116 protein-coding genes, 2 tRNA genes, 1 other RNA gene and 3 pseudogenes (2 of these 122 only partly in view) are annotated in these 115,080 nt (G+C 49.7%); 35 read left to right on the top strand and 87 right to left on the bottom strand.

From position 1 onward, the window contains the following. From ptsG to yceD, 14 genes are all read right to left on the bottom strand, one after another. Positions 1-308, bottom strand: the 5' end (the start) of a protein-coding gene (gene ptsG / locus AC0TNG_RS23655; RefSeq protein ID WP_023311158.1) for a PTS glucose transporter subunit IIBC. The gene continues 1,126 nt to the left of window position 1, outside the view; 308 of the gene's 1,434 nt are visible here — the first part of the coding sequence; it begins with the start codon at positions 306-308; its stop codon lies off the left edge, out of view. A 297-nt stretch (positions 309-605) separates the two neighbouring features. Then, a complete protein-coding gene (locus tag AC0TNG_RS23650; RefSeq protein WP_024909033.1) occupies positions 606-1,400 on the bottom strand; it encodes a metal-dependent hydrolase in 795 nt (264 codons plus the stop codon). Between the two features lie 10 nt (positions 1,401-1,410). Further along, positions 1,411-2,415 carry a DNA polymerase III subunit delta' gene (holB, locus tag AC0TNG_RS23645; protein WP_024909032.1) on the bottom strand — a complete coding sequence of 335 codons (1,005 nt, stop codon included), beginning with the start codon at positions 2,413-2,415 and terminating at the stop codon, positions 1,411-1,413. Further along, positions 2,412-3,053, bottom strand: coding sequence for a dTMP kinase (gene tmk / locus AC0TNG_RS23640; protein WP_063144628.1), 642 nt, complete (start codon positions 3,051-3,053; stop codon positions 2,412-2,414). The genes holB and tmk overlap by 4 nt, the downstream gene beginning before the upstream one ends. Continuing rightward, on the bottom strand, positions 3,043-4,065 hold the full coding sequence (gene yceG / locus AC0TNG_RS23635) for a cell division protein YceG (RefSeq protein ID WP_032650855.1): 1,023 nt from the start codon (positions 4,063-4,065) through the stop codon (positions 3,043-3,045). The genes tmk and yceG overlap by 11 nt, the downstream gene beginning before the upstream one ends. Before the next feature lie 2 nt (positions 4,066-4,067). Further along, the gene (pabC, locus tag AC0TNG_RS23630) at positions 4,068-4,877 is read right to left on the bottom strand and encodes an aminodeoxychorismate lyase (protein ID WP_267216708.1); all 810 of its coding nucleotides are present in this window, start codon (positions 4,875-4,877) and stop codon (positions 4,068-4,070) included. 120 nt (positions 4,878-4,997) lie between these two features. Continuing rightward, entirely contained in the window at positions 4,998-6,239 is a 1,242-nt protein-coding gene (gene fabF, locus AC0TNG_RS23625; protein WP_024909028.1) for a beta-ketoacyl-ACP synthase II, read from the bottom strand. A 91-nt stretch (positions 6,240-6,330) separates the two neighbouring features. After that, positions 6,331-6,567: an acyl carrier protein gene (acpP, locus tag AC0TNG_RS23620; protein ID WP_003857954.1), complete on the bottom strand. Its 237-nt coding sequence runs from the start codon at positions 6,565-6,567 to the stop codon at positions 6,331-6,333. Between the two features lie 154 nt (positions 6,568-6,721). Next, a complete protein-coding gene (gene fabG / locus AC0TNG_RS23615; protein ID WP_008500795.1) occupies positions 6,722-7,456 on the bottom strand; it encodes a 3-oxoacyl-ACP reductase FabG in 735 nt (244 codons plus the stop codon). 12 nt (positions 7,457-7,468) lie between these two features. Next, positions 7,469-8,398: an ACP S-malonyltransferase gene (gene fabD / locus AC0TNG_RS23610; RefSeq protein WP_024909026.1), complete on the bottom strand. Its 930-nt coding sequence runs from the start codon at positions 8,396-8,398 to the stop codon at positions 7,469-7,471. Positions 8,399-8,413: 15 nt separating this feature from the next. Further along, positions 8,414-9,367, bottom strand: a complete 954-nt coding sequence (locus tag AC0TNG_RS23605; RefSeq protein WP_008500797.1) for a beta-ketoacyl-ACP synthase III — start codon at positions 9,365-9,367, stop codon at positions 8,414-8,416. A gap of 6 nt (positions 9,368-9,373) precedes the next feature. Continuing rightward, entirely contained in the window at positions 9,374-10,408 is a 1,035-nt protein-coding gene (gene plsX, locus AC0TNG_RS23600) for a phosphate acyltransferase PlsX (RefSeq protein ID WP_024909025.1), read from the bottom strand. Between the two features lie 80 nt (positions 10,409-10,488). Continuing rightward, positions 10,489-10,662, bottom strand: coding sequence for a 50S ribosomal protein L32 (gene rpmF / locus AC0TNG_RS23595; protein WP_003857964.1), 174 nt, complete (start codon positions 10,660-10,662; stop codon positions 10,489-10,491). A 16-nt stretch (positions 10,663-10,678) separates the two neighbouring features. Continuing rightward, on the bottom strand, positions 10,679-11,200 hold the full coding sequence (yceD, locus tag AC0TNG_RS23590) for a 23S rRNA accumulation protein YceD (protein WP_014883375.1): 522 nt from the start codon (positions 11,198-11,200) through the stop codon (positions 10,679-10,681). Between the two features lie 140 nt (positions 11,201-11,340). Between yceD and AC0TNG_RS23585 the strand changes: the two genes are divergently transcribed. Continuing rightward, positions 11,341-11,925: a Maf family protein gene (locus AC0TNG_RS23585; protein ID WP_048990193.1), complete on the top strand. Its 585-nt coding sequence runs from the start codon at positions 11,341-11,343 to the stop codon at positions 11,923-11,925. A 130-nt stretch (positions 11,926-12,055) separates the two neighbouring features. Here AC0TNG_RS23585 and rluC read toward each other — a convergent pair whose 3' ends face one another. Continuing rightward, positions 12,056-13,003, bottom strand: a complete 948-nt coding sequence (gene rluC, locus AC0TNG_RS23580) for a 23S rRNA pseudouridine(955/2504/2580) synthase RluC (protein WP_024909023.1) — start codon at positions 13,001-13,003, stop codon at positions 12,056-12,058. Between the two features lie 572 nt (positions 13,004-13,575). Here rluC and rne point away from each other — a divergent pair. Next, positions 13,576-16,695: a ribonuclease E gene (gene rne, locus AC0TNG_RS23575; protein WP_473713177.1), complete on the top strand. Its 3,120-nt coding sequence runs from the start codon at positions 13,576-13,578 to the stop codon at positions 16,693-16,695. A gap of 41 nt (positions 16,696-16,736) precedes the next feature. Here the strand turns inward: rne and AC0TNG_RS23570 are convergent, their stop codons facing one another. Beyond that, on the bottom strand, positions 16,737-17,639 hold the full coding sequence (locus tag AC0TNG_RS23570) for a LysR family transcriptional regulator (RefSeq protein WP_473713176.1): 903 nt from the start codon (positions 17,637-17,639) through the stop codon (positions 16,737-16,739). A 145-nt stretch (positions 17,640-17,784) separates the two neighbouring features. Here AC0TNG_RS23570 and AC0TNG_RS23565 point away from each other — a divergent pair, with 145 nt between their 5' ends. Beyond that, entirely contained in the window at positions 17,785-18,999 is a 1,215-nt protein-coding gene (locus tag AC0TNG_RS23565; protein WP_473713175.1) for an MFS transporter, read from the top strand. A 75-nt stretch (positions 19,000-19,074) separates the two neighbouring features. Here AC0TNG_RS23565 and flgL read toward each other — a convergent pair whose 3' ends face one another. From flgL to flgB, 11 genes are all read right to left on the bottom strand, one after another. Then, positions 19,075-20,028, bottom strand: a complete 954-nt coding sequence (flgL, locus tag AC0TNG_RS23560) for a flagellar hook-associated protein FlgL (RefSeq protein WP_024909019.1) — start codon at positions 20,026-20,028, stop codon at positions 19,075-19,077. Positions 20,029-20,042: 14 nt separating this feature from the next. Next, complete coding sequence (gene flgK / locus AC0TNG_RS23555; RefSeq protein WP_024909018.1) at positions 20,043-21,683, bottom strand: flagellar hook-associated protein FlgK; 1,641 nt, start codon at positions 21,681-21,683, stop codon at positions 20,043-20,045. 75 nt (positions 21,684-21,758) lie between these two features. Next, complete coding sequence (gene flgJ / locus AC0TNG_RS23550) at positions 21,759-22,712, bottom strand: flagellar assembly peptidoglycan hydrolase FlgJ (RefSeq protein WP_024909017.1); 954 nt, start codon at positions 22,710-22,712, stop codon at positions 21,759-21,761. Further along, on the bottom strand, positions 22,712-23,809 hold the full coding sequence (locus tag AC0TNG_RS23545) for a flagellar basal body P-ring protein FlgI (RefSeq protein ID WP_029740346.1): 1,098 nt from the start codon (positions 23,807-23,809) through the stop codon (positions 22,712-22,714). Before AC0TNG_RS23545 ends, flgJ begins: the two co-directional genes overlap by 1 nt. A gap of 12 nt (positions 23,810-23,821) precedes the next feature. After that, positions 23,822-24,520: a flagellar basal body L-ring protein FlgH gene (gene flgH / locus AC0TNG_RS23540; protein ID WP_024909015.1), complete on the bottom strand. Its 699-nt coding sequence runs from the start codon at positions 24,518-24,520 to the stop codon at positions 23,822-23,824. 57 nt (positions 24,521-24,577) lie between these two features. Further along, positions 24,578-25,360 (bottom strand): flagellar basal-body rod protein FlgG, encoded by a 783-nt coding sequence (gene flgG / locus AC0TNG_RS23535; protein WP_008500810.1) that lies wholly within the window; start codon positions 25,358-25,360, stop codon positions 24,578-24,580. Between the two features lie 11 nt (positions 25,361-25,371). Continuing rightward, positions 25,372-26,127 (bottom strand): flagellar basal body rod protein FlgF, encoded by a 756-nt coding sequence (locus AC0TNG_RS23530; protein WP_008500811.1) that lies wholly within the window; start codon positions 26,125-26,127, stop codon positions 25,372-25,374. Between the two features lie 20 nt (positions 26,128-26,147). Beyond that, entirely contained in the window at positions 26,148-27,398 is a 1,251-nt protein-coding gene (gene flgE / locus AC0TNG_RS23525; RefSeq protein ID WP_473713174.1) for a flagellar hook protein FlgE, read from the bottom strand. Positions 27,399-27,424: 26 nt separating this feature from the next. After that, positions 27,425-28,135 (bottom strand): flagellar hook assembly protein FlgD, encoded by a 711-nt coding sequence (flgD, locus tag AC0TNG_RS23520; protein WP_473713173.1) that lies wholly within the window; start codon positions 28,133-28,135, stop codon positions 27,425-27,427. A gap of 11 nt (positions 28,136-28,146) precedes the next feature. After that, positions 28,147-28,551: a flagellar basal body rod protein FlgC gene (gene flgC, locus AC0TNG_RS23515; protein WP_008500814.1), complete on the bottom strand. Its 405-nt coding sequence runs from the start codon at positions 28,549-28,551 to the stop codon at positions 28,147-28,149. Between the two features lie 3 nt (positions 28,552-28,554). Next, positions 28,555-28,971 (bottom strand): flagellar basal body rod protein FlgB, encoded by a 417-nt coding sequence (gene flgB / locus AC0TNG_RS23510; RefSeq protein ID WP_023311135.1) that lies wholly within the window; start codon positions 28,969-28,971, stop codon positions 28,555-28,557. Positions 28,972-29,128: 157 nt separating this feature from the next. On the opposite strand from flgB, the gene flgA reads away from it, so the two are divergent. The 3 genes from flgA (at position 29,129) to flgN (ending at position 30,605) form a co-directional block, all read left to right on the top strand. Next, complete coding sequence (gene flgA, locus AC0TNG_RS23505; protein WP_024909011.1) at positions 29,129-29,788, top strand: flagellar basal body P-ring formation chaperone FlgA; 660 nt, start codon at positions 29,129-29,131, stop codon at positions 29,786-29,788. Between the two features lie 93 nt (positions 29,789-29,881). After that, positions 29,882-30,175: a flagellar biosynthesis anti-sigma factor FlgM gene (gene flgM, locus AC0TNG_RS23500; RefSeq protein ID WP_032639635.1), complete on the top strand. Its 294-nt coding sequence runs from the start codon at positions 29,882-29,884 to the stop codon at positions 30,173-30,175. A 4-nt stretch (positions 30,176-30,179) separates the two neighbouring features. Beyond that, positions 30,180-30,605, top strand: coding sequence for a flagella biosynthesis chaperone FlgN (gene flgN / locus AC0TNG_RS23495; protein ID WP_008500818.1), 426 nt, complete (start codon positions 30,180-30,182; stop codon positions 30,603-30,605). 59 nt (positions 30,606-30,664) lie between these two features. On the opposite strand, the gene murJ is transcribed toward flgN, so the two are convergent. From murJ to rimJ, 4 genes are all read right to left on the bottom strand, one after another. After that, a complete protein-coding gene (gene murJ / locus AC0TNG_RS23490; RefSeq protein WP_024909009.1) occupies positions 30,665-32,200 on the bottom strand; it encodes a murein biosynthesis integral membrane protein MurJ in 1,536 nt (511 codons plus the stop codon). A gap of 129 nt (positions 32,201-32,329) precedes the next feature. Continuing rightward, positions 32,330-33,253: a Gfo/Idh/MocA family protein gene (locus AC0TNG_RS23485; RefSeq protein WP_248163977.1), complete on the bottom strand. Its 924-nt coding sequence runs from the start codon at positions 33,251-33,253 to the stop codon at positions 32,330-32,332. Positions 33,254-33,255: 2 nt separating this feature from the next. Beyond that, on the bottom strand, positions 33,256-33,906 hold the full coding sequence (locus AC0TNG_RS23480) for a YceH family protein (RefSeq protein WP_061715550.1): 651 nt from the start codon (positions 33,904-33,906) through the stop codon (positions 33,256-33,258). Between the two features lie 9 nt (positions 33,907-33,915). Then, positions 33,916-34,500, bottom strand: coding sequence for a ribosomal protein S5-alanine N-acetyltransferase (gene rimJ, locus AC0TNG_RS23475; protein ID WP_348560899.1), 585 nt, complete (start codon positions 34,498-34,500; stop codon positions 33,916-33,918). Positions 34,501-34,736: 236 nt separating this feature from the next. On the opposite strand from rimJ, the gene mdtH reads away from it, so the two are divergent. The 9 genes from mdtH to AC0TNG_RS23430 all read left to right on the top strand — a co-directional run bounded on the left by mdtH (position 34,737) and on the right by AC0TNG_RS23430 (position 41,413). Next, a complete protein-coding gene (mdtH, locus tag AC0TNG_RS23470) occupies positions 34,737-35,945 on the top strand; it encodes a multidrug efflux MFS transporter MdtH (protein WP_024909006.1) in 1,209 nt (402 codons plus the stop codon). A 123-nt stretch (positions 35,946-36,068) separates the two neighbouring features. After that, positions 36,069-36,629, top strand: coding sequence for a lipoprotein (locus AC0TNG_RS23465; protein WP_023311126.1), 561 nt, complete (start codon positions 36,069-36,071; stop codon positions 36,627-36,629). Between the two features lie 126 nt (positions 36,630-36,755). Next, positions 36,756-37,802, top strand: a complete 1,047-nt coding sequence (gene pyrC, locus AC0TNG_RS23460) for a dihydroorotase (RefSeq protein ID WP_032650832.1) — start codon at positions 36,756-36,758, stop codon at positions 37,800-37,802. Positions 37,803-37,876: 74 nt separating this feature from the next. Further along, a complete protein-coding gene (gene dinI / locus AC0TNG_RS23455; RefSeq protein ID WP_008500826.1) occupies positions 37,877-38,122 on the top strand; it encodes a DNA damage-inducible protein I in 246 nt (81 codons plus the stop codon). Positions 38,123-38,396: 274 nt separating this feature from the next. Next, positions 38,397-38,651: a biofilm formation regulator BssS gene (gene bssS, locus AC0TNG_RS23450; RefSeq protein WP_008500827.1), complete on the top strand. Its 255-nt coding sequence runs from the start codon at positions 38,397-38,399 to the stop codon at positions 38,649-38,651. A gap of 116 nt (positions 38,652-38,767) precedes the next feature. After that, positions 38,768-39,886 carry an N-methyl-L-tryptophan oxidase gene (gene solA, locus AC0TNG_RS23445; RefSeq protein WP_473702362.1) on the top strand — a complete coding sequence of 373 codons (1,119 nt, stop codon included), beginning with the start codon at positions 38,768-38,770 and terminating at the stop codon, positions 39,884-39,886. Between the two features lie 59 nt (positions 39,887-39,945). Then, entirely contained in the window at positions 39,946-40,059 is a 114-nt protein-coding gene (locus tag AC0TNG_RS23440; RefSeq protein WP_032645429.1) for a DUF2770 family protein, read from the top strand. Positions 40,060-40,266: 207 nt separating this feature from the next. Further along, positions 40,267-40,833 carry a cytochrome b gene (locus tag AC0TNG_RS23435; RefSeq protein ID WP_208763753.1) on the top strand — a complete coding sequence of 189 codons (567 nt, stop codon included), beginning with the start codon at positions 40,267-40,269 and terminating at the stop codon, positions 40,831-40,833. 1 nt (position 40,834) lies between these two features. Then, positions 40,835-41,413, top strand: a complete 579-nt coding sequence (locus AC0TNG_RS23430) for a YceI family protein (protein ID WP_048990275.1) — start codon at positions 40,835-40,837, stop codon at positions 41,411-41,413. A gap of 41 nt (positions 41,414-41,454) precedes the next feature. Here the strand turns inward: AC0TNG_RS23430 and trhO are convergent, their stop codons facing one another. Then, positions 41,455-42,504, bottom strand: coding sequence for an oxygen-dependent tRNA uridine(34) hydroxylase TrhO (gene trhO, locus AC0TNG_RS23425; RefSeq protein ID WP_024909001.1), 1,050 nt, complete (start codon positions 42,502-42,504; stop codon positions 41,455-41,457). Between the two features lie 220 nt (positions 42,505-42,724). Here trhO and AC0TNG_RS23420 point away from each other — a divergent pair, with 220 nt between their 5' ends. The 3 genes and pseudogenes from AC0TNG_RS23420 (at position 42,725) to AC0TNG_RS23410 (ending at position 45,894) form a co-directional block, all read left to right on the top strand. Next, entirely contained in the window at positions 42,725-43,651 is a 927-nt protein-coding gene (locus AC0TNG_RS23420) for a Kdo(2)-lipid IV(A) acyltransferase (RefSeq protein WP_157188922.1), read from the top strand. A 140-nt stretch (positions 43,652-43,791) separates the two neighbouring features. Continuing rightward, positions 43,792-45,009, top strand: coding sequence for a multidrug efflux MFS transporter MdtG (mdtG, locus tag AC0TNG_RS23415; RefSeq protein WP_267216714.1), 1,218 nt, complete (start codon positions 43,792-43,794; stop codon positions 45,007-45,009). 181 nt (positions 45,010-45,190) lie between these two features. Then, positions 45,191-45,894: pseudogene (locus tag AC0TNG_RS23410) on the top strand (integrase core domain-containing protein). A 448-nt stretch (positions 45,895-46,342) separates the two neighbouring features. Here AC0TNG_RS23410 and AC0TNG_RS23405 read toward each other — a convergent pair. Beyond that, positions 46,343-46,855, bottom strand: coding sequence for a DUF2778 domain-containing protein (locus AC0TNG_RS23405; RefSeq protein ID WP_343582610.1), 513 nt, complete (start codon positions 46,853-46,855; stop codon positions 46,343-46,345). Positions 46,856-48,552: 1,697 nt separating this feature from the next. On the opposite strand from AC0TNG_RS23405, the gene AC0TNG_RS23400 reads away from it, so the two are divergent. Beyond that, positions 48,553-48,927, top strand: coding sequence for a MysB family protein (locus AC0TNG_RS23400; protein WP_023311118.1), 375 nt, complete (start codon positions 48,553-48,555; stop codon positions 48,925-48,927). A gap of 6 nt (positions 48,928-48,933) precedes the next feature. On the opposite strand, the gene AC0TNG_RS23395 is transcribed toward AC0TNG_RS23400, so the two are convergent. From AC0TNG_RS23395 to mdoG, 3 genes are all read right to left on the bottom strand, one after another. Continuing rightward, positions 48,934-49,161, bottom strand: coding sequence for a YceK/YidQ family lipoprotein (locus AC0TNG_RS23395; RefSeq protein ID WP_032650824.1), 228 nt, complete (start codon positions 49,159-49,161; stop codon positions 48,934-48,936). Between the two features lie 84 nt (positions 49,162-49,245). After that, on the bottom strand, positions 49,246-51,774 hold the full coding sequence (gene mdoH / locus AC0TNG_RS23390; protein WP_473713172.1) for a glucans biosynthesis glucosyltransferase MdoH: 2,529 nt from the start codon (positions 51,772-51,774) through the stop codon (positions 49,246-49,248). Beyond that, positions 51,767-53,320: a glucans biosynthesis protein MdoG gene (gene mdoG, locus AC0TNG_RS23385; RefSeq protein WP_021240787.1), complete on the bottom strand. Its 1,554-nt coding sequence runs from the start codon at positions 53,318-53,320 to the stop codon at positions 51,767-51,769. Before mdoG ends, mdoH begins: the two co-directional genes overlap by 8 nt. Positions 53,321-53,574: 254 nt before the next feature. Here mdoG and mdoC point away from each other — a divergent pair, with 254 nt between their 5' ends. After that, positions 53,575-54,714, top strand: coding sequence for a glucans biosynthesis protein MdoC (mdoC, locus tag AC0TNG_RS23380; protein ID WP_048991548.1), 1,140 nt, complete (start codon positions 53,575-53,577; stop codon positions 54,712-54,714). Positions 54,715-54,747: 33 nt separating this feature from the next. On the opposite strand, the gene ymdB is transcribed toward mdoC, so the two are convergent. The 5 genes from ymdB to csgB all read right to left on the bottom strand — a co-directional run bounded on the left by ymdB (position 54,748) and on the right by csgB (position 57,225). Continuing rightward, positions 54,748-55,290 carry an O-acetyl-ADP-ribose deacetylase gene (ymdB, locus tag AC0TNG_RS23375; protein ID WP_248272254.1) on the bottom strand — a complete coding sequence of 181 codons (543 nt, stop codon included), beginning with the start codon at positions 55,288-55,290 and terminating at the stop codon, positions 54,748-54,750. Between the two features lie 106 nt (positions 55,291-55,396). Continuing rightward, the gene (locus AC0TNG_RS23370) at positions 55,397-55,717 is read right to left on the bottom strand and encodes a type 1 fimbrial protein (RefSeq protein ID WP_157188917.1); all 321 of its coding nucleotides are present in this window, start codon (positions 55,715-55,717) and stop codon (positions 55,397-55,399) included. Positions 55,718-55,881: 164 nt separating this feature from the next. Further along, positions 55,882-56,214 (bottom strand): curli assembly chaperone CsgC, encoded by a 333-nt coding sequence (gene csgC / locus AC0TNG_RS23365; RefSeq protein ID WP_032650821.1) that lies wholly within the window; start codon positions 56,212-56,214, stop codon positions 55,882-55,884. Positions 56,215-56,275: 61 nt separating this feature from the next. Next, entirely contained in the window at positions 56,276-56,728 is a 453-nt protein-coding gene (gene csgA / locus AC0TNG_RS23360) for a curli major subunit CsgA (RefSeq protein WP_024908989.1), read from the bottom strand. Positions 56,729-56,769: 41 nt separating this feature from the next. Then, the gene (gene csgB, locus AC0TNG_RS23355) at positions 56,770-57,225 is read right to left on the bottom strand and encodes a curli minor subunit CsgB (RefSeq protein ID WP_024908988.1); all 456 of its coding nucleotides are present in this window, start codon (positions 57,223-57,225) and stop codon (positions 56,770-56,772) included. A gap of 742 nt (positions 57,226-57,967) precedes the next feature. Between csgB and csgD the strand changes: the two genes are divergently transcribed. From csgD to csgG, 4 genes are read left to right on the top strand one after another with little or no spacing between them, the layout of a single operon-like run. Beyond that, positions 57,968-58,618 (top strand): biofilm master transcriptional regulator CsgD, encoded by a 651-nt coding sequence (gene csgD / locus AC0TNG_RS23350; protein ID WP_024908987.1) that lies wholly within the window; start codon positions 57,968-57,970, stop codon positions 58,616-58,618. 4 nt (positions 58,619-58,622) lie between these two features. Continuing rightward, complete coding sequence (gene csgE / locus AC0TNG_RS23345) at positions 58,623-59,012, top strand: curli production assembly/transport protein CsgE (protein WP_024908986.1); 390 nt, start codon at positions 58,623-58,625, stop codon at positions 59,010-59,012. Positions 59,013-59,035: 23 nt separating this feature from the next. Continuing rightward, positions 59,036-59,449, top strand: coding sequence for a curli production assembly/transport protein CsgF (gene csgF, locus AC0TNG_RS23340; protein ID WP_032648919.1), 414 nt, complete (start codon positions 59,036-59,038; stop codon positions 59,447-59,449). A 26-nt stretch (positions 59,450-59,475) separates the two neighbouring features. Continuing rightward, the gene (csgG, locus tag AC0TNG_RS23335) at positions 59,476-60,309 is read left to right on the top strand and encodes a curli production assembly/transport protein CsgG (RefSeq protein ID WP_032648920.1); all 834 of its coding nucleotides are present in this window, start codon (positions 59,476-59,478) and stop codon (positions 60,307-60,309) included. Between the two features lie 43 nt (positions 60,310-60,352). Here csgG and AC0TNG_RS23330 read toward each other — a convergent pair whose 3' ends face one another. From AC0TNG_RS23330 to AC0TNG_RS23290, 9 genes and pseudogenes are all read right to left on the bottom strand, one after another. Further along, complete coding sequence (locus AC0TNG_RS23330; RefSeq protein WP_473713171.1) at positions 60,353-60,835, bottom strand: DUF1097 domain-containing protein; 483 nt, start codon at positions 60,833-60,835, stop codon at positions 60,353-60,355. 96 nt (positions 60,836-60,931) lie between these two features. Next, positions 60,932-61,486, bottom strand: coding sequence for a TorD/DmsD family molecular chaperone (locus AC0TNG_RS23325; RefSeq protein ID WP_029740002.1), 555 nt, complete (start codon positions 61,484-61,486; stop codon positions 60,932-60,934). A 21-nt stretch (positions 61,487-61,507) separates the two neighbouring features. After that, positions 61,508-61,855: pseudogene (locus tag AC0TNG_RS23320) on the bottom strand (phosphatase); the annotation flags it as partial. Between the two features lie 47 nt (positions 61,856-61,902). After that, complete coding sequence (locus AC0TNG_RS23315; RefSeq protein WP_473713170.1) at positions 61,903-62,631, bottom strand: class I SAM-dependent methyltransferase; 729 nt, start codon at positions 62,629-62,631, stop codon at positions 61,903-61,905. A gap of 52 nt (positions 62,632-62,683) precedes the next feature. Further along, a complete protein-coding gene (locus AC0TNG_RS23310) occupies positions 62,684-63,469 on the bottom strand; it encodes a hypothetical protein (RefSeq protein ID WP_473713169.1) in 786 nt (261 codons plus the stop codon). Positions 63,470-63,581: 112 nt separating this feature from the next. After that, positions 63,582-63,875 carry a 3TM-type holin gene (locus AC0TNG_RS23305; protein ID WP_047400628.1) on the bottom strand — a complete coding sequence of 98 codons (294 nt, stop codon included), beginning with the start codon at positions 63,873-63,875 and terminating at the stop codon, positions 63,582-63,584. Beyond that, positions 63,875-64,198: a hypothetical protein gene (locus AC0TNG_RS23300; protein WP_473713168.1), complete on the bottom strand. Its 324-nt coding sequence runs from the start codon at positions 64,196-64,198 to the stop codon at positions 63,875-63,877. The genes AC0TNG_RS23305 and AC0TNG_RS23300 overlap by 1 nt, the downstream gene beginning before the upstream one ends. Next, entirely contained in the window at positions 64,198-64,797 is a 600-nt protein-coding gene (locus AC0TNG_RS23295; protein WP_473713167.1) for a hypothetical protein, read from the bottom strand. The genes AC0TNG_RS23300 and AC0TNG_RS23295 overlap by 1 nt, the downstream gene beginning before the upstream one ends. Then, positions 64,797-65,225: a GIY-YIG nuclease family protein gene (locus tag AC0TNG_RS23290; protein ID WP_473713166.1), complete on the bottom strand. Its 429-nt coding sequence runs from the start codon at positions 65,223-65,225 to the stop codon at positions 64,797-64,799. The genes AC0TNG_RS23295 and AC0TNG_RS23290 overlap by 1 nt, the downstream gene beginning before the upstream one ends. A gap of 41 nt (positions 65,226-65,266) precedes the next feature. Here AC0TNG_RS23290 and AC0TNG_RS23285 point away from each other — a divergent pair, with 41 nt between their 5' ends. After that, positions 65,267-65,719 (top strand): glycoside hydrolase family protein, encoded by a 453-nt coding sequence (locus AC0TNG_RS23285; RefSeq protein ID WP_473713165.1) that lies wholly within the window; start codon positions 65,267-65,269, stop codon positions 65,717-65,719. 9 nt (positions 65,720-65,728) lie between these two features. On the opposite strand, the gene AC0TNG_RS23280 is transcribed toward AC0TNG_RS23285, so the two are convergent. The 20 genes from AC0TNG_RS23280 to AC0TNG_RS23185 form a co-directional block, all read right to left on the bottom strand. Further along, on the bottom strand, positions 65,729-66,010 hold the full coding sequence (locus tag AC0TNG_RS23280; RefSeq protein ID WP_422712827.1) for a hypothetical protein: 282 nt from the start codon (positions 66,008-66,010) through the stop codon (positions 65,729-65,731). Between the two features lie 77 nt (positions 66,011-66,087). Beyond that, on the bottom strand, positions 66,088-69,615 hold the full coding sequence (locus AC0TNG_RS23275) for a phage tail tip fiber protein (RefSeq protein ID WP_473713164.1): 3,528 nt from the start codon (positions 69,613-69,615) through the stop codon (positions 66,088-66,090). Between the two features lie 3 nt (positions 69,616-69,618). After that, complete coding sequence (locus tag AC0TNG_RS23270; RefSeq protein ID WP_473713163.1) at positions 69,619-70,014, bottom strand: DUF6950 family protein; 396 nt, start codon at positions 70,012-70,014, stop codon at positions 69,619-69,621. 1 nt (position 70,015) lies between these two features. Beyond that, positions 70,016-70,660, bottom strand: a complete 645-nt coding sequence (locus AC0TNG_RS23265; RefSeq protein WP_473713162.1) for a DUF2163 domain-containing protein — start codon at positions 70,658-70,660, stop codon at positions 70,016-70,018. A 2-nt stretch (positions 70,661-70,662) separates the two neighbouring features. After that, positions 70,663-71,217 (bottom strand): hypothetical protein, encoded by a 555-nt coding sequence (locus AC0TNG_RS23260; protein WP_473713161.1) that lies wholly within the window; start codon positions 71,215-71,217, stop codon positions 70,663-70,665. 50 nt (positions 71,218-71,267) lie between these two features. Next, a complete protein-coding gene (locus AC0TNG_RS23255) occupies positions 71,268-73,727 on the bottom strand; it encodes a hypothetical protein (RefSeq protein ID WP_473713160.1) in 2,460 nt (819 codons plus the stop codon). Beyond that, entirely contained in the window at positions 73,717-74,046 is a 330-nt protein-coding gene (locus AC0TNG_RS23250; protein ID WP_050861048.1) for a hypothetical protein, read from the bottom strand. Before AC0TNG_RS23250 ends, AC0TNG_RS23255 begins: the two co-directional genes overlap by 11 nt. 56 nt (positions 74,047-74,102) lie before the next feature. Next, positions 74,103-74,393 carry a hypothetical protein gene (locus AC0TNG_RS23245; protein ID WP_117092933.1) on the bottom strand — a complete coding sequence of 97 codons (291 nt, stop codon included), beginning with the start codon at positions 74,391-74,393 and terminating at the stop codon, positions 74,103-74,105. Positions 74,394-74,429: 36 nt separating this feature from the next. Next, positions 74,430-74,900, bottom strand: coding sequence for a phage tail protein (locus AC0TNG_RS23240; RefSeq protein ID WP_117092934.1), 471 nt, complete (start codon positions 74,898-74,900; stop codon positions 74,430-74,432). Positions 74,901-74,953: 53 nt separating this feature from the next. Beyond that, a complete protein-coding gene (locus AC0TNG_RS23235) occupies positions 74,954-77,740 on the bottom strand; it encodes a hypothetical protein (RefSeq protein WP_473713159.1) in 2,787 nt (928 codons plus the stop codon). 35 nt (positions 77,741-77,775) lie between these two features. Beyond that, positions 77,776-79,458: a hypothetical protein gene (locus AC0TNG_RS23230; RefSeq protein WP_473713158.1), complete on the bottom strand. Its 1,683-nt coding sequence runs from the start codon at positions 79,456-79,458 to the stop codon at positions 77,776-77,778. 2 nt (positions 79,459-79,460) lie between these two features. Continuing rightward, on the bottom strand, positions 79,461-79,898 hold the full coding sequence (locus AC0TNG_RS23225) for a hypothetical protein (RefSeq protein ID WP_248236685.1): 438 nt from the start codon (positions 79,896-79,898) through the stop codon (positions 79,461-79,463). Position 79,899: 1 nt separating this feature from the next. Then, positions 79,900-80,193: a hypothetical protein gene (locus AC0TNG_RS23220; protein WP_473713157.1), complete on the bottom strand. Its 294-nt coding sequence runs from the start codon at positions 80,191-80,193 to the stop codon at positions 79,900-79,902. Between the two features lie 3 nt (positions 80,194-80,196). Further along, on the bottom strand, positions 80,197-82,122 hold the full coding sequence (locus AC0TNG_RS23215; RefSeq protein ID WP_473713156.1) for a phage major capsid family protein: 1,926 nt from the start codon (positions 82,120-82,122) through the stop codon (positions 80,197-80,199). Further along, the gene (locus AC0TNG_RS23210; RefSeq protein WP_473713155.1) at positions 82,064-83,587 is read right to left on the bottom strand and encodes a phage portal protein; all 1,524 of its coding nucleotides are present in this window, start codon (positions 83,585-83,587) and stop codon (positions 82,064-82,066) included. The genes AC0TNG_RS23215 and AC0TNG_RS23210 overlap by 59 nt, the downstream gene beginning before the upstream one ends. Continuing rightward, a complete protein-coding gene (locus AC0TNG_RS23205) occupies positions 83,587-84,129 on the bottom strand; it encodes a hypothetical protein (protein ID WP_473713154.1) in 543 nt (180 codons plus the stop codon). Before AC0TNG_RS23205 ends, AC0TNG_RS23210 begins: the two co-directional genes overlap by 1 nt. Positions 84,130-84,139: 10 nt before the next feature. After that, entirely contained in the window at positions 84,140-85,945 is a 1,806-nt protein-coding gene (locus tag AC0TNG_RS23200) for a terminase gpA endonuclease subunit (RefSeq protein ID WP_473713153.1), read from the bottom strand. Between the two features lie 22 nt (positions 85,946-85,967). Next, a complete protein-coding gene (locus AC0TNG_RS23195) occupies positions 85,968-86,528 on the bottom strand; it encodes a hypothetical protein (protein ID WP_473713152.1) in 561 nt (186 codons plus the stop codon). A gap of 145 nt (positions 86,529-86,673) precedes the next feature. After that, positions 86,674-86,994, bottom strand: a complete 321-nt coding sequence (locus AC0TNG_RS23190) for a hypothetical protein (protein WP_279801057.1) — start codon at positions 86,992-86,994, stop codon at positions 86,674-86,676. A 108-nt stretch (positions 86,995-87,102) separates the two neighbouring features. Next, positions 87,103-87,744: an EAL domain-containing protein gene (locus AC0TNG_RS23185; RefSeq protein ID WP_473713151.1), complete on the bottom strand. Its 642-nt coding sequence runs from the start codon at positions 87,742-87,744 to the stop codon at positions 87,103-87,105. 261 nt (positions 87,745-88,005) lie between these two features. Here AC0TNG_RS23185 and AC0TNG_RS23180 point away from each other — a divergent pair, with 261 nt between their 5' ends. The 3 genes from AC0TNG_RS23180 to AC0TNG_RS23170 all read left to right on the top strand — a co-directional run bounded on the left by AC0TNG_RS23180 (position 88,006) and on the right by AC0TNG_RS23170 (position 90,052). Further along, positions 88,006-88,698, top strand: coding sequence for a hypothetical protein (locus AC0TNG_RS23180; RefSeq protein WP_473713150.1), 693 nt, complete (start codon positions 88,006-88,008; stop codon positions 88,696-88,698). Positions 88,699-88,984: 286 nt separating this feature from the next. After that, positions 88,985-89,299 carry a hypothetical protein gene (locus tag AC0TNG_RS23175; RefSeq protein ID WP_473713149.1) on the top strand — a complete coding sequence of 105 codons (315 nt, stop codon included), beginning with the start codon at positions 88,985-88,987 and terminating at the stop codon, positions 89,297-89,299. Positions 89,300-89,422: 123 nt separating this feature from the next. Next, positions 89,423-90,052 (top strand): hypothetical protein, encoded by a 630-nt coding sequence (locus AC0TNG_RS23170; RefSeq protein ID WP_473713148.1) that lies wholly within the window; start codon positions 89,423-89,425, stop codon positions 90,050-90,052. Positions 90,053-90,084: 32 nt separating this feature from the next. On the opposite strand, the gene AC0TNG_RS23165 is transcribed toward AC0TNG_RS23170, so the two are convergent. The 10 genes and pseudogenes from AC0TNG_RS23165 to ghrA all read right to left on the bottom strand — a co-directional run bounded on the left by AC0TNG_RS23165 (position 90,085) and on the right by ghrA (position 98,985). After that, positions 90,085-90,762, bottom strand: a complete 678-nt coding sequence (locus AC0TNG_RS23165; protein ID WP_473713147.1) for a hypothetical protein — start codon at positions 90,760-90,762, stop codon at positions 90,085-90,087. A 419-nt stretch (positions 90,763-91,181) separates the two neighbouring features. After that, positions 91,182-91,553, bottom strand: a complete 372-nt coding sequence (locus tag AC0TNG_RS23160; protein WP_473713146.1) for a hypothetical protein — start codon at positions 91,551-91,553, stop codon at positions 91,182-91,184. Beyond that, complete coding sequence (locus AC0TNG_RS23155) at positions 91,550-91,825, bottom strand: hypothetical protein (protein ID WP_473713145.1); 276 nt, start codon at positions 91,823-91,825, stop codon at positions 91,550-91,552. Before AC0TNG_RS23155 ends, AC0TNG_RS23160 begins: the two co-directional genes overlap by 4 nt. Next, the gene (locus AC0TNG_RS23150) at positions 91,815-92,123 is read right to left on the bottom strand and encodes a hypothetical protein (RefSeq protein ID WP_473713144.1); all 309 of its coding nucleotides are present in this window, start codon (positions 92,121-92,123) and stop codon (positions 91,815-91,817) included. Before AC0TNG_RS23150 ends, AC0TNG_RS23155 begins: the two co-directional genes overlap by 11 nt. A gap of 721 nt (positions 92,124-92,844) precedes the next feature. Then, positions 92,845-93,369 (bottom strand): hypothetical protein, encoded by a 525-nt coding sequence (locus tag AC0TNG_RS23145; RefSeq protein ID WP_473713143.1) that lies wholly within the window; start codon positions 93,367-93,369, stop codon positions 92,845-92,847. 71 nt (positions 93,370-93,440) lie between these two features. Beyond that, positions 93,441-93,932: a hypothetical protein gene (locus AC0TNG_RS23140; RefSeq protein ID WP_473713142.1), complete on the bottom strand. Its 492-nt coding sequence runs from the start codon at positions 93,930-93,932 to the stop codon at positions 93,441-93,443. A 908-nt stretch (positions 93,933-94,840) separates the two neighbouring features. Further along, positions 94,841-95,155, bottom strand: a complete 315-nt coding sequence (locus AC0TNG_RS23135) for a hypothetical protein (RefSeq protein WP_367908804.1) — start codon at positions 95,153-95,155, stop codon at positions 94,841-94,843. A gap of 554 nt (positions 95,156-95,709) precedes the next feature. Further along, a complete protein-coding gene (locus AC0TNG_RS23130) occupies positions 95,710-97,503 on the bottom strand; it encodes a recombinase family protein (protein WP_473713141.1) in 1,794 nt (597 codons plus the stop codon). Between the two features lie 51 nt (positions 97,504-97,554). Next, a pseudogene (locus tag AC0TNG_RS23125) lies at positions 97,555-97,962 on the bottom strand (PHP domain-containing protein); the annotation flags it as partial. 84 nt (positions 97,963-98,046) lie between these two features. Continuing rightward, positions 98,047-98,985, bottom strand: coding sequence for a glyoxylate/hydroxypyruvate reductase GhrA (gene ghrA, locus AC0TNG_RS23120; RefSeq protein WP_473713140.1), 939 nt, complete (start codon positions 98,983-98,985; stop codon positions 98,047-98,049). A gap of 232 nt (positions 98,986-99,217) precedes the next feature. On the opposite strand from ghrA, the gene AC0TNG_RS23115 reads away from it, so the two are divergent. Both AC0TNG_RS23115 and AC0TNG_RS23110 read left to right on the top strand, forming a co-directional pair. Next, positions 99,218-99,305 (top strand) — tRNA-Ser (locus AC0TNG_RS23115). Positions 99,306-99,351: 46 nt separating this feature from the next. Then, positions 99,352-99,488: non-coding RNA, RtT sRNA (locus AC0TNG_RS23110), on the top strand. Positions 99,489-99,620: 132 nt separating this feature from the next. On the opposite strand, the gene AC0TNG_RS23105 is transcribed toward AC0TNG_RS23110, so the two are convergent. After that, a complete protein-coding gene (locus tag AC0TNG_RS23105) occupies positions 99,621-100,526 on the bottom strand; it encodes a LysR family transcriptional regulator (RefSeq protein ID WP_024908979.1) in 906 nt (301 codons plus the stop codon). Positions 100,527-100,635: 109 nt separating this feature from the next. On the opposite strand from AC0TNG_RS23105, the gene AC0TNG_RS23100 reads away from it, so the two are divergent. The 3 genes from AC0TNG_RS23100 to AC0TNG_RS23090 all read left to right on the top strand — a co-directional run bounded on the left by AC0TNG_RS23100 (position 100,636) and on the right by AC0TNG_RS23090 (position 102,419). Then, positions 100,636-101,496 carry a pirin family protein gene (locus AC0TNG_RS23100; RefSeq protein WP_473713139.1) on the top strand — a complete coding sequence of 287 codons (861 nt, stop codon included), beginning with the start codon at positions 100,636-100,638 and terminating at the stop codon, positions 101,494-101,496. Between the two features lie 20 nt (positions 101,497-101,516). After that, positions 101,517-102,194 (top strand): isochorismatase family protein, encoded by a 678-nt coding sequence (locus AC0TNG_RS23095; RefSeq protein WP_473713138.1) that lies wholly within the window; start codon positions 101,517-101,519, stop codon positions 102,192-102,194. Between the two features lie 137 nt (positions 102,195-102,331). Beyond that, positions 102,332-102,419, top strand: a tRNA-Ser gene (locus AC0TNG_RS23090). Between the two features lie 217 nt (positions 102,420-102,636). Here the strand turns inward: AC0TNG_RS23090 and phoH are convergent. From phoH to efeU, 4 genes are all read right to left on the bottom strand, one after another. Continuing rightward, entirely contained in the window at positions 102,637-103,425 is a 789-nt protein-coding gene (gene phoH / locus AC0TNG_RS23085; protein WP_024908976.1) for a phosphate starvation-inducible protein PhoH, read from the bottom strand. A 499-nt stretch (positions 103,426-103,924) separates the two neighbouring features. Continuing rightward, a complete protein-coding gene (gene efeB / locus AC0TNG_RS23080; RefSeq protein WP_090417395.1) occupies positions 103,925-105,208 on the bottom strand; it encodes an iron uptake transporter deferrochelatase/peroxidase subunit in 1,284 nt (427 codons plus the stop codon). 5 nt (positions 105,209-105,213) lie between these two features. Beyond that, positions 105,214-106,341: an iron uptake system protein EfeO gene (gene efeO, locus AC0TNG_RS23075; protein ID WP_024908974.1), complete on the bottom strand. Its 1,128-nt coding sequence runs from the start codon at positions 106,339-106,341 to the stop codon at positions 105,214-105,216. A 40-nt stretch (positions 106,342-106,381) separates the two neighbouring features. Next, a complete protein-coding gene (efeU, locus tag AC0TNG_RS23070; protein ID WP_023311093.1) occupies positions 106,382-107,215 on the bottom strand; it encodes an iron uptake transporter permease EfeU in 834 nt (277 codons plus the stop codon). Between the two features lie 251 nt (positions 107,216-107,466). On the opposite strand from efeU, the gene AC0TNG_RS23065 reads away from it, so the two are divergent. Continuing rightward, positions 107,467-108,651 (top strand): NupC/NupG family nucleoside CNT transporter, encoded by a 1,185-nt coding sequence (locus AC0TNG_RS23065; RefSeq protein WP_024908972.1) that lies wholly within the window; start codon positions 107,467-107,469, stop codon positions 108,649-108,651. 71 nt (positions 108,652-108,722) lie between these two features. Here AC0TNG_RS23065 and AC0TNG_RS23060 read toward each other — a convergent pair whose 3' ends face one another. Further along, positions 108,723-109,142 (bottom strand): DUF3574 domain-containing protein, encoded by a 420-nt coding sequence (locus tag AC0TNG_RS23060; protein WP_032648964.1) that lies wholly within the window; start codon positions 109,140-109,142, stop codon positions 108,723-108,725. 115 nt (positions 109,143-109,257) lie between these two features. Beyond that, positions 109,258-110,766 (bottom strand): sodium/proline symporter PutP, encoded by a 1,509-nt coding sequence (gene putP, locus AC0TNG_RS23055; RefSeq protein ID WP_024909642.1) that lies wholly within the window; start codon positions 110,764-110,766, stop codon positions 109,258-109,260. 423 nt (positions 110,767-111,189) lie between these two features. On the opposite strand from putP, the gene putA reads away from it, so the two are divergent. Further along, positions 111,190-115,080: the 5' portion of a trifunctional transcriptional regulator/proline dehydrogenase/L-glutamate gamma-semialdehyde dehydrogenase gene (putA, locus tag AC0TNG_RS23050; RefSeq protein ID WP_473713137.1), read on the top strand. The gene runs 72 nt beyond the window's last position; 3,891 of the gene's 3,963 nt are visible here — the first part of the coding sequence; it begins with the start codon at positions 111,190-111,192; its stop codon lies beyond the right edge, outside the window.

The raw sequence follows: 115,080 nt of genomic DNA, 5'->3' as shown, positions 1-115,080 counted from the left end.
AAATGCAGAACCAGCGGCGCAACCACAGCCATGGTTTTCACCATGATGCCGTAGGCAACCACTGCAGCCAGCGCAGAAACGCCGTCGTTATTGGTGAAGCCCAGAGCCACACCGATCGCGAAGATCAGCGGCATGTTAGCAAAGACAGAACCGCCTGCTTCGGCCATCACGTGGGACACTACGGCTGGCAGCCAGCTGAAGTTAGCAGAACCGACACCCAGCAGGATACCTGCAATAGGCAGTACGGATACTGGCAGCATCAGCGATTTACCGACCTTTTGCAGGTTAGCAAATGCATTCTTAAACATAATTGAGAGTGCTCCTGAGTATTTGTGCTTTTTTTACGCTTTCACGCATTGGCCCGGGGGGAGTACCGTGCCGTGGACAGGACATCTAAGCGCCCTTTATTTATTACACAGAGTAAAATAATTCCCTCTGAGTTTGTTTGACGGCTATCACGTTTCAGCTTAAGGCGGTCGAAAAACTTTCAGTTATTTACAAAAAGCATGTCCGGATGTGTCTAAAAACACCCTCACCGCCCCAAATGAGGCGGTGAACTTTACTCGCTTTACTTATTAATTACGAGCCTAAAAAAAACAGGTGTATCAGACAGATTGCAGGCGGGCGGGGTCGATATGGAACAACGTGGAGAAGTTTTCCGTCGTCACGCGGGCCAGCTCATCAATGCTGACGCCCTTCAGTACGGCCATGTACTCAGCCACATCTCTCGTCATAGCGGGCTGGTTCTCTTTACCGCGATGCGGTACCGGTGCGAGATACGGAGAATCGGTCTCCACCAGAATACGATCGAGCGGAACATAACGTGCAGCATCACGCAGCTGCTCAGCGTTACGGAACGTCACGATCCCCGAAAACGAGATATAAAACCCCAAATCAAGCAGCTTACCCGCCGTTTCTCTGTCTTCTGTGAAACAGTGTAGTACGCCACCGCAATCCGTCACGTTTTCTTCCCGGAGGATCGCCAGGGTATCCGCACGCGCGTCGCGGGTGTGGACGATAACCGGCTTGTTCAGCTCCCGGCCAATGCGAATATGGTTGCGGAAGGACTCCTGCTGACGCGGTTTGGTTTCCGGCGTGTAAAAATAGTCCAGCCCGGTTTCCCCCATCGCCACCACGCCCTCTTCTGCTGCCAGTTGGCGCAGATCCTCAACGTCGTACGCCTCGTCCTGATTCAGCGGATGCACGCCGCAGGAGAACATCACGTTATCGCGAACGCCCACCAGCTCACGCATGGAGCGGTAGCCCGGCAGCGTGGTTGCCACCGCAAGACAGAATTTCACATCGCGGGCAGCGGCTTTTGCCAGCACGTCATCCACGTTTTTATGCAGGGATTGATAATCCAGGCCATCAAGATGGCAGTGTGAGTCGACTAAAAACATAATGTCTCTCTCAGAGATGGGAAACAGGCGGTGTGACGCCGGGTTGCAGGTAATGTTCGATACGCAGTAACTGGTCGGTCAGTAAAAGCTCGCGATTAAGACCCGTCACGGTTAAAAGCAGTTCTCGGCTCTGGCAAATTTCATGAAGCATCGCATGAAGAATCGTCCCTGAGAGGCGGTTCGCCAGCGTATTCACCAGTGGCCACGCGTCCGGGTTGGTCAGCAGCGTTGCCCCTTGCTGAATTTTGAGTGCATCCAGCAGCAACGAGGCCAGCCAGTGCAGACGCTCAACGACCCGATCGCTGTTAAGCGCAGGCAATACGCTTAGCCAGTCGTGATTATTCAGTGCTGTTTCAACAGCCCGGCAGAGCGTTTCTCGCTCTGACCAGACGTCAGGCTGCAGTAATGCCAGCGCCGCCGCGGGCGCGCCGCTGCTCAGGCGCAAGGCGGTCAGCGCGCTCTCAGGTGACGTTGTCACCTCTCGTTCAAGCCAGCTCAGCGCCCACGATTCCTGGGGCACCGCAAGGTGATAAAGACGACAGCGGCTGCGCAGCGTCGCCAGTAATCGTCCCGGGTCACGACACGAGAGGAAAAACCACGTTTTAACCGGCGGCTCTTCCAGGGTTTTCAGCAGGGCGTTAGCCGCCGCCTCGGTAAGCTGTGTGGCGTCTTTGAGCCAGACCACTTTAGCGCCGCCCAGTCGCGCGTGCTCGTACAATTTTTCGCTGACTTCCCGCACGGCATCAATACCGAGCGCGCTTTTGCCCTTCTCAGGCTCGAGGGTGTAGTAGTCAGGATGCGTGCCCGCCTGCATCAGCTGACAGCCACGGCATTTACCACAGCTCTTGTGCCCTTCCGGCTGCTGACACATCAGAAAACGGGTGATGGCATAAATCAACGCATCATCACCCATCCCTGGCAATGCCTGAATCAGTAACGCATGATGCCCCCGACCCGCCTGATAGCTGCCGATCAGCTGTTCAAAGTGTGGGCGCAACCATGGATACCATTTCATGCCTGCTGCTCCTGCACCCACTGCGTAATGGTATGCTGAATGTCACGCGTGACGTCGTCCAGGGACTGCGTCGCATCGATGGTACAAATTGAGCTGTCCTGTGCGGCAAGTTCAAGATAGCGCGCACGGGTGCGGTTAAAGAAATCAAACGACTCTTGTTCAATGCGGTCCAGCTCGCCGCGAGCGCGGGCACGCTTGAGGCCCACTTCCGGGGTCACATCCAGATAGAGCGTCAGGTCGGGGCGAAAATCCCCCAGTACGGCATTACGCAGCGTGGCCAGCATGGTCTGGTCGATACCACGTCCTCCGCCCTGATACGCCTGAGTCGACAGATCGTGACGGTCACCGATCACCCACTTGCCGTCGGCCAGGGCAGGTTTGATAACCGTCTCAACCAGCTGAACGCGCGCCGCGTAGAACATCAGCACTTCGGCTTTGTCAGTGATAACTTCGTCACCGACGGATTTAATATCCAGCACCAGGCTGCGCAGCTTTTCAGCCAGCTGCGTGCCGCCCGGCTCGCGGGTAAATACCATGTCCGCCACGCCCAGCGCTTTTAGCGTATCCACCACCACGTTGCGGGCGGTAGTTTTACCCGCCCCTTCGAGTCCTTCAATGACAATGTATTTACTGCGCATTTTTTTCCTTAAGTGCCTTCAGATAGTCCTGAACAGAGCGATTGTGGCTGGCAAGGTTGGTGTTAAAGGTGTGTCCCCCTTTTCCATCAGCCACAAAATAGAGATACGGTGTTTTTGCCGGATGCGCGGCGGCTTTAAGCGACGCTTCGCTCGGCGTGGCAATCGGACCTGGCGGTAATCCGCTAATCACGTAGGTATTATACGCCGTTGGCGTCTCCAGATCTTTTCTTGAGATCTTGCCGGCATAGCTCTCGCCCATGCCGTAGATAACGGTAGGGTCGGTTTGCAGACGCATGCCGATGCGCAGACGGTTGATAAATACTGACGCCACTCGATCGCGCTCGGCGGCAACGGCGGTCTCTTTCTCGATAATTGAGGCCATGGTGACAAACTGGTTTTGATCTTTATACGGCAGCCCGTCCATTCGCCCTTCCCAGGCGGCATCCACGGCGGCGACCATTTTTTTGTGCGCCCGCTTAAGAATCGCCACATCAGTCGTGCCTGCGGTATACATCCAGGTGTCCGGCCAGAACCAGCCTTCCACCCACTCAGGATGCTCAAACTTGAGCACGTCGGCCACCGTCTGATAGCTGTCATCCTTCAGGGTATGCTTAATATACGGCGCATCGCGCAGCTGTTTGAGGTAATCGCTCAGGCGCATCCCTTCCACAAATCGCAGGGGGAACTGGGCTTCCTTGCCGCTTTCTAGCAGCTGCAGCATCTCTCTGACGGTCATTCCCGGCGTAAAGCGATAGGTACCGGCTTTGAAATGTGACAGCTCAGGCTCCACGCGCAATAACCACTGGAATACCCGTGGACGATTGATAATCTTGTCGCCATAGAGCTGTTCCCCAAGCGCCTGACGGCCGGTTCCCGCTTTCAGGGTAAAGATCGTTTCGTCTTTAACCAGGATCTTGCTGTCAGCCAGCTGGCGAACTTTCCATACGCCAGCTCCGCCAGCGACGCCCAGCGCAACGATGAGGATAAGGACAAAGCGCAACATTTTTTTCATGACTATCTGGTTTGCTCACATATCGGGGCTAAAAACTGAAACAGCTCGCGCGAAGACCAGCGTTGTTGGCCATACGCACGGACGGGTACAACAGGCATCAGCGCATTGCAGATGATGACTTCATCGGCAGTCTGTAGCGCGGCTTCTCCTGCGCTAACTTCGACAACGCGATAGCCAGAGCGTGCCAGCTGTTGCAGACAAAACTGACGCATTAACCCGTTTACGCCAGCGTGTTCCAGCGACGGAGTGAACACCTCTCCCCCCTGCCGCCAGAGTAAATTAGCCGCACAGCATTCCGTAATGAACCCTTCGCTGTCAAGAACCAGCGCCTCATCGGCGTTCGTCTGTTCAAGATGAGTACGAATGAGCACCTGCTCGAGGCGATTGAGATGCTTAAGCCCGGCCAGCATCGGGTTCCGTCCCAGTCGAACCGGGCTCAGCGTCAGCGTGACGCCGTCCTCTCGCCAGCGAGAATAATGCGCAGGATAAGCAGAAACGGAGAGAATACGCGTTGGGTTGATACACGATGCGGCGCTGTAACCCCGGCCACCACTGCCGCGGCTGATGATGACTTTGAGTACGCCGGTGTCCTTCCCGGTTGCCAGCAGGCACATTTCCTGGCGCAGTGTGTCCCAGTGCGTAAAGGGGATCATTAACTTTTCACAGCCATGCTGCAGACGTCGAATGTGCGCCTCCAGCAGGCAGACATCGCCATCCAGAATACGCGCCGTCGTAAAGCAACCATCACCGAACTGTATCGCCCTGTCGCTGGCAGGCAGCGTGTCCTGCTCAAGGCCATTGATTAAAAACATGGTGGCTCCTTATGCGTGGGCATTTAGTCTGGCAGGATGTCATGCAGCCGACAAGAAGATTAGGCTTAATAAAAAAGGCCCGGCAAGCGGACCTTTTTAAAAGCTATCGGGACGTCAGGATCAGATCTTTTTGAAGATCAGAGAACCGTTGGTACCGCCGAAGCCGAAGGAGTTACACAGGGTGTACTCCATACCGCTAACCTGACGCGCTTCGTGAGGAACGAAGTCCAGATCGCAACCTTCATCCGGGTTATCCAGGTTGATGGTTGGTGGAACAGCCTGATCGCGCAGCGCAAGGATGGAGTAGATTGACTCTACTGCACCCGCCGCACCCAACAGGTGACCGGTCATGGATTTCGTGGAGCTCACCATTACGCGGCTGGCAGATTCGCCGAAGATAGACTTAACCGCCTGAGCTTCCGCTTTATCGCCTGCTGGCGTAGAGGTGCCGTGCGCGTTCACGTAGCCAATTTGTGCTGGGGTAATACCCGCATCACGGATCGCGTTTTCCATCGCCAGCGCAGCACCCGCGCCGTTCTCAGGAGGAGACGTCATGTGATAAGCATCGCTGCTCATGCCGAAACCAACGATTTCAGCATAAATTTTCGCACCGCGTTTTTTCGCGTGTTCGTACTCTTCCAGTACGATCATGCCCGCCCCGTCGCCCAGCACGAAGCCGTCACGGTCTTTATCCCACGGACGGCTCGCCGCCTGCGGGTTATCATTACGGGTAGACAGCGCACGCGCCGCACCGAAACCGCCAACACCCAGCGGGGTACTGGCTTTTTCAGCACCGCCCGCAACCATAGCATCTGCATCGCCGTACGCAATAATGCGCGCGGCCTGGCCGATGTTATGTACGCCAGACGTACAGGCGGTGGCGATAGAAATGCTTGGCCCACGCAGGCCAAACATGATGGTCAGGTGACCTGCCACCATGTTAACAATCGTGGACGGAACGAAGAACGGGCTGATCTTACGCGGGCCGCCATTCATCAGAGATGTATGGTTTTCCTCGATCAGGCCAAGACCGCCAATCCCGGAGCCGATAGCGGCGCCGATACGGGTTGCGTTCTCTTCCGTAATCACAAGGCCAGAATCCTGCATGGCCTGAACGCCAGCGACAATTCCATATTGAATGAAGGCATCCATCTTGCGCTGTTCTTTACGCGAGATGATCTCTTCACAGTTAAAATCCTTTACTAAGCCAGCAAATTTCGTTGCATAGGCGCTAGTATCGAAATGGTCGATTAGGCTGATGCCGCTCTGACCGGCAAGGAGAGCTTTCCAGGTGGACTCTACGGTATTGCCGACAGGAGACAACATGCCAAGTCCGGTCACAACTACACGACGCTTAGACACGTTTGTCCTCCAGGGAGGGATAAAAAAAGAGATTCGTGGGACTAAAAAAGATAAAACTCAGGCGGTCGAATGACCGCCTGGAGATGTTCACTTACGCCTGGTGACCGTTGATGTAATCAATGGCAGCCTGAACGGTGGTGATCTTCTCAGCTTCTTCGTCCGGAATCTCAGTATCAAACTCTTCTTCCAGAGCCATTACCAGCTCAACGGTGTCAAGAGAATCTGCGCCCAGGTCTTCAACGAAGGAAGCGGAGTTCACAACTTCTTCCTGCTTAACGCCCAGCTGTTCGCCGATAATTTTCTTAACGCGTTCTTCGATAGTGCTCATACTCTTAAATTTCCTATCAAAACTCGCTTTCGCGATGGTTTTCGTAGTGTATAAAATGTTGAAAAATTTGCAACTAAATCCCGGCAGTTCGTACCACGATTTTACGTTATTTTGAGGCCATTCGCCCTAATAACGCAAATATTTTTCATCGTGGTTAAACCATATACATCCCGCCGTTGACGTGGAGGGTCTCACCAGTGATGTAACCCGCTTCGTCAGAGGCTAAAAATGCAACCGCACTGGCGATTTCTTTAGGGTCGCCAAGACGACCCGCCGGAACTGCCGCCAGCGTACCCGCACGCTGCTCATCAGTCAGCGCACGCGTCATGTCCGTTTCAATAAAGCCCGGAGCAACAACGTTTACCGTAATACCGCGGGACGCAACTTCACGCGCCAGCGACTTACTGAAACCAATCAGACCGGCTTTCGCCGCAGCGTAGTTAGCCTGACCAGCATTTCCCATGGTACCAACCACAGAACCGACAGTGATAATACGACCATGACGCTTTTTCATCATAGCGCGCATTACCGCTTTTGACAGACGGAATACAGATGACAGGTTGGTTTCGATGATATCGTTCCACTCGTCGTCTTTCATTCGCATTAACAGGTTATCGCGAGTGATCCCGGCATTGTTTACCAGAATATCCACTTCGCCAAACTCTGCGCGAATATTTTCCAGAACAGATTCGATAGATGCAGGTTCAGTCACATTCAGTACCAGACCTTTACCGTTTGCACCCAGATACTCGCTGATGGCCTGAGCGCCATTCTCGCTGGTTGCTGTACCAATCACCTTCGCGCCGCGCGCAACCAGTGTTTCGGCAATTGCACGCCCGATACCGCGGCTTGCGCCAGTGACCAGGGCGATTTTTCCTTCAAAACTCATGGTATTCCTCTTTTATTGCGAGAGTGCCGCTGACATCGCTTCCGGCTCGTTAATCGCCGAGGCTGTCAGGGTGTCAACAATACGTTTTGTCAGACCGGTGAGGACCTTACCTGGGCCGACTTCATACAGATGCTCAACGCCCTGAGAGGCCATAAACTCAACGGTTTTGGTCCACTGTACCGGGCTGTAGAGCTGGCGAACCAGCGCGTCGCGGATAGCTTCCGGCGTGGTTTCGCATTTCACATCGACGTTGTTCACAACGGAAATCGTCGGTGCGTTAAACGTAATTTTTTCCAGCTCAACCGCCAGTTTCTCGGCGGCAGGCTTCATCAGCGCACAGTGAGACGGCACGCTGACCGGCAGCGGCAGCGCACGTTTAGCACCCGCAGCTTTACAGGCCGCACCTGCACGTTCAACCGCTTCTTTATGGCCGGCAATAACCACCTGGCCCGGCGAGTTGAAGTTAACCGGAGAGACCACCTGGCCTTCAGCAGATTCTTCACATGCTTTTGCAATTGCAGCGTCATCCAGACCGATGATGGCAGACATACCGCCCGTGCCTTCCGGCACCGCTTCCTGCATGAATTTGCCGCGCAGTTCCACCAGACGTACCGCGTCAGCAAACGCGATCACACCGGCACACACCAGCGCAGAGTATTCGCCCAGGCTGTGACCCGCGAGCAGCGCGGGGGCTTTACCGCCCTGCTGCTGCCAGACACGCCACAGCGCAACGGACGCGGTCAGCAGCGCGGGCTGGGTCTGCCAGGTTTTGTTCAGCTCTTCGGCCGGCCCCTGCTGGGTCAGCGCCCATAAATCATAACCCAGTGCATCAGAAGCTTCACGGAAAGTCTCTTCAATGACCGGATAGGTTGCTGCCATTTCAGACAACATCCCAACGGTTTGAGAGCCCTGGCCCGGGAACACAAAAGCAAATTGCGTCATTTTTTATTCCTTATCCTAGAAACGAACCAGCGCGGAACCCCAGGTGAACCCGCCACCGAAGGCTTCAAGCAAGACCAGCTGGCCCCGTTTGATTCGTCCATCGCGTACCGCTTCATCAAATGCGCACGGTACCGACGCCGCAGAGGTGTTGCCATGACGATCCAGCGTCACCACAACGTTATCCATCGACATGCCCAGCTTTTTCGCGGTCGCGCTGATGATACGCAGGTTCGCCTGATGCGGCACCAGCCAGTCGAGCGCGGAGCGTTCAAGGTTATTCGCTTCCAGCGTTTCATCAACGATGTGCGCAAGCTCAGTCACCGCCACCTTGAACACCTCGTTCCCTGCCATCGTCAGGTAAATCGAGTTGTCCGGATTAACGCGATCGGCGTTAGGCAGGGTCAACAGTTCGCCGTAGCTGCCATCAGCATGCAGATGCGTCGAGATGATACCCGGCTCTTCGGACTGCCCCAGCAGCACCGCGCCCGCACCATCACCAAAAATAATGATCGTTCCACGATCGGTAGGATCGCAGGTGCGCGCCAGCACGTCAGCACCGATCACCAGCGCATATTTAACGGCACCGGATTTCACGTACTGATCGGCAACGCTCAGCGCATAGGTGAAACCTGCGCACGCGGCAGCGACGTCAAACGCCGGACAGCCTTTAATGCCGAGCATATTTTGCACCTGGCACGCCGCGCTTGGGAAAGCGTGCGTGGCAGACGTCGTGGCGACCACGATCAAACCAATCTGTTCTTTATCAATGCCCGCCATTTCGATAGCACGCTGTGCGGCTTCGTAACCCATGGTCGACACGGTTTCGTCTGGCGCGGCAATACGACGTTCACGGATACCTGTGCGCGTGACAATCCACTCGTCAGACGTATCTACCATTTTTTCCAGATCGGCGTTGGTACGCACCTGTTTTGGCAGGTAGCTGCCGGTACCTAAAATCTTCGTATACATGTACGCTCAGTCACTTTTAGCTAATACAGATTCCAGGCGAGCGGCAATCCGCTGAGGGACTTGTCGCTGCACCGCCTGCACTGCCTGTTCAATCGCGACAGCAAATGCTCGCTGATTGGCGGCGCCATGACTCTTAATCACGATGCCGCGCAATCCTAACAGACAGGCGCCATTATACTGGTCGGGGTTGAGGTGACTGAATCGCCGCGTCAGGCTCTTTTGTAACCAACGCTTCAATAAAATCAGCCACCAGGCGCTTTTTTTGCCTTCTCCCTGAGATTTCAGCAGAGAAAGAAACATGCGCACGACCCCTTCCATGGTCTTCAACGTTACGTTTCCGGTGAAGCCATCGCACACCAGAACATCCGTTTTCCCCGTCAACAACTCATTGGCTTCGAGATAACCAATATAGTTGATGGAGGGAACCTGTTTGAGCAATTCAGCCGCTTCGCGAATGCTGTCCAGGCCTTTGGTCTCTTCTTCACCAATGTTCAGTAACGCAACACGGGGAGTGTTGATCCCGACGACTTCTTCTGCCAGCACCGATCCCATCACGGCAAACTGAGCCAGCATAGTACTATCACAGTCGACGTTAGCGCCCAAATCGAGCACCACCGTCTTGCCCTTCTGCTGATGCGGTAACACCGTCACCAGCGCCGGACGCTCAATACCTTCAATAGGTTTGAGCAGTAATTTCGACAGCCCCATCAGCGCGCCGGTATTCCCCGCGCTGACGCAAGCCTGAGCTCGCCCTTCTTTCACCAGCTCCAGCGCTACCCGCATAGAGCTGCCACGACTATTGCGAATAGCCTGCGAAGGTCGGGCATCACTGGCAATAACTGACTGCGCAGGAATAATCTGCAGACGCGAACGTTGTTCAAAGTCAGCTTTTGCGAGTAATGGCGTGATTGCGTCGGGATTGCCGACTAAAAGAAGTGTGAGTTGCGAATTAGAATTCAGTGCCTGCAATGCTGCAGGCACTGTCACGGAAGGGCCAAAATCTCCCCCCATGACATCTAACGCCAGGGTTAGACGTGTCAAGGTATCGTCGCAGCCTGGTTCGGTAAATTCCCCGTTTGCACGGGGAAATCCTCACTAAGCCTAATCACGCTTGCGCGTGATTACTTAGTGATAACCTTGCGGCCGCGGTAGAAACCGTCAGCGGTGATGTGGTGACGCAGGTGTTTCTCACCAGAAGTCTTGTCTACAGACAGGCTGGTAACTGCAGTCAGCGCGTCATGGGAACGACGCATGCCACGTTTGGAACGGGTTGGTTTATTCTGTTGTACGGCCATGGACCTTACTCCTCAATTACTTACGCTTTAAGCTGGCTAATACGGCAAATGGGTTTGGTTTTTGCGCTTCATCAGGCAGTTCCCCAAAGACCATGTCCGCCTCGGACACTTCACAGTGTTCAGAATCATGCACCGGAACCACTGGCAAGGTGAGGATGATTTCATCTTCAACCAGAGCCAGAAGATCGATTTCACCGAATTCGTTAACCTCAATCGGCTCATACGCTTCCGGGAGTGCTTCAGCCTGTTCGTCAGAACGAACCGGACTGAAACAATACGTTGTGTGAACATGCTGTACAAACGGTTTCCCGCAACGCTGACACTCGAGCGTTACCGTCACCTTTGCATCACCGGTTAAAACGGCGAGACGCTGGTTGTCGATAGCGAACGACATGGAGCATTCTACATCACTGTCCACACTGACTACGGATTCGGCAATACGCTCAGCCTGATCGGAAGTATAGATACCTTCGTAATCGAGGCGTTTTTGAGCCGTACGAACCGGATCAAGAGTCAGGGGTAATTTTACCTTTTGCATAGGGCGCGCATATTAACTTTGTAACGTCATAGAGTCAAAGAAAAAGGCAACCAGAGCTGCCTTTTGCCAATTATTCGCACACATTGCGGCCTGTAGTTTAAAATGGCTGGCATCGATACGCTATATCTGGTGATAAAAATATGCCAAATCTCGTCCTTGCTTCCACGTCTCCCTACCGCCGAATGCTGCTGGAAAAGCTCGGGATCCCGTTTGAATGCGCCGCGCCAGAGGTGGATGAGACGCCACAGCCGGGCGAGTCACCGCGCCATCTGGTGACGCGTCTTGCTAAAGAGAAAGCGCAGTCGCTGGCCACACGCTATCCTTCGCATTTGATTATAGGCTCCGATCAGGTTTGCGTGCTGGACGGCGAAATCACCGGCAAGCCCCATACGGAGGAGAACGCCTGCCAGCAGCTTCTGCGTGCGCGCGGTACTATCGTGACCTTCTATACGGGCCTGGCCCTCTTTAACTCCGCGTCAGGCCATCTGCAAACCGAGTGTGAGCCGTTCGACGTACACTTCCGCCATCTCAGCGAGCAAGAGATTGTGGATTATGTGCGTCGGGAACGTCCGCTGAACTGTGCGGGGAGCTTTAAAAGTGAAGGATTGGGGATTGCGCTGTTCGACAAGCTGGACGGTCGCGATCCCAACACGCTGGTGGGGTTACCGCTGATTGCCTTGTGTCAGATGTTAAGACGAGAAGAGTGTAATCCGTTGACGGTGTGACCTTCGCCGGGTGGCGCTGCGCTTACATGGGCCTACTACACTGCGGCCTGCTGCCCTCACCCCGGCACTCTCCCACGGTGAGGGAGCAAACATTAAAAACGGCAACATTCGTTGCCGTTTTGCGTTTACCTTAGCCGCGCAGAACCTTAAGACAGCGTTTCAACTGCTCATCCAGCGGCGCTTCAATACGGATGACTTCACCGGTATTCGGATGGGTAAACTTCAGCGCTGCCGCATGCAGGAAAAGACGCGACAGTCCCGTCCCCGCCAGCTGCTTATCAAACTCGCGGTCGCCATAGCGGTCATCAAAGGCGATGGGGTGCCCTGCAAACTGCGTATGCACGCGGATCTGGTGGGTACGACCGGTCACCGGACTGCAGCGCACCAGCGTGGCAAACTCATAGCGCTCTTCAACCTTAAAGCGCGTCTCAGACGGTTTCCCTTCCTGGCTCACGCGGACAATGCGTTCACCGCTTTGCAGAATGTTCTTCAGCAGCGGCGCCTGCACCACTTTTACATGGGACTGCCACTGGCCGCGCACCAGCGCCAGATAGTCTTTCTGCATCCCTTTTTCACGCAGCTGTTCATGCAGCGAACGCAGCGCGGAACGCTTTTTCGCCACCAGCAGTACGCCTGAAGTGTCACGGTCAAGACGGTGCACCAGCTCAAGGAAGCGCGCTTCCGGACGCAGGGCACGCAGCCCTTCAATCACGCCGAAGCTCAGACCGCTACCGCCATGGACTGCCGTTCCTGACGGTTTATTGAGCACCAGAATGTGGTCATCTTCGTAAAGGATGACATCGCTCAGGGCCGCCACTTTCTGCAGCTTTGGTGAAACGGTCTCTTCTTCACGCTCAGCCACGCGCACCGGCGGAATACGCACTTCGTCACCGGCTTCGAGTTTGTACTCGGGCTTCACGCGTTTTTTGTTAACCCGCACCTCGCCCTTACGCAGGATGCGATAAATCATACTCTTTGGCACACCTTTCAACTGGGTGCGCAAAAAGTTATCGATACGTTGCCCCGCGTCATCTTCGGCAATGGCAACCATTTTTACGGCTGGAGTCTCTGTTTTCATGGGTGGCGATTCTAAATATCGTCAGCCATTAGCGCCACTCATTTTTCTATGCTTATATTTACTTTTATCCGGCCTGCTCCCCGTTTCGCGCAACCGATTTGGTGGTTATTAAACCAATCGCCATTCTGAAGTGAAGAAACTGTGAGTAACCGGGTGATAATTGGTAAAAGTCATCTTGCTATAACCCGGCGAGCAGTGGAATAATGAGGCTGTTTTCCGTGTTAAATCCTGGTTAAGTAAGGATGTTGACGGAATGACCAATTTTGTCTGACCGATCATCCACGCAGCAATGGCGTAAGACGTATTGATCTTTCAGGCAGTTAGCGGGCTGCGGGTTGCAGTACTTCCCGGTATAAGGATTGTTCTCTGGAGAGTTCTACCCAGGCAATTCCCCTGATAATTGCGCTGTGTTTCCGTATGAAATACAGGCAACCGACACTCTGCGCCTCTTAAGCGAGCGACAACCGTGAGGTTGGCGACGTGAACAGACACGAGGCCATCGGTTCATACCCCGGAAAGCGTCACCTTGCCCGCAGCTTTGTCGTCAATGTAAGAATAACGAGTAAGTTACGATGAAAAGAATGTTAATCAACGCAACTCAGCAAGAAGAGTTGCGTGTCGCCCTTGTGGATGGGCAGCGCCTGTACGATCTGGATATCGAAAGTCCTGGACACGAACAGAAAAAAGCGAACATTTACAAAGGTAAAATCACCCGCATTGAACCAAGCCTTGAAGCTGCATTTGTCGATTACGGTGCTGAGCGTCATGGTTTCCTCCCCCTGAAAGAAATCGCCCGCGAATATTTCCCTGCAAACTACAACGCCCATGGCCGACCAAACATCAAAGATGTTCTGCGTGAAGGTCAGGAAGTTATCGTTCAGATTGATAAAGAAGAGCGTGGCAACAAAGGTGCCGCACTGACCACCTTTATCAGCCTGGCAGGGAGCTATCTGGTGCTGATGCCTAACAACCCGCGTGCGGGTGGCATCTCTCGCCGTATCGAAGGTGATGACCGTACCGAGCTGAAAGAAGCGCTGGCAAGCCTTGAACTGCCTGATGGCATGGGGCTTATCGTGCGTACCGCGGGCGTGGGCAAATCAGCCGAAGCGCTGCAGTGGGACCTGAGCTTCCGTCTGAAGCACTGGGAAGCCATCCAGAAAGCAGCGGAAAGCCGCCCTGCTCCGTTCCTGATCCACCAGGAAAGCAACGTGATCGTGCGTGCCTTCCGTGACTATCTGCGTCAGGACATCGGTGAGATTCTGATCGATAACCCGAAAGTGCTTGAGCTGGCGCGCCAGCACATCGCCGCGCTGGGTCGTCCGGATTTCACCAGCAAAATTAAACTGTACACCGGTGAAATCCCGCTGTTCAGCCACTATCAGATCGAATCCCAGATTGAATCCGCCTTCCAGCGTGAAGTGCGTCTGCCGTCCGGCGGTTCTATCGTTATCGATACCACTGAAGCGCTGACCGCTATCGACATCAACTCCGCGCGTGCAACTCGCGGCGGCGATATCGAAGAGACCGCCTTCAACACCAACCTTGAAGCCGCTGATGAAATCGCCCGCCAGCTCCGCCTGCGCGACCTGGGTGGTCTGATTGTTATCGACTTCATCGACATGACCCCTGTTCGCCACCAGCGTGCGGTAGAAAACCGTCTGCGCGAAGCGGTGCGTCAGGACAGAGCGCGTATCCAGATTAGCCATATCTCACGCTTTGGCCTGCTGGAGATGTCCCGTCAGCGCCTGAGCCCGTCGCTGGGTGAGTCCAGCCATCACGTTTGCCCTCGCTGCTCCGGCACCGGTACCGTGCGTGATAACGAATCGCTGTCCCTCTCTATCTTGCGTCTGATTGAAGAAGAAGCGCTGAAAGAGAATACCAAAGAGGTTCACGCGATTGTTCCTGTGCCAATTGCCTCCTACCTGCTGAACGAAAAACGTGCTGCGGTAAGTGCCATTGAAGCGCGTCAGGGCGGCGTCCGCTGCATCATCGTGCCAAACGACCAGATGGAAACTCCGCACTATCACGTGCTGCGTGTCCGTAAAGGCGAAGAGACGTCCACGCTCAGCTACCTGCTGCCGAAGCTGCACGAAGAAGAGATGGCCCTGCCTTCCGATGAAGAGCCAGCCGAGCGCAAACTGCCTGAGCAGCCTGCGTTAGCGACCTTTATCATGCCAGAAGCCCCACCGGAAGCGGCCCTGGAAAAACCTGCGGCTAAACCTGAAGCGCAGAAACCAGCAGCAGCGAAAACCCAGCCGGCGCAGCCGGGTCTGCTGAGCCGCTTCTTTGGCGCGCTGAAGAAGATGTTTGCTGAAGAAGAAGCTCAGCCAGAACAGCCGAAGGAAGAGCCAAAAGCGGCCAAGCCTGAACGCCAGCAGGACCGCCGTAAGCGTCAGAACAACCGCCGCGATCGTAACGACCGTAGCGATCGTAATGACCGCAGCGAGCGTCGTGACAACCGCGACAACCGTTCTGAAAATAACGAAGGTCGTGAGCAACGCGAAGACAACCGTCGCAACCGTCGCGAGAAACAGCAGCAGAATGTTGAAGATCGTGAAATTCGCCAGCAGGCGGGCGATGAGTCTGAGAAGAGCAAACAGCGTGACGACCAGCAGCCGCGCCGTGAACGCAACCGTCGTCGTAACGACGAGAAGCGTCAGGCACAGCAGGAAGTCAAAAACCTGAACCGCGAAGAGCCTGTTGAACAGCAGGACGGCGAGCAGGAAGAACGTACTCAGGTTATGCCGCGCCGTAAGCAGCGCCAGCTTGCTCAGAAAGTCCGCTTCGCCTCCGAGGCAACCGAAGAGTCAACCGTTGTCGCAGTTGAAACCCGCGAGAACGCAACCGGCACTCAGCTGGCGAAAGTTGATCTGCCAGCGGTCGTTGAAAACAACGTTGAGCAGGATGAAAACGGTGAAAACCGTGATAACGCCGGTATGCCGCGCCGTTCACGCCGTTCCCCACGTCATCTGCGCGTCAGCGGCCAGCGCCGTCGTCGCTATCGTGACGAGCGTTACCCAACTCAGTCGCCAATGCCGCTGACCATTGCCTGTGCTTCGCCAGAAATGGCTTCCGGCAAAGTCTGGATCCGCTACCCGGTTGCTCGCCCGGAGCAGGTTGTTGAAGAGCAGCCTGTAACCGAAGAGGTGATTGCACCTGCGGCAGCGGTAGAAGACGTTGTGACTGAAGCGGCAACCGTGGTTGAACCTCAGGTTGTTGAAACGGAAGCACCTCAGGCAGTTGAAGTCGAAACCACTCATCCGGAAGTAATTGCCGCGCCGGTTGATGCCGCACCGCAGCTTATTGCTGAAGAAGATGTCGTGGTGGCTGAGGAAGTTGCTGAAGAGGCTGAACCTGTAGCCGCAGTGGAAGACACCGCTGAAGCTATCGTTGAAACCACCACTGAAGAAGTCGTTCAGGACGTTGAGATTGAGGTTGAGGTTGAACCGGTTGTTGAAGAACCGAAAGCGCCTGAAGTGAAACCTGAACCGGTTGTCTCTGCGCCAGCCGCTGCCCACGTGGCGACAGCACCGATGACCCGCGCTCCGGCGCCGGATTACGTGCCAGAAGCTCCGCGTCACAGTGACTGGGTACGCCCGGCATTCAGCTTCGACGGTAAAGGCGCTGCTGGCGGCCACAGTGCAACGCATCAGGCGACTGCACCGGCAACGCGCCCGCAGTCTGTCGAATAACGACGCTGAAAGTAAAAAGCCGACCTTAGGGTCGGCTTTTTTTATGGCTGCTGCACGGGCCTTCTCATCCCGGAGACCTCCGGCATGACCTGCCGCATCAGCTCCAGAAAACGCCGCAAGCGTGCCGGATAATAACGGGACCAGGGGTAAACCAGATGCACCGGCAGCGCCGCTGGCTGCCACTCCGGCAGCAAATGCACCAACCGCCCTTCCCGAATATCATCCTGTACCGTCCAGCTGGATACCACCGCCACACCGAGACCGGTGAGCACCGTATTGCGTGCGACATACAGGCTGTCGGTGCTGAGGCGTGGCGTAATAGCAATCCGCGCGGTGGTGGGCGAGGCATCATGAAATAGCTCCACGTGGCGCTGGTAGAAAGAGCTGATCGCTATCCAGGGAAACTGCTGCAAATCTTCCGGCGTATTCACCGCCGGGAAGCGGGCCAGCAGTGCCGGAGAGGCGACTACCGAGCGCGGCACTTCCGCCAGCAGCACGGATACGGTCGCCGGATCGACCTCCACGCCCACCCGAATAGCGCAGTCAAGGTTGTCGCCGAGGAAGTCCGCCGAGCGATCGTTGAGCATCCACTCAATCGAAAGCTGCGGATAGCGTTGCAAAAATTCGGTTACGGGTTTCAGAAGCTGATCCTGACCAAACGCGTGGGGTGCCCGCACCCGCAGCACGCCTACGGGCTCATCTTCCATCTGCCCCACCTCATCTTCCAGCGCCAGCCAGCTGTCAATCACCCGACGAGCGTGCTGGTAGCAGCGTTCGCCATCATCCGTCAGCCGCGTCGTGTGGGTGGTGCGCAGTATCAGGCGCACCCCCAGCATGGTCTCCAGCGACTGTAGCCGTCTGCTCACCGTGGCCTGGGTGGTGGCCAGCTGCCGCGCCGCCGCAGAGAGGGAACCCGCCTCCACTATCCGGACAAACGTCCGCATTAGCTCCACCCTGTCTATACGCTCAGCTCTTTTCATTGCATTTTCACTTATACGTTCAACGTATAAGCGTTTTACCACCGGGCCCGCTACCGTCGCAAGGCGTACTGATAAAAAATAGCCGCACACGACGAATGAGGAACAACTTATGAACACAACAACGACTCCCCATGCTGTAAGCCGCTGGGTGATTTTTATGCTGGCTCTGGGGGCCGGTTTCAGCGTGGCATCAATCTATTACGCGCAGCCCCTGCTGCCGCTGATGGGTGCCGATCTGCATCTGAGCATTGAAGGTATGGGTCTGGTCCCAACGTTAACTCAGGCAGGCTATGCGCTCGGTATCCTGTTCCTGCTTCCCATGGGCGATCGCCACGACCGCAGGACGTTAATTCTGATTAAAAGCGCAGCGCTGGCGCTGTTTCTTCTCGGCTGTAGCCTGACCGGGCAGATCCATTCTCTGTTGCTGGCAAGCCTGCTCATCGGCATGGCCGCCACCATGGCACAGGATATTGTCCCTGCTGCGGCGATTCTTGCGCCAGAAGGTAAACAGGGGAAAACCGTGGGCACGGTAATGACCGGGCTGCTGATGGGTATCTTATTATCAAGAACCGTGAGCGGCGTAGTGGGCGAAGCGTTTGGCTGGCGCGTCATGTACCAGCTGGCGGCGGCGAGCATTGCGTTCATCGGGGTGATGATGTGGTTTGTGCTTCCCCGTTTTGCCATTCACTCCACGCTGAGCTATCCCGCGCTGATGCGTTCAATGGAACATCTGTGGCGTCGTTATCCGGCGCTGCGCCGCGCGGCGCTGGCTCAGGGTTTTCTGTCGATTGCCTTCAGCGCCTTCTGGTCAACGCTCGCGGTCATGCTGCTGGAACGCTATCACCTTGGCAGTGCCGTAGCGGGTGGGTTTGGTATTGCGGGTGCCGCCGGTGCATTAGCCGCCCCGCTGGCGGGGGGTCTGGCGGACAAACTGGGCGCAGGAAAAGTCACGCAGCTTGGTGCCGTCCTTGTGACCGTCTCATTCGCCCTGATGTTCCTGATGCCCGCGCTGAGCGTTCATGGACAGCTGATGCTGATCGCCGTCTCTGCCGTCGGGTTCGACCTGGGTCTGCAGTCCAGCCTGGTCGCTCACCAGAACCTGGTCTACAGCCTTGAACCGCAGGCGCGTGGTCGTCTCAATGCCCTGCTCTTTACGGTGGTCTTTATCGGGATGGCGCTGGGCTCCGCGTTAGGCAGCAATATCTACTCGCTGGCTGGCTGGACGGGTGTGGTCGCTCTGTCGACAGTCAGTGGCGCCATTGCGCTGGCCATCCGTCTGATAGAAAGCGCGCGTGTCGCCTCCGTACCCGCAGAAGCCGCATAAAAAAAATGCCCAATCCAGACGGATTGGGCAGTAAAACATGCCCAGTTTCAAGACATGTTCCAAGAGGTCAAGATGTTATTTGTTCAGCTGGAACAGAGACATGCCCTGCATATCGCTAAACGCTTTATAAGACGCCTGCAAGGCCGCCTGCTGCATGGTGTAAGAGGAAATCGCTTCGTTCCAGTCGACATCCACCAGATCACTCATCTGCTTAGTCTGACCCAGGGCGCGGTCATCTCCCAGCGTATCGAGTTTTTCCAGCTCGTTCATCTTGGTTCCCACATCCGCAACGACCGTCAGGACGTTGTTCTGGGCGTTTTTGATGCCGATCTGCGCATTGGCAATCACCTGGTTTTGCGCCGTTGCGGCAGCCGGATCGTTCTCAATCGGTGTCTTCAGGGACGCAATGGCAGAATCCAGGATTTTGAACATGTTGGTCTGGCCATATCCACCGCCCGGCAGCTGTTCCGCATTACTGGTAATGCTTTCGAAAATTTGCTGTCCGGTATGGCTAATGGTCATATTTCGCGCCGTATCAACCTGCTGCGAGATGGCCTCTGCGCCGCCGTTATAATCCCCGGTCACGGCATCAAACGGTGCGCTCTCGGTTTTGTATCCCGCGAAGATAAAGCGACCATTGCCATCCGTCGTGTTGGCCAGGTTCATCAGCTGATCGCGGATCCCCTGGATATCGGTCGCCAGAGAAAGACGGTCGTCATCGCTTAATGTGCCGTTGGACGCGTAAACTAACTTCTCGCGCACGCTTGAGATTGCGGTGTTCACCTGGGTTAACACGTTATCTTCCAGCGAGACCTTCTGCGTTGCAAAGGTACGCGCAAGCGCGAACTGGCTGTTTTGCGACTGAGATTGCGACAGAACGATGGCCTGCGACGCGGCGATAGGATCGTCCGAAGGACGGTTAACGCGCTTACCGGTGGACATTTGCTCACCGTAGCTCAGCCATCTGCTCTGGGAATCAGTGATCCCGCGCATGTTCTGCTCATACATCATCTGGGTGCTAATACGCATTATTCACCTCAACCTTAACGAATGTTGATAATTGCATCGAAGAGCGTACTGGCAGTCTGGAGAACCTGGGCGTTCGCCAGGTAATACTGCTGATAACGCTGCAAATTGCCATACTCTTCGTCGAGGTTTACCCCAGAGATGGTCTGCTGCTGCTTGATTAACTGCGTTTCCACATTGGCTTTCGTCTGGCTGCTCACCTTCAGTGACGCCGTGGTGCTACCGACGGTACTGACGAGAGAGGCATACGCATCGTTGAAGGTTTTATTTCCACCCACCACTTTGCCGTTTTGCAGATCGAGCAGTTTCTGACCGTTACGGTTGTCACTTTCGCCGCCGTTCTGTACCGACGCCATCGCCAGTTTGGACTCGTCGCTGATCGCCAGATCCATGTTCATGATGACGTTGGAAACCGGCTTCACGGTGAAACTGTCTTTGGTATTTGCCGTACCGCTCACGTTGACGTTAAGGCCATCAAACGACAGATTACCGCTGGCATCCGGGCTCATCGTAAAGCTGGTTTTGTCTGATGTGCGGGTGACCGTCCAGTCAGTGCCGTTAAACTGCAGCTTATAGTCAGTCGCCTGGACCTGTTTGCTGTCCGCCACAGAGGCCGTAACAACCGCCGATCCGCCGTTCTTGCTGTTGGACAGCACCGCAGGAGAACCAAAGTTGAACAGCTTACCGCCCGCATCACCGTTTGCATCAAAACCGGCTTCATGCTGCGTGTTCATCGCATCGGCAAAGGCCAGCGCCATCTGGTTCAGAGTGTTACGCGCTTTATCCAGATCTTCATTACGGAAGGTCAGTAAACCGCCTAAAGAACCGGTGGTGATAAATTTCTCGGGGATCTCAATATTACCCGCCACGTCATCGACGTAGGCGACGGTCGTACGCGCCGGATCGGCGCTGGACTTCACGGCAGCCAGCTGGCTGGCTTTGCTGCCCTGCACCAGGCTGTAACCATTGCCGAGAGAGATATTAAACGTGCCGCTATCCTGTACGGAGACTTCCACGCCCACGATTTTGTTCAGTTCAGTCACGAGCTGATCGCGCTGGTCGAGCAGGTCGTTTGGCGAAGCACCCGCACCGACGCCGGTCAGACGAGAAATCTGATCGTTCAGATTCGCAATCTGCGTCGCGTAGTTGTTGATCTGAGATACGCTGCTTGAGATGGCGGTATTCACCTGCGTATCCTGGTCACGAAGATACTGATCGTTGGTTTTAAACTGATTGACCAGACCGCCCGCTTTCCCCAGCACCGTCTGACGTGCAGCCGGATCTTCCGCGTTGCTCACCAGCGTTTGCAGACTCTTGAAGAAATCCTGCAGCGTGGTGGAGAGCGAGTTGGTGGTATCGGAGAGCACGTCGTCGATTTTTGACATCTGCTGGTAGCGCGTCGTCAGACCGCTGCTCTGCGTCTGCGCGGCGCGCAGCTGGTTGGTGATGAAGGCGTCATACTCACGCTGGACACCGGAGACATAGACCCCGTTACCCACCCAGCCACCGCCGGTCAGCGTGCTGTTAGATGCACCCAGCACCGTGGTCTGGCGGGTGTAACCTGCCACGTTATAGCTTGAAATATTATTACTGACGGTATTGAGTGCCGACTGCGCAGCACTGAGGCCACTCATGGCGCTGTTAATCAAACTGGACATGGGGGTTCCTTTTATACGTTCAGACACGAGTCCTGATGAAGGTTATCGGCAACCTCCACCGGGACTTGAGAACTTTCAGAACAGATTTTCAATATCTGTGCTATAGGCTTTGCTGACCTTCTCGCCCATGGATTTCAGCTGCTGGATCATGCTGGTGAGCTTACGTGCATAGTTCGGGTCAGTCGCGTAGCCCGCGTTTTGCAGCGCCTGAGCCCCCTGCTCCGCCGTCGCCGCCTGCGTAACGGCGGTATAACGCGGATTTCGGCTCAGCAGGCCGACATAATCGGACAAGGCTTCCAGATAAGAGCTGTAGACGCGGAATTTGGCTTTGACCTTCACCGCCGCACCGTTCTCGTATTCGGTGGTCGTGATCTCCGTTGTCGGCCCCTTCCAGCTGGAGGTGGCCTTCACGCCGAAGATGTTGAAGCTCGGCTCGCCGTTTTCCTTGCGGATCTGACGCTGACCCCAGCCCGACTCCAGCGCGGCCTGCGCCAGAATCAGGTGATGCGGCACGCCGCTCTGTTCGCTGGCAAGGCGCGCAGGCAGAGAAAGCTGCGCCAGGAAGTCTTTGCTGTCACCGGAGAGCGGCTCATCGCCGCTGCCCGTGGCTTTTGGCATCGCTTTACGCACCAGCTGCGTCAGGGCCTGGTTCTGATAGCTGGTCACCGTTTCCAGGTCGAACTTCATCGGCACCTGCTGCGGCTGCTCCTGAGGCTGAATGCCCTGCGCGGCTTCGGTCTGTTTCACAATCATGTCAGCCAGACCGAGGCCTTTACCCGCAGTCATCTGCTGCGCAATCTGCTGGTCATACATGCTGGTGTAGAGACGCGTTGAATCACTGCTGAACATCCCGTCTTTCGGCAGGGTTTCGCGCATGCTTTTCAGCATCATCTGTACAAACATCCCTTCCACCTGGCGGGCGACCGGGCGGATATTCGCCGCCGGGTCTTTACCTGCTTTGGTTTTCAGTTCGTTGAGCGACTGGGCGTCCCAGGCTGCACTGGTCAACAGTTTGCTATCGGTCAGCATTAGATGATTTCCAGTTTGGCGCGCAGGCAGCCCGCGCTTTGCATCGATTGCAGGATGGACATCAGATCCATCGGCGTTGCCCCCAGGGCATTCAGGGCACGCACCACGCTGTTCAGGTTGGCGCTGGAGCGCACGCTTTGCAGTGACCCGCCGCTCTGACGCATATCAATTTGCGTTTGCGGCGTCACCACCGTCTGACCGCCACCAAATGGCGTATTCGGCTGGCTCACGTTCGCGGAGCGGTTTACCGTCACGGAGAGGTTACCCTGCGCCACGGCACAGCTGTCCAGCGACACTTCCCGGTTCATGACCACCGAGCCGGTACGGGAGTTGATGATCACCTTCGCATCCTGGACCGGAACGTTCACTTCCATATTCTGGATATCTGCCAGCATGCGCACCTGGTTGCTGCTGCCGGTAGAGGTACGGATCTGTACGGTGCGCGCATCGAGTGCCGTTGCATTACCGTAGCCGCGGCTGCGGTTGATGGTATCGGCAATCTGCTGCGCCATCGTGAAGTCTTCATTATTGAGCTGCAGGTTAATGGTATTGCCCGCGCCAAACTGGGTCGGCAGTTCACGCTCAATGATCGCCCCGTTGGTAATCCGTCCGCCGTTGAGCTGGTTCACCTGCACGCTGCTTCCGCCTGCGGATGCTCCCGCACCGCCGACCAGTATGTTCCCCTGCGCCAGCGCATAGACCTGGCTGTCGACGCCTTTCAGCGGGGTCATCAGCAGCGTACCGCCGCGCAGGCTTTTGGCGTTACCCATTGAGGAGACCACCACGTCAATGGTTTGTCCCTGACGCGCAAACGCCGGGTAGGACGCGGTGACCATTACTGCCGCCACGTTTTTCAGCTGCATGTTGGTTCCCGCCGGCACGGTAATGCCGAGCTGGGAAAGCATGTTGTTCAGGCTTTGGGTGGTGAACGGCGTCTGGGTCGTCTGGTCACCGGTACCATCCAGACCCACCACCAGACCGTAGCCAATCAGGGAGTTTTCACGTACGCCCTGAACGCTGGTGAGGTCGCGAATACGGTCAGCCTGGGCAAACGTTGCCACCAGCGCAAGCGCCACGGCGAAGATCGATTTAAACATGGGTCACCTCGCTTACATCGGTGATAAATTAAGGAAGAAGCGCTGCAGCCAACCCATATTTTGCGCTTCATTGATATAGCCGTTACCGACGTACTCAATGCGCGCATCCGCCACCTGGGTGGACGGAACGGTGTTGGTGCCGCTGATGGTGCGAGGGTTAACCACGCCCGAGAAGCGAATGAATTCAGTGCCCTGGTTGATGGCGATCTGTTTTTCACCCACAACATGTAAGTTGCCGTTAACCAGTACCTGGTCAACCGTGACCGTCAGCGTACCGCTGAAGGTGTTGCTGGCGTTCGCGCCGCCTTTGCCGTTAAAGGTGTTGCCGCCGGACGCGTTCACATCAGCACGCGCGTTGCCGAACAGCCCTTCGAGATAGCGTGGCACGGTATCGAAGCCAAAATTGGTTTTGCCATCGCGGCTGGCATTCGCCGACGAGCTCTTGCTCGCGCTGACGTTTTCCTGCAGCACAATGGTCAATGTATCGCCGACGTTACGCGGGCGGCGATCTTCAAACAGCGGCTGATAGCCGTAATTAATCGGCTGCGCGGTCTGGAAAATGGAGCCGTTTACCACTGGCGCAGGGCCAGGAACGGGCTGGGCAGTCGTCGCACCCTGGACCAATGGTTTGGACGGGATCAAAGCACACCCGCTGAGGGTGACAGCCAGAACAGTCAGTATCGGATAACGAAACGCCGCGTTTTTTTGCATTGCCTTCATCTTCGAAAACAGGGAGCCGGCGCGGCGTTTACCGCACCGGGCTACACCTTAGAGTTGCGTCAGTTTCTGCAGCATCTGGTCGGTCGTCGACACTGCTTTACTGTTAATTTCATACGCGCGCTGAACCTGGATCATATTCACCAGCTCTTCCGCCACGTTCACGTTGGAGGTTTCAACATAGCCCTGGTACAGCAGGCCCGCACCGTTCAGGCCTGGCGTACTTTCATTTGGCGTACCGGAAGATTGCGTTTCGGTGTAGAGGTTCTCACCAATGCTTTCCAGACCGGTATCGTTCATGAAGGTGGTCAGGTTGAGCTGCCCAACCTGAACCGGCGCGGCCTGTCCCTGCTGGGTCACGCTGACCACACCGTCACGTCCGATGGTGATGCTCAGGGCGTTGGCCGGGATGGTGATCGCAGGCTGGACCTGGAAACCGCCCGCCGTCACCAGCTGGCCGTTCTGATCGACCTGGAACGAACCGTCGCGGGTATAAGCAGAGGTCCCGTCAGGCAGCTGCACCTGGAAGAAGCCCTGCCCTTTGATTGCTACGTCTTTACTGTTGTTGGTCTGAGACAGGTTGCCCTGACTGTGCAGACGCTCGGTGGCCACCGGGCGAACACCGGTACCGATCTGCAGGCCCGAAGGCAGCGTCGTCTGTTCAGAAGACTGCGCCCCCGGCTGGCGGATGGTTTGATAAAGCAAATCTTCGAAAACGGCGCGCTGACGCTTGAAACCATTGGTGCTCACGTTTGCCAGGTTGTTGGCAATCACATCCATATTGGTTTGCTGGGCGTCCAGGCCTGTTTTCGCGATCCATAAAGAACTGATCATAAGGAGTCCTGTTAACTCATAGCCAGAAGTTGGTTAGCCTTGCCCGCGTTTTCATCCACGCTGCTGATGATCTTCATCTGCATTTCAAAACGGCGGGCGCTGGCGATCATGTCGGTCATGGCTTCGACCGGCTTGACGTTACTGCCTTCCAGAACGCCGGACATCACGCGGATGCTCGGATCGGCCTGTAACGTGGCACCCCGCGTCGCCTGCGCCGCCTGGGTCAGACGGAACATGCCGTCATCGCCACGCTGCACCTCTTTGCCCTCCGCCTTAACCAGCTTCAGACGTCCGACGGGCGCAACGGTGTTGGCCGGGTCGCCTGGGTTCAGCGCCGAAATGGTGCCGTCCGCGGCGATAGTCAGCTCAGAGCCTTCCGGCACGGTCAGCGGACCCGCTTCCCCCATCACCGGATGCCCCTGAATCGTCAGCTGGCCCGTCGCGCTCACCTGGATGTTCCCGTTACGGGTATAGCCTTCGCTGCCGTCGGCCGTTTGCACCGCCAGCCAGCCGTCCTGCTGCAGGGCAACATCCAGCGGGCGTGAGGTATAGTCCATCTGCCCAGGCGTCATATCTGCGCCAGGGGTAGATGCCGTCACCAGCGTACGGGTTGGCAGAGAAAGCCCTTCTACCGGCACCGCGCGCAGCGCATTAAGCTGCGCGCGAAAGCCCGGCGTTGAGGCGTTTGCCAGGTTGCTGGCGGTAACGGCCTGCTGATTGAGCGTCTGGCTTGCCGCGCCCATCGCGGTATATATTGCGTGATCCATTGCGCTTTCCTGTTAGCCGCTTAACGCAGGTTAACCAGCGTGTTGAGGATCTGATCCTGGGTTTTGATGGTCTGCGCGTTCGACTGATAGTTACGCTGCGCGACAATCATGTTCACCAGTTCTTTACTCATATCCACGTTGGAGGCTTCCAGCGCGCCGTTGGTCAGCTTGCCGAAGTTACCGGTGCCTGCGGTCCCCAGCAGCGCCACGCCGGAGGACTGAGAGGCAGACCATACGTTGTCGCCTTCCGATTTCAGACCTTCGTTGTTGGCGAAGTTTGCCAGCACGATCTGACCCAGAACCTGAGACTGCTCGTTAGAGTAGCTTCCCACCACGGTGCCATCGTCGTTGATCTGGTAGCTGACCAGATCGCCTGGCTTGTAGCCGTTCTGATTGGTTGCCACCACGCTGTTCGCACCGGTGTTCTGCTGCATGGAGTTCAGGAAGCTCAGGGAGAAGGTCGCCGCCGTCGCACCGCTAACGGAGCCCGTGGTGATGTTAATGGCCGGCGTGGCGTTTGGCGTTGCGCTCAGTACACCCGCAGCGTCGTAGTTATAGACACCCGCCAGGTTACCGTTCGCATCAAAGTTCATCTGCGCCGCTTTCGCTGCTGTAGAACCCGCAACGCTGCCGTCCTGCGTGTAAAGATCCCATTTATTGTCAGCCGTCTTCACGTAGTAGACGTACATGTTATGGGCGTTACCCTGGCTGTCGAATACGGTCACGGTCCCTTTTTTGTTATAGGTGTCCGGGTTGGTCGCATCGAAAGGGGCCGTTTGAACAGGGTCGGTTGAGTTCAGGTTGATCTGCTGCGTCGCGGTGGTGGTCGATTTTGCCGCCATCAGGGTATTCGGGATAGTAATCGCCTGAGGGTTCGCACCGGTCTGAACGGTAGGCGGCGTACCCGCTACCGGGTAGCCCGTCAGCTGCATGCCCTGCATGTTCACCAGCGTACGGTTTTCGTCCAGCTTGAACTGACCGTTACGGCTGTAGAACACAGAGCCGTTGGAATCAACCATACGGAAGAAACCGTTCTGGCTGATGGCAACGTCCAGACCACGACCGGTGTTGGTGGTGGTGCCGTCGCTAAAGTCCTGAGTGATGCCCGCAACCTTCACGCCCAGACCCACTTTGGAACCGGCAAACATGTCTGCAAATGATGCAGAACCGGATTTAAAACCATAGGTCGCGGAGTTGGCGATGTTGTTGCCAATGACGTCCAGGTTGGTGGCCGCAGCATTCAGGCCGCTGACCGCTTGAGAAAAGGCCATGACTTACTCCTGATAAGTGATAAGGCTTAGATAATCTGCCGAACTTCGTCGAGTGTGGTGGAACCCGAGGTTCCCAAATCCAGTTTGTTGCCGTCGCTTCCTTTAATCACGCCCTGGACCAGCGCGAACTGCAGCGGCTGCGCTACCAGCTGGGTTGTCCCGTTGCTGGCGCTGATCGCTACTTTGTAGGAACCGTTTGGTGCTTTCGTGCCGTCGGTCAGGCTGCCATCCCAGGTAAAGGTGTGAACGCCCGCCTTCAGCTCACCGATATCAATGGTGCGCACGACCGTGCCGTTGCTGTCGGTAATGGTTGCGGTAACTTTCTCCGCCGCCTGCTGCAACTCAACGCCAAACGGCGTGGTCGTCGTGGTGGTATTGCCGTCGGTGGTGCTGGTGCCTGCCAGAATCGTGGTCCCCGGGATCATCACCCCGTGGCCAATCAGGCTTGCCGCCTGCAGAGACTGGGCGCTGTTAATCTGCCCAGAGACGGAACCGAGGGTGGTGTTCAGTTTCTCAATGCCGCTCACGGTGCTGATCTGCGCAAGCTGCGTGGTCAGTTCGTTGTTCTGCATTGGGTTGGTGGGATCCTGGTTCTTAAGCTGCGCCACCAGCAGCGTCAGAAAGCTGCCCTGAAGATCGGCGGCGTTACTCCCCGTCAGGGAGTTAGAACCCGTCGTACTCTTTGTGTTGTTAACACCCGAGTTCGTAGGATCATTCACATTTACGGCGATGGACATGCATGTCTCCTTTACTGGCCGAGAGTGAGTGTTTTGAGCATCATGCTCTTCACGGTATTAAGCACTTCGACGTTGGCCTGGTAGCTACGGGAAGCCGACATGGAGTTCACCATCTCACCCACCACATCCACGTTTGGCATCTTCACGTATCCGCTGGCATCCGCGAGCGGGTTACCCGGCTCATACACCAGCCTGTCAGGCGCCTGGCTCTCTACCACATCAGACACCTTCACGCCGCCCGTCGCCGCGCCCGGCGCAGCATCGACCTGAAAGACAACCTGTTTGGCACGATAAGGCTGGCCGTCGGGTCCGGTGACGCTGTCGGCGTTTGCCAGGTTACTGGCAGCCACGTTCAGGCGTTTGGACTGCGCGGTTAACGCCGAACCGGCGATATCAAAAATATTCAGCAAGGCCATCTATCAGTTCCCCCCCTGCAGGACGTTCATCATGCCTTTGATTTGTCCGCCGAGTACGGTCAGGCCCGTCTGGTATTTCAGGCTGTTATCGGCAAACTGCGTACGCTCCCGGTCCATATCCACGGTGTTACCGTCGAGTGAGGGCTGATCGGGAATGCGGTAAAGTAAATCGGTCGCTGGCGCGGTCATCGCCTGAGCAGGAATATGGCGAGAGGATGTCATGGCAAGTGCAACACCCGTTCCTTCGGCACGTCCACGCTCCATCACCTTTTTGAGTTCACTGGAAAAATCAATATCGCGCGCCTGAAACCCCGGGGTATCGGCGTTAGCGATGTTGGCGGCTAAAATCTCCTGCCGCTGGGCGCGTAAATTGAGCGCTTCCTGCTGAAAACGTAACGCGGCGTCGAGTTTATCGAGCATGTCTCCTCCGCTGATGGCAAAATTTCAGTTCACAGCTTAAATCTCACCCGGTCTCCCCTATCGACGGAATAAGCGCAAAATGCGTCGCTATTTATTGCGTTGATGCAAAACCACTGCAGGTAGAATTCATTCAACTCTGGAAACGGTGGAACTTGCGATGCAAACGTTAAAACGTGGCCTGATGGCAATTTTCTGGCTGTTTAGCCCGCTGGTGCAGGCTGAAGGCTTACAGGATCAGTTGACGGCTTTCTTTGCTGAGAAGCTGGCAGGCTTTAGCGATGACGTTACCGTTACCGTGCGCACGCCACCGAATCTGTACCCGACGTGTGACCAGCCTTCGTTCAGCGTGGTGGGGTTCACAAAGCTTTGGGGAAATGTGAACGTGCTGGCACGCTGCGCCAACGAAAAACGCTATTTACAGGTTGCAGTTCAGGCGACGGGCAATTATGTTGTCGCCGCCGTGCCCATTGCGCGCGGCAGCGTACTGCAGACGAACAGCGTGACGTTAAAACGCGGCCGTCTGGATCAGCTGCCTCCACGCACCATGCTGGAAATAAACCAGGCACAGGACGCCGTCAGCCTGCGTGATGTTGCACCAGGCCAGCCGATACAGCTCTCAATGCTGCGCCAGGCATGGCGGATAAAAGCGGGCCAGCAGGTGATGGTGGTGGCCAACGGAGAGGGCTTTAGTATCAACAGTGAAGGGAAAGCGTTAAACAATGCCGCGGTGGCGCAAAACATCCGCGTCAGAATGTCCTCAGGCCAGGTGGTGAGCGGAACCGTCGATTCTGATGGGAATATTCTGATTAACCTATAATCTTTTTAAAGATTTCGCGGCGCGTGCCGATAAATATTCCACTAATGATGATGTCAGGCGCAAACGCCGCGAACCCTCGATGAGGACAACACTATGAGCATTGATCGTACATCAGCCCTGAAGCCGGTAAGCGCTGTACAACCTCGCGAAACGAATGACGCTCCTGCGCAAAAAACGCGTCTGGAAAAACCGTCAACGTCCAACAGCACCAGCGTGACCCTGAGCGATGCGCAGGCGAAACTGATGCAGCCAGGCACCAACGATATCAATATGGAACGTGTTGAAGCGCTGAAAACGGCTATTCGTAACGGTGAACTGAAAATGGATACCAGCAAGATCGCTGATGCCCTGATTCAGGAAGCACAGAGTTTCTTACAGAGTAACTAACCGTATGAGTCGACTGTCAGAAATACTGGATCAAATGACGGTTGTCCTGAACGACCTGAAAACGGTAATGGACGCTGAACAACAGCATCTCTCTTCCGGTCACATCAACGGCAGCGCGCTGCAGCGTATTACTGAAGATAAGAGTTCGCTTCTGGCGACGCTGGATTATCTGGAGCAACAACGCCGCGCTGAGCAGGATCCGAAGCGCAGCGCCAATGACGATATTATTGAGCGCTGGCAGACCATTACCGAAAAAACCCAGCACCTGCGCGATCTTAACCAGCATAACGGCTGGCTACTGGAAGGTCAGATTGAGCGTAATCAGCAGGCGCTTGAGGTGCTGAAACCGCATAAAGAAACCGGACTGTACGGTGCGGATGGTCAGACAGCGACTGCGCGTATTGCGGGTGTGAAAAAGATTTCGATTTGACGCATCAGCGACAAATCATGCAGCGGGGAGCACCATAAGGTGAACTCCCCTTTTGGCGTTTATGCCGTCCGACGGGCAAACTCTTTCACTTTGAAGCCCAGCACCGCGAGCGTGGCAAAGTACGCCACCACCCCGACGCCTACCACGGCCATCAGCCGCATCAGACGGTAGGGCATGGTGCCCTGAGACCACTCCGGCATCACGTACATCATGCCGAGTAGCGCGGCAGACATCACCAGTACCGCCACGATCAGACGCACCAGGAAACTTCCCCAGCCCGGCTGCGGTGTAAAAATATCCTGCTTGCGCAGCTGCCAGTACAGCAGTCCGGCATTCAGACAGGCCGCCAGACCAATCGATAATGACAGGCCCGCATGCTTCAGCGGACCAATAAACGCCAGGTTCATCAGCTGCGTCATAATCAGCGTCACAATGGCAATTTTCACCGGCGTTTTGATATCCTGACGCGAGTAGAACCCGGGCGCCAGCACCTTAACGACGATCAGCCCCATCAATCCGACCGAGTAGGCAATCAGCGCGCGCTGGGTCATGGCGGCATCAAAGGCGGTGAATTTCCCGTACTGGAAGAGCGACACCGTCAGCGGTTTGGCCAGAATACCCAGCGCCACCGCGCTTGGCAGGGCCAGCAGGAAGCAGAGACGTAACCCCCAGTCCATCAGGCGGCAATACTCATCATGATTACCGCTGGCAAAACTTTTCGACAGCGACGGCAGCAGGATGGTCCCCAGCGCCACGCCCAGCACTCCGGACGGGAACTCCATCAGACGGTCGGCGTAGTACATCCAGGAAACCGAGCCGGACACGAGGAACGAGGCAAAGATGGTGTTGATAATCAGCGAGATCTGGCTGACGGAGACGCCGAGAATAGCGGGCCCCATCTGCTTGATGACGCGCATCGCCCCGGCATCTTTGAGATTGATGCGCGGCAGCACCAGCATGCCGATTTTTTTCAGATGCGGCAGCTGATACGCCAGCTGCAGCACGCCGCCCACGGTGACCGCCCAGGCCAGCGCCAGCACCGGCGGGTTGAAGTGCGGCGCAGCGAACAGGGCAAAGCCGATCATGCTGACGTTGAGAAACGTTGGCGCAAACGCCGGAACAGAGAAGCGGTTCCAGGTATTCAGGATCGCTCCCACCAGCGAGGCCAGCGAGATGAGCAGAATATAGGGGAAAGTAATGCGCAGCAGCTGCGAGGTCAGGGCAAACTTGTCGGCCGTATCGGCAAAACCGGGCGCGGTCACCATAATCACCCACGGCGCGGCCAGCATCCCGAGTACCGTCACCACCGCCAAAGCCAGCGTCAGCAGCCCGGAGACATAAGAGACAAAGACGCGCGTCGCGTCTTCACCCTGCTTGCTTTTATATTCCGCCAGGATAGGCACGAATGCCTGGGAAAACGCCCCTTCAGCAAAAATACGACGCAGCAGGTTCGGCAACTTGAACGCGACGAAAAAGGCGTCCGTGGCCATCCCTGCACCAAATACCCTTGCCACAATGGCGTCGCGCGCAAAACCCAGCACGCGGGAAAACATGGTCATCGAGCTGACGGCCGCCAGCGATTTTAATAAGTTCATTAACGTGAATTTCCAGAACCATACGGATTTGTAGGCCAGGTGAGCCTAAGCGCCACCCGGCAAAGCCAACAAGCGGCGCTTAGTCTAACCGGATTTCAACGAATTACTATCCGCAGATGTTACAGCGAGTTATTCGCTCATGGCCTCGCGCCAGAGCCTTTCCACAATGCGCTGCGCCATGATGGCCTGCTCACCGGACGTTTCAGGAACCGTCTGATTTTGCACGCAGGTGATAAAGTGACGGGCACAACCGGCAAAACCGCGCTGTTCAAGCGTGCTCTGCCAGCCAGGGGCAGGTAGCGTCACCACGCCGCTGCCCTTCTCTTCCCGCCATTCACGCATGTCGGTTATATCGTACAACGCGCCGTCGGTGACGGCCTGGACGGATTCACGCTGACTCCCCGCACGACGATGCATGCTGGTCGTGATCTGTAGATGGTCAATCGCGAAATGATGTTCGGCGTAGACCATTTCACCCTGCTCGTTCGTAAGTAGCGTGCCACTTTGCAGCTGTGCATTGCCGCTGGCGAGCCACAGCGCCGTATCCACAACGTGCAGATAGTCATCCAGCAGCGTGAAGCGCAGATCGTTCGGCCCGATGCTGTCTGTGCGGTGTTTATCCATCCGCAGCGAGGAAAGCGTGCCCGACTGTGCCTTAAGCTGCTGATAAAGCGGTGCGAAGCGGCGGTTGAAACCGACCATCAGCGTCAGTTTTTTGCGCGCGGCCAGTTCAATCAGCCGCTCGGCATCCTGAACATTTTCCGCCAGCGGTTTGTCCACGCAGACGTGAACCCCCAAATTGAGCAGCTCGCTCACCACCTGATAATGGGTTGCCGTTGAAGTATGGACAAATACCACATCACACTCGCGGGCCAGATCCTGCAATGAGGCAGCATACGGCATGCGCCAGGTTTCGCAGATACGTTCTGCCTTTTCTCGGGTGGGTGACCATGCCCCTTGCAGGGTCCAGTCCGTCGCCGCACCTAAAACAGGCAGCCAGGCTTTTTGCGCGATACCGCCCAGCCCCACCACGCCTACGCGTAATTTTTTCACCGTCAGTCTCCCAAATGTGCCAGCAACGCATCCAGACGCTGTTTCAGCCCGGCGACCTCATCTTCCAGCGCCTCTACGCGGGCAACCAAATCGTCATCTCCAGCACTAATATCGGTTGCGCTGGATTTAACTGAAATATCAACTTCACCACTGAACAGATGCATATAGCGGCTTTCGCGTTTGCCCGGCTCGCGCGCCAGACGCACCACGTATGGACCGTCTTCGCGAGAAGCCAGCCCTTCCAGGGTCTGCTCGACCTCCTGCATCTCGCTGAACTCATGCATACGGGAAGCGCGCGTGCGCAGTTCCCCCGGTGTCTGCGCCCCGCGCAGCAGCAGCGTGGTGATGACCGCCACTTCCGCACTGCTCAGCTTCAGGTCGCCAAATTCGGAGTTACAAAAGCGCTGTTCGTATTTGGTCACGCGGTTGCCGAAGCCGCTGACGGTGCGCAGATAGTGGCGTTTTACCAATGCATCGAGCACGTCCTGAACCTCATGCTCGCTGAGGTTCATCACCGGCTCGCGGTTGGTCTTCTGGTTGCAGGCCATGGTCACGGCGTTGACGGAGAGCGGATACTGCTCCGGCGTGGTGACCTGTTTTTCGAGTAAGCACCCAATCACGCGCGCTTCTGTACCGTTTAGCTGATACTTCATCTTTTCTCCTTAACGACCTGCGGTCCAGTCCCGGGTGGTTAACGCCGTCAGAACGTGGTCGCGCCACTCTCCGTCTATCAAAAGATAGTCTTTGGCGTAACCCTCTTTCTCGAACCCTAAACGCGCCAGCAAATTGCCGCTGCGCTGATTATGCGGCATATAGTTCGCCATGATGCGATGGATATGCTGCGTGCGTTGCATATAGCGGATCGCCGCCGTTAACGCCTCGTACATCAGCCCCTGCCCCTGCCATTTCTGGCCGATGGAGTAGCCAAGGTAGCAGGCATGAAACGATCCCCGCACCACGTTTGAAAAATTGGCGATCCCGATAATCTCTTTCTCTTCAGGATCCAGCAGCGCGAAATAAAACGCGCTGCCCTGCTTGTGAAATTCCGTAATCATGCTGAGGCGCGCCTGCCAGCCGGAAGGGTAACAATGGCTCTCATCCCGAACGGGTTCCCAGGGTTTTAAAAACTGGCGATTCTCGGCGTAATAATCCGCCAGACGCCAGGCATCACGCTCATGCACCAGACGAACGACCAGCCTGTCCGTTGTCAGACGCACTTTTGGCACATTACTGCGATAGCCAAACATCGTTACCACTCCTTCCCGTCACTTCAGCTTACCCATTAGCTTTACTATACCTGCGCCTGCGCCGTCTGTGAAAACAGTGACATACCATTTTCACCTCTTTTCACACTTTTCGATGAGAACTCTCTATCAAAGCACCCTTTTGATAAAAAAATATTGTCGCGTTCAGGGGTGGGAAAAAACGCGGCGACACCGCAGAATGTTAGCGTGCTCACCATCTTATTTTCCCTGGAGGGAAAATGTCCCGCGTATCACAGGCCAGGAGCCTGGGTAAATATTTCCTGCTCGTCGATAACATGCTGGTCGTGCTCGGCTTTTTTGTCGTTTTCCCGCTGATATCGATTCGCTTTGTCGATCAAATGGGCTGGGCGGCGTTAATGGTCGGCATTGCCCTGGGGTTACGCCAGTTTGTCCAGCAGGGCCTGGGGGTCTTTGGTGGGGCCATTGCCGACCGCTTTGGCGCTAAACCGATGATCGTGACCGGTATGCTGCTGCGCGCGGCAGGCTTTGCCACAATGGCGGTCGCTCAGGAGCCCTGGCTGCTCTGGTTCTCCTGTTTCCTCTCCGGTATCGGGGGCACGCTGTTCGATCCGCCACGCACCGCGCTGGTGGTGAAGCTTATTCGCCCGCAGCACCGCGGCCGCTTCTTCTCGATTCTGATGATGCAGGACAGCGCCGGGGCGGTTGTTGGCGCCCTGCTGGGAAGCTGGCTGCTGCAGTACGACTTCCGTCTGGTCTGCGCGGCTGGGGCGGTGCTCTTTATTCTGTGCGCGCTGTTTAATGGCCTGTTCCTGCCCGCCTGGAAACTGTCGACGGTCAAAGCACCTGTCCGGGAAGGGCTTGGCCGCGTCCTGCGCGACAAACGTTTTGTCACCTATGTGCTGACATTGACGGGCTACTACATGCTGGCTGTGCAGGTCATGCTGATGCTGCCGATCATGGTTAACGACATTGCTGGCACGCCTGCTGCCGTTAAATGGATGTACGCCATCGAAGCCTGCCTGTCGTTAACGCTGCTTTATCCGATTGCCCGCTGGAGCGAACGGCGTTTTCGTCTGGAGCATCGCCTGATGGCCGGGCTGTTCCTGATGACGCTGAGCATGATGCCGATCGGGCTGGTGAACTCTCTCCAGCAGCTGTTTACCCTGATTTGCACCTTCTATATAGGGTCGATCATCGCCGAGCCTGCCCGTGAAACGCTGAGCGCCTCCCTTGCGGATGCGCGTGCGCGCGGCAGCTATATGGGTTTCAGCCGGCTGGGGCTGGCGCTTGGTGGCGCATTAGGTTACGCCGGAGGCGGCTGGTTGTTTGATGCCGGCAAAGCGTTAAACCAGCCCGAACTCCCGTGGATGATGCTCGGCGTGGTGGGCTTTATGACGCTCCTTGCCCTGTGGTGGCAGTTCAGCCAGAAACGCAGCGCGAGCGGCATGCTCGAGCCTGGCGCGTAGGCTTTCCCTCGGGCGGGAGTCCCTCCCGCCCCACTTCTCAGTTTTTTCTGCTGGTTTCTGCCCATTCCCGCTGACATACTGGCGTAACAGGACAGAAGCGCCGATTTTTCGTTGAGGAACACTATGAAGAAAATTGTCTTTGCCGCTGCATTAGTTGTCAGCGGTCTGCTGGTTGGCTGTAACCAGCTCACGCAATATACCGTCAGTGAACAGGAAATTAATCAGGCGCTGGAAAAACATAACAATTTCTCGAAAGACATTGGCGTGCCGGGGCTGGCGGACGCGCATATCGTGCTCACGAATCTGACCAGCCAGATCGGACGTGAAGAGCCAAACAAAGTCACCCTGGCCGGTGACGCGGATCTTGATATGTCCTCCCTCTTTGGCAATCAGAAAGCCAACATCAAGCTCAAGCTGAAGGCACTTCCCGTTTTCAACAAAGAGAAAGGGGCGATTTTCCTCCAGGAGATGGAAGTCGTCGATGCGCAGGTGTCGCCGGACAAGATGGCGCCGGTTCTGCAAACCCTGATGCCCTATCTCAACCAGTCGCTGCGTAATTATTTCAACCAGCAGCCCGCGTACGTCTTAAGCGAAGATAAAAGCAAGGGCGAAGCCCTGGCGAAAAAATACGCAAAAGGAATAGAGGTTAAGCCGGGTGAAATCATCATTCCTTTCACCGATTAACCTGAAGGGCGCTGCGGCGCCCTTTTTTTTACGGAAAAGTGTGCAAACGAAAACGTTTCCGCTTATGATTTGTGTCCGGCAAAAACAGCCATCCTTATGACTGATTCCTGACAAGCCGGAGCTTCCATGACTGCACAACCCCAGGTTCTTAAAATCCGCCGCCCTGACGACTGGCATATCCATCTGCGTGATGGCGATATGCTGAAAACCGTCGTGCCTTATACCAGCGAAATTTATGGCCGCGCGATTGTCATGCCTAACCTGGTTCCACCAGTCACCACCGTCGATGCCGCGATAGCCTATCGCCAGCGCATCCTGGATGCCGTGCCTGCGGGACACGATTTTACCCCGTTGATGACCTGCTATCTGACCGACTCGCTGGACCCTAACGAAGTGGAGCGTGGGTTTAACGAAGGCGTATTTACGGCGGCGAAACTCTATCCGGCAAATGCCACCACCAACTCCAGCCACGGCGTCACCAGCATTGATGCCATCATGCCGGTTCTGGAGCGCATGCAGAAACTGGGCATGCCGCTGCTGGTCCATGGTGAAGTCACGCATGCCGAGATTGACATCTTCGACCGTGAAGCCCGGTTTATCGAGACCGTGATGGAGCCTCTGCGCCAGCGCCTGCCCGCGCTTAAAGTGGTCTTTGAGCATATCACCACCAAAGACGCGGCAGAGTACGTGCGCGACGGCAACGATCTTATCGCCGCCACCATTACGCCGCAGCACCTGATGTTTAACCGTAACCACATGCTGGTGGGCGGGGTGCGCCCTCACCTGTACTGCCTGCCGATTCTCAAGCGCAACATCCACCAGCAGGCGCTGCGCGAGCTGGTTGCCAGCGGGTTCTCCCGCGCGTTCCTCGGCACCGACTCCGCGCCTCACGCCCGCCACCGTAAAGAGGCAAGCTGCGGCTGCGCAGGCTGCTTCAACGCCCCAACGGCGCTTGCCAGCTACGCGACCGTATTTGAAGAGATGAACGCGCTGGAACATTTCGAAGCGTTCTGCTCCCTTAACGGCCCGCGCTTCTACGGCCTGCCGGTCAACGACAGCTTCATCGAACTGGAGCGTAAAGCGAGCCACGTTGAGGAGTCCATTGCGCTGACGGATGACACGCTGATCCCCTTCCTGGCGGGCGAAACCGTTAACTGGACGGTAAAACGTTAAAAAATCAATGCCCCTTGTTGTCAAACCGATAATATACCTGTATAAATAAACAGTATATTACACAGGGGGCATTTATGCGTATTGAAGTCACCATAGCCAAAACAACTGTTCTGCCTGCCGGCGCGCTTGATGCACTGGCAGGCGAATTATCCCGCCGTATTAACAACACCTTTCCCGACAACGCGGGTGCCGTAACGGTGCGTTACGCCGCGGCGAACAACCTCTCCGTCATTGGTGCGGCGAAAGAAGATAAAGATCGCATCAGCGAAATCCTGCAGGAAACGTGGGAAAGCGCAGACGACTGGTTTATCACAGATTAATACTGCTCCCTCATTGTGTTTTTTTGCCGGGTCGCCCCGGCTTTTTTTTGTCTAAAAATACGGTAAGTTCAAATTAATTCGGCATCTTCTTTAAGAATCGTGAACAAGATGGTGTTTTATTGTTCGAACAATCCTAAAAAGCAGAAAAATGTGTTGCCACCTGTTTATTTTTCCCTTCGGAACCCTTATTACTTGGTATACTAAAGATGCTTTCAGAAAAACATGCATTGAACCTCAAAGCCGTTGTCTTCTAACACGCATTAAGGGGGTTATAATGGAAAAGAATAGTGAAGTGATCCAGACCCATCCACTTGTTGGCTGGGATATCAGTACCGTAGATAGCTACGATGCGCTGATGCTGCGTTTGCACTACCAGACCCCGAATCAACTCAACCGTGAAGAAGCGGAAGTTGGACAGACGCTGTGGCTAACAACAGACGTCGCCCGTCAGTTTATTTCTATTTTAGAGGCAGGTATTGCAAAAATAGAATCTGGCGACTATCAGGAAAATGAGTATAAACGGCACTAAGCTTATGCCCACTTTTCTCTCTACAGGCACCCTCGCGGTGCCTTATTTATTTCTCCCTTGTCTAACTCCGCGTTGTTAATTACTCTGCTAACAAAACGTCAGTTTATGAGATGCATATGAGATACGACTTAATCATTATTGGTAGCGGCTCCGTGGGTTCCGCTGCCGGTTATTACGCAACACAGGCAGGTCTGAAGGTCCTGATGATCGATGCCCACCTCCCTCCCCATGCGGAAGGCAGCCATCATGGCGATACCCGCCTCATGCGCCATGCGTATGGAGAAGGCGAGCGCTATGTCCCGCTGGTGCTTCGCGCCCAGACGCTGTGGGATGAACTGGCGAAGCAGACCGAAGAGCGTATTTTCGAGCGTACCGGGGTTATCAACCTTGGCCCGGCTCATTCGGAATTTCTTGCCGGCGTTGAGCGCAGCGCGAAAGCCTTTAATCTGGACGTTGAGAAGCTGGACGCAACGGGCATAACCGCGCGCTGGCCTGAAATTAGCGTCCCGGACGATTATATTGGCCTCTTTGAAGCCCACTCCGGCGTACTGCATTGTGAAACAGCGATCAAAACCTGGGTCGACCTTGCCGCGAAAGCCGGCTGTGCACAGCTGTTTAACTGTCCGGTGGAGGCCATCACCCATGACGAGAATGGCGTCACGGTAACGACCCTTGACGGCGACTATTCAGCCTCTCGCCTGCTCGTCAGCGCAGGAACCTGGGTCACTCGCCTGCTGCCGGAGCTGCCAATCCAGCCGGTGCGCAAGGTCTTCTCCTGGTTCCAGTCAGATGGGCGCTACAGCGCGCAGAATAAATTCCCGGCCTTCACCGGGGAATTACCGAATGGCGATCAGTTCTACGGTTTCCCTTCCGAGAAAGACGCGCTGAAAATTGGTAAACACAACGGGGGCCAGGCGATCACCTCCCCTGAAGAGCGTAAGCCTTTCGGCGCCTTTCCTCAGGATGGTTCGGAAGCCTTCTCATTCCTGCGGAATATTCTTCCGGGCGTCGGTGGCTTGCTGTATGGCGCAGCCTGTACCTACGACAACACACCGGATGAAGACTTCATCATTGATACGCTGCCCGGGCATGACAACACCCTGCTCATCACCGGGCTGAGCGGCCACGGCTTTAAATTCGCTTCCGTGCTAGGTGAAATCGCCGCGCAGTTTGCTCAGGGTATCACGCCGCAGTTTGATCTGACGCCCTTCTCACTCTCGCGTTTTAACGGATAATCCACACGGGCTCCGGACGTCCCGGGGCCCGGTTCACTCACACTGCATTACGGGGCGTTATGCGCAGGATCGTTAGCTTTCTGATGAATAATATTCGCGAGCATTTTATGCTCTATCTCTTATTGTGGGCGCTGTTGGCCATTATTGATTTTGTTTACATTGTATTTTACTGAAAAGCCTTACTGACAATAATTGACGTTAATTTATCTTTACTGAAACTCACCATTTCGCTTGCACGAAGAGATTGAATTAGCGTTAGCGATCCTTTTCAAAATTGCTGAAATAAATAAAATAAAAATCAATAGACAATTATTTCAGTTGCAATATCCCGCCTTCCCGTTCATTTTTACTTTCCGGTTAATTTGAAAATGGACATTCTGATGCAATTGCGTAACTCCTCCCGGCGCTACGGAATAATATCCATAGGTTTGCACTGGATATTTGCTCTTGCCGTCTACGGTATGTTTGGACTTGGGCTCTGGATGGTCACGCTCAGCTATTACGATGGCTGGTATCACCAGGCACCGGAGTTACATAAAAGCATTGGTGTCCTGCTGATGCTGGGCCTGGTTTTCCGCGTGATCTGGCGACATATTTCCCCACCGCCTGCCGCGCCGAAGACCCACAGCAAATTTACCCGCGTCAGTGCAGTCGCCGCGCATATTGCGCTCTATGCGCTGCTCTTCGCCATTCTGATTAGCGGATACCTTATCTCGACGGCGGACGGTAAGCCGATTAGCGTCTTTGGCCTTTTTGACGTCCCGGCAACGCTCAGCGATGCGGGCGCTCAGGCAGACACCGCAGGGGTCGTACACCTCTGGCTTGCGTGGAGCGTCGTGATCCTGTCCGTACTTCACGGGCTTGCCGCCCTCAAACACCATTTTATTGATAAAGACGATACGCTAAAGCGCATGCTTGGCCGCTCGTCAGTTGACTCTGGAGCATAAAATGAAAAAACACCTGCTGGGTATCGCCCTGGGTTCTCTGTTATTCACCGCCGGTTCCGCCGTGGCGGCTGATTATAAAATTGATAAAGAGGGCCAGCACGCTTTCGTCAATTTCCGTATTCAGCATCTGGGATACAGCTGGCTGTACGGTACCTTTAAGGATTTTGACGGCACATTCACCTTTGACGAGAAAAATCCTGCCGCCGACAAGGTCAACGTGACCATTAATACTAACAGCGTTGATACCAATCATGCTGAACGTGATAAACATCTGCGCAGTGGGGAATTCCTCAATGTCGGGAAATACCCACAGGCTACTTTCACCTCCACGGAAGTGAAAAAAGACGGTGATAAGCTGAATATTACCGGCAACCTGACGCTTAACGGCGTAACAAAACCGGTCACGCTGGAGGCTAAATTATTGGGTCAGGGTGACGATCCGTGGGGCGGTAAACGCGCAGGATTTGAAGCAGCGGGTAAAATTCATCTGAAAGATTTTAATATCACAACGGATTTAGGCCCGGCGTCTCAGGACGTGGAGCTGATTATTTCCGTTGAAGGTGTACAGCAGAAATCATAATAGATTCGCCCGGCAGGCTTTTGCCGTACCGGGCGTTATTATCATTCCGGGTCAGGGATACCCAGTTTGGTATTCAGACGGCCGCGTGATTTATTGAAAATCTTGTTGCCGTTTTCACGTCCTGCACGACGGCGACGCTGTTCTTCTTCCGGCAGGATGCTCTCTTCGCTGCACAATTCGCTACAGCAGCCGTTAAACTTCTCGGCACAGGCCGGGCACTGAATAAACAGCAGATGGCACCCGTCGTTTTTGCAGTTGGTATGGGTATCGCACGGCGCGCCGCACTGGTGGCACTGGGCAATAACGTCTTCCGAGATACGCTCACCCATACGCTCGTCAAAGACAAAGTTTTTCCCGATAAAGCGTACCGGTAAACCCTGTTCACGGGCACGACGGGCGTACTCGATAATGCCGCCTTCAATATGCCAGACCTTATTAAAGCCGTTGTGCTTCATCCACGCGCTGGCTTTCTCACAGCGGATACCGCCGGTGCAGTACATAACGATCTTTTTATCTTTATGTTCCTGCATCATCTCAACCGCTTTGGGCAGCTGCTCGCGGAAGGTGTCGGCCGGGATTTCCATTGCGTTCTCGAAATGCCCCACTTCGTACTCATAGTGGTTACGCATATCAATGAACACGGCATCCGGATCGTCCAGCATCGCATTCACTTCCGCAGCCTTCAGATATTCGCCGACATCCGCCGGGTTAAACTCAGGATCGTCGATACCGTCCGCCACGATGCGTTCACGCACCTTCATGCGCAGCACCCAGAAGGATTTCCCGTCATCGTCCAGGGCAATGTTCAGGCGTAAGCCGTCGAGGGCCGGATCGAAGTGATAAAGAACGTCGCGGAAAGCGCTGACTTTGCTTTCCGGTACGCTAATCTGCGCGTTGATGCCTTCACGGGCAAGGTAGACGCGTCCGAAGACGTTCAGGGCCGTGAACGCCTGATAAAGCGCATCGCGGGTTGCCTGCGGATCGTTGATCGTGAAGTATTTGTAGAAAGAGATGGTGGTGCGCGGTTCGGTTTCAGCCAACATACGCGCTTTTAACATCTCATTCGACACGCGGTTGTGTAACACTGGCATGGTGTACAGTCCTGGAATCGTTAGAGAGAATGAAAATCGGTCGGCATCATATAGCAAATAAAACTAATTTACATCCACACAATTTACGCTACATTTCACACACCCTGATTAATCAGGCTTAACAATTGCTGTATTCGTGCACGCTTCGAAAGCAGATATTTTGGCTACGTCTAAAAAAATGAGACACTAGCAAAACAGGACGTTTGAACACAGGAAAGACATGACCCAGTTACCAAAATTTACTGCCGCCCTTTTGCATCCCCGCTATTGGTTGACCTGGCTTGGCATTGGCTTTTTATGGCTCCTGGTACAGCTTCCCTACCCTGTAATTTTTCGGTTGGGTAAATTTCTGGGCCGTTTCGCGCAGCTGTTTATGAAGCGTCGCGCCAAAATCGCGTACCGCAATCTTGAGCTCTGTTTTCCGCAGATGAGCGAGACAGATCGTCACGATATGGTCTCGAAGAATTTCGAATCCGTCGGGATGGGGCTCATGGAAACCGGTATGGCGTGGTTCTGGCCAGACAAACGCATGGCCCGCTGGAGCGAGGTGACGGGAACCGGCATGGATCCGGTGCATACGCTTCAGGCCAACCAGACGGGCGTTCTGCTGATCGGCGTCCATTTTCTGACGCTGGAAATCGGGGCACGCATGTTCGGCATGCAGGCACCCGGCATTGGCGTTTATCGTCCTAACGATAACCCGGTCATCGATTTAATCCAGACCAACGGCCGCATGCGCTCCAACAAAAGCATGATCGACCGAAAAGATCTGAAGGGCATGATCCGCGCGCTGAAATCCGGTGAAGTGGTCTGGTATGCCCCCGACCACGACTATGGTCCGCAGGCCAGCGTATTTGTCCCCTTCTTCGCCGTTGACGAGGCCGCCACAACCACCGGCACCTGGATGCTGGCGCGGATGTCCAAAGCTGCCATCGTGCCTTTTGTTCCTCGCCGTAAACCGGATGGTTCAGGCTACGAGCTGATGATGCTGGAGCCGGAACTCGCGCCGCCGCTTGACGATGCAGAAACCACCGCGCGCTGGATGAACAGCGTTGTGGAGAAGTGCATCATGCTCGCCCCGGAGCAGTATATGTGGCTGCACCGCCGTTTTAAAACACGCCCACAAGGTACGCCGTCCCGCTATTAATCCTCATGCGGTCCTCAGGGCCGCATGCTGTTTTAGCTTTAAAAGCTCCCCCTCATTGCGGCAATCATAACCCAGGCGCATAATTAGCAGGCTTATTACTTCATGCTTCAGGTGCTCAGCACCTCATTATGCGGATTGTTATGTCACCCTCAGATGCCCCCATAAACTGGAAGCGTAACCTCACGGTTGCGTGGCTTGGCTGTTTTCTTACCGGCGCGGCGTTTAGCCTGGTCATGCCCTTCCTGCCGCTCTACGTCGAACAGCTGGGCGTGACGGGTCACAGCGCGCTCAATATGTGGTCCGGCCTGGTATTCAGCATCACGTTCCTGTTTTCTGCGATCGCTTCGCCCTTCTGGGGCAGCCTTGCCGATCGCAAGGGACGTAAAATCATGCTGCTGCGTTCGGCGCTGGGGATGGCCATTATCATGGCGCTGATGGGCGTGGCGCAAAACGTCTGGCAGTTCCTGATCCTCCGCGCGCTGCTGGGCCTGCTGGGGGGCTTTATTCCCAATGCCAATGCCCTGATTGCCACACAAATTCCCCGCCATAAGAGCGGCTGGGCGCTGGGCACGCTCTCAACCGGCGGCGTGAGCGGCGCCCTGCTGGGGCCACTGGCCGGCGGACTCCTGGCCGATAGCTATGGCCTGCGGCCAGTTTTCTTTATCACCGCCAGCGTGCTGTTCCTGTGCTTTATCGTCACCCTGCTCTGTATTCGGGAAAACTTCACGCCTGTCGCCAAAAAAGAGATGCTTCACGCCAGGGAGGTGCTGACCTCGCTTAAAAATCCCAGACTGGTGCTGAGCCTGTTCGTGACGACAATGATTATCCAGGTGGCTACCGGGTCGATTGCCCCTATTCTGACGCTGTACGTTCGCGACCTGGCGGGTAACGTCAGCAATATTGCGTTCATCAGCGGGCTGATCGCCTCCGTACCCGGCGTGGCGGCGCTGCTGAGTGCCCCGAGGCTGGGAAAACTGGGGGACCGGGTGGGTCCGGAAAAAATCCTGATCTGCGCGCTGGTGATTTCCGTCCTGCTGCTTATCCCGATGTCGATGGTGCAAACGCCATGGCAGCTGGGCGTCCTGCGCTTTTTGCTGGGTGCCGCCGACGGCGCGTTGCTGCCCGCCGTACAGACCCTGCTGGTCTACAACTCCACGAACCAGATTGCCGGGCGTATTTTCAGCTATAACCAGTCATTCCGGGATATTGGTAACGTCACCGGACCGCTGCTCGGGGCCGGGATCTCCGCCAGCTTCGGTTTTCGCGCCGTCTTTATCGTGACGGCGGGCGTCGTGTTGTTCAATGCCATTTATTCGTGGTTCAGTTTATCCCGCGCGTTACGGCCCGTGACGGAATAAGACGAACGCCTGAAGCTTATTTTCGCATTCATACTTGCAGAATCTTATATTCAGCTATTCTTTCCCTGAAACCTTCGGGAAAACAGGGAGACACTAATGACCATGTACGCTGACCTGCTCCTCGTTGATTAAGACACCGCGATGTAAGTAATGTCTTCATAAGCCACATGAGGACATCCCCATGAAGAAGCGTTTTTCCGACGAACAGATCATCAGTATCCTCCGCGAAGCTGAAGCAGGGGTCTCTGCCCGTGAGCTCTGCCGCAAGTACGCCATTTCCAACGCCACCTATTATACCTGGCGTAAGAAGCTGCTTGCCGAAGCCATGCTGGATAAGGAGGCTCTTCAGTGGCCCTGGGGCGAAAGTACTGACGACAGACCAGAAGCGGGAAGCCGTGGTATTGATGTGTGATGCGACCGGTCGCAGGATCAAGTGCCTGACCTGTGTGGACGACTTCACGAAGGAGTGCCTGACATTACCATCGCATTCGGGATTTCAGGCGTTCAGGTCACGCGTATTCTGGACAGCATTGCACTGTTTCGAGGCTATCCGGCGACGATAAGAACTGACCAGGGGCCGGAGTTCACCTGCCGTGCAATGGATCAATGGGCTTTTGAGCATGGTATTGAACTGCGCTTAATCCAGCCGGGCAAGCCAACGCAGAACGGATTTATTGAGAGCTTTAACGGGCGATTTCGCGATGAATGTCTGAATGAGCACAGGTTCAGTGATATCGTTCACGCAAGGAAAGTCATTAATGACTGGCGGCAGGATTATAACGATGTCGTCCACATTCAGCACTGAATTATCAGACGCCATCAGAGTTTGCAGCACGGTGGCGGAATGGAAAATGTGAAAGTAAACAAACCGACATTACTAACTGATGGTTGTGTCTAATACGGGGGGCAGGTCAGGACGGTTATCACATTGCCAATAACTTCATAAACAAAATCGTTAATAATATATTTTTCCATAAACTCACCTCATCTATTGTTGATGTATTTATTGTTATAGTCAGTAATTAAGTACCAAAAAACACCCTCACCATATACAGTGAGGGTACTTAATAAAATGAGGTATTAGCGATTGGCCTGAAACTTTCTTAGTACCAAACGTGTGAGCAAGAACAGTATGGTAGCGTAGATAAGTACCATCAGGATTAAGGCGATGAACCTTACCGGATCTGCATCAGCTTCATATGAACCACTCAGGCCGGAACCGAAAGTACTATAGGCGGTATCCATGACCCATTGCGTTAGTCCATTGAGAGGCTTACCGAAACTTGATAGCCACCATGCAAAGACAATACAGATACTGTATATGGCCGCATTCTTAACGAATCCTGCACTTCGCATAGTCGCTCCCCCCTTGCACATCAACATAACCATATGCCATCAATCCAGTCCTTGATCCTGGTACTTTAACCTTTTTAGTACGGAGCAACTGACTACGTACAGTATAGAAATCGGGTCGATTGACGAAAGTAATACACCCCTCAGAGAAACCAGAACCATCCGGCCTGAGTGGATGTAACCGGAAACTACCACGCGATACACCGTTAATCATTATGCTATCTGTCATGGTTTGAGCACTGAAGAGTGCAAACCATTCGGAGTGGTCATTACCTGTGATTGTATCAACGCCCCATGCCCGGATCTTATTCAATGTAGAGCCAGTTGGCCTATCAACTATCCAGTACCGTCCAGTAGGTATTGCACTGTTTGGTAAGTACGCACAGTTGGGATCATTGGTATATGGGTTTTGCCCACTGAATGCAGAGAAAGTTCCTATTCCATAGACGTGTAATTTGGCATAGCCATTTTTATCAATGTCGTCGTATGTCATCCTCATTATTTGCATTTTGTTTTCCCTGCTGTTTGTATAGGGCGATTCTATCATGTGTCGAGTAATCGAACATCACCACTATAAGGTAGGTAAGTACGCGAAGGGATTCAACAGCCCGCAACCCTGACAAGGAGCAAGGCGACGCGTAATTACTCGCAAAGACTTTAGGTACGTAGTACCGACCCCAATCACTTTGATTCAGTACTATCATCTGTCGAGCAAAGTGAGTAATAACGCCTTGCGGGTTTTCGAGTACTGGCGTGACCTGCCTCCATCGGTAGATACATCTTGTTTATTATTCGGAGGTTTATTACTGTTATGTGGAATATGGATAGGGAGAAACATGGGAAGGATTCATGAGCTACAACTCGCTTATACTGAACAAACTTGATGCTGATCGCTACATGGCTAACCTGCTGGATAAAGCCTTGCTGGTGTTCAACAGCAAGCCGTACAACAGGCTCATTTAATATACTCTGGGGTGGAAAGGCTTTCGTGGTATAGCTCGTGCTTCCTCGACAACTACCAGGACGTATGTACACGTTTGAAGCAAGAAGATAAGAGGTTCTTGAAGGCTCTTGTAGTACTCGTAAAACATCATGACACTATAAGAGAGATGCTTGAAATCTATATCAACTATATGTTTGAAAATCTCTCAGACCAGCGCATCAGGAACATTACGTTAATCTTGTCTAAAGCAGGAGCTGGGTTTACAACTGCCACCCTTACCAAGTTTACCATTGCGTACACTATCGCTACGTTAGCGGCTTCAAGTCTTTCAATGCAAGTATCGATCTCCTCGGCACTCACCAAATGGTCAACGCGTGGTGTAGCTGCGGCGGGAATATATGGGTACGCACAGGTAGCTTCACAGGCTGCGGAACGTCTTTTATATAAACATAGTCGGTACTATAGAGATCTCTATAATCGTGATCTGGAAATGTTATACTTCCTGGTTGAATCAATAATTGATCGTGTTGACGTACACAACCAATACCAAAAAGCGATAACGATATTGTTTCTGATATTCTTAGGATAGTACGATGAAAAAAAATGTTTAGCGTGTGGTGGCAGGAATTAGTTAGGCTTGTTATGCAAGTTTATATACCTATTGGTTTAACTATTATTTTCGGTATGCTCGCCGTCACCTTTTGGGAAGATTATGCATTAATATCTACTGTTATATTCCTGATAGTTGCATTTATTGTCAGTGATCGTTTATTCAAACCAAAAAAGAAGCGTTGATATGGAATCAAGAAAAAGCCCCGCTTAATGGGCAATGCCGTTCAGTTAAGGAGCGGTTGACCGATTCTTTACCGCGGCACTATAACGGCTTCCACTACAGGGAGCCGTTTTCTTATGCCATTTCTCAACGACCTGCTCGTTTTCAGCGACGGTTCGCCCATGTCGTCTTCTGCCGCCATCGGAGATGTCAGTACTGGTGAATACCGTCAATCCAAAAACAATTAGAGCACATGTGTGGAGATCTGGAAGCGGTGTTCATAACAAAACGCCTCCAGCCATTAAGGCCGAGGGCAGTTAAGATGTCAAAAATCCGTTACGCGGTGAACTCTCGTGCCGCACCGCTTAAGTGGGCGGCATTGAATGCGTGACGTCTTATTTTCACATTCATACTTGCAGAATCTTATATTCAGCTATTCTTTCCCTGAAACCTTCTGGAAAACAGGGAGACACCAATGACCATGTACGCCACGCTGGAAGAAGCTATTGATGCCGCTCGTGAAGAGTTCCTCGCCGACAACCCCGGCGTTGAAGAAGAAGATGCTGACGTGCAACAGCTTAATATCCAAAAATACGTTCTGCAGGATGGGGATATTATGTGGCAGGCCGAATTCTTTGCCGATGAAGGTGAAGAAGGGGAATGTTTGCCGATATTGAGCGGTGAAGGTGCGCAGGCCGTCTTCGATGGCGACTATGACGAAATCGAACTTCGGCAGGAATGGCTGGAAGAGAACACCCTACACGAGTGGGATGAGGGCGAGTTTCAGCTCGAGCCACCGCTGGATACGGAAGAAGGTCAAACCGCAGCCGATGAGTGGGACGAGCGTTAATTTACGCTATTCGTAAGGGCCATGGCTGGCATCAATCGGCAGCAACAGCGTGTCGAAAATCAGCGAGAACGGCAGATCGAGCACGGTCAGGTAACGCCATGCGGAGTCACGGAGATCCCATTTTACCCCCGGGTAATACTGATTACCGTGGCCTTGCCCTGGAATGGTGCGACTGATGATACTGCCGCAGCCGCTGAGCAGGCATGCCATCAGTACGACGATGATTATTTTCATGAGTAACCTCTAAAAAAATACCGGCAATTAAGCCGGTATTTTATTTGGCGGATGGCGCTTCGCTTATCCGCCCTATTTAAAAACTTACTTCGCCTTCAACGCCAGCGGGTTAAGTTTCAGTTCCTTATAGTAGTTTACCCACGAAGAGTATTTCTCCGGAGCGGACCATACGCGGTAGTGAAGACGCGCCATTGTCACCGGGTCGCTCAACAGCACCAGTCGACGGTCGCGATTGAGTTTTTCCGGGGTCTCGTTAAGCGCCTGCTCAACGTGACGATCGCGGGCAATCTCCAGCACCTGGCTGGCACGGTGACGCGCAGTGGCCATCGCCGTTGCCAGGGCGTTGAATGACGGGTTAAACACGGCGTGCATAAAGCCGTCATCCAGCGTGCGATTGCGGTTCTGCTCGAGATAACGATCGGTATCCACCAGCACCTGCGGCGGGGAATACTCTTCCGGGATCAGGAACAGTTTCCAGCGTTTGGTCCGCAGCCCCACCGTTGAACGGCTGGAGATCACGGAGACAAACGGCGACAGGATCAGCGAGAAGACAATCGGCGCCAGCCAGAACAGGAAGCGCAGATCCAGCCAGGCCATCCCGGCCGCCCACACCAGACCTAGCAGCAGCTGAGAACCGTGGCGCATAAAGGCTTCGCTCCACGGCGTGGAGTCGTCATCACGCTGCGGTGAGTTCCAGACCACTTCCCAGCCCAGGAACGCACTGACCACAAATACGGTGTGGAACAGCATACGCACCGGTGCCAGCAGCACGGAGAACAGCACTTCCAGCAGCAGTGAAAGGGTCACGCGGAAGAAACCGCCGTACTCTTTCGAGCCTTTGCACCAGATCAGGATGATACTGAGCAGCTTAGGCAGGAACAGTAGCACCATGGTGGAGGCAAACAGCGCAATCGCCAGCTCCGGACGCCACTGCGGCCACACCGGGAACAGCTGCCGCGGTTGCAGGAAGTATTGCGGCTCCGTCAGGGCATGGACCACCTGCAGCGCAGTGGAGAGCGCAAGGAACATAAACCACAGCGGTGCGGAGAGATAAGACATCACGCCCGTCAGGAACACCGCACGGTGAACCGGGTGCATCCCTTTAACAAGGAACAGACGGAAGTTCATCAGGTTACCGTGACACCAGCGGCGGTCACGCTTGAGCTCGTCCAGCAGGTTCGGCGGCAGCTCTTCGTACGATCCCGGCAGGTCGTAGGCAATCCAGACGCCCCAGCCAGCACGACGCATTAGCGCTGCTTCCACGAAGTCATGCGACAGAATAGAGCCTGCAAATGACCCCTCACCCGGCAACGGCGCCAGCGCACAGTGCTCAATGAACGGCTTCACGCGGATGATGGCGTTGTGACCCCAGTAGTGCGACTCACCCAGCTGCCAGAAGTGCAGACCCGCGGTGAACAGCGGCCCGTAGACACGGGTGGCGAACTGCTGGCAGCGCGCATAAAGGGTGTCCATGCCGGACGCTTTTGGCGAGGACTGAATGATACCCGCGTTAGGGTTGGCTTCCATCAGACGCACCAGACCGCTCAGGCAGTCACCGCTCATGACGGAGTCCGCATCCAGCACGACCATATAGCTGTACTGATTACCCCAGCGACGGCAGAAGTCATCGATGTTACCGCTTTTACGCTTCACACGACGGCGGCGACGGCGGTAGAAGATCTGCCCTTCGCCCTGCACTTCTGCAATCAGCTCCATCCACGCTTTTTGTTCTGCAACGCAGATATCCGGGTTGTAGCTGTCGCTCAGGATGTAAACGTCAAAATGCTCCGCGTTACCGGTCGCCTTTACGGACTCCCAGGTCGCACGCAGGCCCGCAAATACGCGGTCAACGTCTTCGTTACAGATAGGCATAATCAGCGCGGTACGGTGCTCGGGATTGAGGGGTTCATCCCCGACCGTTGACGCCGAAATGCTGTATTTGTCACGCCCCATCAGCAGCTGCAGGAAGCCCATCAGCGCGGTCCAGAAACCGGCCGAGACCCAGCAGAAGAGAACCGCGAACAGCAGAAGGATGCCGCTCTGCAGAATATACGGCAGCAGCTGCATGAAGGAGACCCAGAGATCCTGGCCCATCATGTCCGTCGGGTTGATGAACGCCCAGCCCTGATAAGGCAGGATGGTTTTCATGTACCAGGTCGCGACGACCGTCTGCGCCAGCGTAAGAAGCAGCAGGATATAGCGACGGATGGTCCCCACGGTACGCCATTTCTGTTCGGACGCCTGCTCTTCTTTTGTCAGGCGCGTCAGATAGCGCGGCGTCACATCACGCCCGCGCAGGCGATCCCAGAAGCGGCCCACCGGGTTGGTGCGCCATGGATCGGGGAACATTGAGGAACGCGTGGCCTTCGGCATCGCCTGAAGCTGATCGCGTCCTTCATCGTCTTTAATCAACTGCCCTTCCGCCAGCGAGTCCGGCCAGGCCTGCTCCAGACGCGCCTTGACTGACCCGAGCGGCGTATCATCATCACGGGAAAACTGACGATGTTCACCATCCAGCGCGGTGTGAACCGCGCGGATGTCGCTCTTAGGCAGTGCCGCTTTTTCGATATCCGTCAGCGGCATGGCATCAATATATTCAGATGTATTATTCATTGGCAGGTAGCTGATAGCTCCAGGTTTCACTCAGCGGCTGATCGTTACTGACCAGCGCAGCACGCATTTCAGTGGTCTGTTTCGGATCTTTCACTTTCACGCGCAGGGTCAGACGCCAGCCTTTGGTTACCGGGTTGTAACGCACGGTATTCTCAACGATTTCACCGTTATCACCGATGCTGGCCTGAGCGGCAACGGCGGTGTCCGGCGACAGTTTCTTCATATCCTGGCCGGTGAAGTCCACGACAAACGCCACGGTCCCGTCAGGCTGACGGATAAGATTAGACTGCTTCACATCACCCGTTGAGCGGCGAGTCTGCATCACATACGCGTTATCCGGCGCATGCAGCTTATCTTCGTCGCGGCTGAAGGTAATGGTGTACTTGAAGTTCATCTCTTTACCGGCTTCCGGCAGCTGATCCGGTGTCCAGTAAGCGACGATGTTATCGTTGGTTTCATCGTTGGTTGGAATTTCTACCAGCTCGACTTTACCTTTACCCCAGTCACCGTTTGGCGTGACCCAGGCGCTTGGACGCTGGTCATAGCGATCGTCCAAATCTTCAAAGCGGGAGAACTGACGACCACGCTGCAGCAGGCCGAAACCTTGCGGGTTTTCCATTGCGAAGCTGCTCACCGCCAGATGTTTCGGGTTATTCAGCGGACGCCAGATCCACTCACCGTTACCGGCATGAATAGACAGACCGTTGGAGTCATGCAGTTCCGGGCGGAAGTTGGTTGCCGGAGACGGCTGGTTCGGCCCAAACAGGAACATGCTGGTCAGTGGCGCAACGCCCAGTTTGCCTACTTTGTCACGCAGGTAAACCTTGGACTGTACGTCAACCACCGTGTCACGACCCGGCATAATCACAAAGCGATAGGCGCCGGTTGCACGCGGGGAATCCAGCAGCGCATAAATGGTCAGACGTTTGTCAGTTGGTTTTGGACGCTCAATCCAGAACTCACGGAAACGTGGGAACTCTTCACCTGATGGCAGCGCGGTATCAATAGCCAGACCACGCGCAGAAAGCCCGTATACCTGCCCCGCGCCAATGACGCGGAAATAGCTGGCACCCAGCATGCTGACGATTTCGTCGTTTTTATCTTTGCTGTTGATCGGGTAAAGCACCTTGAAGCCTGCGAAGCCCAGGTCTTTCACCGTATCTTTATCGTGTTGCACATTGCCAAAATTGAAATAATCCGGGCTGTACTTAATCTTACGAACCGCTGTCGCCGTCACTTCATTGATGGCAACAGGCGTGTCGAAGTACATACCCTGATGATAAAATTCAAGCTTGAACGGGGTTTTGATATTGCTCCAGTACGCTTTATCGTGATTGAACTGGATCTGCTGATAGTCCGCATACTTCATGTCGCGGAAAACGGAGGGCAAGTTACTTTTCGGCGCTTCGTAGCTCTTGCCTGCCATCGATTTTGCCTGTTTTGCGACATCGTCGATGTTAAAGGCCAGTGCCGATGAGGTATACAGTGACAACACCACTGCAGCACCCAACCAACGCATTTTCATCATCTGTGGTTTATGTTTCATAATAAGTAAGCACTTCCCCCTTTGTGTGCTTATATCGATCCGATCCATTTTAATGGAAACTCAGGCAATCCGACAACATTATCACTGCTTTGTTCAGCTGCTGGCTCAGGGATTAAGCAAATGAAAGAACCCGCTATTCACTTTGCGTGCTTATCCTGGAGACAGGGTGTCGGTCTTGGTGTAGGGTTGCCTTCGAATGTAACCATTATGAGTCTTAGGGATAAGACGAAAAGTCTGAGAATGCACAACGTTATATGAGCACAACACCAACAGAACGTGAATATTTCCTCGACTCGATCCGGGCATGGCTGATGCTATTGGGGATCCCCTTTCACATTTCACTGATTTACTCCAGCCACACCTGGCACGTGAATAGCCAGATGCCCTCCTGGTGGCTGACGCTGTTTAATGACTTTATTCACGCCTTCCGTATGCAGGTGTTTTTTGTCATATCCGGCTATTTCTCTTACATGCTGTTTCTGCGATACCCGCTCAAGCGCTGGTGGAAAGTGCGCGTAGAGCGCGTGGGGATCCCCATGCTGACCGCCATTCCGCTGCTGACGCTGCCCCAGTTCATTATGTTGCAGTACGTGAAGGGTAAAGCGGAGAACTGGCCGAATCTGACGCTGTATGAAAAGTACAACACGCTGGTCTGGGAGCTGGTGTCTCACCTGTGGTTCCTGCTGGTCCTGGTGGTGCTCACCACGGTGAGTCTGTTGATTTTCAGCCGCCTGCGCCACCATCTAAGTACGAAGGCCGACACCTTTTTCGCCAACGTTACGATGGGCAAACTGTCAGTGCTCTTCTTGCTGTTGGGGATTGCCTATGCCGCCGTGCGACGGACCCTGCTTATCGTCTACCCGCCGATTTTGAGCGACGGGTTATTTAATTTTGTGGTGATGCAGTCGCTGTTCTACATTCCCTTCTTTTTAATCGGCGCGCTGGCGTTTATTCATCCGAAGCTTAAATCGCTGTTTGTCACCCCGTCACCGTGGTGCGCTCTGGGAGCCACCCTCGCGTTCGCGGCCTATCTGCTGAATCAGCGCTACGGGAGCGGCGACGCCTGGATGTATGAAACGGAAAGCGTGATCACGATGCTGTTGGGCCTGTGGATGGTGAACGTAGTATTCGCGCTAGGCCACCGTTTGCTGAACTTTAAGTCCCACCGCGTGACCTACTTCGTTAATGCTTCGCTGTTTATCTATCTGGTGCATCACCCGTTGACGCTTTTCTTCGGGGCTTACATCACACCGCACATCGCCTCCAACACGCTGGGCTTCTTTACCGGGCTGGTGTTCGTTGTGGGGGTGGCGATCGTACTCTACGAAATCCATCTGCGGATCCCGCTTCTGCGTTTCCTCTTTTCAGGAAAACCGCAGGCGAAAGCCTCTTAGAACACGCGGCGCACCGGATGCGCCGCGTTTGCTTCAGCTTTCCAGCTCTTGTCTGCGCTGAGTTAGCAGCCGCTGATAAAGATGCAGGGTATCGTCGTCGAAACAGACAAAAATCACCTTCTCCGGCAGCGGTTTTAACGACAGGTAGCGGTAAACGGTTTCTACGGCGATCGTTGCGGCGGCGGCCTTAGGGTAACCATACACGCCAGTGCTGATGGCCGGGAACGCCATCGTTTTATAGCCGTTGTCGGCGGCCAGCCGCAAACAGTTCCGGTAAGCCTCTTCCAGAATACTCGCTTCGTGCTGGTCCCCGCCATGCCAGACGGGCCCTACGGCATGAATAACCGCTCTGGCAGGCAGATTGCCCGCAAGCGTAATCACCGCGTGACCGGGAGGACATTCGCCCTGCTGTTGCCGCACGGTTTTACAGGCTTCCAGCAGCTGCGGTCCGGCAGCCCGGTGGATAGCCCCGTCCACGCCGCCTCCCCCCATCAGGGAGGGATTGGCCGCATTGACGATAACGTCGACGTGCATGGTCGTAATATCGCCATGAATAATGTCAATTTGCGGTTTCATAAAGCCCCTCTGCAACCCGCCTTTTTCTTAAGTGTATCGCAGAGGAGACCGGGAGAAAAAACTATCAGAAAAAATCCTCTTCCACCGCTGGGCGGGAGAGTGCGCATTAGCGATACTGGATTTCGACAACCGCGAGCGTTTTTTCAGGATTAAGGTATTTCATATTGAGCGTCGTCAGGTTTGAGTCACTCACTTTCCCGTTAAGCGCCTCTTCATAGCTCACCATACGCGTTTGCATACGGTTATTATCTGGACATGACATTGCAAACTGTTGCTTCTGGGGAGTGACTTCACAGGGGTCTGCGACAATGGCACCGCGAAAATGAATGACACCACCGTCAACAACTGTGGCCGAATAAGCCGGGATACTCAAAGCAGAAACGACCAGACCCAGACCGGCCGCAAGTCGAGCAAAATAGTTATTCATTATAGGTACTCCTCAATGAAAATCGTCCATGAGGGGTAAACGCGCTTCATTTATTACGGCAAACGAAGTCTCACGTTAAGGAACATAATGACCAGGTCCCTGATATCAGCATAGCTCAACGGCACAGACCCGCCACATTCGCAACATATTGATTTCATGAATATTTAGATCGAACTTCCCGCCGGTGACCACTGTTGTGATAAATGAAGCGATTTTCCATCTGAAACGGTGACCACGATTTTTACCGTGTCTCCTGCGTTAATATTTAAACTCAGGCGCATTAAATCAATCGTCTGATTAGCGGGTATAAAAAGGGTATTTTGCTGCCGGGACGAACTTTGTCCCCCCTGCCCTTCCCGAACAGAAACAATCTGAACCTGACAATCACACGATTGCGCCAGAGTGACCTGCGGAATAATGGTGGTCATGTTTTCCTGCTGCGACGTTTTGAACGTTATCTGGCTGGAAAGCGCGGCGAGTAGAATTAAAGTATTCATGATGAACTCCCGAAAAAAAACAGGGCTGATGCCCTGTTTTTTTGTAGCACAGATTTCAGTATCAGTACTGATGAGCTGTCGCGTGGTTACCAAAACCGATCTGGGTAACGTTAACAGTTGAGTTGGACGCAGTCTGGTCTACGAGTGCACCGTTAAATCCGCCGGACTGGCTAACATTCATGACGGATTTTTTACTGTTCCACTGATCAAGTGTTGCACTGTTGCCAAACCCTTTCTGGGTCAGGTTGATTTTACTGTCATCAGAACCCTGACCAACGTCAGCGCCGTTACCGCCACCTGTCTGGCTAATATTCAGGACAGAATTTCTGGCGTCTGTTTGCAGAGCAACCGCGGAGTTACCGCCACCATTCTGATAAATATTCAGGGTTGAATTTGGGCCACCGTATCCACCGTGACCATGCCCATGACCCCAGCCATCCTGATTAATCAGACCAGCCATAGCACTACCAGAAACTACGATTGCTGCAAGCGCTGCCACTTTGAAAAATTTCATGGTAAACCCCCGTCGGATTGATTAAAGTCGTCGCGAAAGCGCTAATGTTGAATAACGTTAATCGCCATTTGCGACTGTTTCTGCACTACAACTGCGGTTTTCTGCGTACCGTACTGCGTAATATTTGCTCTATTACCCGACCCTTGCTGGATAATTTTCGCGCTATTACCGTATCCATCTTGCGTAATGCCTGCATCATTCCCGTTACCGCTCTGATCGATCCAGGCTATATTGTAAGCCCCTGATTGATCAACCCTCGCTCTGTTGCCTGCCCCATCCTGGGAAACAATGGATAAGAGTTTTGAACCGTCCTGGCGAACCTGAGCGTCATTGAAAACGCCCCGTTGACCAATAATGGCTGCCTGATTTAGTGATGAAAGACTTAATTCGTTAACCGCAAAGTTATATTCAGCATTTGCCAAATCTGAATTAGCCGCGGTTACAAATCCAGGCGCACCCAGTAATGTAAACATCACAATTAACGATGTGTTTTTCATGTTGTCACCCTGGACCTGGCTATTTAATTACTCCATGTTTAAACGGCTCGTATGGTGTTAACGCGTCGTTACGGTGAAGAGTATGTCCGCTGAAACATTTTAAATATCTCACCCGCGCGGCTTATTTTTATTTTTCGGGTCACCACAAAGTCGTAATTTACAGTAAAAATCACTTTAATCAGGCCGGCTTATATTTTTTAATAAAGGTGTATTGCGAAAGGGTTGTACAACGAGACGAAGGCTGTCCACGCTTCCTCCCGGGTTGTTTAAACGTAACGGCAGGAAACATTTTTCTCTGTGCGTGACACGGAGCCTCTTTTCTTAAGCCAGACAGTCGCTCATTCCTGGGCTTAGAAATCATCTGAAACTCATACTTAATTAGCGCTTTACAAAAATAACAAATATTCTTAATAATCATATCGTTAAAAATATTTGTATGATTTTTAAAATCTGTGCATCTCTATTTAGGTGTACAACTTTCTCATCAATTCTCACCATTCCAAACAATCAAATTTCACAAATTAATATTGATTTTTACGTTCTGTTACATGTTTAACACTTGCTTTAAACTTCGTAAAAGCTAGATTGAAATTAGATGTACGAAATTGGTTTTATATTTACCTCCCTGTGGAGGTTATGGTCTGATTCTACACACAGCAGTGCAACATCTGTCAGTACTTCTGGTGTCCTCTTTTAAACTGGAGGACAGCTGCCAGGTGCCAAAATAAAGTGGGGTTTCATCATGTATAATGAAGTCCATAGTTTACATGGTCATACATTACTGTTGATCACAAAACCTTCTTTGCAAGCGACAGCATTATTACAACATTTAAAGCAATCTTTATCACTGAGCGGGAAATTGCATAATATTCAACGTTCTTTTGATGATATTGCACCTGGCAGCATCATTCTTTTCGATATGATGGAAGCTGATAAAAAGCTTATCCATTACTGGCAGGATATTTTAAGCAGAAAAAACAATAATATCCGCGTGCTATTGTTGAATACGCCTGATGAATATCCTTTCAGAGATATTGAAAGCTGGCCGCATATCAATGGCGTGTTCTACGTCACGGAAGAAGAAGACCGGGTGGTAGAGGGGCTGCAAGGTATATTGCGCGGAGAGTGTTATTTTTCGCAAAAGCTTGCCAGCTATCTCATCACGCACTCCGGAAATTATCGCTATAACAGCTCAGAGTCAGCACTGCTCACGCACCGTGAGAAAGAGATCCTGAATAAGTTACGCATTGGTGCTTCAAATATTGAAATCGCCCGTTCGTTATTTATCAGCGAAAATACGGTAAAGACGCACCTTTATAATCTTTTCAAGAAGATAGCTGTGAAAAACCGAACTCAGGCGGTTTCGTGGGCAAACGATAACCTCAGGCGTTAATCACATGAAGCGCACGTTGAGTTGGATCGCCGCAGCGAGTTTCCTGCTCGCTGCTGGGAATCTGAAGGCCGTCGAGGTCGAAGTTCCCGGATTGTTAACAGACCACACTGTCTCATCGGTCGGGCACAGTTTTTACCGTGCCTTCAGTGACAAATGGGAAAGTACATACACGGGTAATATAACAATCAACGAGCGGCCCAGTGCACGATGGGGAAGTTGGATAACAATAACGGCTAATCAGTCCGTTATTTATCAAACGTTTTTATTCCCGACCAAAATGGACTTCGATAAAAACGTAGTCTTAGCACTGGCACAATCAGAAGACGCTATTAATCGCCTGCAAATAGATAAAGCCCTATTAAGCACCAGCGATTTAGCAAAAGACGAGTTCTAGCGAACCGATATGCGGAGGCTGTCATGCGTATTGCATATGCAGTTGTTTCGATAATGCTGATCACACCCATCAGCTGGGCCGGAAACATGACGTTTCAGTTCCGTAACCCTAACTTTGGCGGTAACCCTAACAACGGCGCGTTCCTGCTGAATGAAGCTCAGGCGCAAAACTCCTATAAGGATCCCAGCTTAAAGAATTTTAGCGTTGATACCCCGTCCGCACTGGATAACTTCACGCAGGCCATCCAGTCGCAGATTTTAGGTGGTTTGCTGACCAACATTAATACCGGTAAACCCGGGCGGATGGTGACCAACGACTTTATCGTTGATATCGCCAACACGGACGGACAGCTTCAGTTGAACGTGACCGATCGTAAAACCGGAAAAATCTCCACCATCCAGGTTTCCGGTCTACAAAACGATTCAACTAACTTCTGAACAACAACGAAATAAGGACAACAATCATGCAGCGCTTCCTGATATTTGTTGCAGTGTGCTTATTGAGCGGTTGTTTAACTGCTCCACCTAAAGAAGCTGCAAAACCAACATTAATGCCTCGGGCCCAGAGTTATCGTGATTTAACGCATTTACCTGCTCCAACGGGAAAAATATTTGTCTCCGTGTACAACATTCAGGATGAAACCGGGCAATTCAAACCTTACCCGGCAAGTAACTTCTCCACGGCAGTGCCGCAGAGCGCCACCGCGATGCTGGTTACCGCACTCAAGGATTCGCACTGGTTTATTCCGCTGGAACGTCAGGGGCTCCAGAACCTGTTGAATGAACGCAAAATCATTCGTGCCGCCCAGGAAAATGGCACCGTTGCGGACAATAACCGGACGCCTCTGCAATCTCTGGCGGCAGCGAACGTAATGATTGAAGGATCGATTATCGGCTACGAAAGTAACGTTAAATCGGGTGGTGCGGGAGCACGTTACTTCGGTATCGGTGCGGATACCCAGTATCAGCTCGACCAGATCGCCGTTAACCTGCGTGTGGTTAACGTCAGTACAGGCGAAGTGCTCTCTTCGGTGAACACCAGCAAAACCATTCTGTCTTATGAAGTTCAGGCAGGGGTATTCCGCTTCATCGATTACCAGCGTTTGCTGGAAGGTGAAATTGGCTACACCTCTAACGAGCCGGTCATGATGTGTCTGATGTCGGCCATTGAAACCGGCGTGATCTACTTAATTAACGACGGTATAGACCGCGGGCTGTGGGATCTGCAAAACAAAGCAGACGTGCAGAACCCGATACTGGTGAAATACCGCGATATGTCAGTCCCTCCGGAATCCTGACAGGAAGCGCATAAAAAAGGCGAGATGATTATCTCGCCTTTTTTTATTCACTCACTGCCGTGATGTTTTGCGCTTTTTCCCGCCGAGACGCCAGCCATAGGCCGCTGTTTTTCATGGCATAGCCAAACAGCAGCCCCAGCGCCAGTGAGGGGACCACCAGCTTCCAGTCACCCTGTCCTGCAAAGATCGCGCACGCCCCCATAAAGGTTCCCGGCACAAATGAAAGCAGCAGATGCTTAGCCTGGATGCACATTAAAAAGGCGACGACGCCCGTCATGATATACCCCAGCAACTCCAGATGCGGTGCCAGCGCGCTGCCTTTCATGATCACCAGCGCCCAGATAACGCCGCTCATCAGCGTGCAGCCCGAGATAAAGAGCCCTTTGACTCCCCCCTGCGGACAGGCGAAATAGGCGGTACAGCCGAGGAATCCGGCCCAGCTGAGCAATCCGAGAGACACGGCTACCCATCCCCAGAGCCCGGAGAGAATACCTGTCGTTATTGCGATACAAAGTAATATGTTCATGGCGCGCATCTTAGCAGAAGCGCACCATAGAAATGAGATCAGCAGCACATTACATGCAAAATGAACTGATGAGTTGCAGAATTTATGTGACTTAAATCACTCTTCGTTCTCTTCTTCCAGCTCATCCCACATTGCCGCGATAGCGTCGCGGGTCAGCGGCGCCAGCGTTCTCCAGAATGGCGAGGTGGCATGCGCTTCAACTTTACCCAGGAACGTCCCGACCCACGGCAGCAGGTACGTTTCGAACAAGGTTTCAATGGCTTCGTTCTCATCATCACCGGCGTTATCTTCAATCCAGGACGCTGCCAGCAGCAGCGTACCGATATGATCGGCTGGCGTATCGCTCAGCGGCATACCGCGAGTGGAGAGGAAAGCACGGACTTCCGCTTCCGTCGCCCCTTCCTGCCAGGCAGAACGGTATGGCGAAACGCGGCACTCATCGCCGACAAACAGCGCATTATAGTCCGTAGCAATCTGCTGCATGTCGCAGCTTTTTTGCAGACGTTCCAGTAAATCATCCTGTTCCAGCGGCCAGTTCTGCGCCAGTTTACCTTCACGAATTAACGTAAAAAGTGGCACCAGCAGCGGGTCTTGCGGCTGGCGATAATAGAGCGTACCCAGCACGCGGCAGAGGATGGAAAACTCGTTCATTTTTTTTATTCCATTACACAATTAAAGATCGGCAAATTCGGCAATCGGTTCCATTCCGCGCGACTCGAGGAAATCGAGCATGCGGCGTGGGGTCACGTTCAGGATTTGCGCTTCCGGGAAGTTAACATCATTCAGCACTTTCAGGCACTCGCTGAAATCACCCAGCGTAAACGCGGTATGAGAGTCTGAGCCCAACGCCACCATGCCACCCGCATCACGCACGGCGGCCGCCACGGCGCGACAGTTGTCTTCGCTGCCCTTACGCGAGTGAACAAAGGAGGAGTTATTAATCTCCAGCGCCACGCGGTGTTTTGCTGCCGCCTGCGCGACAGCCTGAATATCAATCGGGTACTTCGGGTTCCCTGCATGAATTTCTGCACATCTAAGTGAAATCATAGCTTTATCCCCCTACCCCGTCAAAAGTTTGTGCCATCATAATCTACTAGCACGCTTTCACATATCACCTTTGTACCGTTCCATTCATCCTTATATATGCTCGTATCGATCCCTACCCCAGGATGGAGTGTATACCCCGTATCATTAACAAACTTCTGGTACTTAGCTGTCTGTACTGAAGCGTCATAGTACGTATGGCCTGAGTACTTAAACCCTGCTGAACCTTGCGGTACTATCCATGCCCCATAGGACGCAAAGGTACTTGCATGTTCAATCACCTTGTATTCAAACTCACTACCCTTATAACGGCCTGTGTACGCTTCTGATGTGTTGATCTTCCCAAAGGGTGGATTACCATAGGCAACATCATAGAAACGGTCTGATGAATACTGTAGTGCGTCACCAGTGATCCATTCTGCCTCTGGTAGTACCCTCTTCCCGATCATTACGTACTCTGGATTGAGTTCAACGCATGTCATGTGCGTAGGTCTATTCCTTAAGTACTGGTAGTAGCTGAGACGACCGATACCAGCACATAGTTCGATACACTGACCAGTACAGCCAGCATCAAGTATGAAATCCCATGCGAGCATTTCAGGGGTAAAGAAAGCACCAGTAGCCCCTATGCCATCGCCTTTGTAGTTGTTGAAGATAAACTCTTTATCGTCTTGTGATAGTTGCTTATCCGAGTGGATAAGATCCATTACTTGAATGTGTAACGCTGATTCCTTTTTTGTAATTCTTGCCATAAAAAATACCCACATAGATTAATATGTGGGTATTTATGAAAAAGAATATGTTTTAGTGTTCTACTTGTTCAATGAATGAAAACACATTCAATTGTTTGCGTAACAGAGATTCAATTAGGGAGTTTAAATCCTCTCTATCCCTTATCATTTTTGGAATTAGCTCTAGTGCCATATCAATTCTATGATCTTTAGATAAGTCATAGACAAGATCCGTATGTCCTTTACTTGTATCATCATCATAAACATTTAAATTCCACATTCCAAATATAATGTTAGTTAACGCTAGTAATTTTTGGTCATCTGCTACTATTGTTTGCATAGTAACCTTTATTTTATCTATAGCTTCTTGATGCTCTTTCTTAACACACCACGATAGTAATTTCAGGTACTCAAGATCTGATACTAACTCAGTATAAAGTTCACTTTCCTGTTTGATAAGCCCTACGTAATTGGAAGCCATTTTTTTTATGAAAACAACATCTTTATACTTAGCGTCATCTTTAACCTTAAAAGAGTTAAACCAAACATCATTTACTTTTATATGCAGTGCTGGAACAAAAACCTTTTTAATATCCAAAAGATATACAGATAGAATCTTTACACACCTATCAATTACTTTATCTTTAGTAGCATCACGCTTCCATTTTCGAGCAAACACTAAACCAATAACAGCCGCAACTGCCATAATGGTATTAGCAAATGCACTTACAGAATCAGAGTACTTATCAACTTTAATAAAACAAAGTACAAATATACCGCCCAAGAAAAATGACAAAACAGATTTGATATTTAATTTAAGAAATTTTATTATCACATCAATTATTTTATTTTTGTTCATAGCAGTAACCATTATTAATGTTTAAGGTGAAATATTACCAGCATCATTCATAGGTTTACAAGAAATATATCAATAGGAACCAAAAAGCCCCATTACGGGGCTTTAATTCAATTTAGCTACCACCAACCATGATAAGCAAGACTTGCATAAGTTGACCTAGTGGTACTTGGATCACGACGATACCGAATGCATCTAGTACTGGTACGATGATCCAGTTATAGAGTATGATTAGGGTGATCACGAAACCAAGGGCATTACGCCAATGGAATGATACTTTTTCAATCTCTTCCTTATTTACTTCAATCTGCCCTTCGGCATTAGTAGTTTGTACTTCCTTCTCTAAGGTTTTCCTTTTGATGAAAAAATCAAAACCTTTAGATATTAGTTCTGCGATAATGCTAAACATTATAGTTCCTTTTGGCATATATACGACATAACACGGTGTCCTTTATAAACCTGTTGGAAAGATGTAAGTACTGTAATCGTACTCTTACCATCAATTAGATCAACAGTTAGTACATCACCATTATTAACATTTGGTGTTTTAGTCAATTCAAAACTGAATGCAATTAAATCACCTTTAGCCTTATCAACTTGTTTCTTAATCATCTTCCCTGATAGTGCTTTATCATATGGTAGGGTAACACTCACTGGTTTGATGCTTTGGAAAGCGAAATTATCTAGTACTGTATGGTCATAACATGGGAATTGTTCTAAGTAGTTCATCATTAATTTCTCCAACGGTAGTTAAACGTACCGCGTAATGTTCGTAGTTGTTTTATTACTTTTTGTTCTGTTTCATCATAGAAATTAAACAGTGGTTTTCTTCCTACGCTTCCATAGTAACCAACCACCCTTTTCTTACGTGCCATTACTGGATTGCGTTTGCTAGAGTTTTTGGTAGTGTCGATAAGAAATTCTTTACCGTTCTTACTCTTCACTCGTTGGTATTTATCCTTGTTCTTTAATTGTGATATGTTTCCTTGCTTAGTTAGTTTTGCATTTTTATAAGGAATCACTTTATTCTCATGTTTGCGAACATAGTTAGGGTCTATGACATTCTTTAGATAGTCTGCCTGATCTGGCATCACTACAATCTGATTAATACTAGTGAATGAGTTTGGTTTATAGAAGTTAAACTTCATAGCACGATTGGTGTACGGTACTACACCACCTTTCGATTCTACATTAATCATTTGTTGGACTTGTTTAGTAACCGTACGCATACGTTCACTAAGTTCTTTTTTAAACTGCTCACCAATTCTTGGTGAATTATCATTTATGAATTTCTTCATATCACTAGGGCTATTGCCCCTCTTCCATCCCATTAGTTTAATTCCTCTATGAGTTGTTGAATGATGCGGAATGTTGCCCCGTTATCATTTGGTATTCTTGCCTTAACCATTACTGCTTTATTCACACAATTACTTTTTGAACCAAATAAACCAATCAATGTTGCTTCTACTAAAGCGGCTTGGTTTGTTGTGGGGAAACACCAAAGTAGATACTTCTTGTACTCTACTCCGTCATCAATCATCTGATTAACCGATCTACTACTACTGGTATATTCTCGCCAGTTGGATTCTTTAGTACTGTCCTTTAGTTTCTTAATATCTTTAATGCCTTTGTATACCTGCTTTAATCCAATATAAAAATCACCATTATCAAAAGTGATTAAGTAAACGAACGCGGCGTACTGTCCAGAATTGATATCCTCTACTTTCCATTCGTTTTCATTATAACTACTCCATTCCATATAAATATTCCATATACAATTAACTATAGGAATATTTAGTAATGGCAGACATTAAAGAGAGATTGAGACTATATGAAGGCTCAATGGAATATCAAAAATTTCTTGGGTACTATAAGAACGGTAAATTTTGGACGTACAAAGATTCACTTGGCTACCCTACTATTGGATATGGTCACTTAGTACAAAAAGGTGAAAATTTCAGTAATGGATTAACACCAATAGAAGCAGACATACTATTAGCTCATGATATTGAAAAGGCAAAAGCGGAACTACGTACACTTAACTTAGGTACGTTACCTAGGGATATTGAAGATTATCTAATTATAATGATATTTCAATTGGGATTGTCCGGCACAAGTAAATTCAAAAAACTACTAGCAGCGGCAAAGATTGGTGATCGTGATGGTATGCGTAGAGAATCAAAAGATTCACTATGGTATAAGCAGACAAAATCACGTGTCGATGACATGAATAATCAATTAAAGTGGAAATAATAAAGGGGCTTATCGCCCCTTTTCTTTTTCCTGTTGTTCTAGAATTGTGATAATACGTTCAATCTTCAAATCCAGTTGATGTATCTGGTTTTGAATCACTCGCGTAGTAGCTTCTAGGTCTTCATGATCCACATTTAGACGTGCAATATCCGTAGTAAGACCAGTAACAGTTGATTCAAGTGATGTTACTCTATCAATTAAATCATCAGTATCACCAGACTTATCACGGTATATTGTCCATAGGAGTGCACCAGCAGAAAAGAGTAATGCAGCCAAAACATCAAAACCCATTTCAGTTCCTTTTAAAATTATAATATTAATAGTTATGGGTAGTACTAGATTATTAGTATCACCCAATCTATTTAGTATTAAGCATTATATAAAGGTTGATCACCTGCACGATATACAAATGAATTTAGTAACGCTGGTACATTTAACTTTGCAATACCACTACGTGACGTAGTACACATGATATATATATAGTTCCATCTACCACGCCCTACGGCTGGTATATAGATACCATTAATAGGCCAATCACGTTGCCCGCCTCCATTGCCAGCATCCCAATACAATAGGTTTGTCATTGGAATACCATCACCACCCATACGAATATAGAAGTATTGACGTTCATACGTAGTTAAATTAAGAGTCATATTACTGTCAAGAATACGATCAAAATCTTCCCCACGAATACGCAATGCTACATAGTGTTGGTTTGCTACTGGGTCTAACGCCGCCTGACCACCTGAGACTGTTTTAGAACCGAATATGAACGGTACTGATGCAATACCAGTAGATTGAGGACGGCAAATGTCACCTACGATACGTGCGGCACTTAGCGTACCAAGTATGTTACAGTTTTCATTGATAGTAACGTTGTTAAGTACCCCACTGTTCGCAAAAATCGTACCGCGAATAGTAGCGTTACCAAAGTTAGCTGTACCGTTCTTATTGATCATCCAACCATTAGTACCATCCCAATTACTGGATTGTATCTGCTGGCTGATCTTCGCTGAGTCAATTTCACCATTCATGATATGTGCATTGCGGATAGCGGCATTGGCTATCTTAGTATTGTCTATAGCGGCTGATTGAATCTTGGCGGTAGTCACTGCTAAGTTGTTAATTTGGGCTGTATTGATACTTGCATCAGCTATGACGGCTGAGTTAATAAAAGTCTTACCATTTTGAACTACAAACGGATAAACCTTATCACTTTGTTTAGCAGAGTCAGTACTGATAATACTGAAACGATCTGCGAGTACGGTAAAAACTGATGATTTTTCATCTGCTGCTAGGGCAATACCAGTAACGTTACCGTTATTACTTACCTGTAGCTGCCAACGTGAACCAAGTTCATCTACGATTTGCTTTTCAACAATACCAGTAGCCACTTCACTATTAAGTAGTCCATCGATAACATCGTCATTCAACTTAGAGTACGGAACCTTAGTGTTCTGATTGAAACCGATAGTAGGACTCCATACTAATTCATCTTGTCCCATTACATCATATGCTGCCAATCTACCGAACCAAGATCCGTCTTCAATCGGGAATGAAGCAGTATAACGGTTAGAACTACTAAAGTAGACAACACCAGAACTAAACCCCTCATCTTTTGCTGCTTGGAATACTACCCCCGAATAATCTGGTACGTTTGATTCATCCCATTCAAAGAATACCTGATCATATCCATTACGTAATTTAACACCTAGCAATTGTGGGTGCTGTGGGTTACTAACTTCAATCTGTACTTCTTCTGAATAGATGCCAGTACCGTAACCGTGTGCGATGATACCAATAACACGATAACGGCTTAGACCGTCTGATTGGTTCATTGCGTAGGTATAAGACCATGCACTATCCTGTGTGAAATAAGATCTAAGGTAATTACGATATCTATCATATACACGGATTTCATAATATTTGAAGAAATCAGTGAAACGTTTACCATTTACTGGAATGTTACTTTGATCATCCCAATCAAAAATAAAATCTTGTGAATAGGTCTGGTTAAATCCTGCATCATCATTCACCATTACAAGACCAGTTACTTTTGGTAGTGCAAAAATGATCTGCGGTAATTGGTTATAGATTGCTACTAGTTCGGATGAATAACCAAGTGTGTTATATGCTTCAATACCAAAGTCATAACTTACACCCTGTATCAAGTTTAGGATTTCAAAACTGGTACTGTATTGTCCAACGTTACCAATATTAATCCATGTACTGGAATCACTTCTCTTATAACGTAGTTTATATCCACGTACGCCAGTATCTTGACTAAGATCCCAAGTAATTAACACAGTACTACCATTTACGGTTGTACCAAGGCGTTGTACCTGTAGGTTGCTTGGTGGCTCTACCTGTGAAGGGTTAGGTAAGTTAGTAATACCGTTCTGTGGGAACTGTCCTGGGTCAACACCAGCATAGATACCATCGGCATACTGTACTGCTGTGATCTGTACTATTCCTGCTTTGTCTACTGTCATTGGTACAGTACGGGAAACTACACGGAACTTAACATTTTCAAAACCTGCTTCTTTAAAGCTGATTGTGAATACATCATTTACAGTAATATCAGTTACGAAAGTATTAAATGTAATACCAGCAAGTACATACTTAGCTTTTAATAGTTCGATATTACTACGTTTGGCTAATTGGTCTTTATCTTGAATCCATTTACAGTTTAAATCTTTCTTAATGATATAACCATCACGTACAATCGTTTCGTTAGTTAGTGTATCACTTGGGTAACGAATAATATCTTCGGCATAGTCACCATTTGGATTAGTATAAGTACTATCCATAGTGTTGAAGTAATCTGTATTTGAACCAGTAGTGATATTAACAGAACCAAGAATATTGCTTTCATCAAAGTGTTCGACTGGTAAATCTGCCGTATCCACACTAAGGTACTGAACACCATTTGATTCATATAGTACACCACCGAACGTTTGTAGAATTGCTTCCATGTTCTCTTTATAACTTTTGTCATATGCAATACTACCATTTGAATAATAGTGATTATCTTTACAGTACTGTGCAATATTACGGAAAGAGGCAATGTCAATATCATTTGGATCTGTACCGAAACCAAATTCTGTATTTGTCATGAAGTCATATAACTGGCTTGGTGGGTTGCTTGAAGGTTTTAGTACGTTATCAGTTAGGTCATAGATTTTTCTACCTCTAATCTCTGCTGATAGTACATAGTTCATATTGGTTAGAATACCATCAGTAAGGCTACCGTTAGTTTTCTTAATGACCGTACAGACCTGTACTAGACCATCACCACGCATATCATCAGTCCATTTACTGCCGCCATATTGACGGGCTAACGTCATTGAACCGCCGTATGTAGGTTTACCAAAACGCACTTCAATCTGTAGGAACTTGCGGAACTTCTCAATTAGCATTGATTCAGGAATAATACCTTCCTGAGTAATATATGCATCATCACGTAGTACTGGTACGTTGTCAAAATAGAGCTGCTTAATTACACCTGCTTGTGTTTCTCCTGGTACTTGTCCAATCTCACCAATACTAAGGCAATGTACGGAACATAGTTGGTTAGACTCACCTTTGTATACGTTCTGCCAAACTACGATAGAACCTACTTTAACATATGCAACTTCATCTTTATTTCGATTAGAACCACCGTACACTATGGGAATACCTGTGGAGGGCGAAACTGATCGGGCATTACTAGTACCAGTACTTGGATAACTTACCCCCTGTTGGCCTACATTCATCATTTGACTTGATGCAACATAGGATAGTGCTGTTACTGCTGCACCAATTGCGATTGCCGCAATTAAACCTACTGTTACATAGGTCGCCGCTGCCGCCGATGCACCAGCCAGTACAGCGGCTGCTAATGCTGCTACTGCCATATATTATTCCTCCGTGAATCTATATATTTTGTAATTATTATCTTCTTGTGAATAGCGTTGAACTTTGAATACCTTTTCATCATTCAGTACTATTACTTTGTCTCTCCAGAATACAGTACAGTGATCATTAGCTAGAAGGATATCACCATCGCGTGGTGTATCTACTAGTTCACCCTTATCTTCACAAAGTTTCTTTAGTGTTGGATATGTACAGTTATCTTTGGCGTACTTGCGTCCACCTGATGCAGATTTATATTTCTTGTAAATCTCATCTTTATATTGAGTACCCATTATCATATCAATTACGGTTAATGCCATGATATGGCAATCCACTGTGCCATATTCTATTGGTGTATTTGCGTAGGTGCTTAGGTACTCGGTAATTAAACCTTTATTCATGTTACTTCTTACTCGCTTTCCAGAATTGTTCTGAACTATTTATGATGCCAATTAGGTCAAAGAACTTATCACCTTTATGTGTGGATTGGTGAATACTAGTACTGGATAGTAGGCGTTGTGTTTGGTCTAATTTCTTCCATAGACTATTGAGACTAACAGTAGTTGTGTTTTCAGTATTGCCACTTTCAACATTAAAATCTGAAGAGAAGTAATCGATATAGCCACTAAAGATACGGTAACGATATAGAATAGAACCATCAGCAGGACTAACAATACCCATCCATATATTTACTTTTGCATCTTTCCAAAGTCCACGTAATGCCATAGATAGATATTCTTGGTTTACATTACTGACTTTAAATGTAGTACCGTTGTTGTTTACCTGATTCTTTTCTACATAGTTAGCAAAACTCGAATCGATAAAGTCCGGTACTGGTTGATAAGTTAAACCATTTACTGTTTTCTCTGAAAGTCCATCGATAAGATATAATGCAGAACCAGTAGGAGGTAGCAAGTCAACCATTTTAACCATAACACCACATTGATAGAGTTCTTTTTCTGTTAGTACTGTCTTGTTATCTCCGCGTACTAGATTCCAGTAGTTAACCAATACGGCATTGTTTAATACGTTATTAGGAATAGCCATGATTAACCTCTGATATTCTCGGTTGCTTGAATTGTTACTTCTATTAAGTTAGTACTTGGAAATGAATACAATGCATTCTGTGGAGTTAGTACGAACGAACCAGAAAGGTTATCGTATTTGATTACTTCACCCAATTGGATATTTTTAATTAATCCTGGGAAAATGGTCATAGTAGTACCAGTGTTTGCAATTACACGATATAGCTTTTTGTGACCGTTGAATTGGATTAGTGAACCCACTTCAAGACTATTTGAGTTTACGGCAATTGATGTAGCTCCAGCACTACGAGCTGCGGTAGCCTGTACACCTGCATTCTGATTACCTGTGTACATACCCCACCAACCTAGAGGCATATCAAAGGGTTTGCCTTGTGCGTACTGTGCATAGAAGTTTGCAAGTTCTACACGAAATTGTTTATTCATCGTAGCTTTGAATGTAATACTAAAGTACTGCGTACCTACTACACGTGTGATTTGTTCACCAGTCCACGTCTGATTTAAATATTGTGGAATATTGTCATTCAAGACAAATTCGCTAATAATTGCGTTATCTAGCATATTGAATCCTTTCAAATAAGCCCACATAATCGTGGGCTTTATAGTATTTATTACACATTACGCTGTTGTGATTGACGTACTGCCTGTACGATTACATCAGCATGTTTTTTACACATTTGAGTAAAGTCTTTATCTGTGAGATCACCAGAGTTTTGAATTACTAGTGGTGCTTCAATCTTGATTTCACCAGATGATTTATTACCACCATCTTTAAGATAGTTAGTTAGATCTTGGTTAAGTGATTTACCTACTACACGCTCACCCTTTTCAAGATTATATGTACCAGTACTAGGCAATGAATCCCAACCATCATGGGCTTGACCTTGAATAGTTGTTCCCTTAATAGTACGGATTATGTTTGCACCCTCTGCTGCTACCTTTAATCCAGCGGCAATACCAGCAGGCCAGCCTAACTTGGTTGCTTCACTAATGCCCTGCTGAATGTTTATGATACTTTGGGCTATTGCTATACCTTTCTGTACTGCAAAGAATGCCTTGGCTGCGTCGTTACCTTCTCCGAAAGCACCAGCTAGAGTAGTACCGATATCACCAGCGGCATTACCCCAAAGGCCAATAGTACCGTTTAAAGCATCAGCAGTAGCACGAGCACGCTTGATATCTGCATTCGTCTGAATCGCTGTAAGCTGATCTTGGTATTCTTGGAATCCAATTACTTTGGCATCATATAGAGCCTTTGCCCCGTCCTGGTTGTTCTGCTGTTCTGTACCGATAGCTGCTAACTTAGTTGGGTCTACCTGTGTATTGAATGGGTCTTGATAACCTAATCCCTGAGTAGCAGTACTGGTAGCCCACTTGTTACCAGCGGCTGCGGCTGCGGCCTTTTGTTCTGGTGTGGCATTTGGATCATTTGCGATGGCTGCGATGTTCTGAGCTTGCTTCAAGCGGTCATTCTCGGCCAACATCTGATCAACCATTTCTTTGTAATTGCGTGCTCTGTCTGCATAGTGAGTACTCAACATTGCATTAGTCTCTGCTTCACTCTTCTTAGTGAGCTTCGCAGAATCACGAATACGCTTTTCAATCTCATCCTGTTGAAGATTGAATTGCTGTAACTTCACCTGTGCGGCATTAGCACCCATCGCTGCCATAGTCTGATCCAGTACTTTCTGTGCCTGTACTTGTTTGGCAAGACGTTGCTTTTCTTCTGCTGCGGCTTTGGTAGCTGCTGCGGCTGCTTTCTTACTTGCTGCATCACGGGCTTTATCATCACTCTCTGTTAGTTTCTTAACGAGGTCTGCACGTGTTTCTTTATAACCAGCATCAAGAGTAGCAAGGTCTTTATTCAAAGCATCCTGATTACCCTTATAGCCTTTTAGTAATGATTCTTGAATTGCAGCACGTGTATCTTTGTACTGTTTATCTAAATCATCAATTTTAGATTGAGTCTGTGATTTAGCAGTTTGGAAGGGCTTCATTGCTGCATCGATAGTACTTTTCTCGAATCCTTTATTGTACTCTTCACGTTGTTTCTGAATTAGGTTATTAGCCTTGTCTAGATTTGCTAACATACCATCAAAAGTTTTCTGGTTACGTTCTGCGTCCTTTTGTTGTTCTTCTACTAATTGAGCACCATAGATAGAAGAATTTTTAAGCATATCTTGCTGATAGCCCTTCTGGTATTCCTGTACTGCTGCAATACCTTCACGGCTTGTAGCTGCGGCTGCGGCGGCTACGGGCTTACTGTTAAGGATCTTAGTCATTAGGTTTAGAATATCTGCAAGGTTAGCCGCAACTGGTGCTAAAGCAGAGTTATTCCATGCCTCCCAAGCCTTACTTAGTTCTAGCGTAGCTTGGCGGTACTGTTGGAACTGGTTAGACTGTTCACCAGTTAGTTGTACGCTCTCATCTGCTAGTTTGTTTTGATACTCTTGTTCACTATTATACTTTTGATAAATGGTAATACGTTTATCCGCATCGTTTGCTATAGTTTCCATCATGTTAATGATTTGAGAATTACTAAAGCCCATTTGTTTAGCTTGATAGTAAATCTTAGCAATAATATCTTCACCACTATCTGCGGCTTTCTGAAGATCAAGAATGCTTAATTTAAGTGGTTTAATTACATCAGTGTACATAGAACCGGCTTGGTTAGTTAAGGCATCGCCCAACTTATCCTTACTATCTTTAATTTGGTCGGCTACGTTATCCATAGTTAAACCTACTGCCGCAAACATATTAGCTTGCTTCTGTAAGTTCTCCACACCAGTTTGTGCAAGACTTGCAGATTGGAATACTTCAAATGCTTTCTCTGCTTGTACTTGCATCTTACTAATAGCTACCATAGCTGCGGCTGCGGCAATACCTACACCACCCGCAAAAGTACTGAATGCTGCACCACTAGAAGTAAGTAAACCATCTACGTTACCAAATGCACCACCTGCTTTATTATTGAAATCGGATAGACTATTACCCGCGTTTTTCAATGATTGTTTCAAGCCAGATTCATCACCTGTGATTTCAAAAATCATTGATTGTTTTTTATTTGCCATCTGGCTTTACTCCCATCCATGCGAGCATGTTTGCACGCTGTTGTTTTGCTTGTTCTTCTGCGATCTGCTTCTCCTTCTCTATCCTTTCTTCTGCCTGTTCTGCACGAGTTTTATTACTAAGCAATCCAAGTGAATCGAATTCTTTAGTACTGAACTTATGCATATCTTCTTTTCTAATATTGCCAGTACTTAGCCATAGAGCTTGCATGATTTCACAATGACGCATTTGGTCTACTTGGGCTGAGTTCGGGTCTATAATCGCGTCATATACGTATATATAGAAGAAAAGCAAAAGGGGCATAGTGTAGAGTTCATCCACACCACACCCCTTATTACGGATTAGTTTTAGAGTTAGTGCAAGAAACGGATCGCTTCTTACTTTTTTTCAATATCATCAATATTCATTGATTCAGTGAAGATACGATCAATCTCTTGGCTTAGTTTCATCTGCACTGATAATTCTACGTTTTCTTCAATCTGTTCTGGTGATTCGAAAAGTGGTTTACCTTCGTCATCAACTACACAATGATAGATAATTTTGAATGGTGTAGTACATTGGGAATATTGAGCTAGTGACGGCATACGAATTTTCACAACTACATTTGGTGCTAGTTCGAATTCGTGGGTTTTTACTCCAATCACGCTCATTAAATCAGTTAGGTTCATTGTATCTTCCTTGAATTATTATTTTATTGATATTATTTAGTCACCAGCAGTTTCACCACTTGCAACTGGAGCACCAGTAACAACAAAGGTATATTCACGTTGTGCTTGTGAATCGAAATCACCAGAAGTGGTGTTAGTAGAGATATAGCCGTTAACTACTTGGAAGTATGAAGCACCATCAGTACCAGTAAGGTTCTCATAGAAGGTTACACGTAGCTGTACTTTGGTTAGATTATCTGCATAAGTGTTAAGTAGTTCTTGACCAGTTGCACCAGGAATCCAGTTAACAGTAAGAGAGATATCAGGTACATTTTTACTGCCTGGGATCTTCTCCGCATACAATTCACCGAAACTATTTACAGTAGCCATATTGGTTTCTGCACCTGCTACGGCTGGGAAAGCTGCTACCTTCTCAACTACAGTAAAGGTTGTTGCAACACCACTAACAGGAGCTAAAGCAATCTCAACTTTAACATTGTTGGCCATAAACATATTTTTAAATGCCATTTTGTTTTTTCCTTTTTAAAGCGGGTAACAGTCCTTGTTACCCTTCATTCATATTATTTATGAAGATTGTAGTACTCTATATATAGTCCTAATCCTCTTAGTACTTCCCCGCTATAAAAACCAAAGAACATACTATTGTTTTCTGCTGTTGTTGGAGTACCAGAACGTATAGCGGCTGCCCACGTACCATTCATTACATGATTTGGTGTGATAACCTCATAGAAACTTTGAACTTCATCAAACAACATTTGTATTAATTCATCATCTGGATAACCAGCAATTGCCATAATACAAGCACCTGCCAACCACAAACCGGACATGTGAGGGGTAAACCCATCATAAATTACTTCACCATTGTTTTTAAAACGTGTTGGTGCATGACCATTATTATTTTTCATAAACCATTTCAAGTAATTCATCCAGTTTTTACAGTACTGAATTATCTTAGTAGGGATTGTATAATCACCGCGTGACCACAATTCATGTACTACGTTACATCCTGCATAAAATGCACGTGGTTCATAACCAGACCAAGCCTCTGAATAGAAGTGATCCATAATGAATGTATCGACTTTCTCACCTTCTGGTAAGTACGCTAATGCATCCTGACGATTCCACACAAACGCCTGAGCACAAGGGCCAGGTAGTGTTGGATGGAATTTATTAGTAAACCAGTCCTGTGCATCACATAGGAAATTAATACTATTATTTAGTCTCTCTGTATCAATAGTAGTACCTTTGAAACACCAAATAGTAGGTAATTGATAGCCCGGATATGGAAGACCACGCCAACCAGAATATAATTGAGCATATGGATCTGTAATATTACTGAACGGGATTAAGCCAGGAGTATAAGCAAGACTACTCAACATATATTGCTTGATAGTACAGTCACCAAGGCGGGCTGTATAACCACTACTAGTACTGTCATTGAATGTTAGATTAACCAGTACTGAATAATCACCAGTACCACCATCATCATATAGCTCTGGTAGCTCGTTCACACAGTACCAATCAATACGGCCTGACACCCCATCTACTGGATCATCATCAAGTAGGATAGTGAAGTCTTCGCGACCTGTTAGGGTAACGGCTGCGGGTTGCTCATCTCCTTCTGAATGGTTCGGCTGATAGCTGTTTAGTTTGAAATCTAGCTGTGAGAAGTTCTGAGTTACCCAAACGCCATTGTTAGCAGGTAACATAGCCCACCAACGCCAACCGTTATCATCAGTGATACGGATATTGAAATTGTCATTGTAAGTACGATAGGTGAATGATTTGATATCCTGTAACTCTTGGTCATAGATATAGAAACCGATTACCATACCTCCGTCACCATCCATAGTACTTGTAATTACGTTATCATAGTACTTACCAACAATACCTGATTGATATTCGAACTTCGTTACAGTATTAGAACCATAATCAGAAATGTTACGCATATCTGCGGTTAAGTATTCACCACCATCTGGTTTTCTAACACGTGTAAAACGATTCATTGGAACATCCATTACAGTAATAGAACCATTTGGACTAGTGTTAGGTAGTCCACAACGGTATAAGGTTGAACCCTCCTCTACCTTAGTTTTATTAACTGTCATTTTTACAGCTAGTCCTAGACCTACTCCAGTAGTATCAACGCCGCCATATTCGATATGGAAGTTTGAATTATTATTAAATTTAAACCAAATTGATTGTTGTTCTAGAGTAGTTTGTGCTGATGCACTTTGATTAATTACAATGTACCCTTCTGCATCTCTTGAATATGTTGCTACTTGATTACTTGGATAGAAATAGTCATATGAGATACCATCAGTGAATGGCGTTTTTGCAATAGTACTCTTACGAAAGAACATATCAAACTTATCAATGTCAGAATAACCATAGCAAGTTAGTAATGAACACTGCCATGCAAGATAGTGTTTACGCTCCCCTGTTATATCCCATAGCATTTTAGAAGCCAGGCAGAACCATAATTCGGCATCTGATGCATTATCAGCAAAATCGAGATCACCGTAGTTATCAATAGGTACGTTTACTGGGCGGTTGTGCCAACGTTCATTTCTGCTGAACATGTAACCACCATGTTCTACGGGGTTACGTGTTGCGTAATTGAAGCGGTAATTACCATTGATTGAAGTGTTCTTGAGCTGGACTGTACCGATCTGACTTGTTAGACCTTGTTCCAGTACTTCACCATCAGAATTGACCTTACGGCCTGTACGGTCGATGATCCAATCCACATCGTAAGTTGGTGCTTTGGTCTTCCAATCGGTAGAACCATCTTCTAACCACATGTAAGCAGTGGCGTTAACTTGGTTCCAACCTAGTGATGCACGCTCTGGAAAGGCGAACCATACAGCATCCAAGTACTCACCATAGTTCGGAGCACCTGAAGGGATCTTAGTTTGTCCGTTTACCCAATTGAAAAGAACCCCTTTAAAGCCGCCGTGTGTTGGATATTCGGGATCTAGTGGGTAGTTTGCCAGTACGGGAGCCTTACCATTACAAATCCAATTACAACGTAATGCCGTACTTGGTGGATCTGGGAATGGTACACCACGATAGAATGCAAGATGGTATGCATCAAAGTACTGTTTTGCTTTTTCTAAGTAGTACGGTTCTTTAGTAGCTTGGTAACAATGTAATGCACCTAGTATCTGTAATGACTGCCCTTCTGTAGTGCTGTCGCCATCAGGTTGTGCTTCCCACTGTGTTTCCGCTATATAGTGTCTATTGTTCGCAAGTACATTATCTGGATTGAATACGAAGTGCTGAGTTTTATTATCTGTGGTTAATCCTGTGTTTCGGTCGAGAAATTTAAACTGCCCCTCGACCATTTGATACGCGTTATCTAAATTGTGTTTCCTAATCATTAGTGAAGATCTGCCATTAGTAAGGAGCCGTACCAAGTGCTACCACCATCATAAGAAACGAACTGGAATACATCTGTTGAATCTTTCGTAAAAGTTAGTACTGGTACACGCCCATAAGACCATAGAATTGAATCAGGCCATGATATTTTATTTGCCCCTGTGCCTTGTTTCATAGCTACAGTGAAAGATTGAGTATTCTTAGTATTACCGCTTGCGTTAACAATAGTAAAATTAGTTGTTCCTGCTGATAGGGTAACAGTGAATGCAGTCTTACTATCTGATAAATCAATCTCTAGGCTAGTGCCTGTGAGTGTATTTAGTGCTAATAGATCATCTACAATTGTTACTTTTGTATCAATATTGGCTTGTAATGCTTTGTCTTTATCATCAATTTGTTTCTTTGAGTATGTTCCAACATCATCATAGTTCAAAGTAATATCACTGTTTAGTGCATAGCCATTAATACGGGTAATGCGTAGTGCAAATAGATCATTTGATTGAGTACGTGAATACACATCTGGAATATCTGCGGCTACAAGTTGAATATTCGTGCCTGTAAGTGCCTTGTTATTCACTAAGAAAGTTTTAGGTACAAAAGTACTGTTACTGTAGCTAAGACTTGCCATATCGGTTAGCTGTGCTGCACCTAATGTAATATTTCCGCTTAATGCCACGCCGTTAATCGTCTGAGTCTTTGCAACAAAGTTAGTATTGGTTTGTGTCTGTGAGTACACATCTAGAATATCTGCCGCTACTAAGTTTAATGAAGTACCAGAGAGTGCATGACCATTTAACTGAAATACTTTAGGAACAAAGGTATTAGTGATATAAGTTTGAGAGTACACATCAGCGATATCAGCGGCTACAAGGGTAATATTACCAGTTAGCTGTTTACCGTTAATTGTCTGAGTCTTCAAAACGTAGTTTGCTAGGCTAGCACTTGAGGCTGCACCTAGTTCTGTTAGTGTTGGTTTATCAGCACTGGTATAGACTTTGTACCATGCCCCCATAGACGAGCCAAAGTTACGAACGTTAATAATCGGGTTGCCAGTTTTACTAATTACTAATTGAGTACCAAAGTTTGCATCAAGATTATTAATACCTAGAACATCAGTACCTGTTGGTGATGAGGCTGCGGGAATCTTAATGAATCCGTTACCGTCGCGTTCTTGCCAGCTTGGGTACGTAGTGCCATTAGAGCCAACGCCGAAATCACCACGGTTAATTGGTAGTACTGTATCGTCTAGAACACCGGAGCTTACTAATGCTGTTGGTGCAAAGGTATATGTTTTGGTTACTACGGTATCAAAACTTCCAGCAGTTGACATTGAAGTTAGAGTACCGTTGTACATTGCATATGGAACGGTAGTGTCACCCGTTCCTTCATCTGGCATTTCAATTTTTAACTGAATTTCATCACCAGAGTTTACCAAGTCATCTAGGAATTGGTGATCTGCTGGAACCCAGTTAACAGTAATTGACACATCATCATATGCTTTATCACCAACGGCCTTAGCCATGAATGTTTGGTTATATGGTTCAACTGATGCAACTTGTGTTGTAGTACTGACAACTGGAAAGGCTGCAAGTTTTTCAACTTGTTCAAACGCTCTAGATTTTGGATCGGTGTTAAGTATATTGGTATTAATCCATACCGTTGTATAGTTAGTTAGAAATGACATTATTACTCCCCGTAGCTAAATGTAATTGATTGCGTATGTACATACATTGTTTTTTGTGCTTCGGCTTGAGTAGTCATTAAACTATCACCAACTAGTACTTCATAAATTGGCATCCTAAGTAGTTTATCTAAATCATCTAAGAATCCTTTAGTAAAGATTGCCTCTAGAATCTTTTCAATTTCATCTGAGGCATTTTTAAAGTCTTCGGCAACTGATACAAAATCAATAGTAAACTGACATAGATTCTGCACTTCTTGCGGTACTATTTGTGCCGCGATTACTGGCATATTTTGGGGGATCTTAGTTCTAGTTACTGAACTTTCCCCAATGTATACCATTCCATTTTTATCTACTGAAGCTTTCGATGGAAAATGAAGATTCGCTTTAGTACTTAACTTATTAGTTAGGTACTTTCTGATTGTATAATCTGCCGTGTACATATTAGATATCCTCTAAATCAATGTGTTGAATATAGTGATAATCTGAGATTCCACTCAAATCATCTTCTATTCTATTTACTATGTAGGTAGTACCATTACGTTCAAAAGTAATACCCATTGGTAAACCAGAGTTAGAGGTAAAATAATTCACAGTAGATTGTGTATCTTCAAAAAAAATCTCGTCTTGCTCGAAAATTACAGTAACGGTTGTTGTTACTCCATCCTGAACAATGACGAGATTTTCACCGAAAGAATTTAGTAGTGCCTTTATTTGGCTATTACTAAACTCTCTCATATATTAAGCCGCTAGTTTAACTACTAGGAATGCTTCCTCATGACTAATAGAATGGTCAATAAAAGCAAATGTGCGTAGTACAATACCTTGGCTTGCACGTAGGGTAGTATCATCGCGATCTACAGTTAGCCCACCCCAAGAAGCAAGAACTACGTTAGAGAAGTCACCAAAGATGATACTGCCTGCGGCAACTTGGGTAGATTCGATAACGCGTACGGAATCACACAAGTATGCTTCAAAGCGGTAGCCTTCGATCATGTACTTAGCTGCGGTGTTAGAACCGACTAGGGTACTACGTAGAACGGCTGCGGTAGACGGGTGTACGATAGCAACTACGTTATCAATACGTACGTTTGCAGCGGCTAGTTGACCTAGAGCGGCTTGTACATCAGCTTGTGTAATAGCAGCAGTTAGAGTTTTAGAAGGAGCTGCGGTAACGATCTGTGCAAGAATTTCTTTTTCGAGTTTTAGACCAGCACCACGTACCATTGCATCCTGTACATAACGTTCTGCTGTATCAGCAGACTTAATTAGAGTACGGGTAATTGGTACAGAACCAGAGAAAGTCTTAGGCTTTAGTACTAGCTTTTCAAAGTTTGCATCAACTAGTGGGGAATCAGCACCTTCGTCGATGAAATCAAACATCGCAGTGAAATCAGAAGATAGTTTTGGTAGTACTAAATTACCTTCACCTTCTAGACCAGAGAAAGTTTGAATTGGTAGTTGTGCAAAAACAGAGTTAGCACGTAGAACATCAATATATGAATCTACATAAACTTCTTTAACTAGAGCACCACCAGTAGCTGGAGCGGTAGAGGTTGCACGTAGTTGGTTTACTGGTACTTCAATACGAGCACCTTCGAATGGTTTACCCTCGGCAGCCTGACGGATTAGACCATTAATTACAGATTTTTCCATTTTGTTATCCTTAACGTTAGGAGTTTTAATATTTGTATTTAGTGAACGTTTGAAATCAGATACGCTAATTCCTTTAGCGATTGCTTCTGATACATCCACATTCAGTACTGAACCAATTGAAGTAAGTTCACGCTTGCGTTCTTGTTCTGCTTCATCTTCTTGATGAATTGCTTCACCGTCTGCATTACTAGCAGTACGTGTATCTTCGGTTTCTACTGGATCATTACTATTTAGTGTTTCAGGTTCTTCACCTTTGTTTTGAAGTTTAGCTAATAGGTCTGGACGCTTAGATAGCATCTCTTCTAATTCACCATCACTTAATTCAATGTTAGCTACGCCACCATTTTCATCATTATCTACTTCAAGAGTTTCTTTAATGTCATATGATTCATTATCTAGGCGGGTTTCTTCCATTCCCTCTTGTTCTTCCATGAGTCTTTCCTCTTCACTGATTTCATTACTACTATTTAGTGAATCGTCCTCATGAGCTTCTTCTAGTTCTTCTGCGAAATCATCGTCACGTCCAGCACTTCTACCAATGCCAGCATGTAGATCAGCAGGTACAGTAACTAGGCTAATTTCCGATGGTTCCCAGCGAGTAACAATAATGTTATTACCTGCTTCAATGCGGTAATCATTGATGTTATAGCCAACACTAATATGAGATAGAATTCCCTCTTGAATCATTGACCACATAGTATTACCTAGTCCTACGTTACTAATTCGTAGCGTGGCACGGCATACGCGATCTGCATCAATAGATGTAGATTCAACAACGCCTAGTAATTTATCTCGGTCATGATTGAATAGTACTGCACCCTTATTATTAATGCGGGTACGGTCTACAGAGTTTTCATCACATAGTAGAATTTCATAATATTGTTCACCTTCGAGTACGCGGCAAACTGGCGTTTCCGTAGCAAATGCTACTTCGATAGTACGTTTATCAACATCAATTGCTGTTACTGGTACTGTCTGCTCCCTCTTCTGGTTCTTTAGGTTCAATTCCATTTGTATTTCCCTGTGTGTTTGTTTCCTTTTCTTTTGCAATCTCCTCTAGAGTTATGCGTGGATCACCACCCATTTCACTAATGATCTGAGTTTTAGATTTAAGCCCTGCATCAAGTAACATAATCTCGGCCTGGATATCTTTAGTAGCGTCTAGGGAGATTGGTTTAACTGGAATATAACGAGCACAAATAGCATCATCAAAATCAGCAAAAGAGATATTGAGATCACTATTATTTAGCATTTCGCACTTCATCCATTCTAGATAGATTGGTTTTAGTACTCGACTAATTAGGACATTACTACGAGTTCTAAATGTGGTTGCCTGTAGGCGTTCTGCAAGTTTCGCGGCTGAGAAACTAGCATCAGCAGTACTACCCATTAGAGATTGTTTAGTGACGTTCAAACCCATTGCGATTTGATCCATTAGTTCACTAGTGAATTCACTAATCTTATCTGCACCGTTATTTGGACTTACTGTTTTAATATCCTGATTTTTACCTAGTTCAAATACTGCACCTGGTTCTAGATATTCTGAATATGTTGCAGTACTATCACTTTCCCCTGCTACTAGTTCTACTTGGTCGGTATCATTATTATTATTAGTAATGTAAGCTGTGGCACTTGCAGAAATACGTTTTGCAACTAGTGCCGCTTCGGTGAAGTTCTTTAAATCTTCCATAGTTTTGCTAGTACTGATCATATCCGGTATGCCGCGTTCCTGTCCCATCTGTTGAGGGATGAAGTAATGACAGATTTCCTTTGCCGGAATAATTTCAAATGCCGTAGCATCATATGTATAGGTAATAGGATTGTAGATACAGAAATAGTAATTTACTGGTTTATGATTCTTGTCAAATTCAATACCATTTGAAATATAGTTACCATTATCTAGCCATTGGTTATTCAATTGAGTTAAACGAGCGGTATCTATGATTTCAAGTTTTACTGTGTTATTCACATTATGAATACGTATAAAGCATTCACCATCTTGTACGCGGATCTTCTCTACGGTCTGTTGAAAAATATCAAAGGTCATTGAACCATCTAGGCTAAAACGATCTGCATCATAAGCCCAACGGTCAAAACGCTTTTCAAGACGCTGTGAGAGTTCCTGTAGTTCGTCGGGGGTCTTACCCTCAATAGATGGGGCTGGCTTGATATAAACACCCTCCGCACCTACTACACCATCTACGGATAGGTTCATGTACTTACTACCCAATGGATTCTTTAGTACTGCCTCACGTGAAGCATTACGCCAATCACTTAGGAACCAGCGGATCAAGTTATTGATATTTTGTGAACCAGTACCGGAAGTGAATCCAAAGGAAATTACGGGGGTACTCATACCACGTACTGCCTGTAAATCACGCTTCATAGTTAGTGTTGGTTTTTCAACGAAACGCTTATGGCTTGGTTTTGCTTTTGGTTTTTCTATCTGTTGTTGTGTTTTTTTCTTCCAAAACATTAACGTGTTCCCCACCTGTTAGGATAATTAGGGTCACGAAATACGGTTACGCTCTTAAATGGTTTTCCATTACCATTTACGGGTTGATCGTTCATACTAGCCCATAGAGCATTTGCACGTTTAATGTAACGTATACGCATACTCTCTAGGTTAGTTAGTGATTCACTAATTAAAGTTTTATTATTGATAGTTGTTGAGTAAACACCGCCTCCATCTACGCGACTTTTAATTACCTCGTCAATATCTGAAATTAACTTAAGCAACTGTGAATACTCTGTAGTATATTTAGTTGGATCAATTAATTCAGAAACAAAGTTAATAGTGGTAATACCGCTTATTTGGACACAAAACAACTTATCACTTGAACCAGTGATATCTAATGTTAAGGTAAACTCTTTTGGCACTAAATCTGTATTAGAGATAGTAATACTATTTCCACCACTTAGATAATTAACTACTAGAGAAGTTTTTGCGGGAAGTGTTACCGTTTGATCATATGGTACTGTTAGCATATAGATCTTTTCTGGTAAAATGTTTGTCATATATTTTCCTTTATTTTCCGAACCAGCTATTTCCTCTCCTTGTACTGTTTCTAGTTTCTCTAGTTTTCTGTACTGGTTGTGGTTTTACTTCTGGCTTGGTTATAGTTTCTTCCTTATTTAGTGTTTCTTGTTTAGATACTTCTGCCTTAAAGTTACGTAGTTTTCTATATGGCTGTGCTGTACCTAGTACTGTCATAGCGTATTCACGTGCTATCATTGAATAGACAAGACAATCTAAAGCTTCATTTCGCTTCTGCCCTTTCTTTAGTTGCCACATTAAACGCCCACCTTTCGGCTTTAGTTCTTCGGCGGTTAATTGCTCAAAATAGTCAAAAGGTAGTGAACTACTAAAATGTAATTGTGTTGGTGCTTGTTCTGGATTATCTCCAAGCATATGGTTTAGTAATTTACGAATTGTAGTTTTCTGTTCTTGACCATTTAGTACTATTAAGCGTTTACCACCAGCAGTAGATTTTTTAAAGAGTTCACTAGTAGGTGAAGGGCTACCCTTAATCGGGTGTAGTTTTGACCATCTATTACAGAAACGATATACCGTCTGTGTTGCGTTACCGGAGTCTACAAAACATGCAAGTGTTGGTACTATTCTACCGCTTGGTGTTTTAAATGGTGTCTTGAGAAACTTCTCTAGCTCGTTCCATGCTGGTGCTTCTTCCTTAGTACAGTCTGGTGAGTAATGGAATTCATGCCCCAAAACCCACACATTCTTTTCATCAAATGCAATTATCGTAGTTTCTACACGGTCGATCTGTTGGTCTGTACTAGTGCAAATACCTAATGCACTTTCGGGTATGTTATGTAAGTTAAAACTATTATCCCTGTGTTGTTCTAATTGGATGATATCTACTTCTTTCTGATATTCATCTTCAAAGATTTCACCTAGTTCATTGTTCATGAAAGTTTGAAGATTGAAGTTATAGAGTGCATCGGCATAACGTGCTGTCATTTCCTCTATTGTTCCTAGAGGTGAGTACATACGAGAGATACCGAACCCTACCACACCCTTTTCACCATCTGGATTAGTCGCAATCCATCGACCTTTATCTACCATTTGGTGGCGTTTATGTTCACTGATTTCTTTCTTACAATTAGGGCAAATCAATTTAGCCGTAGTACTGTCTGGTATTGCTCTACCATTCTCTAGTTGTTTAAAATCAAATGTTACTTGTTCCCATTCAAATTTATATTCATGACCACAATCATGTGTTACGAACCAGTAGCGTTTATCAGATAGATTGAATTCACTATTGATTAGGTCATTCTTAAATAGTGGTGTACTGGCTACTACTGTTAATGCATCCTCACCAAATGTAGATGTACGCCCTTCTGCTAATTTAATTGGGTTGCCTTGCTCACCAATAACTAGGTTACTCACTTCATCTAGTAGTACGGTTGAACATGTAATACCACGTAGATCTTTTGGGGTATTCATATTAAGCCAGTAGATAAACGTACCATTACGTAGTTCTGTTTGCTTTGCATTGTTGGCGGCGTTCTTATCTGATTTACTAGTGATTAAGTTGGCTAGTACTGGTGAAGTTTCCACTACGGGCATAAACTTACCCTGTTTAAACTTTTTAATATCATCTTCACTACTAGAGGCAAAGGCAAAGTTTGCAGGATCATTAAACATCTTATTCATTGCTATTGCGGTCATTACTTGGGTTTTGAGTAATTGGCTACACGCCTGAATAACGATCTTCTTAGTACTTCTATCCTGTGCTACATCCATTGGTTCACATTGAAAATTCCAAGGAATATAATCTAAGCCCATTCCTGGACCGTCGATTAACTTCATTACTCCACCAGCTTTAATCCAATCACTCGTTTTCTGTTTTAGTGGTGGCTTGACTGTCGGTAGTACTTTCTTGAGTAGTATCGTTAATTTCGTCTTGTTGTTCTTCTTCATGTTCTAAGATATCCATATCATCAGGTAGCTCGAATTCCATTTCTCCGAGTTCTATTAATGTTGCGTCTATTACATCCTTTAACCTGTCACGTAAATCTTTCGCGTTATCCATTGCGAATAGTTCTAGGTAAACTTTATTGGGTATTGAACGAATACTTGTTTTCAATTTATATAGATAGGCAGTTAGTACATCTTCAATATACTCAGTACTGATTACTGTATCTTCTTTCTGTGCTAGTTCTAATTCTGCTAGGCTTGCTTCAGCCTTGAGTTTCTTTAGTCGCTCTTGTTCAATCTGTTCTTTGATATCAGTGTTGCGTAGCGGTAGGATAATGTTTTGTACAATCCATTCACGCGTTTCACTTTCATCAACATCTTTACCAATTGGCATACCTTTATCACGCCATTGTCGTACAGTACTCTCGTCATACCCGTACTGCTTACCAAGTTGGTTCATGCTTACGTTTTTCATTTGCTAATTCCTTTTATGCACTTCGTATTCACTTTCGGTTCGGATATGCATTAATTTTGCATTTATATTTAAAACAATTCGGGGACGAAACTACGCTCGATCCGAACCCCACCGGAGGAACCATTAAAATGAATATTTTGAGTGATCATTCATCTTTGAAGTTATTGAGTAGTACTGACACTCTGTAGCTATTGATAGGTCTACCGTTTAAAGATTCATGTTCTAATAGTTCTTTTATTAGTCCGTGTAGATAATCTAGATGTGTACGTTCACTACCTTCATAGTTATCAATACTATTCCAGTGATACCACCAGCGGCCTATTGTGTAGCTATGCTTGTAGTTAATACTGATATATTTATGTTTGGCTGTTATTGAATAGTCATCAATGAATAGGCTGTAGGCTTCATCAATCGCTATGTGAGCCGATATTAGTACATCATCACGTGAATAGTCATAGCCTGACATAATGCCGTCTGTGATGGTTGTAGAGCCTTTTGGGAAGTGTAGGATTATTGATATGCACATTTGTATACCCCTATGATGTTTGTTCTATAGGGGTATTTACTGTGTTAGTTAAAGCAGGGTGTTTACCTTGTCGAATGGTACTGATCTGTAGAGGTAGCCTTGTACCGCTGTTACTCCACTATCACGTAGTACTGATAGCTCTTTCTGTTGCTCTACTCCCTCTACGATTACATAGGGGCAATACTGCATAATGTTCTTCATCAATAAGCTGAAGGTAGGCTTCTGGATTTCCTGACGGTAGAACGCCCTATCAATCTTTACGGCTTCATAGCATCCAGTAGTGAGTGCTGCGACATTGGCACGGCCTGAACCAAGATCATCGAGGAACAAGCGATAGCCAACGTTTAACAGGGTCTTGAGTACAGGATGATTGATCCCCTGCTCCAATCCTTCGAAATTTTCTGAGATCTCCAACCTGACATAATCAAGTTTATCCAGTAGCTGTATCACGTCTCTATCAAACACACACAGCCTTGCTTGTATGGTGTCAATGTTAACAGTGCAATAAAGCCGGTTATGACGGAACCATGACGCATGTACTTCTATGGCCTGTAGTTGTCGTATGAGTAGTTCCCTCTTCCCTTCTGCATCCATAGCCATGATGTAGTACTTACTGTTCAGTACTGGCAGGTCTTCACGATGGAAGCGGGTTAACAGCTCACATCCTACGAGCTGACCTGATGTAGTCATGATTGGTTCTGCTATGAACTTTGTGGTAATCATCCATTATTATCTCTTAACTCGATAGATAATGAATTATTGATCGGTTTTGCCTATTATTAATAGATGTACACCCACTGAATTTACACTCTTAACTTATTGATTATGATCGTTTTTTAAGTGTTTTTGGTGATTTATTCTGTTAACCCATCGATAGATCAGCTTGTTTATCATTCGTAGGTTTATTACTGTTACGCCTGATATGGACAGGGAGTGACACGGGAAGGATTCATGAGCTACAACTCACTTATACTCAATAAACTTGATGCTGATCGCTACATGGCTAACCTGCTGGATAGGAGCCTTGACGCCCTACAGCAGCAGGCCGTACAACAAGCTAAAACTATCTACTCTGGTACGGAAAGGCTTTCGTGGTATAGCTCTTGCTTCATGGATAACTACCAGGACGTTTGTACACGCTTAAAGCAAGAAGATATTAGATTTGCGAAAGCAATATTTACGTTAGCAAAACACAATGATGTAATCAGAGAGATGATTGAAATATATGTTAACTATATGTTTGAGAATCTCTCTGATCAGCGAATCAGAAATATTACACGAATATTGGCTATGTCCGGTACGTTCGTTACATCTTCAACACTGACAAGATTATCTATTGCCTACTCTGTATCTGCTCTGGTTGCGTCAAGTTTGGGGATGAAGGTATCTGTAGAGGGGGCTTTAACCACTTGGGCTACGAGGGGGATTGCTCTGGTTGGTGCTTATGGGTATGTACAGATAGCTTCTCAGGCTGCCGAACGGCTCTTACATAAACACGGTCGGTACTATAGGGATCTCTATGGTCGTGATTTGGAAATGTTGTATTTCCTTATTGAGCCTATCATTGAACGAGTAGATGCTAATAACCAGTGGCAAAAGACTGATCAGGACATAGTATCTGACATTATAAGGTTAATCAGATGAAGAAAATTTTAAAAGTATTTTGGGATGATTTACATAGATTACTCTTTAGGGTTTATTTGCCTATTGGTATTTCAATAATATTTTTCATTATTGCGGCTAATTATTGGGAAGATTACGCTCATATATCATCGTTCATCTTCTTGATAGTTGCTTTTGTTGTCAGTGATAAACTGTTCAAGAGGAAACGTTAAGCCCTTATCATGTAAGCATATTTTTTAGAATTGGATTTTATCGGCAACCCCTGCGATACTGTATATACACACAGCATTCATGGGAGGGCTAAGAAATGGGCAATAAGAACGGTTACGATCCATCCATACGTAGAGGTGTTCACCAGTTCTCCAACAACGGGATATGGTTCACGGTCTGTTATCGTGGAAGTGCTCTTGAGCAATTCAAGTTTGGTGATCGGGTGATTTTTGAAGGTTCTGTAGGCGGGGTCTTCTGGCTGGGGACGGTTGAGCGGGATTGCTTTGTACTGATTAGCGAAACGCCATTTAAAGACGTATTGGAGGCTGTTAGTTATCTACATGCTGAACAACGTGTGATTGTACAACATGGTGATGATTGGTTCTGTGGCCAAGAGGAATTACCGTTCTAGATTCACGCCACACCTACCCACAACAAACCAAACCCCTTTGTAGATGTGGCGTGAATGGGGAGTGTACGTCATCGGATGTTTAATGGTAAAGTACTGATAAATCTTATATATTGCGGATAATTGATGATGGACTATAAAAAACTAAATATGGCACTTTTCATAACAGTAATAGTTCTTATATCTGTAGCTGTGTTTGCTTTTTTAAAAGTGCTCTTCTCTGATACAAAAACTTTAGAATGGGGAAGTATATCTGATTTCATTAGCTCAATTTCAACTTTCGGTACACTTCTTGTAGCATTCTTTGCTTATAAAGCAGCACCACAATGGGTGAAACAAAAACAATACGATGAAGGAATTAATCATGTTAAATCTCTAATGGCTGAGTATGATGAAATTGTATCAAGCATTTTAGAGCTACATCCCGACATTAAAACTATTAATAAAAAAAATCCAAAATTTAAAATACTTTCAGAAAAAGTCGAACAATTAATTTATCGCACTTTCGATTTAAGAGCAAAATTGAAGTCCTGCCAAAGATGGAATATTATATATCCGAAGGAAGTTAGTGAGGCATTTCTTAGACTAACCATGTATTTTCATCATTCTTTCTTACAATTGACTTTCAGTGATATTGATTTTAGTGATGAAAGAGCTAATGAAATAGATACTGCCGATCTCATCATTGCTGAAGTAAAAGAAGATATTGATTTTTTCAATCGTAGTCTAGATAAAATTTTCACCTACCCAAAATGATAAAAGCCCCGCAAGGGGCTTTTCTTTAAGCATTACTCTTTAGTCACTTTAGCTTTGAATTTAGCTAATAATGTTTTTTCATCATCACCAGATTTATCTTTCTTCTTGAATTCTTCGAAGTAAATTTGTGAAATTTCATTCAGCTTACCACGGCTGTTGATATGGAATTCATTACCGTTCCATACTGCGTTCATTGGATAGGCTTGCTGGTAATCAGTACTGTACTCACGTAACAGGTTATCTACTTTTGCCATTTCTGGACGGGCTTTAATCAAAGTCTGGTAGGCTTCACTATCACGTAAACCTGCGGGTAATTGCTTGTTAACCACGCTGTATGATTTTTGACCGATCACTACAGTGAATGATTTATTGTTGCTGTTGCTACTGGTCGTACGGATCTTAGTACGGATTTGCGTACTTGGAGTGCCGCCCGTAGCCGCTTCAATCAGTTCTTCTACTGTTGTGAACATACTTTGTTCGCTGAGTATTCCTTTAAGAACTTCCAGAGCTTCACGGCGGCGTTCTTCCTGAGCTGTAGCAATGTAAGCCTTAACATCATTAAGGCGGCTGATAAGTTCGTCTACTTCGTCTGGTGCGATACCTGCCAGTTCCTTACGGCGGTCATTATCGGCTACCAGTTGGCCTACATTGAAATCATCAGCCAGGATTGAACGGATCATTGTTGCGGTAATTGTTTTAATAGACGACATATCTTTTCCTCATTCACTGAAATTAAGAGTAGTTTGAATTCGGTTCGTTTAAAGAGTATCCCCTAATGGATCTCCCTGATTTCCTGAAGCATCTTAACATCTAAATTAAACTCTACTAGTACAAATTCTAACGGTAGAGTACGGATAATTTTTACGTACAGTTCATTCAATCGAATAACGTCTTCATTTACTGAATTGTGTCGGGGGCGTATTGGTAGTTCCCGTCCTCCAGTACTGTACCGTGCATGATACGGTGTAACAGTTCCTTGTAGATAAGGCAGTAACGGTCAATCACTGCCGTAACACGCTCATGAGAAAAAAAAAGAATGAGTCCCCTCTTCCGCCTTGTTGATAGCTATTATTATGGAATTAGCTATTACTATCAATAGCTATCTCAAAAAGAAATGATACATTACTGATTACTTACGCTTTTTAGTTGTTACTGGCTTTGGATTTAGGATAAGTTCTAGTAGTTCTTCGGTCATTTCATTACCATTTCTATAGAATGCCTCTAGTAGAAGTCCTGCGTATTGCTTCTGGATAGCTAGTGCATCTACGGTAGATTCCTGAAAGAGTTCTTCTTCACTCATTTGGTGCTGTGTAATCGTCTGTCCGTCACCTATGATAGTACCGTAGGTATTGATAGTGATCGTGCGGTGTCGTGCGATACGTACCCATGAGGAACCGTAACTAGTACTATCAGCTTGGAAGTGTGCGGTTTGCTTCTGCCCGTCGATTTCATATTCCACTTTAAAGTTCTTTGGGTTGTTATTGATAATTTGATATTTCATTCTGTCGTAATCTCGTAGTACTCTAATGGTTCTTCACCACTAAAAACTGGTAGTGTAATTGTTATCTCTTCTTCATCACACGTTGCCGTTGCTATTCGGTCAACTACATGCACTGTATAGGTTTTCACTTCATCACTCTGTAGTGCCTGTTTTAGTACTGTTGCGTATGCGTCCATTTTCATTTCTTCTCTGATTGCGTCTACGATTGGTTGCTTATGCTTTTCTAGTACAGCTTCAAAAGTAACTGGTTTGAATAGGTCTTTATAGTTCATTTTTTATTAGCCCCCTTAGTTTTACATATAGTGCGTCTAGTGCTTCTTGTTCTTTTAGTAGTGTTTCGTATTGTTCCTGTACTAGATCATTTTCCATAAATTGTAGTACACGTCTTAGGGAACTAATTTTACCTGCTAGATCAATGCTTAAATGACCTGCCTTATTAGCAATAATATCCGCTAGCTGTGATTCATCGCCTAGTACATCAGCTAAAAGATTCTGTAGTAGTTGAGATTCTTCTGTACGTTCTTCTGGTTTTTGAGTGAGGTTAATTTGTAGTTTGTTTAGTTCGTTCATTTGGGTTTCTCCTATAATGTTTCATATATCTATTTAGTGATTAGCGTAGAATAGTACGCCTTAGTAGCTCTCATATTGAATTCACGGTTTAGGTGAGTGTATGACGGCATACGGCCTTTATCGGCCTTGTATCGCTCTATGTAGGCCGTTAGTAGTTCTAACTTAGTTGTACTTACATGCGGATTGTCGCTTAGTGGTGAGCGTTTAGGCGTGTTATAGAGTCCATTTGATTTCATTCCATCGCGTTTCCAGTTAGGTTTCATTTGATATTCCTTCTTGTTAGTGATGCCCTTTGCGGGCGGCTGCGTGTTCGGGTGACTCGTTCGGGCGTGACTCCGTGGCGACTCACGAATACTTTGATTAATTACTTTGGTAGTAGCTCTTGGGGTTTGTTACTTTGACAGTACTGTTACTTGTCTGAGCGAAAGCGAGTAAAATCCCTCGCGTTCTTTTCGAGTACTAGCGAGAAAAAACGCAAGGATCGGTTTAATTTGTGTTTCAGTGACTATACGACCGCAGGGAGTGTAGGCACTCAAAGACCGATTTGGACGTAGTTCAAGAGGTCTTAATAATTTCTAATTATGGTGTCGAAATTCGGGACACCCCATATATGGTGGTTATTTTGTCATTTATGCCACTAAATGTAGTGTTCAAACCCCTAATTTCCCCTATTAAACCCCCTTTTATCCTGAATTACGACATTTGATCCATTATTAAAACACTACTTAGAATGTCGTAATTCGGGATAAATTGAGGCGATAACCTTTAGTAAATCAGCCTTAGAGTACCCAGCATCAATAGCTTCACGTAGTTGATACGCTTCCTCACCTGTTAGGTACTGTGCTCCCTCTGGTGTATCACTTCTGATAGGCTTACCACTGCTTAGAAGTGCATTTAAACCCTCACATATGGCTATCGTAACCATCTTGTAATCACGTACTGATGAATCGCCATACTCCTTTTGTGTAAAGGCATCGAAAAACTCAATATTGTGCTTTATAGATTCGTCTGTGATGTAGCGTGTAGAAGTTACTAATAGCAGCATGTTTTTGTTTGAAAAAGTCTTACGTTTTTTGTTCTTCTCAAAGTAACTTTTTACTGAATTAGATATTACTCTACGTGCTTCATCTGTAAGTTGGTTTAGGTGGCGTACTCCCCTTAGATGATCTTGTAAATCTGCGTTATCATGTTCTTTTGATTTACGTCCACGTTTTTGTAACTCGCTTGGATCTTTCTTTTTGGTCATAATAAATACCTTTATAAAATTGATGTTAATTAATTAGGCACTTGGTCTTACTCACCAAGTGCCTTTTTTTATTACTTGCTGTTTAGTAGTGCTGTACTAAGTACTGGATAGTTGCTGTACTTAGTTGCTAGGTTCTGAATACGTACTTGGCGATTTTGAAGATATGCTTGGTGTGCTTCATCTTCTGTTGTGAAAGTACCGTAATACTCCTGTACACCGTTGTATGTTGATTTAGCTACCCAACTATTATAAACCTTCTGTACTCCCTTCTTGTACTTACCGTAGCCACCTCTGAATAGTTGATTTACTTCATGCGGTACGAACATACAAGTGTTTGGGGAATAGTGGTTAGCTCCTAACATATCCTTATCAACATCCCACCCACTAATACTATTTTTTAAGTACCAGTAGTAGTAGTTGCTGAAAGTGTACCATTCAACACAAATAGTTGTATTAGCGTAACCTTTGCGTTTTAACCTTGAATGCATACTATGCCATTTTTGAAGAGCTTCTTTATATAGGTGTAGAGATACCTGGCCTTTTAGGTCATTGATTTTTTCCATTTTGATTCATCCATGAATTTTATGTAGGGGCAATCCGTGCCGCCACAATGAGATAATACTTTTTACGATAGTATCAAACGTTGTGTATTACTTACTGTTTAGTATTGAGTACTGATTGATTATGTACTGTAGAGCATTTGCTTTAGTTTTTACTTTTCCCTCCTGTATTAGTTTTTCAAGTAGTTGTACTTGAGCATCATTTAGTTTTACGCTCACAGAATGTGATTTCAATTCCTTCATATTTTCTCCTTTTGAAAAGAATTCTTTTTATGCTTTTCCAAATCCAAAGAAAAACCCTATGATTGCCATAGGGCTAAAATATCATTGGAGATTATGGAAATATTTATCTTCGATAGCTATATTATATCATATTATTTTGGAACGTCCCAAATTTCGAAGATCTTTGTGTAGTAATGTCACTTGCTACTATCTATTTAGTATTTTATTTTCGGAAACATAGCCAAATACGGGCTACAATCCATAAAACCACCATAATTAGTAGGTAAAGAATCCACCCAAGTAACACGTACTTGATAAACCCTGTTACCAATATGATAAAGCCGATGGTTAGTACTAGTGAAGTTATTAGCCAATCTAACATTTGAATACTCCTATGATAATTATTATAAGAGTATTTAGTGGTTTACTTTAAAAATGATCAGTTGTGTAGTTATAACAAGTAGTTAGTATCAACATCCTTACTTACTTCTTCAGGGTGCTGGATTAATACTTATCCCAATCATTCGGTTTGATTGGCTTAATATCGTGTTTACCATTCACATTCTTAGTAAGAATATATGCTATAACATTTTCACAATGAAAACATGTGAACATTACTTTACGTTGTGGTACTACATCATTGGATTTACCACAAAATGAACAAAATGTTTGAACTGTTAAAATAGTCATTATGCTTTCTCCTCATTCCAAACATCAATCAATGCCAAAATAACTTTGCCAATTAGTTGTTTCTCTTCATCACTATAGTTACTATTCCATATCTTATCTTGATAGTACTCCTCTGGCATACCCATATGGATTACATTAGAAAGGTCATTCCAGCCTTTATAAACACCGATCCAGCGACGGTTAACACTTACATAGATATCTTTTAAGTATTCCAGTACAAAACCATCAGGATCATAATTGATGATTGATTCGTATTGACCAACTGGATTACCTACGGTATTAACTATTGCATCATAGTACTTCTGATTCATCATATTACTTCCTCGCGTTATTAGATTAAAAATAGAGTATTGTACCTTAAACCACTATGGAGCTTTTTATGACCAATACTGTTAACTGGTGTATCAATCTAGATTAAGGTACTTGTATTGTTTTATTCATTTTCATGTGGCAGGCCTAGCCTAAGAAGGTAGGAGGCGACCCGATTACAACTTATAAATCATCAAACCACCGCTTGATGAAATCTATTATTCCAGACATTTTTATTTCGGCAAGCATTATTTTTGGATTGGAATAGGCCTTTCACCCTCAGCTCACCCTCAAGGCCTTTATTCATGCGACTTCCAAATACTTAAAATTTTTTTAATTGAAAACTGCTAAGAACTATAAATCTCAATAGTATTTGAACAGAATGGTATTGATAAGTATATTCCTCAAAAGTATTGCCAAAGTACATATACAATAAATCCCGATACTCTCGGGCTTAGTATTGTTACTTACGAAGTATCTGTTCATTAGTAACCATAAGTATATTTTAGTTCTGAGAGTGAAAAATAGGTACAAAAAAGCCCCAAGAGGGGCTTGTTAACTATTTGCGAGGCCAGAACATTCTACTATCAAGTTCAGGATAGTCCACGTGTGATAGAAGTTCTTTTGCCTGATGTAACATCATCATATTGGCGGCGTGTAACTCAGCGTATCGCTCTCTAACGCGTTCTAGTACTTCCTCTGGTACTTCACCACCAGTTACTTCAAGTTCTTGTTGTGAGAAAGGTAGAGCACCTACATAACACCCCCATTCATAAGGTGTGTTACCTGCTGAGAAGTTATAATACTCACTACTTCCTTTGATCTGAAAACTAATCATCAGACGGCGATCTACTTTCCATGCACGAACATCACCGATAGAGCTATAAACAATGTCACGTAGCTTACTGCGGTACTCATGTACTGGATCTTGGAGTACCCCATACTGTGCATACGTGAAGAAGTCCATCATTAGCCCTTCAAACGTATGATCCTCTGCTAACAGTTGCTTACGCTGCAATACTTCTAGTTCTAACACCAGATTAGATCTTGAGTCTTTCAACTCCTGAAGCTGTTCTATTACTTCATCAACATCACCTAAACCAGCAAGTACTAAGCTAGTACCATTACTGATTTTCTTACTTATATCTTCAATAAGTTTTTCGGTACTACTGATCTGTGCTGTGTAGTCCTCTTTTTCAACACCGCCTTTACGCTGTATGTTGATATAGGCAATAGTAGTAACAAGCATCAATGTATGCTCTACTAATATTCCTGGTAGTGACCATGTTTTACAATCGTTCTGGTGTCCTCTACCCTTCTCACAAAGATAACGAATAGTATCACCGTGACGCATTGCCATCATAGTACCGCCACAATGACCACACCGGAACAACTTCATACCAGCCAGTAAGTTGATATTATTCCTTTCGGCAATTACTTTACTGTTACCTTTTTCATCAGTAACTATCTTACCTTCACCAACCTTACCAATATACTTTGTAGTTTCACGTATCTGTTTAAGCCGTTCAAATTGACCTTCGGTTATTAATGCAGGAAAGTAGTTAGGTAATTCATAATTTTTACCATCTACAGTAATTTCACGTAACCCATACACTGCCTTATTGAATCGTAGTTTACGAATATTTGCAGTTTTCCATGCCTTACCTTTATATGCATGTGGGTACTTTTCATTAAGGTATTGCACTACCTTAAACACACTCATACCATCCATAAACATATTGATAGCATCTTGTGCGGGTTGCCATAATGTAGGGTGTCTACGGACTGCTTCGAACTTGCCTGTACTACAATCAATCCACCAAGGATGTGATCCAACCGCCTTAATGGTAGTAGGTAGTCCTGATTGAAAACGACGAATCATAGCTAACGCATTACCATTAGTACGATTCTGTTTTGTCTTACTCTCTTCATGTGCTCGCGTAAACAATAGAATACTAGTAAGTAAATCTATCGGATTATCTTTAATACCAGCACTTGTATATACTTTGTTATCCATGCCAGTGACTATAGTAATGCCACGTCGCAAGATACCCATGAATAGTTCTAAGGCGATATCGATTTCATCACGGGTAATACGATCTAGTGACTCTACGAATAGATAGGCATTGTTAGGTATTAGCCCTTCATCAACTGCTGCTAAAAACTTAGATAGTGCTCCAGACTTTGAGTTATCCGATTTGAACCCTGAAATTCCCGCATCGACGATTTCAACTACTTCCAGATCATTACGTTTTGCGTACTCTTCTGCTGCGAAAGTTTGTCGAGCTTTTGTAGTACCGTCTGACTGAACCGCACTAGACCAACGCTGATACGAGTACAATTTCCGCTTCATCTACACATTTCCCTTTAAAAACAACGAGTTATTTTAATGTGTAGAAATTCGTTTAGGATTACCGGGGTGGCTGATAATGTGCACATTGCCGCTGGCGATAGTGGCAATCATCGCCGCGGTGTTGGTCTCTTTATCCTGAGGCGGGAAAACCGGCTCATGAAAACCGGCGAGGATAAGGTCCAGAGACGTCAGCATCGGGCCGGTGCAGTCGATCTCACCGTCGATATTTTTGATATTCGCCTCAATGCCGCGCAGTATCCCAATGCCGTCCACCAGACGTGGCCAGATCCGCATATTCACAAAATGCCAGTAGTGCGGCGCATCCGCCATGTCCGGACCATGATCGGTGATCGCGAACAGCTTAATACCTTTAAGCTTCGCCTGAGCGATATAATCATGGAGGTTGCTGTACGCGTGGGTGCTGGCGACGGTGTGCATATGCAGGTCAACGGGATACATCTCTTTCTCCTCTGCGGTTTTTCCAAAGGATAGCAGTTATCAGCGGCGAATATTAGCAAAAACCCGGCGAACGCCGGGTTTCTCTCAGTAGCCGCGCTGTCTGTCGACCTGCCCGGTGACCGCATGACCCTTTTCCATTTCGCTGATGGTATGGGATATATAGGCCACCGCTTCTGCCGGACGCGTCACGGCAGCCACGTGCGGGGTCATCGCGACGCGCGGGTGCTTCCACAGCGGGCTTTCCGCGGGCAGCGGTTCACGGCTATAGACATCCAGCATGGCGCCTTTTAGCTTTCCGCTGTCCAGGACCTTCAGCAGATCGGACTCGACCAGATGCACCCCGCGCGCCAGGTTCATCAGGTAGCTCTGATCGACGAGCTGATTGAGCAAGGTTTCATTGATGATCCCTACCGTTTCCGCCGTGTTTGGCAGCAGGTTGATCAGCACGCGCGTGCCGTTCAGAAAGGCCGGAAGCTCATCCGTTCCGGCAAAACTCTCGACGCCCGGATAGTCCTTACGGCTGCGGCTCCAGCAGCGCAGCGGGAAGCCCCACGGAGCGAGTGCTTCTGCCACTTTTGAGCCCAGCACGCCCGCACCGAGGATGCCGATCGTAAAGTCTTCGCGACGGTACTCAGGCAGCGGCTCCCAGTGGGCCTGCTGTTTAAAGGCCTGATAGTCATCAAAGCGGCGGAACCAGTGCAGTACCTGGCTGACGGCATATTCCTGCATTTGCTGGCCCATTCCGGTATCTTCGAGGCGGAACAGAGGGATCTCTTCCGGCAGCATTTCAGGGTGTGCCTTCAGTTTGCTCAGAATGGAATCCACCCCAGCTCCCAGGGCAAAAACGGCCTTCAGCTTGCGGCCCTGCAGCATCTCAACCGGCGGGTGCCAGACCAGCGCATAGTCGGCATGTTCATTATCGCCACGCTTCCACTCGCGAACGCGTGCGCCGGGCAGCGCCGCCGAAAGTGCGTCAATCCAGTAAGCGGTATCAAATGTAGGGTGATAGAAGAGAATATCCATAGTTATTCCTGCCTTTTATTGCGCTGTTTTGTTTTCATTTTCAAATGGATTGCCAGCATAACAAATTTATCAGGAAACCGCGTTGCTGATAAAAAAGACGCTTTCAGCACATTTAAGAATCATGTTGCCTGAAGTTTGTCTAAACGCGCTAAATTACTGAAAAAGTGGGTTGACGGCCGTTCGGCTTTTCCTTACATTAGCGCCCGTCCCGGCAACAACGGGATGACAATATGGTGAGGTGTCCGAGTGGCTGAAGGAGCACGCCTGGAAAGTGTGTATACGGCAACGTATCGGGGGTTCGAATCCCCCCCTCACCGCCATATTTAAAGAAGAGCTCGCATGAAAATGCGGGCTTTTTTTTCGCATATTGCACGCATGCAGGGGGGATGAGAATCCCCGACCGGGGTTCGACAACTGGCGACAGCCAGTTGGACAGACTGTGAGCGTCGCGAACAGGCTGCCCGCAGGGCGAGCGAAGCGAGTCAATCCCCCCCTCACCGCCATATTCGAGATGAGAGCTCGTACGAAAGTACGGGCTTTTTTCTTTTATATTCTCCGAAAGGGGGGATTCGAACCTTGAAACTCCCTGCGCTCTTTATGTCGGGTGGCGCTGCGCTTACCCGACCTACGAAAAGCTACTCTTCCACCATCTTCGCATACTCTTCAGTCAGAAAATCCACCAGCGTCCTGACCGACGGCAACATGCCGCGCCGCGAAGGATAAACCGCGTGAATCACTTCCCGTCGGGGTTCCCACGCGTCCAGCACCCGTACCAGTTCCCCTGACGCAAGCTGATCCTTCACCATTAATATCGGCAACTGTACAACGCCCACGCCCGCCATCGCCGCTTCCCGCAGTGCCAGCATGTCGGTGGTAATAAAGCGCGGTGCGTAGTGGATCTCCGCTTTCGCCCCCTCTGGACCACTGAGCTCCCATTTATGCACCTGTTTACCGGCCCCCATACTTAAACCAGGCCATTCACTGAGCTCGGAAGGCATTCGCGGTTTACCCATACGTTCAATCAACTGCGGACTTGCCACCAGGCAATGCCCCCTGTCAGCCAGTACCCTTAAGACCAGATCGCTGTCATCAAACGGACGCGGACGCACGCGGATAGCGACATCAATACCTTCGCCAACAAGATCGACCCGACGATTGGTGGCCTCAAGCTGGAGATTAATCCCGGGGTAGCGCGCCATAAACCGCGCCAGCATCGGCCCCACGTGGACGTGCAGTAACGTGACGGGACAGGTGATCCTGACGACGCCGCGCGGCTCAGCCTGCAGCGCAGCAACGGCCTCCTCTGCCGCTTCTGCTTCTATCAGCATTGCCTTACAGTGCTGATAGAAAGTGTGCCCCACTTCCGTCACCGTAAACTGCCGCGTCGTGCGCTGTATCAACCGTACGCCAAGCCGCTCCTCCAGCTGCGCGATCCTGCGGCTCAGTTTGGACTTGGGTTGGTCAAGCGCCCTTCCCGCCGCCGCAAACCCCCCGTAGTCCACCACCTTCACAAACCAGACGAAGTCATTGAGATCCTGCATAAGTCCTCATTGTTCTATTTTCGGAACAGTGAATGCCATTTTCACTATCTACCGGGATATTAACCCTGAATATAAGCTAATTACATCAACAGAACATCAGGAGTTAATCATGAAAAACGTAACAGGCGTTTATACCGCTCCTCGTCAGCACTGGGTTGGCGATGGTTTCCCGGTCCGTTCAATGTTCTCTTATCAAACCCACGGCGAGCCGCTGAGTCCGTTCCTGCTGCTGGACTACGCAGGCCCGTACACCTTTCCGGCAGATGGTGCGAAACGCGGCGTAGGCCAGCATCCTCACCGGGGTTTTGAAACGGTCACTATCGTCTATTCCGGTGAAGTGGAGCATCGCGACTCCACGGGCAAAGGCGGCGTGATTGGCCCCGGCGACGTGCAGTGGATGACCGCAGGCGCAGGTATTTTGCACGAGGAGTTCCACTCAAGCGCGTTCTCGCAGAAAGGCGGAGAACTGAAAATGATGCAGCTTTGGGTCAACCTCCCTGCGAAAGACAAGATGGCCGCACCGGGCTACCAGAGCATCACGAAAGCCGACATCCCGGTGGTGACGCTGCCTGACAACGGTGGAACGCTGCGGGTTATTGCCGGTCGCTACGACACGGTTACCGGCCCGGCGCACACCTTCTCACCGCTCAACGTCTGGGACATCGCGCTGAACCAGGGAAGCCATCTGACGCTCAATCAGCCCGAAGGCTGGAGCACCGCGCTGGTGGTGCTTGAGGGCAACATCACGATGAACGGTACCACTCAGGCAGGTGAAGCCCAGCTGGTCGTACTGAGTCAGGAAGGCGACAAACTGCACCTTGAGGCAAGCAGCGATGCAAAAGTGCTGCTGATGGCCGGCGAGCCGCTGAATGAACCCATCGTGGGCTATGGCCCGTTTGTGATGAACAGTAAAAGCGAAATCAACGAAGCCATTCGTGATTTCAACTCCGGCCGCTTCGGCCAGATCTGAACGTAATAAAGGAGAAGAAGATGTCTACACCTGCTAATTTTAATGGCTCCCGTCCGGTTATTGATGTGAACGATGCGGTGATGTTGCTTATCGATCACCAGAGCGGTCTGTTCCAGACCGTCGGAGATATGCCAATGCCAGAGTTGCGCGCTCGTGCGGCAGCGTTAGCGAAGATCGCGACCCTGGCGAAGATCCCGGTGATCACCACCGCGTCCGTTCCACAGGGACCGAACGGACCGCTTATCTCGGAGATCCACGCCAACGCGCCGCATGCGCAATATGTTGCCCGTAAAGGTGAAATCAACGCCTGGGATAACCCGGAGTTCGTGGCTGCGGTAAAAGCCACCGGGCGCAAAACGTTGATTATTGCGGGCACTATCACCAGCGTCTGCATGGCCTTCCCGTCAATTAGCGCGGTGGCGGACGGGTACAAAGTATTTGCGGTGATTGATGCCTCCGGCACCTACAGCAAGATGGCGCAGGAGATCACCCTGGCGCGCGTGGTGCAGGCCGGTGTGGTTCCGATGGATACGGCGGCGGTGGCCTCTGAGATCCAGCGAACCTGGAACCGTGAGGACGCGGCGGAGTGGGCTGAGGTATACACCCACATCTTCCCGGCTTACCAGCTGCTGATCGAAAGCTACGGCAAAGCACAGGAAGTGGTTAAAAACAGCGAAGTGCTCGATTCTCAGCGTTAATAACCCGTGCTGCGACAAGAGCTGATTAAGGCTTAACCGAACGCACACGAATACAGAAAATCTGCTTGACCGTTTTAGCGCAACTCCCTATAGTAGCGCCCCGTTGCCCCCCAAGCGGTCAGGCAGCAAAACAATATGGTGAGGTGTCCGAGTGGCTGAAGGAGCACGCCTGGAAAGTGTGTATACGGCAACGTATCGGGGGTTCGAATCCCCCCCTCACCGCCATATTTAAGATGAGAGCTCGTACGAAAGTACGGGCTTTTTTCTTTTGGCTCGCACCTGGGGATTCGAACCTTGAGACTCCCTGCGCTCTTTATGCCTGGTGGCGCTGCGCTTACCAGGCCTACGGGTATTGTAGGTCGGGTAAGCGCAGCGCCACCCGACATCATGCCCGCACAAAAAACAAAGCCCGGTTTCCCGGGCCTTGAACACAACAGCAAACTCAATAATACGCTTGCAGCGTGCGCTGGCAGAGCGCCGAACGCACGCAGTCCTCTTTGGTGAAGCGTACCACCCCAATCATCTCATCTTCCTCAAAACGTGACATGGCGTCGCTCAGCCCGGATTTCACGCCGGATGGCAGGTCACACTGGGTAATATCGCCGTTAACGATAACCGTCACGTTCTCCCCGAGGCGCGTTAAGAACATCTTCATTTGCGCAGCGGTCACGTTCTGAGCCTCGTCAAGAATGACGACCGCATTTTCAAATGTACGTCCGCGCATATAGGCGAACGGCGCGATTTCCACCTTGCCAATCTCTGGTCGCAGGCAGTACTGCATGAAGGATGCACCCAGCCGCTTCACCAGCACGTCATAGACGGGCCTGAAGTACGGGGCAAACTTCTCCGAAATATCTCCGGGCAAGAAGCCGAGATCTTCATCAGCCTGCAGTACCGGACGGGTAACAATGATTCTTTCCACGTCCTTATGGATCAGCGCTTCCGCCGCTTTGGCTGCACTAATCCAGGTTTTCCCGCATCCGGCTTCACCGGTTGCAAAGATGAGCTGTTTACTCTCGATAGCATTCAGGTAGTGCGCCTGAGCCTCATTGCGCGCCACAATTGGAGAATTATCACGGCTGTCTCGGGCCATGCCAATTGCTTCTACGCCACTCATCTGCACAAGCGAGGTGACCGATTCTTCTTCACGCTGTTTATGGCTACGTGAATCCCGTCTCAGCACACGTTTTGCTTCGCGACGAGCTTTGATCACTGCTTTTTGTCTTCCCATGGATAGCACCTTGAGTTGTTGGTATTCATCACACGCGCCAGCTTCGGCACGATTATGCGCACGAACATCAGAGGGTTGGCTTCCTTGTAAGCCATTGCTTGCTTTATCGGATGACGATACGGAACAGCTACGCGCACCGTTCTGCACGTCGGTCGAATCAGATTCTTGAGGAAGGGGGGAGAATTTAGTGGTGAGGAAATCGCTGCCGGAGTCTGAGCCTCCGCGCCGGGTGCTGCGGTTGTTATGTTTACCTTGTCCAGTACAGGACGCAACCATTCGCGATCTCCATAGTGATTCAGCATCACTGCCGGGAACTACCGCTGTCTTATCTTAAGTACATCAGGAGTTATCACAAATGCAACATTTATTTTACCTGAATGCAACTTTTAAGACTGCACCTGCAGTGGATTCAGTCTTATATAGAAATATTACAGAAATATAACAACAAGATAGTCATATGAAAAAATAATGTCCCCGCGAACTATCGCAGGGACGATTATCAGGCTTCGATCAGCCCTTGAGCGAGGTACGCGTTACTGTCGCGCGCCCCTGGCAGGGCAAAGAAATAGCCGCCGCCGATAGGTTTAATGTACTCTTCCAGCGCTTCACCGTTGAGCCGCTTCTGCACGGTGAGAAAGCCCTTTTCCAGATCGTGCTGATAGCAGACGAACAGTAGCCCCATATCAAGCTGACCGGAGTTGGTCACGCCGAGCGAGTAGCTGTAGCCCCGACGCATCATCAGGCTCGACTGCGTCTCTTTGGTTCGCGGATTGGCAAGGCGAATATGGCTGTCGAGCGCAATTACATCGCCATTGGGATCGCGGGCGTAGTCAGGCACATCATGCTCGTTCTTCATACCGAGCGGTGCCCCGCTTTGCTTATCCCGACCAAAGATCGTCTGCTGCTCTTTCAGCGGCGTGCGGTCCCAGAACTCCACGTGGAACTGAATAATCCGCACCGCCTGATAGCTGCCGCCCACCGCCCATGCCGGTTCGCCCTGATCGGCAGTGACCCACACCACCTCCTTCATGAGCGCACCGTCGTGGCTGTCCGGGTTGGCCGTACCGTCCTTAAAGCCCAGCAGGTTCACCGGTGTCTCTTTTCCTTTGCTGCGGGCGGCGTGGTCCGAGATAAACCCTTCCCGCTTCCAGCGCACGCTCAGCAGATCCGGCGTGTGCTTGATGATGTCGCGCAGGGCGTGGATCACCGTGTCCTGGGTATTGGCGCAGATCTGCAGGAGCAGGTCGCCATGACACAGCGCCGCATCCAGGGAGTCATTCGGGAAGCGCGTCATTTTTTGCAGCGCCTTCGGCTTCTGTTTTGCCAGCCCATAGCGCGCGTCAAACAGCGATTCACCGAGCGAAACGGTAATGGTCAGGTTATCCGGGGCGATAAACGGCCCCAGAATGCCGGAGTCCATTGGCGGCAGACGCGGGTTCGGCGTATCGGGCGCCGGTCCACCGGCGGTAAGAAACGCGATGCGCGTCGTCAGCAGGCGGAACAGGCGTTCCAGATCGGCTTTATCGCTGGCCAGCGAATCAAAGGCCACCAGCATCATAGACGCCTGCTGCGGCGTCAGGATACCCGACTGATGCTCGCCATAAAACGGCTGCGTCTCCATGCGGGCATTGGGTGACAGCGTGCCGGGTGCGCTTTGCGGTTTCGCCGCATGCGCCACCGGACAACCACCGGCCAGAGCAAGCGCGCCCCCCAGCGCCCCTACTCCCTTTAACAACCGACGACGTGAAGGCTCAACCACGTCGTTCTCGCTATGCTTATTCATCGTGCTTAGTCCAGACCCAGTACGCCACGCAGCAGAGACAGATCTTCCGCCAGGGCGGTGATCGGACCTTTCAGCGCGTTGCGGTCGGCATCGGTCAGCTTGTCGTAGGTCTCAAACCCGTCTTTGGTGCGGTACTTCGCCAGAATGGTGTCGACCTTTTTGAAGTTGGCATCCACTTTGGCCAGCAGCTCGCCGTTCTCTTTCTGCAGCTGAGGGCGCAGCAGGTTAACAATTTTCTGCGCGCCGTCGACGTTGGCCTGGAAGTCCCACAGATCGGTATGGCTGTAGCGATCTTCTTCGCCGCTGATTTTGCTGGCGGCCACTTCTTCAATCAGCCCGGCCGCGCCGCCCACCACTTTTGACGGCGGGAAGGCCAGCTCGCTGATGCGCTTTTGCAGCTCCAGCACGTCGCTGTTCAGCTGGTCGGCATACTTCTCCATCCCTTTGGCAGAATTATCGCCGAACAGGGCTTTCTCCAGACGGTGGAAACCGGTGAATTTCGGATCGGCGGCTTTCTGCTCGAAATCATCTTCGCGGGCGTCAATGCTGCCATCCAGGTCAGAGAAGAGCTCGGCAATCGGCTCGATGCGCTCGTAGTGCTGACGGGTTGGCGCATAGAGGGATTTCGCTTTTTCGATATCCCCGGCCTTCACCGCATCGGTAAAGGCTTTGGTTGCCGTCGCCAGGTCCGCCGTCTCTTTGGTGACGTAGGCTTTATACGCGGTAATCGCATCGCCCAGGCTCAGCACCGCAGCGCCTTTCGCCGCATCGGCCGTCGCTTCACCTTTGACGATAAGCTTCCCTTTAGGGTTGGTCAGCAGACCGCAGGTCATTTCATACTCGCCCGGCTGCAGGTTGGCGGTCATCTTCTGGCTGAAGCCAGGGGCGATATTTTCACGCTCTTCCACCACCAGAACCCCTTTCAGGATCTCCCACTCCAGCGCCTTCTGGCTGTGGTTCTGAATAATGAACTGGGTTTTACCGCTGTTCACCGTGAGGGTCATCGGCTCGCACTGCTTATCGTTGACGGTGACCTTTACCTGTGGAACATCCGCGCCCCAGGCGGAGAATGCAGAAGCGAACAGCGCGGCAATGCCTGCGCATAACGCACTACGACGGAACTGAATTGCCATAACTCTTCCCTTTAAAAGTATGTTGTAACTAAATCAACTATTACGGCGCAACGCGCGACGCCTGCGTGCCGGTACGCGGCGGCATAGCGAACAGCACCAGCGCCGGAACCAGATAAATAAAGTACATCGCCACTTCGCTGACGCTCGGCGTTTCCTGATAGCCGAAGATACCTTCGAGCAGGGTGCCGGTCAGAGAGTGCGTGGAGAGGACGTTGCTGAGGTCGAACGCCACGTCCTGGAAGTGGTTCCACAGGCCCGCTTCATGGAAGGCGCGAATCGCCCCTGCCGCCAGACCCGCGGCCACCAGCAGAATAAACAGGCTGGTCCACTTGAAGAAGGCGCCCAGGTTCAGGCGGATACCGCCCCAGTACAGCAGGAAACCGAGCACCACGGCCGTGGCGAGACCCAGCATGGCCCCCAGCGGCGGCCAGATCCCCACATCCTGCTGAAACGCCGCCAGCAGGAAGAAAACAGACTCCAGCCCTTCGCGCGCGACGGCGAAAAAGACCATCATAATGAGCGCCCAGCCGTGGTTATTGCCCTTTTGCAGCGCGTTATCCACCGCCTGCTCCAGCTGCACCTTCACGTTACGGGAGACCTTACGCATCCAGAACACCATCCAGGTGAGGATCACCACCGCAATCACGGCGACGATACCCTCAAACAACTCCTGCTCTTTCTGCGGAAACTCGCCGGTGGTTTCGTTGATGAGGATCCCCAGGCCCAGACAGAGCGCCGCGGCAAGGAAGACCCCGACCCACATGACGCCAATCCAGCGCCCGCGCTGGGTTCGCTTCAGATAACTGGCGATGAGGCTCACGATAAGGGCGGCTTCGAGCCCTTCACGTAACATAATGAGAAATGGAACAAACATGCCGACACCTTAAATGTTTATCGCGGTCAACTGATGCAAAGAAAGGTAAATTCTTGTGATAGTGATTATCATTACGGCAGAAAGAAACACAAGCGAAATGTGCGGTGTTTTGATAACGAGTTGTAAACGCCCAGCCTGATAATAGTTTCAGGCGTTATCGTTAAGTTTATAAGTTATAACGAAAATGCCCATTTACGCTGATTCAGGGCTGTGGCTAAATAACCGCCTCAAACACCTGGTGAAATTAAATTATGTTTAAAATTGTCCATTTCCTGCTGGCGCTGGTCATTATTCTCGCGCTTGCCTGGCTGGTGAGTTTCGACCGCCGAAAAATTCGCATTCGTTTTGTTTTACAGCTGATTGTCATAGAAATTGCCCTGGCGTTCTTTTTCCTTCACGCCGAAAGCGGGTTATTCCTGATTAAATACGTCTCAGGATTTTTTGAGTCGCTGCTCAAATTTGCCGGTGAAGGCACCAATTTCGTCTTTGGCGGCATGGGAGAAAAAGGGCTGGCGTTCATTTTCCTCGGCGTACTTTGCCCGATTATTTTCATTTCCGCGCTGATTGGTATTCTTCAGCACTGGCGGATCCTGCCGATTTTTATTCGGGTAATCGGTACGCTGCTGTCAAAACTGAACGGTATGGGCAAGCTGGAATCCTTTAACGCGGTGAGTTCGCTGATCCTCGGCCAGTCGGAAAACTTCATTGCCTACAAAGGCGTGCTGGGCGATCTCTCCTCTCGTCGACTCTTCACCATGGCAGCCACGGCGATGTCGACGGTCTCCCTGTCGATTGTCGGGGCGTATATGACCATGCTCGACGCTAAATTTGTCGTCGCGGCGCTGATTCTGAACATGTTCAGCACCTTTATTATTCTCACGGTCATCAACCCGACGCGCCCGGAAGCGGAGCCGGATATCAAACTGGAAAAACTGCATGAATCGCAGAGCTTCTTCGAGATGCTTGGCGAGTATATTCTGGCCGGTTTTAAAGTGGCGATGATTATTCTGGCGATGCTGATTGGTTTTATCGCGCTTATTAGTGCCGTTAACGCCCTCTTCTCCAGCGTATTTGGCATGAGCTTCCAGCAGATCCTCGGCTATGTATTTTATCCCCTGGCATGGCTGGTAGGGATTCCTCTGAGCGATGCCTTAAACGCGGGCAGCATTATGGCAACCAAGCTGGTGGCGAATGAATTTGTGGCGATGATTGAGCTGCAAAAAATAGCGCACCAGATGTCCCCGCGCGGGCTGGGCATTTTATCCGTATTCCTGGTGTCGTTCGCGAACTTCGCCTCCATCGGTATCGTGGCCGGGGCGATTAAGGGCCTGAACGAGCAGCAGGGTAACGTGGTGTCGCGGTTTGGTCTGCGTCTGGTGTACGGTGCGACCCTGGTGAGCCTGCTGTCGGCGAGCTTTGCGGGGTTGGTGCTGTAAGTTTTGTGCCGGGTGGCGCTGCGCTTACCTGGCCTACAAAACAACAACGGCGGGTTATCCCGCCGTTTTCATTAAAACTGCACGCACACCGGCTGATCGACACGCATCACCGACTCCTGCGCGAAGCGTGATTTATAAATCCCGCGCAACGCTTCGATGTTCTTCTCGCTCTGCGCATCTTTACCGTGGATCAGCATCAACGCCTTGCTCGGTTCACGCGCCACTTTCCCGTCGTTCCCCAGCCACTGCCCGCGGGCATCAAACACCGTTAAGCCATCGCGGAAACGCGGCGTCACGTCCTGGTCAACAAACTGCTGCCATTCGTTGCTGGTGATCTGCGCCCCGGCAGGACGGTTTAAGCCGAAATAGAGCGTGGTTTGCTGCATCTGGTTATCCGCTTTGCAGGTTTCTACCGCCGCATGTTGCGATGGCGCGTTGCAGCCCGCCAGCATCAATAATGCCGCCGCCATTAACCCTGTTTTGATTGTCATGCTTCGCTATCCTCATTGTTATAAGCACATGGATATCACAGGAAAAGACGGATTTTGGCAAGAAAAAAGCCGGGTGCGCTTGCGCTTACCCGGCCTACGGTACTGCGTTAGAAAATTATTCCGGCTGCAGCTTAGACGGCGGTGCGGAGTGGTAGTGCGCGTCGGCTTCCGCAAAGCGTTTCTGCATGGAGGCAGACGGTGCTTTACCCAGCAGGCTGAAGACCACGATACCGATGCTGCCGAAGATGAAGCCAGGGATGATTTCGTACAGGCCCAGCCATGCGAACTGTTTCCAGACGATAACGGTCAGCGCACCGATAATCATTCCCGCCAGCGCGCCGTTACGGGTCATACGTGACCACATGACGGAGAACAGCACGACCGGACCAAACGCCGCACCAAAGCCCGCCCACGCGTAGCTCACGAGACCCAGCACGCGGTTTTCCGGGTTGGCCGCCAGCGCGATGGCAATCAGCGCCACCACCAGCACCATAAAGCGCCCTACCCACACCAGCTCTTTCTGGCTCGCGTTTTTACGCAGGAAGGCTTTGTAGAGGTCTTCGGTGATCGCACTGGAGCAGACCAGCAGCTGGCAGCTCAGGGTGGACATCACCGCCGCCAGGATCGCGGAGAGCAGAATACCGGCAATCCACGGGTTAAACAGAATCTGCGCCAGCTCGATAAACACGCGCTCGGCGTTCTGGTTTACCGCGCCCGCCTGCGCCGGGTTATTGCTGAAGTAGGCAATACCGAAGAAGCCGACCGCACACGCGCCCGCCAGACACAGAATCATCCACGTCATACTGATGCGGCGCGCATGAACGATGGTGTGGTGAGAATCCGCCGCCATAAAGCGCGCCAGGATGTGCGGCTGACCGAAGTAGCCCAGACCCCAGCCCATCAGGGAGACGATGGCGACAAAGTTCAGCCCTTTCAGCATGTCGACGTTTTCGATGCTCTTCTGCTTGATCACTTCCAGCGAATCGCCAAAGCCGCCAACGGTGAAAATCACAATCACCGGGGTCAGGATCAGCGCGAAGATCATCAGGCTCGCCTGCACGGTGTCGGTCCAGCTGACGGCCAGGAAGCCGCCCACGAAGGTATAGAGGATGGTCGCCGCCGCACCGGCCCACAGGGCGGTTTCGTAGCTCATGCCGAAGGTGCTTTCGAACAGGCGCGCACCGGCCACGATGCCGGAGGCACAGTAGATGGTGAAGAACACCAGGATCACCACCGCCGAGATAATACGCAGCACGCGGCTGTTATCTTCAAAGCGTCCGGTGAAATAGTCCGGCAGCGTCAGGGCGTTGTTGTTGGCCTCGGTGTGCACGCGCAGACGGCCTGCCACCAGCTTCCAGTTGATCCACGCGCCGACGGTCAGACCGATGGCAATCCAGCTTTCCGAGATACCGGAAATGAAAATCGCGCCCGGAAGCCCCATCAGCAGCCAGCCGCTCATGTCGGAAGCGCCCGCAGAGAGTGCGGTCACCATTGGGCCTAAACTGCGTCCGCCCAGAATGTAGTCGTCAAAGTTTTTCGTTGAACGCCACGCCAAAAACCCTATCAGGATCATGCCAAATATATAAACGAGAAATGTCACCAGCATCGGTGTGCTAATAGCCATTCAAATTCTCCAAAAGTGTCGAGCGACAACCGTCCGGGTTGCCTTGTTATATGATCACCGGAACGTGGTGACGGTATCTTGTGTTTCGGTGAGGCGCGCTATCCTGCCGTATGCGCCCTCCGCTGACAAACGATTTAACACTGCATTTACATCAATTTCATCCCCGGCTTGATACGAGTTTCCTATAGGTTGCACTCGCTCACGCTTTTACGGGTTGCACCTTTTAAAAGTGTTAACTCCCGCATAAAAACAGGCTTCCCGGGACAAAGGCAGCACGTTTTTTCAGCTAACCATCCGTTAACAATTCATTCATTTCCGGGGTTGCAAACCAGGTCACATTTAACACGGTTGCACAAAGTTGCAACATGGTGGATATTTCACGCTAACGACCAAACACGATGAAAGCACAACAGGAGCTTTGGCATGGGTATGACCACCATGGGGGTTAAGCTGGATGACGCAACCCGCGAACGGATTAAGACCGCAGCAACCCGCATTGACCGCACGCCGCACTGGTTAATTAAGCAGGCGATTTTTAACTATCTCGAAAGACTCGAGAGCGACGAGGGGCTGCCGGAGCTGCCTGCCCTGCTGGCCGGTGCAGCGAACGAAAGCGAGGAAGCACCAGCCGCTGGCGACGAGAGCCATCAGCCGTTCCTCGAATTCGCCGAGCAGATCCTGCCGCAGTCCGTCAGCCGTGCCGCCATCACCGGCGCGTACCGTCGCGCCGAAACCGACGCCGTACCGATGCTGCTGGAGCAGGCTCGCCTGCCGGAAGCCGTTGCCGCCCAGGCGCACAGCCTGGCGTACCAGCTGGCTGACAAACTGCGTAACCAGAAGACCGCCACCGGCCGCGCCGGGATGGTTCAGGGTCTGCTGCAGGAATTTTCCCTCTCCTCACAGGAAGGCGTGGCGCTGATGTGCCTGGCAGAAGCGCTGCTGCGTATTCCGGATAAAGCCACCCGCGACGCGCTGATCCGCGACAAGATCAGCAACGGTAACTGGCATTCGCACATTGGCCGCAGCCCGTCGCTGTTCGTCAACGCCGCGACCTGGGGTCTGCTGTTTACCGGCAAGCTGGTCTCGACCCATAACGAAGCCAACCTGTCACGCTCCCTGAACCGCATCATCGGCAAGAGCGGCGAGCCGCTGATCCGCAAAGGTGTGGACATGGCGATGCGTCTGATGGGCGAGCAGTTCGTCACCGGGGAAACCATTGCCGAAGCGCTGGCGAACGCCCGCAAGCTGGAAGATAAAGGTTTCCGCTACTCGTACGACATGCTCGGCGAAGCGGCGCTGACCGCCGCCGACGCGCAGGCCTATATGGTCTCTTACCAGCAGGCGATCCACGCCATCGGTAAAGCGTCCAACGGTCGCGGTATTTATGAAGGCCCGGGCATCTCGATTAAGCTCTCCGCCCTGCACCCGCGCTACAGCCGCGCGCAGTACGACCGGGTGATGGAAGAGCTCTACCCGCGCCTGAAGTCCCTGACCCTGCTGGCGCGCCAGTATGACATCGGCATCAACATCGACGCCGAAGAGGCCGACCGTCTGGAGATCTCCCTCGACCTGCTGGAAAAACTGTGCTTCGAGCCGGAGCTGGCGGGCTGGAACGGCATCGGTTTCGTTATCCAGGCCTACCAGAAGCGCTGCCCGTTCGTCATTGATTACCTGATTGACCTGGCCAGCCGCAGCCGCCGTCGCCTGATGATCCGTCTGGTGAAAGGCGCCTACTGGGACAGCGAAATCAAACGCGCCCAGATGGAAGGGCTGGAAGGCTATCCGGTCTATACCCGCAAGGTCTACACCGACGTCTCTTACCTCGCCTGCGCGAAAAAGCTGCTCGGCGTGCCGAACCTGATCTATCCGCAGTTCGCCACCCACAACGCCCACACCCTGGCGGCAATCTACAGCCTGGCCGGGCAGAACTACTACCCGGGCCAGTACGAATTCCAGTGCCTGCACGGCATGGGTGAACCGCTGTATGAGCAGGTGACCGGTAAAGTGGCGGACGGCAAGCTGAACCGCCCGTGCCGTATCTATGCTCCGGTGGGTACTCACGAAACCCTGCTCGCATACCTGGTGCGTCGCCTGCTGGAAAACGGCGCGAACACCTCCTTCGTTAACCGCATCGCTGACACCACCCTGCCGCTGGACGAGCTGGTGGCCGACCCGGTGCAGGCCGTAGAGAAGATGGCGGCGCAGGAAGGCCAGATTGGCCTGCCGCATCCGAAGATTGCCCTGCCGCGCGAGCTGTACGGCAAGGGTCGCGTTAACTCGGCGGGCCTGGATCTCGCCAACGAACACCGTCTGGCATCCCTCTCCTCTGCCCTGCTCAACAGCGCATTGCAGAAGTGGCAGGCCAAACCGATGCTGGAGCAGCCCGCTGCTGACGGCGACATGCAGCCTGTTATCAACCCGGCAGAGCCAAAAGATATCGTCGGCTACGTGCGTGAAGCCACCGATGCGGAAGTGGATCAGGCGCTGGACAGCGCGGTGAATAACGCCCCTATCTGGTTCGCCACGCCGCCACAGGAGCGTGCCGCCATTCTGGAGCGCGCGGCGGTGCTGATGGAAGATCAGATGCAGTCGCTCATCGGTATTCTGGTGCGCGAAGCGGGTAAAACCTTCAGCAACGCTATCGCCGAAGTGCGCGAGGCGGTCGACTTCCTGCACTACTACGCCGGTCAGGTGCGCGATGATTTCGACAACGAAACCCACCGTCCGCTCGGTCCGGTCGTCTGTATCAGCCCGTGGAACTTCCCGCTGGCGATCTTCACCGGCCAGATTGCCGCCGCGCTTGCCGCAGGCAACAGCGTGCTGGCAAAACCGGCAGAGCAGACTCCGCTGATTGCCGCGCAGGGCATCAACATTCTTCTCGAAGCCGGCGTGCCGGCGGGCGTGGTCCAGCTGCTGCCGGGCCGCGGTGAAACCGTGGGCGCCAAACTGACCTCTGATAACCGCGTGCGCGGCGTGATGTTTACCGGTTCGACCGAAGTGGCCTCGCTGCTGCAGCGCAACATTGCCACTCGTCTGGATGCGCAGGGGCGTCCTACTCCGCTCATCGCGGAAACCGGCGGCATGAACGCCATGATCGTTGACTCCTCCGCCCTCACCGAGCAGGTGGTGGTTGACGTGCTGGCCTCCGCCTTCGACAGCGCAGGTCAGCGCTGCTCCGCCCTGCGCGTGCTGTGCCTGCAGGACGACGTGGCGGACCACACGCTGAAGATGCTGCGCGGCGCGATGGCCGAATGCCGCATGGGCAACCCGGGCCGTCTCACCACCGACATCGGGCCGGTGATCGACGCGGAAGCCAAAGCCAACATCGAAAACCACATTCAGACCATGCGCGCGAAAGGCCGTCCGGTGTTCCAGGCGGTGCGTGAAAACAGCGAAGATACCCGCGAGTGGCGGACCGGCACCTTTGTGCCGCCTACGCTTATCGAGCTGGCGAGCTTCGACGAGCTGAAAAAAGAGGTCTTCGGTCCGGTACTGCACGTGGTGCGCTACAACCGTAACAACCTCAACGAGCTGGTTGAGCAGATCAACGCCTCCGGGTATGGCCTGACGCTTGGCGTACATACCCGTATCGACGAGACCATCGCGCAGGTAACCGGCAGCGCCAAAGTGGGCAACCTGTACGTTAACCGCAACATGGTTGGCGCGGTCGTGGGCGTGCAGCCGTTCGGCGGTGAAGGCCTCTCCGGCACCGGCCCGAAAGCGGGTGGTCCGCTCTACCTGTATCGTCTGCTGGCGAACCGTCCGGAGAACGCGCTGGGCGTCACCCTGGCACGTCAGGATGCGGAGTATCCGGTGGATGCGCAGCTGAAAACCGTGCTGACGCAGCCGCTGGAGGCCCTGATCGCCTGGGCGGAGAAACGTCCTGAACTGCGTGCCGTTGCGCAGCAGTACGGCGAGCTGGCACAGGCCGGTACGCAGCGTCTGCTGCCGGGGCCGACCGGCGAGCGCAACACCTGGACGCTCATGCCGCGCGAGCGCGTACTGTGCGTGGCCGATAACGAGCAGGACGCGCTGGTGCAGCTGGCTGCCGCGATGGCAACCGGGTGTGAAGTGCTGTGGCCGGACGATGCGCTACATCGCGATCTCGCCAAACAGCTGCCGAAAGCGGTCTCGGCCCGCATTCACTTCGCGAAAGCCGATGCGCTGCTGACGCAGCCGTTTGATGCGGTGATTTATCACGGTGATTCCGACCAGCTGCGCGAACTCTGCGAGCAGGTGGCAGCCCGCAGCGGGGCAATTGTTTCGGTGCAGGGCTTCGCGCGCGGGGAAACCAACCTGCTGCTGGAACGCCTG

This window comes from Enterobacter sp. PL_is514 (assembly GCF_055816715.1).
The sequence above is the reverse complement of the archived record's forward strand: the minus strand, read 5'-3'. Positions and strand labels throughout refer to the sequence as shown.

Bases quoted from the DNA above. Each gene is read 5' to 3' on its own strand.
- AC0TNG_RS23650 (WP_024909033.1), bottom strand. From the start codon at position 1,400: ATGTTTTTAGTCGACTCACACTGCCATCTTGATGGCCTGGATTATCAA.
- holB (WP_024909032.1), bottom strand. From the start codon at position 2,415: ATGAAATGGTATCCATGGTTGCGCCCACACTTTGAACAGCTGATCGGC.
- tmk (WP_063144628.1), bottom strand. From the start codon at position 3,053: ATGCGCAGTAAATACATTGTCATTGAAGGACTCGAAGGGGCGGGTAAA.
- yceG (WP_032650855.1), bottom strand. From the start codon at position 4,065: ATGAAAAAAATGTTGCGCTTTGTCCTTATCCTCATCGTTGCGCTGGGC.
- pabC (WP_267216708.1), bottom strand. From the start codon at position 4,877: ATGTTTTTAATCAATGGCCTTGAGCAGGACACGCTGCCTGCCAGCGAC.
- acpP (WP_003857954.1), bottom strand. From the start codon at position 6,567: ATGAGCACTATCGAAGAACGCGTTAAGAAAATTATCGGCGAACAGCTG.
- fabG (WP_008500795.1), bottom strand. From the start codon at position 7,456: ATGAGTTTTGAAGGAAAAATCGCCCTGGTCACTGGCGCAAGCCGCGGT.
- fabD (WP_024909026.1), bottom strand. From the start codon at position 8,398: ATGACGCAATTTGCTTTTGTGTTCCCGGGCCAGGGCTCTCAAACCGTT.
- AC0TNG_RS23605 (WP_008500797.1), bottom strand. From the start codon at position 9,367: ATGTATACGAAGATTTTAGGTACCGGCAGCTACCTGCCAAAACAGGTG.
- rpmF (WP_003857964.1), bottom strand. From the start codon at position 10,662: ATGGCCGTACAACAGAATAAACCAACCCGTTCCAAACGTGGCATGCGT.
- yceD (WP_014883375.1), bottom strand. From the start codon at position 11,200: ATGCAAAAGGTAAAATTACCCCTGACTCTTGATCCGGTTCGTACGGCT.
- AC0TNG_RS23585 (WP_048990193.1), top strand. From the start codon at position 11,341: ATGCCAAATCTCGTCCTTGCTTCCACGTCTCCCTACCGCCGAATGCTG.
- rluC (WP_024909023.1), bottom strand. From the start codon at position 13,003: ATGAAAACAGAGACTCCAGCCGTAAAAATGGTTGCCATTGCCGAAGAT.
- rne (WP_473713177.1), top strand. From the start codon at position 13,576: ATGAAAAGAATGTTAATCAACGCAACTCAGCAAGAAGAGTTGCGTGTC.
- AC0TNG_RS23570 (WP_473713176.1), bottom strand. From the start codon at position 17,639: ATGCGGACGTTTGTCCGGATAGTGGAGGCGGGTTCCCTCTCTGCGGCG.
- AC0TNG_RS23565 (WP_473713175.1), top strand. From the start codon at position 17,785: ATGAACACAACAACGACTCCCCATGCTGTAAGCCGCTGGGTGATTTTT.
- flgL (WP_024909019.1), bottom strand. From the start codon at position 20,028: ATGCGTATTAGCACCCAGATGATGTATGAGCAGAACATGCGCGGGATC.
- flgK (WP_024909018.1), bottom strand. From the start codon at position 21,683: ATGTCCAGTTTGATTAACAGCGCCATGAGTGGCCTCAGTGCTGCGCAG.
- flgJ (WP_024909017.1), bottom strand. From the start codon at position 22,712: ATGCTGACCGATAGCAAACTGTTGACCAGTGCAGCCTGGGACGCCCAG.
- AC0TNG_RS23545 (WP_029740346.1), bottom strand. From the start codon at position 23,809: ATGTTTAAATCGATCTTCGCCGTGGCGCTTGCGCTGGTGGCAACGTTT.
- flgH (WP_024909015.1), bottom strand. From the start codon at position 24,520: ATGCAAAAAAACGCGGCGTTTCGTTATCCGATACTGACTGTTCTGGCT.
- flgG (WP_008500810.1), bottom strand. From the start codon at position 25,360: ATGATCAGTTCTTTATGGATCGCGAAAACAGGCCTGGACGCCCAGCAA.
- AC0TNG_RS23530 (WP_008500811.1), bottom strand. From the start codon at position 26,127: ATGGATCACGCAATATATACCGCGATGGGCGCGGCAAGCCAGACGCTC.
- flgE (WP_473713174.1), bottom strand. From the start codon at position 27,398: ATGGCCTTTTCTCAAGCGGTCAGCGGCCTGAATGCTGCGGCCACCAAC.
- flgD (WP_473713173.1), bottom strand. From the start codon at position 28,135: ATGTCCATCGCCGTAAATGTGAATGATCCTACGAACTCGGGTGTTAAC.
- flgC (WP_008500814.1), bottom strand. From the start codon at position 28,551: ATGGCCTTGCTGAATATTTTTGATATCGCCGGTTCGGCGTTAACCGCG.
- flgB (WP_023311135.1), bottom strand. From the start codon at position 28,971: ATGCTCGATAAACTCGACGCCGCGTTACGTTTTCAGCAGGAAGCGCTC.
- flgA (WP_024909011.1), top strand. From the start codon at position 29,129: ATGCAAACGTTAAAACGTGGCCTGATGGCAATTTTCTGGCTGTTTAGC.
- flgM (WP_032639635.1), top strand. From the start codon at position 29,882: ATGAGCATTGATCGTACATCAGCCCTGAAGCCGGTAAGCGCTGTACAA.
- flgN (WP_008500818.1), top strand. From the start codon at position 30,180: ATGAGTCGACTGTCAGAAATACTGGATCAAATGACGGTTGTCCTGAAC.
- murJ (WP_024909009.1), bottom strand. From the start codon at position 32,200: ATGAACTTATTAAAATCGCTGGCGGCCGTCAGCTCGATGACCATGTTT.
- AC0TNG_RS23480 (WP_061715550.1), bottom strand. From the start codon at position 33,906: ATGAAGTATCAGCTAAACGGTACAGAAGCGCGCGTGATTGGGTGCTTA.
- rimJ (WP_348560899.1), bottom strand. From the start codon at position 34,500: ATGTTTGGCTATCGCAGTAATGTGCCAAAAGTGCGTCTGACAACGGAC.
- mdtH (WP_024909006.1), top strand. From the start codon at position 34,737: ATGTCCCGCGTATCACAGGCCAGGAGCCTGGGTAAATATTTCCTGCTC.
- AC0TNG_RS23465 (WP_023311126.1), top strand. From the start codon at position 36,069: ATGAAGAAAATTGTCTTTGCCGCTGCATTAGTTGTCAGCGGTCTGCTG.
- pyrC (WP_032650832.1), top strand. From the start codon at position 36,756: ATGACTGCACAACCCCAGGTTCTTAAAATCCGCCGCCCTGACGACTGG.
- dinI (WP_008500826.1), top strand. From the start codon at position 37,877: ATGCGTATTGAAGTCACCATAGCCAAAACAACTGTTCTGCCTGCCGGC.
- bssS (WP_008500827.1), top strand. From the start codon at position 38,397: ATGGAAAAGAATAGTGAAGTGATCCAGACCCATCCACTTGTTGGCTGG.
- solA (WP_473702362.1), top strand. From the start codon at position 38,768: ATGAGATACGACTTAATCATTATTGGTAGCGGCTCCGTGGGTTCCGCT.
- AC0TNG_RS23440 (WP_032645429.1), top strand. From the start codon at position 39,946: ATGCGCAGGATCGTTAGCTTTCTGATGAATAATATTCGCGAGCATTTT.
- AC0TNG_RS23435 (WP_208763753.1), top strand. From the start codon at position 40,267: ATGCAATTGCGTAACTCCTCCCGGCGCTACGGAATAATATCCATAGGT.
- AC0TNG_RS23430 (WP_048990275.1), top strand. From the start codon at position 40,835: ATGAAAAAACACCTGCTGGGTATCGCCCTGGGTTCTCTGTTATTCACC.
- trhO (WP_024909001.1), bottom strand. From the start codon at position 42,504: ATGCCAGTGTTACACAACCGCGTGTCGAATGAGATGTTAAAAGCGCGT.
- AC0TNG_RS23420 (WP_157188922.1), top strand. From the start codon at position 42,725: ATGACCCAGTTACCAAAATTTACTGCCGCCCTTTTGCATCCCCGCTAT.
- mdtG (WP_267216714.1), top strand. From the start codon at position 43,792: ATGTCACCCTCAGATGCCCCCATAAACTGGAAGCGTAACCTCACGGTT.
- AC0TNG_RS23405 (WP_343582610.1), bottom strand. From the start codon at position 46,855: ATGACATACGACGACATTGATAAAAATGGCTATGCCAAATTACACGTC.
- AC0TNG_RS23400 (WP_023311118.1), top strand. From the start codon at position 48,553: ATGACCATGTACGCCACGCTGGAAGAAGCTATTGATGCCGCTCGTGAA.
- AC0TNG_RS23395 (WP_032650824.1), bottom strand. From the start codon at position 49,161: ATGAAAATAATCATCGTCGTACTGATGGCATGCCTGCTCAGCGGCTGC.
- mdoH (WP_473713172.1), bottom strand. From the start codon at position 51,774: ATGAATAATACATCTGAATATATTGATGCCATGCCGCTGACGGATATC.
- mdoG (WP_021240787.1), bottom strand. From the start codon at position 53,320: ATGAAACATAAACCACAGATGATGAAAATGCGTTGGTTGGGTGCTGCA.
- mdoC (WP_048991548.1), top strand. From the start codon at position 53,575: ATGAGCACAACACCAACAGAACGTGAATATTTCCTCGACTCGATCCGG.
- ymdB (WP_248272254.1), bottom strand. From the start codon at position 55,290: ATGAAACCGCAAATTGACATTATTCATGGCGATATTACGACCATGCAC.
- AC0TNG_RS23370 (WP_157188917.1), bottom strand. From the start codon at position 55,717: ATGAATAACTATTTTGCTCGACTTGCGGCCGGTCTGGGTCTGGTCGTT.
- csgC (WP_032650821.1), bottom strand. From the start codon at position 56,214: ATGAATACTTTAATTCTACTCGCCGCGCTTTCCAGCCAGATAACGTTC.
- csgA (WP_024908989.1), bottom strand. From the start codon at position 56,728: ATGAAATTTTTCAAAGTGGCAGCGCTTGCAGCAATCGTAGTTTCTGGT.
- csgB (WP_024908988.1), bottom strand. From the start codon at position 57,225: ATGAAAAACACATCGTTAATTGTGATGTTTACATTACTGGGTGCGCCT.
- csgD (WP_024908987.1), top strand. From the start codon at position 57,968: ATGTATAATGAAGTCCATAGTTTACATGGTCATACATTACTGTTGATC.
- csgE (WP_024908986.1), top strand. From the start codon at position 58,623: ATGAAGCGCACGTTGAGTTGGATCGCCGCAGCGAGTTTCCTGCTCGCT.
- csgF (WP_032648919.1), top strand. From the start codon at position 59,036: ATGCGTATTGCATATGCAGTTGTTTCGATAATGCTGATCACACCCATC.
- csgG (WP_032648920.1), top strand. From the start codon at position 59,476: ATGCAGCGCTTCCTGATATTTGTTGCAGTGTGCTTATTGAGCGGTTGT.
- AC0TNG_RS23330 (WP_473713171.1), bottom strand. From the start codon at position 60,835: ATGAACATATTACTTTGTATCGCAATAACGACAGGTATTCTCTCCGGG.
- AC0TNG_RS23325 (WP_029740002.1), bottom strand. From the start codon at position 61,486: ATGAACGAGTTTTCCATCCTCTGCCGCGTGCTGGGTACGCTCTATTAT.
- AC0TNG_RS23315 (WP_473713170.1), bottom strand. From the start codon at position 62,631: ATGGCAAGAATTACAAAAAAGGAATCAGCGTTACACATTCAAGTAATG.
- AC0TNG_RS23310 (WP_473713169.1), bottom strand. From the start codon at position 63,469: ATGAACAAAAATAAAATAATTGATGTGATAATAAAATTTCTTAAATTA.
- AC0TNG_RS23305 (WP_047400628.1), bottom strand. From the start codon at position 63,875: ATGTTTAGCATTATCGCAGAACTAATATCTAAAGGTTTTGATTTTTTC.
- AC0TNG_RS23300 (WP_473713168.1), bottom strand. From the start codon at position 64,198: ATGATGAACTACTTAGAACAATTCCCATGTTATGACCATACAGTACTA.
- AC0TNG_RS23295 (WP_473713167.1), bottom strand. From the start codon at position 64,797: ATGGGATGGAAGAGGGGCAATAGCCCTAGTGATATGAAGAAATTCATA.
- AC0TNG_RS23290 (WP_473713166.1), bottom strand. From the start codon at position 65,225: ATGGAATGGAGTAGTTATAATGAAAACGAATGGAAAGTAGAGGATATC.
- AC0TNG_RS23285 (WP_473713165.1), top strand. From the start codon at position 65,267: ATGGCAGACATTAAAGAGAGATTGAGACTATATGAAGGCTCAATGGAA.
- AC0TNG_RS23280 (WP_422712827.1), bottom strand. From the start codon at position 66,010: ATGGGTTTTGATGTTTTGGCTGCATTACTCTTTTCTGCTGGTGCACTC.
- AC0TNG_RS23275 (WP_473713164.1), bottom strand. From the start codon at position 69,615: ATGGCAGTAGCAGCATTAGCAGCCGCTGTACTGGCTGGTGCATCGGCG.
- AC0TNG_RS23270 (WP_473713163.1), bottom strand. From the start codon at position 70,014: ATGAATAAAGGTTTAATTACCGAGTACCTAAGCACCTACGCAAATACA.
- AC0TNG_RS23265 (WP_473713162.1), bottom strand. From the start codon at position 70,660: ATGGCTATTCCTAATAACGTATTAAACAATGCCGTATTGGTTAACTAC.
- AC0TNG_RS23260 (WP_473713161.1), bottom strand. From the start codon at position 71,217: ATGCTAGATAACGCAATTATTAGCGAATTTGTCTTGAATGACAATATT.
- AC0TNG_RS23255 (WP_473713160.1), bottom strand. From the start codon at position 73,727: ATGGCAAATAAAAAACAATCAATGATTTTTGAAATCACAGGTGATGAA.
- AC0TNG_RS23245 (WP_117092933.1), bottom strand. From the start codon at position 74,393: ATGAACCTAACTGATTTAATGAGCGTGATTGGAGTAAAAACCCACGAA.
- AC0TNG_RS23240 (WP_117092934.1), bottom strand. From the start codon at position 74,900: ATGGCATTTAAAAATATGTTTATGGCCAACAATGTTAAAGTTGAGATT.
- AC0TNG_RS23235 (WP_473713159.1), bottom strand. From the start codon at position 77,740: ATGGTCGAGGGGCAGTTTAAATTTCTCGACCGAAACACAGGATTAACC.
- AC0TNG_RS23230 (WP_473713158.1), bottom strand. From the start codon at position 79,458: ATGTCATTTCTAACTAACTATACAACGGTATGGATTAATACCAATATA.
- AC0TNG_RS23225 (WP_248236685.1), bottom strand. From the start codon at position 79,898: ATGTACACGGCAGATTATACAATCAGAAAGTACCTAACTAATAAGTTA.
- AC0TNG_RS23220 (WP_473713157.1), bottom strand. From the start codon at position 80,193: ATGAGAGAGTTTAGTAATAGCCAAATAAAGGCACTACTAAATTCTTTC.
- AC0TNG_RS23215 (WP_473713156.1), bottom strand. From the start codon at position 82,122: ATGGAATTGAACCTAAAGAACCAGAAGAGGGAGCAGACAGTACCAGTA.
- AC0TNG_RS23210 (WP_473713155.1), bottom strand. From the start codon at position 83,587: ATGTTTTGGAAGAAAAAAACACAACAACAGATAGAAAAACCAAAAGCA.
- AC0TNG_RS23205 (WP_473713154.1), bottom strand. From the start codon at position 84,129: ATGACAAACATTTTACCAGAAAAGATCTATATGCTAACAGTACCATAT.
- AC0TNG_RS23200 (WP_473713153.1), bottom strand. From the start codon at position 85,945: ATGAAGTTAATCGACGGTCCAGGAATGGGCTTAGATTATATTCCTTGG.
- AC0TNG_RS23195 (WP_473713152.1), bottom strand. From the start codon at position 86,528: ATGAAAAACGTAAGCATGAACCAACTTGGTAAGCAGTACGGGTATGAC.
- AC0TNG_RS23190 (WP_279801057.1), bottom strand. From the start codon at position 86,994: ATGTCAGGCTATGACTATTCACGTGATGATGTACTAATATCGGCTCAC.
- AC0TNG_RS23185 (WP_473713151.1), bottom strand. From the start codon at position 87,744: ATGACTACATCAGGTCAGCTCGTAGGATGTGAGCTGTTAACCCGCTTC.
- AC0TNG_RS23180 (WP_473713150.1), top strand. From the start codon at position 88,006: ATGAGCTACAACTCACTTATACTCAATAAACTTGATGCTGATCGCTAC.
- AC0TNG_RS23175 (WP_473713149.1), top strand. From the start codon at position 88,985: ATGGGCAATAAGAACGGTTACGATCCATCCATACGTAGAGGTGTTCAC.
- AC0TNG_RS23170 (WP_473713148.1), top strand. From the start codon at position 89,423: ATGATGGACTATAAAAAACTAAATATGGCACTTTTCATAACAGTAATA.
- AC0TNG_RS23165 (WP_473713147.1), bottom strand. From the start codon at position 90,762: ATGTCGTCTATTAAAACAATTACCGCAACAATGATCCGTTCAATCCTG.
- AC0TNG_RS23160 (WP_473713146.1), bottom strand. From the start codon at position 91,553: ATGAAATATCAAATTATCAATAACAACCCAAAGAACTTTAAAGTGGAA.
- AC0TNG_RS23155 (WP_473713145.1), bottom strand. From the start codon at position 91,825: ATGAACTATAAAGACCTATTCAAACCAGTTACTTTTGAAGCTGTACTA.
- AC0TNG_RS23150 (WP_473713144.1), bottom strand. From the start codon at position 92,123: ATGAACGAACTAAACAAACTACAAATTAACCTCACTCAAAAACCAGAA.
- AC0TNG_RS23145 (WP_473713143.1), bottom strand. From the start codon at position 93,369: ATGACCAAAAAGAAAGATCCAAGCGAGTTACAAAAACGTGGACGTAAA.
- AC0TNG_RS23140 (WP_473713142.1), bottom strand. From the start codon at position 93,932: ATGGAAAAAATCAATGACCTAAAAGGCCAGGTATCTCTACACCTATAT.
- AC0TNG_RS23135 (WP_367908804.1), bottom strand. From the start codon at position 95,155: ATGATGAATCAGAAGTACTATGATGCAATAGTTAATACCGTAGGTAAT.
- AC0TNG_RS23130 (WP_473713141.1), bottom strand. From the start codon at position 97,503: ATGAAGCGGAAATTGTACTCGTATCAGCGTTGGTCTAGTGCGGTTCAG.
- ghrA (WP_473713140.1), bottom strand. From the start codon at position 98,985: ATGGATATTCTCTTCTATCACCCTACATTTGATACCGCTTACTGGATT.
- AC0TNG_RS23105 (WP_024908979.1), bottom strand. From the start codon at position 100,526: ATGCAGGATCTCAATGACTTCGTCTGGTTTGTGAAGGTGGTGGACTAC.
- AC0TNG_RS23100 (WP_473713139.1), top strand. From the start codon at position 100,636: ATGAAAAACGTAACAGGCGTTTATACCGCTCCTCGTCAGCACTGGGTT.
- AC0TNG_RS23095 (WP_473713138.1), top strand. From the start codon at position 101,517: ATGTCTACACCTGCTAATTTTAATGGCTCCCGTCCGGTTATTGATGTG.
- phoH (WP_024908976.1), bottom strand. From the start codon at position 103,425: ATGGGAAGACAAAAAGCAGTGATCAAAGCTCGTCGCGAAGCAAAACGT.
- efeB (WP_090417395.1), bottom strand. From the start codon at position 105,208: ATGAATAAGCATAGCGAGAACGACGTGGTTGAGCCTTCACGTCGTCGG.
- efeO (WP_024908974.1), bottom strand. From the start codon at position 106,341: ATGGCAATTCAGTTCCGTCGTAGTGCGTTATGCGCAGGCATTGCCGCG.
- efeU (WP_023311093.1), bottom strand. From the start codon at position 107,215: ATGTTTGTTCCATTTCTCATTATGTTACGTGAAGGGCTCGAAGCCGCC.
- AC0TNG_RS23065 (WP_024908972.1), top strand. From the start codon at position 107,467: ATGTTTAAAATTGTCCATTTCCTGCTGGCGCTGGTCATTATTCTCGCG.
- AC0TNG_RS23060 (WP_032648964.1), bottom strand. From the start codon at position 109,142: ATGACAATCAAAACAGGGTTAATGGCGGCGGCATTATTGATGCTGGCG.
- putP (WP_024909642.1), bottom strand. From the start codon at position 110,766: ATGGCTATTAGCACACCGATGCTGGTGACATTTCTCGTTTATATATTT.